Source organism: Cyclobacterium lianum (assembly GCF_900143075.1).
GTDB classification, from domain to species: domain Bacteria; phylum Bacteroidota; class Bacteroidia; order Cytophagales; family Cyclobacteriaceae; genus Cyclobacterium; species Cyclobacterium lianum.
This window is the reverse complement of the sequence record NZ_FRCY01000010.1, coordinates 57,248-172,590: the sequence shown is the minus strand read 5'-3', so window position 1 is coordinate 172,590 and position 115,343 is coordinate 57,248. Positions and strand designations below refer to the sequence as shown.

The following is a 115,343-nucleotide window of genomic DNA, read 5'->3' as shown; positions in this document are numbered from 1 at the left end:
CAAAACAATATCAACGCTGTGCTGGAACAAAGGCGAGCCTCAGGAAAGCCGATGATGGTCCATATCAATCACCCCAACTTCCGGTGGGCCATCACTCTGGAAGATATGGTCAGGTTAAAAGGTGAACGGTTTTTCGAAGTCTACAACGGACATCCCTCGGTCAATAACCTTGGAGACTCCACCCGGTTGGGTTATGAGGAAATGTGGGATTTTATCAACATCGCCTACCTGGAAAAAGACCAACCTTTACTTTTTGGTTTGGCTACTGACGATAGCCACAGCTATCACGAACAATCAAAAAATCTCGCCAATGCCGGCAGGGGCTGGGTCATGGTCCGCGCGGATACCCTTTCCCCTGCTTCGCTGATTGAGGCGATGGAAGCGGGTAATTTCTACGCCTCTACAGGTGTAACCTTGGAAAAACTCAGCTACACGGCCAATACCTTGCAGGTGGTCGCACAAGCCCGGGAAGGGGTAGACTATACCCTTGAATTTATCGGATGTAGGAAGGGAGAAAAGGAAACCAGGGTATTGGAAACGGTTCAGGGCCGTTCGGGAGAGTATGAGGTAGATGATGACATGCTGTTTGTGCGCTGTAAAATCACTTCCTCCGAACCACAACCCAATCCGGTAGAAAATATGACCAATCAACTTGCCTGGACCCAACCCGTACAGCCTGGATAAGTACCTTTAGGATATCCACGCCATCAAATACCCTGTACGCAACTTTTGCGATTGGTCTAGGCACAGGCTGGCAGGAACTACCTATTCTCCATGATGCACACCATGTGATTATACCGTTGGCTTTTATTCAAAAAGAAAATAATAATGCAAGCATTGTTGAAAGTATTCTTTTTTTTCATATTCCTATCCGCCTCTCAGGTTTCGCTTTTCGCACAAGAAAAGCAAAAAATAGGACTGGATGATGTGATCCGGAAACAAACCTTTGTTCCCCAATTGGTTCGGGGAATCAATTGGATGCGTGACGGTCAATTTTACAGCTCTCTGAGGAAGACCGAAGGCTACGCACAGGTGGTAAAAATCAACCTGACAACCGGAGAGCAGACTGATGTATTGATCGATGGCAGGGAAATAGGCCTTGACTTTTCCGACTATGCCTTTAACCCGGAGGAAAGCATGGCCCTGCTGGCATCTGAGGTGACTCCAATTTACCGCAGGTCCAGCAAGGCCAGCTACCACCTGCTGGATCTGAACACCGGAGAGATGCGGGAGCTCGAAAACGGTGAACAAATCTCCTATGCCAGTCTTTCGCCGGACAATCGCAGGGTGGCCTTCGTCAAAGACAACAATTTGTTTTTTGAGAACCTGCGATCCGGAGAAAAAATACAGGTCACTACAGACGGTCAAAAAAATGCCATCATCAATGGATCCGCCGACTGGGTATATGAGGAAGAGTTTTCCATGTCCAAAGCATTTGAATGGTCGCCTGATGGTAAAAAACTGGCTTTTATCCGTTTTGATGAACGAGAGGTGCCCGAATTTAACATGCAGAAATGGGGCAAATTATATCCCGAAGATTACCATTTCAAATACCCCAAAGCAGGAGAGCAAAATGCCCGGGTGAGCATTTGGGTATATGATATTGAAAGCAGCCAAACTCAGGTTATGGATACCGGCAGTGAAACTGACGTGTACCTCCCCAGAATCTACTGGGCAAATGACAGTCAAACCCTGGCGATTGTGCGGCTAAACCGACTTCAGAATCAGAAAGATATTATTTTTTCCGATGTAAATAGTGGAGAGTCAAAGGTGATCTTATCAGAAAAAGCGGCCACTTATGTCGATCTCAACTTTAACGATAACTTTATTTTTTTACCGGATGAGAGCGGCTTTATTACTACCTCCGAAAAAGATGGATTCAAACACATTTACCATCACAATATGGCGGGCGAGCAGCTGAGTCAGATTACTGAAGGGGAATGGGAGGTGACCGCTCTCGTAGGTGTGGATGCTGAGAAAGCCAGGGTGTATTACATTTCTACCGAACAGTCCCCGATGGAACGCCATTTTTATTCAATTGCGCTCAACGGTAAAAGAAAAATGTTGCTCAGTCCCGAAAGTGGTACGCACAACATCAACATGAGCCCGGACCACCGTTTCTTTATTGATACACATAGTAGCGTGGACCTGCCCCCGCAAACTGCGCTTTATAATGAGTCCGGAGAATTAATTAAACTACTGGAGGGCAATCAGCAACTGCAGGAAAAAATCCTCTCCTACGACTTCAATGAAAAATCCTTCTTTACATTTGAAACTTTGGACGGCACATCCCTTAACGGCTATTTGATCAAACCCCCTGGCTTTGATCCCGGCAAAACTTACCCCCTGTTATTATATGTATACGGAGGACCGGGGTCGCAACAGGTCATGAATACCTGGGGAGGCACCCGGGATTGGTGGCATCAACACCTGGCTTCAGCCGGGTACCTGGTGGCTTGTGTGGATAACAGAGGCACAGGAGGCAGAGGCAGGGCTTTCAAACACAGTACCTATGGGCAGTTGGGTAAACTGGAAACCCAGGACCAAATCGCTGCAGCCCAATACCTCGCTGCTGAGCCCTTCGTAGATAGCGACAGAATTGGCATCTGGGGTTGGTCTTATGGTGGATACATGTCTTCTCTGGCACTTATGTTGGGTAACGAGACCTTTAAAATGGCCATATCCGTAGCACCAGTTACCAGTTGGCGCTATTATGATACGATCTATACCGAGAGATACCTTAAAACCCCACAATTAAACCCTGAGGGCTACGACGATTACAGTCCGCTCTCTCATGTCAGCAAATTGACAGGAAAGCTTTTACTCATTCATGGCACCGGAGACGACAACGTGCACTTTCAGAATTCGGTCGAGCTGGTAGATGCCTTGATCGCTGCGGACAAGCAATTTGACACCTTCTACTACCCAAATCGCAGCCATGGCATCAGCGGAGGAAACACAACCTGGCACCTGTACCGAATGATGACCGATTACATAAAAGAAAACCTGTGATGTAATATCGAACATGCCGATCAGGGTAGGGGTATTTTGCCTGGATATATTGGCTTTTCATGAAATTATTATATATTCAAAACAGCAATAAACCCCTGAATCATGAAAGAGAATATCAACACCACCCTACATAGCCTGAGTCTGGCATCAGTATTAGCCCTACTCGCCTGGTACTATATCGGTTCAGGCAATACTGCTGCGACAGTATTTACCTGGATGATTATTGTGCTAATCGCTGTAGAGATCATTAGCCTCATACTGGTCAGTGGCATTTATCCAGAAAGCCATACTTCTTTCAAGATTGGTATTATCGCTATGCTCTTTATTCTTTTGGGCATCAAGGCCATGCTACCTTCCTTTTTTGTTCCGCTTACCGTTACCCTTATCGCAGTAAACTTCCTGTATAACTTTTATACCAATAACAAACGCAAAAAGGGGGCTTTTAAACGGAAAAAGAAAGGGCTAAAATATTGATTTTGAACCGGAAAACTGCAGAGACTCGTATTCGAGTGATCAGCCAAGCCTCCATCGTCATCGAAAATTTGTACGGATAATGACAATATTCCGTACGAAAGCGTACACAAATATCTTTTTTGATTCCAGGGAAAACCGCCAGGAAATATTTTTTTAAGTGATTATCGATGGGACGATTTTAGACCGGCCTGGCATTTTGGGCAAAAGTAAGGCAAAAAAGTGTATTGAATCCATACATTTTTGCTAGAAAGTGTCCGCTGGTCGTACACATTACTTCCTGGCAATCGGTATAGGCAGGGTTTTACTTTACATTAATTTTTTTCATAAAATTTTTTTTGGCAAAAAGGCCATTTTCATGGTACAGGTTTGGTATGGTATCCTGTAAACGCAAACAAACAAAACACAAACATACCATGAAAATCCTTGCAACACTATTGATGACAATGAGCCTGGCATTTGGAAGCCTGGCAGCAGAAAAAAGCCTTATGGAAATTACCTCAATTCAGGTAGGCGAGCAAAAATTTACGATTCATCTCGCTGAAGCGGTAGGTCGGGTACATGTCTCCATTATTAATGCCGCCGGAAAAGTGATTGAAAGAAACCTCTTTATTGTCAAAGAACCACTCAACATCCCCTTCAATATCAGTAAGCTTCCGGAGGGGGCGTATAAGGTAAAACTGAAAACGAAAGAAGAAACCGTAAATTTCGAGCTTGAAAATAAAAAGAAGGTAGAAAAAAAGCTTATGGCCTATGCGAAGCCCCTTGATGAAAGGACATTTTCGCTAACGGTCCTCGGAGTAGAAAAACCCGGTACAGAAATCACCATTTTCGATGAAAGTGGTAAAAGAATAGCTACTGATGAAGTCCGGAATACGGGAGGGTTTTCCAAAAACTATCACCTGAAATTCATGAAGCTGGATGAGGTCTATGTAAGGGTAAGGAATGCCGACGGAAAAATCAAATACCTGTACTTTGATTAATCAGATCCGAAAAAGCCCTGATCGAACTCAGGGCTTTTTTTATACCTGGTCCCTCTCTAATGGGGGTAATTACCGGTTCAATTCATTTTGTATAAAGTAAACCGACTGAGGGATTTGGGCTACTGACCTGGACGACTCGTCTTCAATGATCAGAAACTCGGTACCGGCGTCCCTGGCTTCCCGGATGATCCCCGCCACATTGATGTCGCCGTTTCCCAGAACCACATTGCTCTCTACATCTCCGGTGCCGTCATCGCTGCCAGGAGTTCCTCTTTTCCGGTCTTTCAGATGGAGCAAAGGAAATTTCTCCGGGTGGGCTTTAAGAATGGCTAGCGGATCAGCCCCTCCCATTTTAACCCAGAAGACATCCATTTCAAAATCAAAATGCTCCGCACTCTCCATTATCAGGTCGAATAATGTGCCCTGGCCATAGCGCTGGAACTCATATCCGTGTGGATGGTAGCAGAAAGTCAAACCGGCATCTTTAACCAATTTGCCGGCACGATTAAATACCTCCACTGCAGCCCTTGCATTCTCTTCACCAAAATTGCCGGAAGTATGAGGTATCCAGAATGTCACAATATACTTTGCACCAAAAAATTTCGCTTTTTCTATTACAGCTTGTGGATTGTCGCGCATCTCTTCAAATGACCCCCCCACACTAATGAGTTGCAAATCATATTTATCAAGCAGCTGCTTGTATTTCCGATCGCTCATTCCATAGGTATTCCCCCCTTCGATGTACTTGATACCCCATTGGTTGATTATTTTGTGGTATTGATCTACGTCTACTTTCATCTGTTCCCGTAGACTGTAGAGCTGAAGGCCAATTTCCTGAGCCTGTACCGTTGTGAGCAGCATTAAAAAAAATACCGGGAATACGAATATTTTGATGGCGCTGAAATTCATTTTTTTTTACGGATTATCTGAAACTTATTGCAGTCTTAAGATAATAAAAAATTCCGACAAGTAGCCCCTTATTACAGATCAGTCTTCCTTGAACCGATCCAGAACATATAAAAAAATATTGAACGATAGGGTAGACACTTCTTCAGCTGTTTCTTCTTCTGACCAATCGGATTTCTCTGAATGATCGGTGTATTTCTTTTTGTCGCCCCGCGAGTCTCCGGCTCTCTTCAGCGCGTATCCGGAAAGTGAGCCTGATTCAACTTTTTCGAATTCTTTTTCTGTATGGGAGGGATGGTATGGCTTCTCGGTTTTCTCAGGTACTTTAAATTCTACATCCTGTTCGGTTTGCCCATAAAGATCGCCCATCAGTAAAAAACAAAATAATAGCCCCGCAAAAGCGCATTTTAAACAAGTCTTCAATATAATATTTTGCGAATTCATTTTGTCTTTCCGATATTGGATTTTAGTAACCTGGTTTTTTGTAATAATGTTATAAAAATACAAATTTTTTTGCCCTGAAACAAACGTTGTAAAATGTTGCGGGATTATTGCGACATCTCTTTCTGCTAGGGTCTGGTGCGGATATTGTATCAGGCAATGCTAATTTCAGGTACAATAGTGATACATTTACCTGGGGAAACAACAAAACAGGGACAGGATGATTCAACCAATCGATTTCAGCGCTTTTTCTTCCAATTATTCGGGTGGAAACCAGGAATTCTCAGAAAAAGGATTAATCGACAAGATAGAAATTGATACCAGAAAGATTCAAAGTGGAGCTACGGCCCTGTTTGTTGCATTGGATGGTTCCCGGCAAAATGGTGCTGATTTTGCGAAAATAGCGCACAGCCTAAAGGTCAGGAATTTTATCCTTCCACTCAAAGCCAAATCAAACGTGCCACACTTGGATGATTCCAACATCCTATGGACAGAAAATCCGCTGGATGCACTGCAGGAGCTGGCAAAGGCAAATCGGTTCCAGTTTGATGGACCGGTGATAGGCATTACCGGGAGCAATGGCAAAACGATCGTAAAAGAATGGCTGGCACAGGTTTTAGGGCAGGATGTAAAAGTCTATAAAAGTCCGAAAAGTTATAACAGTCAGATTGGGGTGGCCCTGTCTGCCTTAGGGATCCAGTCAGTACACCAGGTGGCTTTGCTCGAGGCGGGCATTTCCAAACCGGGAGAAATGGATCGATTGAAAAAGATCATTGAGCCGGAAATAGGAATATTTACCAATATCGGCAGTGCTCACGATGAAAATTTTGAAAACCTGGAAACAAAAATCAGGGAAAAATGCAGGCTATTTGCCAACGTGAGATTCCTGATTTACCGGAAAGACCATGCGCTTGTACAGCACTTTCTTGAAAAAACCTTTGACAGTGATAGATTGGTCAGTTGGTCCGATGTACCCGGAGCGGATTATACCCTTTCTGTTAAGAAGGAAAAAAAGGGTGCCAGGATATTAATGATCGCGCCTGACCTCCGGACCTATACCTTTGCTACGGCATTCGATGATCCTGCCTCGCTTGAAAACATTCGTCATGTAATCGTTTGCAGCATGGTGCTGGGCCTAAAACCCGAAAAAATACAGGCTGGGGTAAAACTGCTTCACGCAGTTGATATGAGATTGACCTTAAAATCCGGTATCAGGCAATGCCTGCTGATTGATGACAGCTACAACAATGATTTGGCCGGATTGGAAATTGCTCTGGAGTTTATGAGCCAGCAAAGAACACCCTCCGGTCGAAAAATATTGATACTCTCCGAGATGGTGCAGGAGGGTAATGAGGAACTTATGGCTCAAAAAATTTCAGGCCTGGTGTCACACTACCAAATCGACTTATTGGTGGGGGTAGGCCAGCTCTTTCTGCGTTACAAAAATTTTTTTTCCCCACAATGCCTCTTTTTTTCTGGTAACTCCGAAGTGCTTGCAGGAATTGAGAAGCTTAACCTGGATAGGGATCTTATTTTGGTAAAGGGCGCCAGAAAATTCCAATTTGAGGACATCATCCGCCTGCTTGAAGCGGAGGTGCATGAGACCGTTCTGGAAATCAACCTGAACGCCCTTCGCCACAATTTTAACTTTTACAAAACCCTGCTCTCCCCTGACATCAAAATCATGGTCATGGTAAAAGCATTTGCATATGGCGGCGGCGCTGCAGAGATAGCAAATCACCTGCAACAGATCGGTGCTGACTACCTCGCGGTGGCATATATTGATGAGGGTGTATACCTCAGGCAAAAGGGGGTAACCTTACCGGTGATGGTCATGAATCCTGATACCCGTTATCTTGATTTGATTCAGGAATACAAGCTTGAGCCAGTCATTTACAGCCTCCGTAGTTTAGAGGGTCTGTCCTCACTCGCCCTAAATCAGTCTGAGGAACTGCCTATTCATTTGGAACTGGATACAGGAATGAGGAGATTGGGTATGGCGGAAGAAGATCTGAAAGATCTGCTGACCCATTTAGAGCAGCATCCGCAGATCAAAATAAAGGGAATTTTTACCCATTTGGCAGGCGCTGATGAAGCCATTCACGAGGAATTTACGCTGACCCAGCTTACCCGTTTCAGGGAGCTCAGCGATAGCATCATGAACAGGCTGCCTGCCCGCCCGATAAGGCATGCGCTGAATTCGGCCGGAATCGTGCGTTTCCCTGATCAGGCATTTGATATGGTCCGGCTGGGTATCGGCCTGCACGGAGTAGAAGTCAATCAACTGGAGCAGAACAAACTCGAAGCAGTGGCAACTTTAAAAACGGTTGTTTCGCAGGTAAAAAAAGTTCGAAAAGGAGAAAGCATAGGGTACGGACGCCAGGGAAGGATGCAGCAGGACGGAGAAATTGCCATACTGGCCATTGGGTATGCCGATGGCTATGACAGGCGATTCGGAAACGGCAACGCATTCGTAATGGTCCGGGGTAAAAAAGCCTGGACGATCGGAAATATATGTATGGATATGTGCATGGTAGATGTATCCGGGTTGCAGGTAAAAGAAGGCGATGAGGTGATTCTTTTTGGGAAGGGGCCTTCTTTACAATACCTGGCAGCCCAAATAGGTGCCATTCCCTATGAACTGCTAACGGGCATTGGTATGCGTGTGAAGAGAAACTATATTCTGGATTAAATCAGCTCAACCGATGCAGTATTTGGATAAGATTTCGTTAATTTGCAAATCAACACCGATGATGCATCTTATTATGGTATCCGGTCCCACTCTAGCTGTTTTAAATGAAAATATCGATAGAAATATTAATTTCCCTACTTTGTAAATGGCAAACTGATGTGTCTCGGGCTACATCAGGAGGTCAGGAGATTAGCCCCAAAAAAAATCAACTCCCCTCACCAATGCTTTACATCCTATATTTTCCGTAAAAATACCCCTGATGTCATCGTTTTCAACCGCAAAAAAAACGCACCCGATATTTCTCATCATTCTTGCTGTCTGGTGTTTTTCCTGTGAGACCAGTCTGCTGGAGGAGGTAAAAGTGTACGACAATGATTTTTCACAATCTGACCTCCTGTATTTCGAAAAAGGGAGATTATTTGATTTCAACGGGGATACGGTATTGGGATATTTCCACAATGAAGAGATAGCTTTGAATTTGCCGGATCTTCCGGAACACAATACCATAAAAGTCACCATAGACTTATTGCTTCACGATAGCTGGGACGGCAATCCGGACAATGTAGGCGGTCCGGATTTTTGGTACATGAACCTGGATGGACAACAGGTTCTGAGAACAACATTCTCCAATAGCCCCTGTGAATCCACCTATTGCCTTTATCAGTCTTTTCCGAATAATTTTCCGAGATTTTATGAACCCAAGACCGGAGCTGTGCGCAGCGATCTTCCCGGGCGCTGCCAATACCAGAACAGCAATGGGTGGACCAGCCATTACCAAATCACCAGAATCATCAGCCATTCAGCAAACAGCCTGGCAATAGTCTGTGGAGATGAACTTAAGCAGGAGAATGCGGCTGATCCCGTATGCGATGAAAGCTGGTCTATTGCAAGAATTCGGGTAAGCACCATGACGCTAAATTGAGAAATTATGAGCAAAAGATACCTTTCACCCTATTTCCTGATCTGCTTCCTCGGTTTGGCCTGTTGTGTGGGTTTGGCAACAGACGCATCGGGCCAAAGTGTTAGCCTCAATTTACCGGTATATGGAGATTACATGCGCAGGCAACAACTTCTGGGAAATCTTTCCCCGGAAAGCAGCTTTATGATCAGGCCCCTGTATCCTTCAGAGGTATTTGGCACCTCCAATGGACTGGATCTGGATGAATCATTTACCGATGAAGACCTGTCAGATTTCAATTTTAGCACCGCGGACAATAAAGGCAGATTTCAGATACTTCCACTGATGTTTAGGGGACAATACAATGGAGAGTACGCTTTTGGAATCAATGATGGCCCCATGATTCCCAACAGGGGCATGCAATACCTTTTCAATGCCGGAGTTTTTTTTGAATATGGCCCGCTGAGCATTCAGTTTCAACCCGAAGTACTTCATGCCAGGAATCGCGATTTTCAGGGCTTTCCATTAGACCACTGGGGCAGTACCTGGCTGCAATATTACGAATGGCTCAATACGGCAGATATCCCTGAGCGGTTTGGCGGCTCTCCCTACACCAGACTGAGCCTGGGGCAGTCCAGCGTCCGGCTGAACATACGCGAGTTTTCTCTGGGCATATCTAACGAAAATCTGTGGTGGGGACCAGGCAGAAGAGCATCTCTTTTAATGAGCAATAATGCTCCCGGCTTCCTCCATCTCACACTGAATACCAGGAGGCCTCTACAAACGGTTATCGGTGGGTTTGAGGGCCAATTGATCGCAGGAAAATTGCAATCCTCCGGTTTTGAACCTCCCCATCACAATTACGTCTACGCGAGTACCCCCTTATATGTACCCAAAAGAGACGATGAAGATTGGCGGTATCTATCAGGATTGGTATTGACTTACCAACCCAAGTGGTTGCCTGGACTCTTTCTTGGGTTCAGTTCAGTATCTCAAATGTACCATTCAGACATGGATGGGCTGTCAGATTATTTGCCCGTATTCAATGGAGAGAAGGGTCCGGAAAGCCTCTCCAGGCCCTCAGTTGACAAGAGAAACCAATTGAGTAGTGGTTTTTTCAGATGGATGGATGCGACCGGGCATTTTGAATTTTATGGGGAATATGGCTCCAACGGCAACAGCAGAAGTCTGGCAGACTTTCTTATCGATCCAGATAAAAACCGCGCATTCACCTTTGGATTTACCAATTTGATTCCCTTAAAAAAGGAAAATGAGTTTTTCCAGCTTGGAATGGAAATGACCCAGACAGGTCAAACGGTAAGAGAGGTAATCCTGTCAAGAAATAGCTGGTACACCCACCCTCATGTCCGGCACGGTTATACGCACAAAGGGCAGGTGCTGGGATTTGGATATGGGCCCGGCAGCAATGTAATTTCCCTGGATGCCTCCTGGGTCAAAAATTTTAATCGCCTGGGCTTCCAATTGGAATACATCAACCATAACAATGATTTCTATTACAAGCGTTTTGAAGAAATCAAAGATTGGCGAAGAAAATACGTAGACATAGTACCCTCATTGATAGCTGAATGGCGGATCAATAATCTACTGGTGTCCGGACATTTTCAATATGTAAATACACTGAATTACAAGTGGTATCTGGAAAACCATCCGGATATTTATTTCGTGCCCGGGCTGGATCAGAATACCTTTGTGGCAAACTTTGGCATTTCTTACCTGATTCGATAGGGTCAGGGAATGCTTTGGTCAATACCGACAATAGTCTCCAATACCAGTTCAGCCGCCTGCAGGTAGAATTCCTGCTGAATATTTTCAAACGTATCGGTAGGCTGGTGGTAATCCCTGTGATCATCTACCCCGAAATAAATGAATGGTACCTGTCTTTCGTGAAAGGGGCCGTGGTCTGAAGCTCTGCTCCAATCCTTTTCCCCAGGGCCACCGTCATTTCCGAGCACCAAACGGATTGGGGATTTTGCAGCGGCCTGCAAAAGATAATCCCTGAATTGGGGATAAAACCTCGTCCCTACTGCATAGAGTGTATTGTCATCGCTGCGGCTGATCATGTCCATATTGATGACAACTTTAATCTGCTCAAGTGGAAAAGGGAAATCATTGACAAGTGCCCTGGCCCCAAGAAGGCCCAATTCCTCCGCATCTGTGGCGACAAGCATTACAGAATGTCGGGGTGGATTTTCTGTTAAGTACGCCGCCATACCCAATAAAGCGGCCGTCCCGGATGCATTGTCATCGGCGCCATTGTAGATCACGTCACCTTTCATTCCCAAATGGTCATAGTGGGCCATGATGAGTAGGATCTGATCAGATGATGATCCGGGGATAAACCCGATGATATTCGTGCCTTTTCCCTTTGTCCCGTTGCCCCTTTCCAGGTTAAATTTTTCTGTATATCCGGGAAATTGACTTCTTAAACCCAATGAATCAAACCTTGAGGCAAGAAAATCACCCGCTTTTATATTTCCTTCACTCATTGCGGCCCTTCCCTGAAGCTCATCGGAAGCCAAATAGCGAATGTCTTCGATGAGTGTCTGCTTGTCAATTCTTTGACTCCATACTTCCTGGGCTTCAAAGCAAAAAAATAATAAAATGAAAGCTACTATCGTTTTCATACCAAAAGATTTTACTGGGTCTTGCGTATATTCGTGAAAATACTAAACTTTAACGTGTGGATGCGGTTTTGCCTATGAAATATCTTTGCCTGTCAGGTTTGATCATGCTTTTCTCCCTGCAAAGTTTTGGCCAATCAACCACTGTAGATTTCTTTTTAAACGGAAAATCGGTTGTCCTGATTTCCGCCTCTGGTATGGCAGCGCCTGCAATGGACTGGAAAGTGCTGGCGGAAGAGATTCATCCCGCCCTTACAGCGGGGGGAGGAGATCCCATAGCATATTATGAGCTGGAGGAGGTCATTTTATCAGGTGCCATCAAACGTGCATATGCTGCCTACTTTAGTCAGCGCCTGGTGAAAAATATAGTACTGCTGATCCGGAAAAATGACGGCAGCTTTTACAGCCATATTTACCCCTTTTCAGGAAATGCAAATATCATTGCTCCGGGAGCCAACTGGACGGCTACTTCATCGGATCTGGACGCACTGAAGACTGAATTGGCCTCCATAGGCAGTGGGAAGAGGAGTGAAAATTTACTGGTGCTGGAAGTACCCGAATACCCACCCGTCCCCGGTTTGGAATCTGGTACCGCATCAACTGCCTATATTCCCAGGGCACCGTTAAACCTCGACGCGTTTAAATTGGGGATTTTATTGACCGGAGCTTCCGGAAATGAAGACTTTCTGACCACATTCAGGCATGATATATATGGCAAACCTGAAGCCCAGGTAGCCGCAGAACAAAGTGCGGAAAGAACAGGGCTGGAAACTATATTTTCAGAAATTTATCCCTATGAAGTCGTCTTCCTGACCGAGGCAAAAAGCAACCAGGAATTGATTGGAGAAGGAATTCAGTTTATCCTGATGAAGCAGGAAGGCAGAGAGGCCGATTTAATGGAAAGTATGGGGGTTCCGCTTCAGGGCCTCGAAAACCCGGATCGGATAGTGGTAAAATACTATATTCGATTTTTGGTAAGAAACGAACTCTACATAGGAGAATCCTGGGATGCAGACCCGGACTGGAAAACTGCTCTGAGAGACTTTTTGAAGCAGGTAGTACCATAAAAAAAAAGGTATGCCACAATGGACATACCCCACACTTCGCGTCAGTAGATTCATTTTTGGGTGATAAACAACTTTTCTACTTTTTCAAAGTGCATTCAATTATCAATAGAACCTACCACCCTTTTCATAAAGGTATTCATGGCCTCTTTTTTATCAGTTCCTTCTTTAATCATTTGATTTACCTCAAGCGTACCGTATAGATTGGACAACAACTCCCCCATTACATCCAGCTCTTCATCCTTGAGTGTGCTTATTTCCGTCATGGATTCCAGCAATTCAATGGTTTCCACCACCCAATCTTCATCATTTTCCTCAATGAATTGCAAGACGTGCTTAATTATCGGTAATCTCATCGATCAATGTTTTTAGTACTTCTTCTTTGTTTGTTTGCACCTGATTTACAACCGAACCATTTCTGAAAACCGCAAAAGTCGGCAAATTGTTTACCTGAGCGAGTTTTCTGGATTCAGGCAGTTTTTCGGCATCCACGTACAAAAAGGTAATGTCCTCAAAACTTTTGCTCAGACGCTTCATCTTTGGCTTCATTATTCTGCAGTTGCCGCACCAGGTAGCTCCATATTGAACCACCACTTTTTCATTTTCCTGAATGATGTGAGCTAAATTATCTGATTCTAATTCCTGTAGCATATACTGTTTGGTTTAAAATAAGCTGCAAAGGTACTAACTATTATTTCCAAATTCCAATAGATTCCATCTATCAGTCATAGAGATATCAATAGATGTGGGCGTTGGCAAAAGGAATAAGGGCAAGGGTTACCCCTTGCTGGTAATATTCCATCCGGTTCACGATACCATTGGTCAATATTCCAACTGCACCACTGTTTTGTTTTGAATTGGTCCTGTTGAAGACCTGATCATCTGCCTCCCCCAGTTCCATGCCTTCGCGTATCAATTTCGATAATGCTTCCGGCAAAAAGAAGGTGGCTGTTTTTGCCTTTCCTATTTTACTGCTGGCGTCCATCACTACCATCCAGGCAAAGGCTACCATCTGTTCTCCTACTTCATCTACTCCTCCTTCTATTCCCACCCAGTAATCAGCTTCAGGAAAAGCTTTTTTGGATTCATTGGCACGATTGTATGCTCCGGTATAGGTTTCTACATCTCCTACCGGCTGGGAACTCACATTTGGGTCAGCATCGAGTCCCTGTACGATAAAATAATCCTCAAAGATGGATTGAAATGCGTTTTCCGTACTTTTGATTTTTACGGGATTTTTACTTCCTACGATAACCAATTTTTGCCTTTTCTGGTCCTGAAGGTTTTTTCTTTTGGGAAATGCCATTTGATGAATTAAAGTTGAAAATATTTGGTATCAGGCCATGTTGTGGTACACCTGGTTCACGTCGTCATCTTCCTCCATCCGCTCAATCATTTTATTGATATCCTCTTCCTGTTCTGGTGTCACTTCTGTAGTGGACATGGGAAACCGCTGCATGTCAGCACTGATGATTTCAATGCCCTTATCCTCCAGAGCTTTTTGCATATTGCCGAAATCTTCGAAAGCTGTGTATACAAATATCTCTCCTTCATTCTCATCAATGTCATCCAGCCCAAAATCAATCAGGTCGAGCTCCAGCTCTTCCAAATCCCAATCACCCTTCGTGAAACGAAAGACAGCTTTTCTCTCAAACATAAAACTTACAGAACCCGTAGTGCCAAGTGATCCGCCGGCTTTCGTAAAATAATGCCGGATGTTGGCCACTGTCCTGTTGATATTATCTGTCGAGGTCTCCGCGATCACCGCGATACCATGCGGCCCATATCCTTCATATACGACTTCTTCGTAGTCCTTTTCATCCTTGTTGCTTGCTCTTGCAATGGCTGCCTCTATACGATCTTTCGGCATGGATGCGCCCTTGGCATTTTGAATCACAGTCCGAAGTTTGGCATTGTTGCCAGGATCAGGGCCACCTGCTTTTACTGCCATTACAATTTCTTTACCCAGGCGGGTAAAGACCTTGGACATCTTGCTCCATCTTTTGAATTTTCTTTCTTTCCTAAATTCAAATGCTCTTCCCATATATTTTTTTATTTCAGGTTTGTAAAAATAATTAAAAATTTGAATACCGACTACCAATCCTGCAAACAAAGCATCATTCCCGGAAAACCAATATTTTTCACCGATTACTAAAACCTTAAACCAATTGTTTCGTTAAAGAAAAGTGTTTGATGTAATGCGCAGACCCATGCACGATCCCATACCGAATCTCCCGGATTTACCTTTTCCAAGAATAGTTGTTATTGGTGCAGGATTTGCCGGACTGAAGCTGGCCAGGATTCTGAAAAACAAGCCTTTTCAGGTAATTCTGCTGGATAAAAACAACTACCATCAGTTTCAGCCCCTATTCTACCAGGTAGCAACGGCCGGACTGGAACCCAGTGCCATTTCTTTTCCGCTAAGAAAAATTTTTCACAACACGCCAAACGTGACCTTCAGACTGGCCGAGGCAAAGAAAATCGACCAGAATCAAAACCGGGTTTACACAAATATCGGTTTTCTGAACTATGATTATTTGGTACTGGCCATGGGCGCAGACACCAATTACTTTGGTCAATTGAACATAATGGAAAACAGCATTCCCATGAAATCTGTTTCTGAGGCGCTGTTTATCCGAAATAAAATTATTTCCAATTACGAGCGTGCCATCAATATACCAGATCTGGAAGAAAGAAAAGCCCTGATGAACGTGGTAATCGTCGGCGGGGGCCCTACGGGGGTGGAGCTGGCCGGGGCGATGGCTGAATTGCGCAATAAGGTTTTTCCTAAGGATTATCCTCAGCTCAATTTTAACAACATGAAGGTAGTCCTGATGGAAGCTGGCGGCCGCCTCTTGCCTGGAATGTCTGCTACCTCGGGAGAAAGGGCCAAAGACTACCTGACAAAACTCAGGGTTGAGGTCATGTTGGACACTGCTGTAGAAGACTACGATGGCTTACATGTGACGGTCAATGGTAATACCGTGGTAAAAACGCAAACACTGCTATGGGCTGCCGGAATCAAGCCCAATGGCATTGAGGGCTTGCTGGAAAACCAAATCTTCAAAAACGGCCGTCTACTGGTAGACCGGCAAAACAAACTGGTGGGAAGTGACAATATATATGCTTTGGGAGATCTGTGCCTTCAACAAACCGACTCCTTCCCGAAGGGACATCCGCAAGTAGCTCAGGTAGCCATACAGCAGGCCACCAATCTTGCCAAAAACTTTATCCTGAAATCTAAAGGCAGAAGTCCAAATCCCTTTGCCTACAGAGATCTGGGCAGCATGGCAACTGTGGGTCGCCGCCTGGCTGTAGTAGAATTGCCTTTTCTGAAGTTTCAGGGGATCATGGCATGGTTGACCTGGCTCTTTGTCCACCTAATGGCTATCGTAGGGGTGAAAAACAGGATTTTTATCTTTTTGGATTGGGCCTGGAATTACCTGTCCTTTGACCCTTCCCTTCGCTTACTGATACGCCCGACCTATGTGAAACCTAAAGACCGGGAAAAATTGGTGGAGACCAGCAAAAAATAAACGGCTTTTAACAAATGTTAACATTGCTGCCATTAAACCCTGAACCGCTGCGCCGGTCTAAGCCATATAAACCAATTGTTATACAGCAAATGAAAAAGCTACTAATGATTACCGCGCTGATGCTGATTACGCTCGTTCAGGTAAATGCGCAGCGGGAGCCTGACAGGGATTGGTCCCCGGAAGCCATGGCCGAAAAGATGACTGAAAGAATGGCCGAAAAACTCGAGCTCGATGAGGAGCAAAAGAAGGCCATATATGCCGCTCACCTGGAACAGGCCCTGAAAAGGAAAAATGAAATGGAGGAAAGGAAAGCCGCTATGGCTAGCAGAAGGGAGGAAATGAAAGCCGAACGAGAAGCCCATGCGACAAAAATTAACGAAATCCTTACTCCGGAACAGCAGGAAAAATGGGAAGCAATGCGGCAGGAAGGCCGCCAAAGGATAAAGCAAGGTCACAGACAACCGGGCAAACGAATGATGAACCGGGGTACTCGGGGAGCCAACCATGCCGGTTAAAGAGTATAGATTGACTGCAATCTATTTTTGGGTTTAATTAATGGATAAAATGCCGGTGGTCAATGACCCCGGTTTTTTATTGCCTAAATTTTTTGGTTAATTTAATACCTTTATGAAATCGAAACGATCGTTATCATTTTCACATAAAGGGCAATGATTATTCTGATGGTCAAAGATTACTGTCCGACCGGCCTCATCAGGATGCCTATCTCGCATGTATAAATCAAATTATCATTAGTTGAAAAAAGCCATTATTGTATTTCAAAAATATCCTGAACCCGGAAAGGTTAAAACAAGATTAGCGGCAACAATCGGAGCATCAAAAGCGGCCAATATCTACGCTTGTCTGGTCAGGCACACCCACCGGCAGGTCCAGGCCTTAAATGCGGTTATTTTTGTCTATTATCAGGGGCCCATTACCACAGAGGAGTATCCAAAACTTGGGTATTGGTTCCAAAAACAGCAGGGAATTGATCTGGGTGAGAGGATGTCCAGAGCGTTTCAGGAGGTTTTTAAAAAAGGCTTTGAACAGGTTCTGGTGATCGGCACGGATTGCCTGGAGCTGGAGAGCAAGCACTTATACCAGGCTTATAGTTCACTTGACAAAAAGGATATCGTCATCGGTCCGGCCAGGGACGGTGGCTACTATCTGCTTGGAATGAGGAAGTATTTCCCCGGTCTGTTTCAGGGGATTGCATGGAGCACGTCGTCAGTATTTGAGGCAACCCTTAAAAATGCCCAGAGTGATGGCTTGTCCTGCGGGCTGCTGGAAACCCTGAACGATGTGGACCGGTATGAGGATTTGGGAAAATTAAAGGAGATTCTGGAGCAGTTTTAAAACTTCTCCAGAAGGAAACCGAAAGATTCGGCAGACTCGAATGCATATTTCCCTGATTTTTGTGGTACATCATCCAGGTCATTATAGCTTATTGACTAATTGATCCATTTCCTGTGAATTGCTGATGGCTTTCGTATCGATTTTATATGTTTGGTAGTAGATTAAAACCGTTGCCGAAACTCAGATCGCGACAACGGTTTTTTGAAGCCAACACAGCGCTCAGCAGAAAGTAGAATCAATTCCCGGAAATTGCATTTATCTCCCCTTTTCGATTAAGTTCACCTCTAAGTAAAAAAACCGTCAGGAATGCGTGAAGCCGATTCCATGCGCCTATCACCGATTTCTTCTATCGACAATCTCTGACAATTTTTGGGAATGTTCTCTAGAGACTAAAAAACGCCGATAAAATGGCTGCCTTCCGTGTTTATCAGCTCAGCTCCCTTGGTAACATCACCCGTTTCAGTATCTACAATATAGATGTTTCCGTTTTTCCCGACAGGAGCTTGTGTAAGATAAATATCCGTTCCATCCACCACAAACCCTTGGTACTGAAAAAGGTAAAAATCTGCTTCGTAAGGAATATTATCAATCTTAATAGCGGTCCGTTCGTTTAGATCTACCAAAGCAAAATAACCCTGAGCTCCCGCCACTCCTTCTTCAGAACCAGCATCTCTGTAGGCAACCACGGCTTTTCCATTTTCAGCAGGCCTCCAGGCTAAAATGTAAGCATCCTCTATCCCCAGGGCATCGTCCAAATTAAACACATAAGAATCATCATATTGGTTGTTCGCATCAATTTTCAAGATGTGGGAACCCTGCGGGTCTCCCTGGTTTGCCTGATAAACACTTCCGTCATATTCAAAAGCATTGATACTCCGATAACCATTAGTATTGCCCCGTCCTACGGAAGACGTGATTACTGTCGGATTTAATAATGAGGGGTAGTCTAATACAATGGTCTTAGCGCCCAAAACTTCCCCATCATTATCAGATTCGCCTGTAGCTGGGTCAATCTTACTCAAACGTGCTCCGATGTATAATTTATCTCCAGCCGAATTTAACGTCGGCATATCAATTCTTGAAATATAGTATCCGTTCGCTTCCTCCTCCTCACTAAGGGCCAGCGAACTTTCCTGAAATTCTTTTATCAGGGAATTCTCCAAATCCAATGTCACTACCCCCATGGTTGCCTCAGTTCGGATATAGGTATCGTCTGATGCATCTTCGGGAGTGCTGTTGTCATCAAATTGGTGTTCGGTGTCTACATATACAGCTGATCCGGTTTGGTCTCCGTCAAACAGTTTTATCCATCTGGGAGCAGAACCTACGTATGGCGCAATGCTAACCTCCGTACCTATTGGTGTGAAATTTTGTCCTCCTTCCACTGAATACTTCGTATAGTTCCCGCCAGTATCTCCTGCATAGCTAATATTGAATATGGTATTCCCGTCCTCTGAAGATTGCAATCTGGCAGTACGGTTTGAGGGCACGATAAAACCATTATCAAAAGGTGCTATGGACACCATCGGATTTTTTGCTTCTTCGCTGCTAATCGAATAAATCAAAGTACCACCATTTCCATCACCAGGGTTGCTTCCCATTCTGGCTGCAGCTACCGTGATCCATCTGTTTTCTGCGTCAGGATCTGGATCTGGAACAGGATCTGGAACAGGATCTTCGGTACAGGCAAGCAATAGCCCGCCGGTCAATAATATAGTCGTGAATGATTTAAAATTAATAATGCTTCGTTTCATTGAAAATTTATTTAATAGTTTAGTAGTCATTGATACTATAGTTTAATTTCAGGTAAAAGGCCCTTCCTGGTTTCTGTACAGACATGTTGTCAAATAAGCGTTCATCAAATAGATTTTTGATGTCAAAACTCAATACCAATTTATTAGCGGGGAAGACGTAACTAAGCCCTAAATCCTGAGCGACTTGTTGGGGAACGGAAAAAAACTCATCGCCCACCGTATTTGATCCTTGAGGCACCAGATATGAAAACTCGTCCGTAAAGTACATGCTATAAAAAAGGTTTAATTGCGAATTTTTTTGAATTAACCCTTTAAAGGAATAGCGTAGGCCACCATTCATTGTGAAGAAAGGAGTATTCGGCACGTCTATTTCGACACCCCGGTTTACAACTTTCAAATCAAAACGCGAGATATTAAAATTGAGTCCAAAATTGTTGTTGTTGATGTAGTCCAATTGGGCATCAAATCCTTGGGATGTGCCATTCCCCTGGTTCTCATACAGGATGGTTTCATCGTTAATATTCAATGAAGTTTCAATAGGTAATCCAATTCTGTCCCTGATATTTCGCGTGAAAAGATTGGTAGAAATTGTAAAATCATGCTGGTGCAGGCTGATTGTTCCCAAACGAAACCCCAGGTTGTAGTTGTTGCTAAGTTCTGGCCTGATGCCTGGATTTGCTACCACATTATCCCCATCGTTACCGAAGACTTCACTCTCATTGGGCAATCTGATAGCCTTTTCCGCAGAAGCTAAAACTGTCAGCGTAGGGAATACTGCATAGGAAACAGTAGCTCCATAGCCTTCATTTTTAATATTTGCGCTGGTAATATCATCTTCGATTTCATTGCTTGCTTCATTGATTTCAGGATCTGTATTTACCGTCAGCTGTTGGTAGTATTTTCCAAAGACATTGGCCCTGAGTTTATCATCCAGACCGGTTAGTTCATAGGTTGCAGAAACAATGTTTTTTTGTAAATCCCTCGTCCCTCGAAATGAATTCTCCAGTAAGGACCTGAGCTCGTCTGTATCAACTCTATCTATTCCGCTATAAACGTGATTGAGCAATACTTTGTGATGATTGTTGATGGAATAAGATAATCCTGTCCTGATGGAGGCTACGTTTCTGTTGATTTTAGCCAAAGTTGGGCCGCCTTCCTGTTGGGACTTCCATGAATACATGTATTCATTGCCCCTAAAGTCAATCGCTCTTTCCCCATTCCAGTTATAGGCCCAGGGCTGGGTATCGCTTACGATTCGGTTTCTTTTGCCGGCGAGGCCAGTTACATTTAAATCCAGCCCTTTGGTTAAAAGCCCTTTCTTTTGAAAAGCCAGATTCGCCAGCATCGCATCCGATTCGAGAAACCTGCCTTTATAGGGCATAATGGTCATAAAAGCCCCGTGCTGAACTTCTTTATAATCATTGGAACCTGTAAAACCAACTAAAAACCGGTCTGCCCATTTCACATCGGTATATCCAATCTGGACCATACCCCCGGTAGATCTATAGGCATCGTTAAACCTTCTGGCTGTAACAGGCGTTTGTACGCCTCCTATGCCCGTGACCACTATACTTCTACCGGAAACTTTATAATCATTGTCAGAGTAATTGTGAAAAAGGGAGCCCTTAACTGTAAGTCCGGACTTTTTAAAGCGGTACATGCCATTGACACTGGATTGCATCGTATTAAACGACCCGTAGGAAACTGAAGCATTAACATTTGATTGGGTAGCATTTTGAAGCACAATATTAATGGCCCCTCCCAGGGCATCATCTGCCAAATGACCAGGTACTACCCCTTTGTACACCTCAATTTGCTTGATCATAGCGGGAGGAATACTGTTCAAGTTAAATGAGTTGCCATAGGCTGATATGGGGATTCCGTCAATAAAAATTCGTACAGCACTTCCCGACAATCCATTTAGCATGTAATTTACATCAGCACCTAAACCACCATTCTGGCGAATTTTAACTCCTACCGTCGTATTTAATAATTCATTCGTTTGAATGTTTCGCAGACTTGCTTGCTTCGTATCTATAACATTTACGGCAAAGCCCTCTGTCTCCAGTTCAGTCGCACTTGTCTTGCCTCTGACAATTACTTCATTGAGGGTATCTTCGGATTCCTCCAGGGTAAAGCCGATCTCGGCCTTTATGGAGCCACTATGGATTTCAATGGATTTAAAATCAGGCTCAAAACCTATATGTGAAACGACAAGGCGATGCTTTCCTAAGGGCACATTACTGAAGGAAAAGGATCCGAGTTCATCTGTCAGTACACCACGGTCTATGTCTTCAATGAAAACCGTGGCATAGGGCAAAGCCTCTCCTGAAGCAATTTTTACTGTACCAGATAGGGTGCCGAATGCTTCCTGAGCATTGGCGGGCAATAAAACCAGCAGTAATAAGGCGGTAAAAATCGCTTTCATTTTTATTAAAATTGCCTCTCGATTATTAAGATTAAGTCTAAATAAATATATTTGCAAAGGTAGTTGAAGAATTTGTTCAGCGAAGACGCAAAAAGAACTTTTATATACGCAAAAGGAAGCAATGGATTGGAGACTTGAAAATCAGGATAACATTTCCTACCTAAGCAGGAACATCAGCATTGACACGTTTTTCCGGGATTCATTTATTGAAAATTCCGTTCAATTTGGTATTGTCGAAATACAACAGAAGGAAGGCAAAGTGCTGGTATCAGGTTCCACATTTTCCAATGAAGTCTCCGCTGCCTCAGAAAGGTTCGAAATGGGAGTATCAGGTGATTGTCCCCTTTTAAAATTTCACTTTTCACTGGAAGGGACATATACTTATGAATCGCAACAAGCGAATGAAGCTTCAATTTATATTCCTGATGGGCATTGCAACATGTATTATCTACCCAAACCTGCGGGAACGGAGGTGTTTACTGATAAGAAAACTAAATTTCTTGAGATATATGTTGCTCCTGATTATGAACGGCACACGTTGTACCCTGAATTCAAAGAGGCGTTTGTTAAATTGTATGGCTCGATCTCTTTATCAAAACCATTTGTTCTCTGGGAGAAAAGTAGACCTATACCTCCGCCTTTGATCAATAAAATCAATGAAATCATATCCTGCCCTTACACAGGCGAAGTGCGGAAAAGGTACCTGGAAAGTAAACTAACGGCATTGCTGATTGATTTCCTATTGGCAAAACAGATCCCTGGTGGTCAAAAATCAGATGTTAGGATTCCGGAGGAAGATTATCTAACCCTAGTGAAGCTAGAGGGATATATCAGAAAAAACCTGAAGCATTCACTTAACATTATAGAATTAGCGGCAATTGCTGGATTCAATGCTACCAAACTTAAACGGGATTTCAAAAAAATTTACGGATCTACCATTTTTAAGTATATTACCGGATTAAGAATGGAGGAAGCTAGAAAAATGATTGTTGAGGATGGAATATCAATAACACAGGCAGCGTATGAAGTTGGTTATTCCAATCCGCAGCACTTTACTGCCGCCTTTAAGAGAACTATGGGTTATTTACCTGGTAAGCTCAGGACCCGTTTTGAAGATAGGTAAGCATTTTTGGGGGTTTTTGCGCTAAAGGACTGGTCAAATCCAAAAACCACCGCACCGCGAATACTCTCGCGCGAACATGCTATTTTCAGGCTATCTGCCAGCGAAAATAAAGCGATAGAATCAGGATATTGAAAATTCCCGCATTGAGAAAGGACAAAATCTCAAAAAAATTTCTGCGCCTCCATCGGGACAGCGGAGAGGTACGCCGGCTTTTTTACACACCGGGACACCGCCCTTGCTGCTATCCGGGAAAAAATAACTACCCTTCTTCCCCAGCTATGGAAGCTTAAATGGCCGCAGCAGCCATCTTTTTTTCCTTCTTCTTTCTTTGTTTTGGTTTTTTCATTTTGTTAATCCAAATAAGAGTACCGGTAATAGGCAGGCTGGTGGCGATAAGACAGGAAATGAAATAAAGTAGCTTGCTAAACGAACCATATACATCACCAATGTGCAGGGCTTTAATGGATCGCGCCACCCGCTGATTGAAAGGCTGATCCCTAAAAATTGCCAGTTCTTTTACCTCGCCGGTGACTGCATCGAGTACTATCCGGTCAGAAGCCGCTGGTGCAAAGAAGCCGGCCTTCTTTTTTGAAACCGAGATTTCGCGGCCACCGTTCTGAGGTAAATTTATCGAATACTCACCATCGTAGGCCAACTCACGGTCGACTATTTTCAAATATTGAGCAATGGGAAACAGCTCCACTTCTCCTGAGGCTTCCTGGATTTCACTTTTTGCCCCGCCTCTTCCGGGACCGCCTTCCGATCGCTCCTGATAGGTTCCCAGGCTTCTCTGCAAACCCTCGCGGTACCATGGAAAGGACCAGAAAGGACCGGTAACTCCCATAATAAAAAGGACAATGGCGGAATAGAATGCCAGCGTATTGTGCAGGTCATGGTTGATCCGTTTCCAATTGCTGGTGAATTTTATCTTCAGGCCCTGCCGCCAGTAACGGGCTTTTTTCGGTATCCAAATGACCAGCCCTGTCAACACTCCAATGGTAAACAATATCGTCGCCGTCCCCGTAATATAGCTTCCCAGCGTCCGATTCTCAAGGTTACCAATCAATGGCTCCTCAATTTTATCGAGTAGCAGCCAGCGATGCAGACTAAAGAGGTAGCCCATAAATTCCGCGGCCGAATTGGGCTCCTTGCTGTTGCCTAAATAGGCTCCTGTGTAGGGATTAAAAAAATAGGTCGTCCCAAACCGGCTTCGGTCACCTTCTTTTCGGGCGTTTACCTGAAAACTGCGGTCTGCTTCAAAAGGTATTTTCACACCGGTTATTTTCCCCTCAACAAATTCCGCTCCCTCTTTAAAAAGTGTTTCCACAGTCAACCGGCTCTTTCCATCAGGCACTTCTACACGATACAAATGAGAGGCAGCTAACTCCCTTATTTCGGTGTTATATACGTAAATAGTTCCGGTCAGGCATACGACAAGTAGTACCAGTCCGCTGATCAGACCAGCCCAAAGGTGGATATCGTTAAGAAATTTTCTGGTTTTTGCCCAGGTTCCCCTATTCTTAGCTTTTCTCATGGTTAAAGTATTAAATATTGAATTCAATGGCACATAGCGGACCTACAAGCTCCGAATATCAGTTGCCAGGACGCAATCGATGAGTTGGTGACCGGGAAATTCTTCAATTTATCTCTTCCCCGGAATAGACAAGTCACCCGCATTTCAATTGATATCCGTCTGTATATTATTTAGATTAAATCTAATGAAACTTAATTTTACGGGAGCAAAACTAATGAAATTCAGCAAAAAACAGTGACGCATGAGGAAGTATTAATGACGAATAAGGAAATATCTGAAAAAATTGTTTCACCAACCTACTGACCAGGTGCCTCGGACCTGAAAAAAGCTTTTTGCTTATTACCAAATCAGGATGGCCGCTTTTCGGTGAATTGCAGGAGCAGGGGCTAAAGGGGGTATGAGAATCTCTGTCTGAAAGAATATGTTACGCTGTGGAGGAGGCGCTAAATAAAGTGACGCAGCACCTTTACCAAACATGCACCCTGAACCCGTTGGCAGCAGCGGGGGATACCAGTGAATTTCCCTCGAAAACCCCATTTAAAGCTTATTTCGGCAGGCAGGTCATGCGTTTTTTGAGGAAGTACAAATTAGGTCGGGCTTATCGGATTGCTGTGTTATCAATAAAAAAAAAGGTATCTCCAAACAAACAATTTTTGAAGATACCCTGTACTTGTAACTCAATGCTTTGCTGAGTATTGCTTAAATACTAGCTTCACTTTCCTCATAGGAATAGAAAGATTGATCCCTTCTGGCGAGGGAGGATTTACCCCCACTTAGGAATTTATCGACTTCTACAGCACATTCCCTTCCTTCTGCAATGGCCCAAACCACCAAAGATTGGCCCCGGCGCATATCTCCTGCCAGGAAAACCTTGGAAACAGAACTTTGATAATTTTTCGATTTCGGAAGTCCATTTTCCAGCAGGTCTACGTTAAATGCTTCCAACAGGCCTGCCTTTGGCCCCAGGTAGCCTATGGCCAGAAGGGCCAGGTCACAAGGCAGTGTTTTCTCGGTTCCTTCTACTTCGAAGAACTGCATCCTGCCATTTTCTTCCTTCCACTCTATCTCTACTACTGTGAGGCCAGTGACCTTTCCATCTTTATCTTTGGTAAACTCCTTGGTGAGCACCGACCATACCCTATCAGCTCCTTCCTCATGAGAACTGGATGTCCTCAGTGTCATGGGCCATTCCGGCCAGGGATTAAGTGTCGTTCTGGCCTGCGGCGGTTTGGGCAACAGTTCCAGTTGGGTCACAGAAGCAGCTCCATGCCTGTTGGAGGTACCGATACAATCACTTCCCGTATCACCTCCGCCGATCACGATGACATGCTTGCCTTTGGCGCTGATCGGATTTTCCTCCAATTCACCGGCAATTACCTGGTTCTGGCGGCCCAGAAACTCCATGGCAAAGTGTACACCGGTTGCATCCCTATTGTTGATTTTCAGATCTCTGGGGTGCTGGGCTCCTGTAGAAAGCACTACGGCATCGTAATTTTGCAGGATATTCTCGGCCTTGATGTTGAATCCTACTTCAGTGTCCTTGCTGAAGATTACCCCTTCTTCATTCATCACGTCTACCCTACGGTCAATCACCCATTTTTCTAACTTAAAATCAGGAATACCGTACCTCAGCAAACCGCCAACTTCCTTGTCTTTTTCAAAGACAGTCACCTCGTGGCCTGCCTGATTCAACTGATCGGCTGCTGCAAGGCCTGCAGGCCCGGAACCGATCACCGCTACCTTCTTTCCTGTCCTGTGTGCAGGGACCTTTGGTTTAACCAGATCCAGTTCAAAGGCTTTTTCTGCGATGCTCTTTTCGATCAGCTCTATGGCTACAGGGTCTTTGTTGATCCCTAGTACACAGCTGGCCTCGCAGGGAGCGGGACAAATGCGGCCGGTAAACTCCGGGAAATTATTGGTTCCCCTCAGGATCTGATAGGCCAGTTCCCATTCTTTGTGGTAAACTGCATCGTTAAAATCCGGTATCACATTGCCCAGGGGACATCCATTGTGGCAAAAAGGGATACCGCAATCCATACAACGTGCCGCCTGTTGATTTAACACCTTAGGATCTAGTGGTTTGTATATCTCCTTGTAATCCTTCTTCCTCTCTTTCGGGGATCGTGAGCTTTCCAGCTGTCTTTTATATTTTAAGAAACCTTCCTTATCCGCCATATTATACTAATGTTTTTGAATTTTCCAATGCTCTCTTTCTCAATACCTCTTTGTAATCTCTTGGAATGACCTTCACAAATCTTTCCTTGCTGTCTTCCCAATCTTCCAAAATTCTGTTTCCAATATTACTAGAAGTAAAGTTTACGTGGTCTTGCAGCGAGCCTTTAATGGTAGCGAAATCATCCTCGTTCAGTGGATCAATATCTACCATTTCTTTGTTGATATTTCCCAGATTTTCCTTGAAAATATAGGCTATTCCACCACTCATACCTGCTGCGAAGTTTCTGCCGATCTCGCCGAGGATGACCGCCAGACCACCCGTCATGTATTCACATCCATGATCTCCTATACCCTCAACTACCGCCTCAACGCCTGAGTTCCGTACGCAAAAGCGCTCACCGGCTTTCCCTTTAATAAAGGCCTTCCCGGAAGTAGCACCATAAAAAGCCACATTTCCTATGATAATATTGTCCTCTGCTACGAAATTGGCGTTCCTGTTCGGGAAAATAACAAGCCTTCCTCCCGACAATCCTTTACCAAAGTAATCGTTTGCCTCGCCTTCCAATTCAAATGTGATCCCTTTGGCTAGAAAACCGCCGAAGGTCTGCCCGGCAGATCCTTTAAATTTGAAGTGGATGGTATTGTCCGGCAGTCCCGGGCTTCCAAAGAATTTCGAAACTTCATTGGAGAGCATGGCACCCACAGTTCTGTCTACATTTTTGATTTCAAAACTTCCCCTCACAGGATTGGCCTGCTCCAGTGCGGGAGTAGCAGCCTGTATCAGCTTTCTGTCCAACACTTTCTTCAACCTGAAGTCCTGATCGATTTGTTTGTAGATACCTACATGGTCGGGGACTTCCACTTTATGGAAAATAGGACTCAGATCAAGCTTGTCCCATTTCCAATGGTTCATCTGGCCATTTGCAGCTTTAAGTACATCGCTCTGTCCTACCATTTCATTCACGGTACGGAAACCAAGAGAAGCCATGATTTCCCTCAGGTCTTCTGCCAAAAACCGGAAATAGTTGACTACATGGTCCGGATCTCCCGTAAATAATTTGCGGAGTTCAGGGTTCTGCGTAGCAATCCCAACCGGACAGGTATTGAGGTGACACTTTCTCATCATGATGCAGCCCTCTACTACCAGGGCTCCTGTGGAGATGCCCCATTCTTCTGCACCCAATAGTGCAGCGATAGCCAGGTCTCTTCCGGTTCTCAATTGTCCGTCAGTTTGCAAGGTCACCCTGCTTCTCAGGTTATTCTTCACCAGGGTTTGATGGGCTTCAGAAAGGCCCAGCTCCCATGGAAGGCCTGCATGCCGGATAGAACTCAGGGGTGATGCTCCGGTACCGCCATCTGCACCAGAAATAAGGATCACGTCTGATTGGGCTTTTGCAACACCTGCGGCTACTGTACCAACTCCTGCCTGGGAAACCAGCTTTACATTGATTCTTGCTTTTCTATTCGCATTTTTAAGATCGTAAATAAGTTGTGCGAGATCTTCTATGGAATAGATATCGTGATGAGGAGGAGGAGATATCAAACCCACTCCGGGGGTGGAGTGCCTTACTCTTCCGATCCATTCATCTACTTTATGGCCTGGTAGCTGCCCTCCTTCACCGGGCTTGGCACCCTGAGCCATTTTGATCTGCAATTCGGCAGCATTGGTGAGGTAGTTACTTGTCACGCCAAATCTGCCCGAAGCTACCTGTTTGATAGCCGATCTCTCCCAGTCTCCATTGGGTTTCTTTTCAAACCTGATTTCATCTTCTCCGCCTTCCCCACTGTTGCTCTTGGCGCCTATGCGGTTCATGGCAATGGCCAGAGTGGAATGGGCTTCGTGAGAAATGGAGCCAAAGGACATGGCACCAGTGGCAAATCGCTTCATGATCTCTTCCGCTGGCTCTACCTCTTCCAGTGGGATAGAAATCCTTTTCTTAAATTCCAGCAGACCTCTCAGGGTCAAGGCATCCTTGGTCTGATCGTTGATCTTTTGGGCAAACTTCTTGTACAGCTCAAAATCTCCCAAACGGGTAGATTTCTGCAGCAGGTGTATGGTTTCCGGATTAAACAGGTGTTTTTCACCTCTTCTTTTCCACTGATAGATACCGCCTGCTTCCAAGAGGGGACTCTCTGTCTCATAGGCAGCATGATGCCTGACCAATACCTCATCGGCCAACTCATCAAAGGATACCCCACTGATGCGGCTTACTGTGCCCTTAAAGCACCTTTCTATAACTTCGGGACCAAGACCAATGGCCTCAAATATCTGTGCGCTTTGATAGGATTGCAGGGTGCTGATACCCATTTTGGAAAGCACTTTCAGCAGTCCTTTTCCTATCGCCTCCTTATAATTTTCAAATAATTTTTTCTGCGGGATCTTTTTGGTCAGCATCTCATTTTCATTGAGATAGAGCAGTGACTCCAGCGCCAGGTAGGGGTTAATGGCACTGGCACCATAGCCGATCACGGTGGCAAAATGATGGGTTTCACGAATGTCACCCGCTTCAACCACTATACCTGCTTTGGTACGAATTTTTTGATTGACCAGATGGTGATGCACTGCTCCTACTGCCAGCAGTGATGGAATCGGAGCAGTCGTGGACTGGCAATTTCGATCCGAGATGATGAGGATATTTTTACCCTCCTTGATGGCATTTTCAGCTTCCTGGCACAATTGGTTGAGCGCTTCCAGCAGCCTGCCAGGCTGGTGGTCGGCCACAAAATGCGCATGCAGCGTCTTCGACCGATATCCCTTATTCTCCAGATTCCGTAATTTTTCCAAATCCTCATTGAGGAGCACCGGTTGGGATATGTGGATCTGCCGGGTATGGGTCGGGGTTTCATCCAGAATGTTGTAGCTTTCGCCAATCCTGGTAAACAGGGACATCACCAGTCTCTCACGGATGGGGTCGATGGGCGGATTACTTACCTGAGCAAAAAGCTGTTTGAAATAGTTGGATATGTGCTGGCTCTGTTTGGACAAAACGGCCAGCGGCGTATCCGCACCCATAGAGCCTATGGGCTCATAGGCAGTGTCGGCCATTGGTGCCAGCAATACCTTGAGATCTTCCTGGCTGTACCCGAATATGGTTTGCCTTTTGCGGATCTCAGCAGTGGTATAAGGCATGGACAACTTCTCCGGTGCCGGTATGAGCCTCAGTTTTAACCTTTCTTTTCGGATCCAGGAGTCATAGGGCTTGCGGTTGCATACCTCCTCTTTTACCTCCTCATCAAAGGCAACTTTTCCTTTTGCCAAATCGGCAAGCAACATTCTGCCCGGGCTGATACGACCTTTCTCTACAATGGTAGCATCCCGAATAGGTAAGGCTCCCGCCTCAGAGGAGAGAATCAACCGATCGTCTGAAGTCACAAAATACCTCAACGGTCGAAGCCCGTTCCGATCCAGAGTGGCTCCCAGAGACTTGCCATCGGTAAAAAGCAATGCCGCAGGCCCGTCCCATGGCTCTACCAGAGAGGCGTGAAATTTGTAGAAAGCTTTTTTCTTTTTCCCCATGGTTTTGTTGTCCTGCCAAGCTTCCGGAACCAACATCATCATCACATGCGGGAGGCTTCTGCCACTCAAAGTCAGCAGCTCTACCATGGCATCCAGGTTAGCAGAATCCGAATGCTTTGCATTGGTGATCGGCATCAGCATCTGCAGTTCTTCATCGGTAAAGAGATCACTTTTCATCAGTGTCTCTTTTGACCTCATTTTATTCAGGTTGCCCCTGATGGTATTGATTTCACCATTGTGTGACAGAAACCTGAAAGGCTGGGCAAGGCGCCAGTTGGGGAAAGTATTGGTTGAAAACCGCGAATGGACCAATGCAATGGCAGAGGTCAGTTTGTTGTTTTGCAGGTCCTTGTAAAATGTCAGCACCTGATCGGTTCGCAACTGGCCTTTGTAGATGACCGTCTGGCTGCTGAAACTGGCAAAGTAAAAAGCATCGTTTACACCGGGTATGGTGGAATTGATGATCCTGGTGGCGTAGTTTCGCAACACATACAGCTTTCGCTCCAGGTCAAGGCCCGAGAGCTTATCGTTGTGACGCACAAACACCTGCTCGATATTGGGCATCACTTCCAGTGCTCCTGATCCCGGAATGGTCTCATCTGTCGGCACTGCCCGGTATCCGAGGAGTTCGAATCCCAGCTCCTTGATAATTGTATTTAAACTCGCTTTACTTTTTTTATATAGTTGTTTGTTTCTGGGGAAAAATACCATGCCTACCCCATAACTTCCTTCCTCAGGCAATTCAAAACCCAGCCTTAACGTGACTTCTTTCAAAAAGCTATGCGGAAGCTGGATCAATACGCCCGCTCCATCACCGGTCTTGGGATCACTTCCTCTTCCTCCCCTGTGCTCCATATTGCTCAGCATCAGCAGGGCATCGCTTATCGTCTCATGACTTTTCTGGCCTTTCACATTTACCACAGCGCCAATTCCGCAGGCATCATGTTCAAATTGTGAACGATATAATCCTTGATTCATTCTGTTTTATTTATTTGTAATTGGTACTGAATTCTGTTTGAAAAATTCATAATAAATTTTTCATTTTTTAAATTCAAGACAATAAAGGTAATACAAAAATGAAATAATAGTTGATAACTAAATAAAAAATTATGATTACGGGAATAAGAGTTTATCTTTAGATTTTAAGCTGTGTAAGCTTTTTCTGTGTAATTATTGAATTTTTTGGTTTAAATTTGAACCACTTTTAAGGAAGACATCCCTCTACTTTGTCCCTTCACGTTGAATTTACGTAATTTTAAATCTACAAAAAAAAATTCAGAAAAATAAACCTCTCCGACAAAAATTAAATTCTATCTTACAATAGTACGATTACCAGTGCGGTATCAGTCTGCCTGATCTGGAATGTTCTTGTCTAAAGGCTGGTCGATCACCACTTTAACCTTTTTGATTTTTCTGGTATCCACCGCCATTATGGTAAATTCGAAGTTTTCAAACCTGATCTTTGTCCCGTTCTTGGGCAAATTGGAATTCAATTCCAGCAATAACCCTCCCAGGGATTCGCTTTCGCCCTTTACCTCGTCAAACAGTTGTATGTCCAAATCAAGTTTCTTACAGAAATCGTTCAGAGAAATTTTGCCCTCAAACAAATACGTCCTCTCATCCAGTCTTTTAAAGAGGTATTCTTCCACCTCATCAAACTCATCGTTGATATCTCCGATGATTTCCTCAATAAGATCTTCAAGTGTCACCAGTCCTGAAGTACCTCCGTATTCATCTACTACAATAGCCATATGCACCCGCTTGTTTTTAAAATTCTTCAACAGGTCTGCCAACTTTTTGTTTTCGGGGACAAAATATCCCTTTCGGATCAGGCTTTGCCAACGGAAATGCTCGTCCTTTTCGATATGCTCCAAAAGGTCCTTGATATACAGTATTCCCTTGATATGGTCTATGGTGTCCTCGTATACCGGAATTCTTGAATATCCGCTTTTATTGATTTTGTCCATCAACTCATGAAAATCCATTTCCAGGTCCACAGCCGTCAGATCCATGCGGGATTTCATTACCTGCTTGACAGACAAAGTCCCGAAGTTAACTATCCCCTTAAGGATATCTCTTTCCTTATTGCTGGTATCCACCGAGGTGATCTCCAGGGCCTGGTGCAATTCGTCCACAGAAAGCGAGTAACCTTTCCTTTCTATTCGTTTTTCGATCACATTGCTCATCGCCATCAGCAAATAGGAAAGTGGGCTCAGTAGTATGGAAAAAAAATGAATGAAACTTCCGGTAAGCCTGGAAAATGCAACCCTGGCAGAATTGGCATACACCTTTGGGATGATCTCGCCAATAAAAACTATTGCAAAGGTCACGCCTATGGTTTGAAAGAGGATGATGACAATACCTGAGGTATCTGTGCCAAATACGGACCAGGTAAAAAATGTAGTCAGGGTCACGATACTGATATTGATCAGGTTGTTGAGGATTAATATGGTACTCAACAGCTTTTGTGGGTTTTCAATCAGCGCAATCACTTTTCTGGATCGTTCGTCTGAAACTTCCTGAATGGCAGCTACATCTTCGTGATCCAGAGAAAAAAATGCCACTTCAGATCCGGAAACCAAGGCTGATAAAACCAACAATACGAAAAACAAAATCGTATTGGATATCAGGTAAACTGGTGACACAGCCAGTAAGTCGGCCAACAACAGCAAACTCGGGTAGGGGTCGTCCATTAATTACTTGTCTTATTTTTTACAAAGCTAAGCATTTTAGCCGAAACCCTGCTTTTTCAAAATGGTAAATCGTCCGATGCATCCTCCTCATTATCAACACCTGGACCTGAGGTGACCGGGTTATTGCTGCTGCGGCCCATACTGTTCTGCGAATTGCCCATACCGGACATTCCCTCGTCCTGACCGCTATTTCGGGATCCCAGCATGGTAAAACTTAAGACCCTGATCCTGATTTTTTTCCTGTTATTTCCCTGATCATCCTGCCAGGAGTCAGACTTAATTTTTCCTTCCACATAGATCTGACTTCCCTTTCTCAGGTATTGCTCAGCAACTTTTGCCTGCCCGTCCCATAGTTCAAGATCATGCCATTCGGTATTTTCTACCCGGTTACCGTTCCGGTCTTTATACGCTTCTGTAGTGGCCAATCTAAGATTAGCTACTACCTTATCTCCTTCCAGGTGTTTGACCTCCGGGTCTGCGCCCAAATTGCCAATTAATATTACTTTATTTACTCCTGCCATAGTTTTCGGTTATTTTCAATACAAAATCAAGCTAAAAATCAATGAAATATAATCAATTATTCATTTGATTCAAATACCTCAGAATCAATTTTGGTTTGCCCATCTCCTCCATTTCTTCTTCATCTGCAAGAACATAATTTTTACTCTTCGCCCAAAGCTCCAAAGCATCTTTGTGATGATGCGCGATGGAAATTTTCACAAAGGAAGCAAAAATTTTCTGATGGGTGAGCAGATGCTTTAGGGGTTTTCCGCCAGTACCCCCAAAAACTGGTCCAAGAGGTGCAAGCTCCTGCATCATCGTCAGGCTTTCGGGCTGGAGTGACAGTATATCGTCCATCGTATGGCATTCTTCCAGCGGGAAATCCGTCAGGCCCTGCCAGATGTCATTCGCTCCTCTTCGATGAACTACGGTAAACCCGCCTACGCGAATGTGGTAATAAATAAAATACCTCGTCCTGGTTTTAACCTTCTTCTCCTTAACAGGCAGATCGGAAACCATACCATTGTTCCAAGCAAAGCAATTTATTTTCAGCGGACAACTGTCACAATCAGGGCTTTTTGGGCGGCATTGTAAGGCCCCAAACTCCATAATGGCCTGATTGTACAGGTCGGGTTTATCTGATGGAATTATCCGGTTGGCCAGCCTTTCAAATTCCTTTTTTCCTGGCGTCGAGCCGATATCAGTTCCTATGCCAAAATACCTTGAAAGCAACCTGTAGACATTGCCGTCGACGACGGCCACCGGTTCGCGAAAAGAAAACGAAGCGATAGCAGCGGCAGTGTAAGGTCCGACTCCCCTGAGCTGTAAAAGTCTCCGGTAACTGTCCGGAAAATTCCCTCCACAGTGGTCTACGATCTCCCTGGCACATGCATGCAGGTTTCGTGCCCGGCTATAATAGCCCAGGCCCTGCCAGGTCCTTAATATTTCCTGTTCAGGCGCTGCTGCCAAATCCGACACGGTGGGGAATTTTTCCACGAAAGTGCGAAAATATGGCAAACCCTGAGCCACCCGTGTCTGCTGCAAAATGATTTCAGATAACCAAATGATATATGGGTCTCTTGTAGCTCTCCAAGGTAAATCCCGACGGTGAACGGCATACCAACGAAGAAGTTTTTCAGTGAAATCCGTATAATTCAAAATAATAAAATAGCTGTCTATTAGATTTAATTTGACAAAAGAAGCTAATTTTATTGATTTTATTTTTTAATTGGAATGGTTATTGTAAATTTGCACTCCCAAAATTACTTGGTTAATAGGCGGTTAAGCCACAATTGAATTACACAATAAAATTTAAAGACAGTGACTAAAGCAGAGGTAATCACAAAGATTTCAGAGAAGACAGGAATTCAAAAGGACGATGTTACACAAACCGTTGAAGCGTTCTTTAAAGTTGTAAAGGATTCAATGGCGGAAGGGGATAACATTTATGTCAGAGGTTTTGGCAGTTTTATCAACAAAAAAAGAGCTAAGAAAATCGCCAGGAACATCTCCAAAAACACCGCCATCGTCATTGATGAGCACTACGTTCCAGCCTTCAAGCCGTCAAAATCATTTGTGGAAAAAATCAAAAACAGTCAAAACGTTAAAGAATTGGCTCCCCAGGAATAATCGCCTGGAATTTTAATCCTATGAAAAGATCCCAAATCCTATTCGTTCTGGTCGGCATACTGCTTACTTTTCTGCTTTACAGATTACCAATGGTGGTCGTAGACAACGAAGAGCAGCCACTCGCCCAGGATGGAAATGATTTGGGATCTGATTTTAGTGCGGAAGGAGATTCCCACAACAGTTCCCTGGGCGAAGAAGACCTGAAGGTAATAGAAAACCTGATGGCAGAAATGGAAGGGGAACCTGATAATGAAAATTTTGTTATCTTTGCAGATTCCATTGCCAAAGTGTATGAAGCCGGTGGCAAAATAGACAGTGCAGCCTACTTTTACAGCCTGATCGCTGAAAAGGTACCTGAACTGGCCAACTGGGAAAAAGCCGGAAATGCATACTATGAGGCTTTCAGCTTTTCGATGGATGACAGTAAGACCAGAAGGATGGCGGAGAAGACCCGGCAGTATCTGGGCAGGGTGTTGGATACCCAGCCTGATAGGCTTGATCTGAAAACCAAGGTTGCCATGACCTATGTGTCTTCCCAGAACCCCATGCAGGGCATCACCATGCTAAGGGAAATACTGGAGGAAGATCCGGTAAACGAGGAAGCGTTGTTCAATATGGGCATACTTTCCATGCAAAGCGGACAATACAAACGCGCAGTGGAAAGGTTTGAGCAGTTGGTTGCCAATCACCCTGACAATATTCAGGGCCAGTTTTATTTGGGAGTAAGTCTGTTTGAATCCAACCAGAAAAAAAGGGCACGGGAACAGCTCCTGTCATTGAAGGAGAAAACAGATGACCCGCAGATCCTTTCTGGAATTGACAATTATCTGGATAGATTATAATTTAAAATATTGTTAAACTTTAAACCAAAAAATTATGCCTTGCGGTAAAAAAAGGAAGCGACATAAGATTGCTACGCACAAGCGTAAGAAAAGATTGAGAAAAAACAGACACAAGAAGAAGTAATAGTGCTTCTTTTACACATTTAAAACGTTCTTTTATTTTATTAACAGAGACACAATTTGAGTTCGGAATTATTAATTGATTCATCTCAAAATGGTAGTCGGATCGCCTTGTTGAAAAACAAGAGCTTGATTGAACTTCACACAGAAGAAGAAGACAACAAGTTCAAAGTTGGTGATATTTATCTGGGATCTGTAAAAAAAATCGTCAATGGCCTGAATGCCGCTTTTATTGACGTTGGTTTTGAAAAAGACGCCTTTTTACACTATCAGGACCTGGGCCCAAGGGTAAACAGCCTTAATAAGCTGGTAAAGTTAATCCGGAACAAAAACCGGAAAGAACTGAACCTGAAGGGTTTCCAAACCGAGCCTGAAATCGACAAGCTGGGAAAGATATCGCAGGTATTGTCGAAAAACAATCAGGTCCTCGTCCAGGTCGTTAAAGAACCTATTTCAACCAAAGGCCCGCGACTATCCTGTGAGCTCTCCCTTGCTGGTCGATACCTGGTTTTGGTACCCTTCTCTGACACGGTCAATGTATCTAAAAAGATACGAAGCGCCGAAGAGCGGAGACGGTTATCCAGGCTGATCACATCCATCAAACCCGTAAATTTTGGGGTCATCATCCGTACCGTGGCCGAAGGACAGTCGGTTACAGAGTTGGACAAAGATCTCAGAAACCTCCTGGAGGCATGGGAAGAAGGGATGCAAAAGCTCCAAAAAGCCAAGGTAAAAGACAAAATCATTGGAGAAATGAGCCTGGCCTCTTCGATTATCAGAGACCTGCTCAACGAATCTTTCGACGCAATCACAGTAGAAGACGAAGTAATCTACGATCAGATGCGATCTTACATAAGATCCATTGCTCCGGAAAAAGAAAAAATTGTTAGGCTTTACAACGGAAAAGCCAAGCTCTTTGAAAGTTTTGGTATTGAAAAGCAGATCAAGAGTCTATTTGGATCTGCCGTCAGCTTGCCACAGGGTGGCTATCTCATCATTGAACATACAGAGGCATTGCATGTGATAGACGTCAATAGTGGCAATAAATCCAATCAGGAAAGTGATCAGGAAAACACAGGCCTGAAAACAAATTTGGTGGCTGTAAAAGAAATTGCCCGACAACTGAGGCTCCGCGATATGGGAGGTATCATTGTCATTGACTTTATCGACATGAAAAAGGCCGAAAACAAACGGGCTGTATTTGAAGCGATGAAGGATGCCATGAGGGATGACCGGTCCAAAAATACTGTTCTCCCACTTACCAAATTTGGCTTGATGCAAATTACCCGACAACGGGTAAGACCCGAAATGAATATCGTTACCAAAGAAACCTGCCCTTCCTGCAATGGAACCGGAAAAATTCAGGCCTCCATATTGGTAGCAGACAAATTGGAAAAAGATCTGGAGCATCTTGCCACACACCAAAACGAATCGAAGATTAAAATAGCCTTGCACCCATACCTTTATGCCTACTTTACACACGGCATCATTTCCAGAAGGGTACATTGGTTTTTTAAATACTATAAATGGATCAGTCTGATTAAAGATTCTTCACTACCGGTGACGGAGTACAAATTCCTGGATCATTCAGGAGAACCTATAGAAGTAATTATTAAAAGCGAGTCTGAATAAGACCCGCTTTTTTTTATATCTGTGAAATCGCCGTTTTGGGGTTGGGGCCATACTGGTTATCCGGCTGGCTGTCCTGCACCATGAATACGATAAGTACGATTACTCCCAATACAGGGATCAAGCCGATCAGGATCCACCAGCCGGACCTACCCGTATCATGCAGCCGTCGCACCGCCACCGCGATGCCTGGAACAAACACGGCCAGACTGTAGATCATGCTGAGGAAATTGGTGCCCAGAAAGGCACCGACTATGCCTAGACCTATACTTACCAGAATATTAAATAGCACAAAATACCAGTATTCACTTCTTCTTGCCCGGCCCTGAAATTGAGCATACTTGTTTTTCAATACATCCAGATAATAATCAAACGGTTGCGGTTGGGGGTTCATGGTAAATGGTTTTTTAGATGAAACATGAAAATATTGAACCTAAACTTTTCTAATCAAATTTCCAAATCCAGACCCTGTGAATGTCTTATAAATCAGCCCTTTTTTCGGTTTATCAGGGTGATTTGTTGGATGCCTTTTAAAGTCAGGTTTACATCTACCATCGCAAATTCACCGGTCAGGTGTTGCATGACCGCGGATAAACCCCCGGTCGCTATGACCTTAAATTTGGTTTGGGTCTCCGCTTCTATGGCATGTAGCATACCTCTCACCAGACCGGTATACCCATAAAAAATTCCTGCCTGTATGGCATGCACTGTATCCTTACCCAATACCGATGGAGGCATCTCCAGGCTAACTTTGGGCAACCTCGCGGTATCGGTAAACAATGAATTGATGGCAGTTTTTATTCCGGGAACGATGTTGATCCCTATCACTTTACCGGTTTTATCTACGATGCTGAAGGTAAGCGCTGTGCCAAAATCCACCACAATACAGGCGTCTCCGAAACAATCATAGGCAGCGGTGATATTGGCCATCAGGTCTGTTCCGATCTCGTCGGGATTGGAAGTTTTTACCCGCAATTTTTCATAGCTGCTCCCATTGATAAAATAAGGCTCAACACCAAAGAAATTGATACAGCACTGCATCAGGATAGGTTTCAAGTCCGGAACTACTGTACTCAGACCAATGTGCTTCACGTTTTCAGGTTCCATCCTATTCTCCAGAAAAAAGATCCCCAATGCCCTTTCCAGTTGAAAGACGGAAAGCTTTTTAGTCGTCTCAATTCGAAGCACCTTATCCCAGGAATCACTCTGGTCCTGGTTGAAGCCGAATACGATATTTGAATTTCCTGCGTCTACAGATAAAAACATGGGTATCAAACGTTCGATTTCAAATATACTCATGCCGGCAAGAATCCTTTCACACCATTCCGCTTTTATTTTCTTCACACAGACCGGCTGTATTGCTTTTAAAGTGCTTCAATTTTAGTAATTTCAAATCATGTACACAGTAAGAGAAGGAAAAAAAGCAGACTTGCCAGCCGTATTTAACCTGATCAGGGAGCTGGCCCTGTATGAAAAAGCGCCCCAAGAAGTAACCAATAGCGTAGAATTGATGGAAACCGACGGTTTTGGTCCGCAGCCGGTCTTCGGATTTTTTGTGGTTCTCCGGGACAGTGATCAGGAGATCATCGGAACGGCCATTTACTATTACAGGTACAGCACCTGGAAAGGAAAGCGGCTTTACCTGGAGGATTATATCATCACCGAACAGGAGCGAGGCAAAGGAGCCGGTAAACTGCTTTTTGAGCGTGTCCTTGCCAAATCCCTGGAAGATAACTGTACCGGTATGATGTGGCAGGTGCTGGATTGGAATGAACCGGCAATTAAATTTTACGAAAAATACGGAGCTAGTTTTGAGAACGAATGGCTCAATTGCCATTTACAGGCGGAGGAAATAGCGCGTCTCATAGCATCCTGAAAAGGTATTTGCAAAACTGAAAACCCAAGTAGCTTATTTCTTGTTAAGGACATATGAAAGGATTTAGATTCACCAAATTCGTTCCCCGGAAAGATCCGGATAAGGACAACTTCGAACAGCTCCTGGATATATTTTTACAGTTGATCACCATGACCGGAGGAGACGTAGCCGAGGCATTAAGCTGGCTTTCCAATCTGGACAAACGGTATAACATGACCAAACCAGGTTACGGAATTGGTGATTTTATCGAAGATTTGAAAAGCAAGGGCTACCTGGATGAGAAACAGGGGAAGGGAGAACTCAAGATAACCGGTAAATCTGAACAGACCATTCGGAAAAGTGCCCTGGAGGAAATATTTGGAAAGTTAAAAAAAGGAAAAGGCGGACAGCACAAAACCACCCATACCGGACCTGGTGAGGAAAAAGGATCAGACCGGCGGCCTTTTCAGTTTGGCGATAACCTGGACCAGATAGCACTGACGGATTCCCTCCGCAATGCCCAGGCAAATCACGGCCTTTCCGGTGATTATTTACTCACTGAAGATGATCTGGAGGTGGTGGAGAGAGAAATGCGCACGCAAACCTCCACCGTGCTGATGATCGATATCTCCCATTCCATGATATTATACGGCGAGGATCGGATTACACCAGCAAAGAAAGTAGCGATGGCGCTTGCCGAATTGATCAAGACGAGGTATCCCAAAGATACCCTGGACATTATTGTATTTGGAAATGATGCCTGGCAAATCGAAATCAAAGACCTCCCCTACCTTCAGGTAGGCCCCTATCACACCAACACTGTGGCGGGGCTTGAACTCGCCATGGATCTGCTGCGCAGACGAAAAAATCCGAATAAGCAGATTTTCATGATCACGGACGGAAAGCCTACCTGCATGAAAGTAGGTATCAAATACTATAAAAACAGCTTTGGAATAGACAGTAAAATCCTCAAAGAAACCCTGAAACTGGCGGCCCAATGCAGAAAATTAAAAATTCCCGTAACTACTTTTATGATCGCCTCAGACCCCTACCTCAAAGAATTTGTCAGGGAATTTACGACGGTAAACAATGGAAACGCCTATTACAGCAACCTCAAAGGCCTGGGTCATTTGATTTTCGAAGATTACAGGAGAAACCGAACCAAACGTTTTTAAAATATGGAATACACAAAGATGACTACCAGGGATATACTGAAAATAAAAACTCTTGGTCAGCTAAAAGCCACCGGCTATATCCCAAAAACCATCAAAGAAGAACTCAGACACAATCTTATCGACAAAATAAAAAACAAGGAAAATGTTTTTGAAGGAATATGGGGATACGAAGACACCGTAATCCCGGATATTGAACGTGCTATCCTGTCCAGGCACAACATTAACCTGCTGGGATTGAGGGGGCAGGCCAAGACAAGGATTGCCAGAATGATGACCCTGCTCCTGGACGATTATGTACCTACTGTGAAGGGGGCAGAGCTGAATGACGATCCCATGGCACCGATTTCCACTTTCTCCAGAGAATTGATCGCTGAGAAGGGTGACGACACGCCAATTCATTGGTGGGCCAGGGAAGACCGGTATACGGAAAAATTAGCCACACCCGACGTTTCGGTAGCGGACCTGATAGGAGATGTAGACCCCATCAAAGCCGCTACAATGAAGCTTTCCTACAATGATGAAAGGGTCATTCATTTTGGCCTGGTACCGCGCTCCCACCGATCTATTTTTGTGATCAACGAGTTGCCCGATCTACAGGCCAGAATTCAGGTCGCTCTGTTTAATATACTACAGGAGGGGGACATCCAAATCCGGGGTTTTAAGCTCAGGCTGCCTCTGGATATACAGTTTGTCTTTACAGCAAACCCTGAGGATTATACCAATAGGGGAAGTATCGTCACACCCCTTAAAGACAGGATAGAAAGCCAGATCATCACACACTATCCAAAAAACATCGAAATCGGTAGAAAAATCACAGCCCAGGAAGCCCGTCTTGAAGGCAAGCCGCTGGAAAAAATCCACGTACCTGAGCTGATGAAGGACCTGATCGAGCAAATAGCCATTGAAGCCCGGGATAGCGAATATGTGGATGAGAAAAGTGGTGTTTCTGCCAGATTGACTATATCGGCATACGAAAACCTGATTTCGGCTGCAGAAAGGCGACTGTATCTCAATGGAGAAACCAACACCATCGTCCGGATAGTGGACCTGATTGGCGTGATTCCTGCGATCACGGGAAAGGTGGAGCTGGTATATGAAGGAGAGCAGGAAGGAGCCGGCCTGGTGGCCTACAATCTGATAGGCAAAGCGATCAGAAACCTATTCGTACAATATTTCCCATCACCCGAACAAAAAAAGAAAGAAAAAGAAGGCAATCCTTATGTACTGCCCCTTTCCTGGTTTGGGGAAGGCAACAGCCTGGATGTTTTGGCCAGCCAGACGGACAAAGAATACAAAAAAGCACTTCATGATGTCCCTGGACTTGAAAAAATTACGACCCAGTTTGTAGAAACCCTGCCTGAAAAAGAAAAGGAATTTTACATGGAGTTTGCACTGCATGGGCTTGCAGAATACAGTCAGCTCAGTAAAAAACTGTTGGATACCGGCATGCAATTTAAAGACCTCTTCAGTAGTATGTTTGACCTGGGGGCTCCGGGTCTGGATGAAGATGAAGATGAAGACTTCAGTTGATCTCTGAAGGTTGTACCAAAAAAAGAAGGCTATTTCTTGCTTCCTTTTTTATGACGGGAAATTTCAGTATGAATCAGCAGCTTCAGCCTGCATATTGAATATGTGGACTACTGTGCTGATCCAGGTCTGCATTCTGCTCAGGTCAGTTACTATCGGGATACACCAGCGTACAGGTCAGCTTATCGTCTAATAATACCTGCCAATCAGGGGATGGTCGACAATCTTTCTCTTCAATGCCAGCGGGTCTATGGTTCCCGGCACCTTATAGTATACCTTCCCACCCGGTTCTATCAATAATGTCAGGGGCAGGCTCCCGTCCCATTCGTTTTGGACCACATCAATGATGGCATACTTGTCGTCGGTATCTACCAGGTAATTGGTAGTGGCAGAATATTTCTTCCGTAGAAATTTTAAGGCCTTGTCTTCAGCTTCAGGATTATCGAGACTTACCGATACAAATTCAAAGTCCCGGTCTCCATACATGCGCTGGATCTCGATGAACTCGGGATACTCTACGATACAGGGTCCGCACCAGGTCGCCCAGAAATTGACCAGCCTCAACTGATCGGTATCGTTCTTCAGCACCTTATCGAGATCCTCAAGACTTATTTTATTCAGGTCTACCGGCTTCTTTTTCCAGTCTTCATTGACCTTTAAAGTATATTCGTTTTTCCAGGCCCACTTGATAGAGCAGCCAAAAGCGGGAGTGCTGGCCCTGTCGGAAGGTAGCGGTTCTCCATTCAGCGTTCTTTCTATCGCATATCTGGCATCTTCCGCCTGCCCTGTACCCGGTTTTTCGGAAGCATCGATCCTGCCCTGGTAGCTTAGCTTTCTATCTTTATCAAACACAAAAATATGGGGGGTGGCAGTAGGACCATAGGCGGTAGAAAAATGGTGTTCGTCACCATCATACAAGTAGGGGAAGTTATAATTCATCTCCTCCGCCCTGATTTTCATGCTCTCAAAATCGTCGTTTAAATCGGTATAGCCCAATTCTTCGGGCAACACTGCTATAGGGGAATTGGGAGAGATCGCAATAAACTGTACTCCCTTATCGCTGTATTCGCTTACAAGGTCTTTGTATCGTTCTTCATAGGCCTGTGCTGTAGGACAATGGTTACAGGTAAAATTGATGACCAAAACCTCCTTATCGGCGTAGTCGGAAAGTTCGTGGTATTTCCCATCCACTCCCGGCAATCTGAAATCCGGGGCCTGTTCCCCTATGGCCAGGGTCGTCACCGGTTTTTCTTCCACCACTTTTGGATCAGGACTGAAAAATGCGGCTTCGGCAGACTGAATGTCTTCTTTATTTACGGAGCTGTCATTGCTCCCACCACATCCGAGAAGCAGAAGGAAGATAAATGCCGGGATGAAAGATTTCACCGAATTTGTATACGATTTAACAGGGATCATATTGATATAGGTTTGGGTACATGTAGTTTTGGTTAAAATAAATTTAATCAATAATACCTTCATATTAAAACGCAGGACCTTTAGGTGCTAGAACAATTCGCATGAAAAATGCGGGAAGTGCAGAATTTTCACTTTAAAACGGTATAATAGCTTAGTCTGGCAAACCGTTAATAAGCATCTTCGGCTTTAAAAGACCTGATCGTAAAAAAAACACTGCTTCCGATCACAAAATGGCGGGACGGGCTGGCCCTTACATATATAAATTTTCCGGATTCGTCGCTCAACTTCACCATTTGATGGTCCCCGAAATAAGCACTGTGGAGTACGGTACCAATTAATGCCTGCTTAAGGCTTTTTTTAAACCTTATTTCCTCAGGTCGGAAAAGTATCCTTACCTTGTTCTGAAAGGACCTGGATCTCTCGTCAGCGATAAAGCCGAAGGACGAGTAAAAACCATCTTCCGTAGCAGTGGCCAGGATTTGATTTCTGCGGCCAAAAAAATTGGCCACATAGGAATTGACCGGTCTTTCGTACAGGTTTCGGGGAGTATCTACCTGTTGCAGCTGACCTTTGTGGAGTATCGCCACCCGATCTGCTGTAGAAAGTGCGTCTCTGGTATCGTGGGTAACAAAAATGGCTGTGATGCCGGTGCGTTTGATGATCTGTCTCATTTCCTCCCGAACCTGGTCTTTCAACATGGCATCGAGATTGCTAAAGGGCTCATCTAAAAGTAATATTGCCGGATTTGGTGCAATTGCTCTGGCAAAAGCGACTCGCTGCTGCTGTCCACCCGAAAGTTGATGGGGATATTTTCTGAGGTTGTCGGTGATCCCCACCAAATCCAATGATTCCCGGGCCAGTTTTTCCGCCTCCCTGCCGGATTCCCGGATGCCGAAGCAGACATTTTCAAGTATATTCAGGTGCGGAAAAAGTGCATAATCCTGAAACACCATGCCTACCTTCCGTTTGTTTGCCGGTACCGAGCGGTTTTTCGCCACCAATTCCTTCCCAGCCAAAACGATGGCCCCGCTGTCGGGATGTTCCAGACCAGAAATCAATCTCAGCAGGGTGGTTTTGCCAGAGCCGCTTGCGCCTACCAACGCAAGAATTTCCCCTTCATTTACAGCCAATGAAATGTTTTTTACCGCATACTCCTCAGATTTGGAATATTGTTTTGCTATGCCCTGCAGCCTGAGTATACCCATTCAAAAGTATATGATTTCGTTTACATGTTCGCTTTCCGTATCACCCTGTTGAGAAATATTATGGGAAATATCCCGGTGAGGATAATGATCAGCGCTGAATTGGCCGATTCGGCTATCATTTCGTTAGTGGCCATATCAAAAGCTTTGGTCGCCAGGGTATGATAGTTAAACGGTCTTAAAATCAAAGTTAAGGGTAATTCTTTTAAAACATCTACGAAAACCAACAAGATGGCACTAAAAAAACTCGCCCTGACCAGGGGCAATTCAATTTTCAGCAATGTCTTCCAGCTATTGTGTCCCAATAGCCTGCTGGCCTCGTTGACCTGAATGCCGGATTTCTGAAAGCCAGCGTCCAGGGGATGATAACCGACCGCCATGAACCGCACCACATAGGCGAACAGGAGTACAGACACCGAGCCGGAAAGCATCAATTGCCCCGTGTCAGCAAAGACCCAACGATCAAGGCTCAGCACCGGGATCATAATCCCTATGGCGATCACTGCTCCGGGAATAGCGTAGCCTATCGTACCTATTTTGGTCAGACTCCTGAACCAGCTAAACGAGCTGAGGCGTAAGCTATACAGCAAAACCACTGCAATTAGGGCAACAGCTAAACCAGAGCCTGCCGCCAGACCGAAACTTCTCAGAACCAGCAAATAAAAGCCGGAATTCAATGAGCTTTCATAGCTGATCCAAACCCAGTGCAAAATCTGTAAAAACGGAATAAAAAAACTGCCCAGAAATACCAAAAAACACGTCGCTGTCAGCAGCCAGGTTTTTGACTTCGAAAGCTGCTGCCTGGTCGTAGGCTTATTGATAAAATTGACAGGCGAAAAACGCCTTTTTCCTCTTTGCAGCACTTCCAGGTATAAAATGGAAAACACCAATAACATGAGAATCGCTGCCAGGTAGATGGCTGTAGTGACATCTCCCATAGAAAACCAGGACCTGAAAATCCCGGTAGTGAACGTGCCTACCCCAAAATACTTGACCGTGCCGTAGTCATTCAATACTTCCATTGCTGCGAGTGCAATCCCTCCGACGATTGCGGGCCGCGCCATCGGCAAGGCCACTTTTGTGAAACTATACCAATTGCTACTCCCAAGCAACGCGGCGGCATCCTGGAATGTGCGGGATTGCTGCAAAAAAGAGGCACGAGACAGAAGGTATACGTAGGGAAAAAGGGTGATCGAAAGTATAAAGACAGCCCCGGGGAGATTCATGATATCCACTATACTTCCGACTACCTGTATGTCGAACTGGTTTCGTAGGAAAGTCTGCAGTGGGCCGGTATAGTCCAGCAGGCCGGTATAGGTATAGGCCATGATGTATCCGGGAAAACCCAGGGGCAGAATCAAAAGCCACTCAAAATGCTTTCTGAAGGGAAACTCATAATTGGTAACAATCCAGGCCAGCGACACACCCAGAATAAACGTGGAAAGGGCTACACCCGCCAGCAACAGTAGCGTGTTCTGAAGATACCCTACCAATAAATTTTCTGTCAGGTGGCTCCAACTGCTTCCCGGTGCGCTAAACAGGTTTACAAAAATACTTAGCAAGGGTGCAGCAATGAAAAACAGCAGCAGCAAGCTGGCGGCCATCCAGTTGTTCCACCAATAAATCCTTTTTCCGGCTATTTCCACAAATTCAGTACCTGCCCTTTATTCAATTGCCCTGATCAATTCCAACCTACCTTGTCAAAAATCATGACCGCCTCACTGTTGTTTTCTCCCAAAAGCGAAAGATTGATGTCATCCGCCTTGAATTCTCCCCAACTTTGTAGCAGTTCGGATGGCGCTACACGGGGATTCACAGGATACTCGTAGTTTACATTGGCCAGTACTTCCTGAGACTTTTCCTCCGATAAAAATTCAATCAGCCTGATCGCATTGTCCCTGTTCGGAGCATGCCGGGTGACCCCGATTCCGGAAACATTGATGTGCGTACCCCTGTCATTTTGGTTTGGGAAGAAAACCTCAACCTGCCGGGCTGCCTTTACCGTTTCCTCGTTGGGGTCGTTCAGCATGATGCCTATATAATAGCTATTCACTATGGCCACATCTCCCTCTCCGGAGGCTACAGCTTTTACCTGATCCCTGTCGCTACCTTTTGGATCTCTCGCCATATTTTCCAGCAGACCAGCTGCCCATTCCTCTGCAGCCTCCTCGCCATGCGCGACGATCAGAGAAGCCAGCAGGGATTGGTTGTAAATGTTTTCGGATGATCTGGTGAGCACTCTCCCTTTCCACATTTCATTCGTGAGGCTTTCGTAGCTGTCCAACTCATCCCTATTGACACGCTCCTTGTGATAGGCAAGGATTCTGGCCCTATAAGTAAGTCCAAACCACAAGCCCTCCGGACTACGAAATTTAGAAGGAATATTCGTTTCCAGTATTTCAGATGTTACAGGTTGCAACAGGTTTTTTTCCTTCGCCCTGTGAAGCCTGCCTGCGTCGACCGTGAACAGTACGTCAGCCGGGGAGCCTGCTCCCTCCAATTCCAGCTTCTGGATCAGCTCATCAGCACTTGCACTGACTACATTGACTTTGATCCCCGTCTCCTCAGTAAAAGCATCAAACAATTGCTGATCGGCATCGTAATGCCTGTGCGTATAAACATTCACTTCCTCGCCTTCGTTTCTTGTACAGGAGAAGCTTACGATGGATAAAAGTGACACCAAAGCAAATATGTTTCTATAGTTCTTCATGATCTTCCTTGATTTTGAAACAAAATTAGGCATTATTTAAAACAAATCTAAATAAAAGAAAAAAGGTTTTTATATTTATGCCGGAAAAAAGGAGCACATCCCATCCGTAGGAAAATGACCATTCAACAACTCGAGTACATCTTGGCCGTAGAAAAATTCCGCCATTTTGGCCAGGCGGCAGAAGCATGCTTTGTCACCCAACCTACCCTCAGTGCCCAGGTCAGCAAACTGGAAAAAGAGCTGGACATCATTATCTTCGACCGGTCAAAAATGCCTGTAATCCCCACAGAGATCGGTGAAATAATCATAGGGCAGGCCAAGAAAGTGGTTTCGGAAAGTAAAGGTATATTTGAACTGGTTTACCAATTAAAAGGCGATGTCAGCGGACTGATTAAGATGGGTGTGATCCCTACCTTAGCGCCCTATCTCCTACCGCTATTTATACAGAATTTTCTGCAAAAATATCCCAAGGTACAGCTACAGGTACAGGAAATGGTGACCGAGGATATCCTTAAAAAACTTAAGAATGACGAATTGGACATTGGCCTGGTCGTCACGCCACTACAGGAGCCTGGAATAGTAGAAAAGCCGATTTTTTACGAGAAATTTTTTGCCTACCTGTCAAAAAACCACCCGCTGCTTACCCGGAAGGAAATTGCCGTTTCCGATATCATGGCCGGGGACCTGTGGGTATTGCAGCAGGGCCATTGCTTTCGGGACCAGGTACTCAATCTCTGCGATCAGGATAAATTCAAGCGGATGAATTTTCATTATGAAAGTGGCTCCCTGGAAGGCCTGAAAAATATGGTAAACCGATATAAGGGCATTACCCTCCTGCCTGAACTGGCCACCGATGGGCTGAGAGAAGAGGAATCAGGCCGGTTGCGCCCTTTTGCAGGAGATGCGCCTACACGGGAAGTGAGTCTTATTCTGACCCGGAGCTTTTTGAAGCAAAAATTGGTGAACCTGCTGTTTGAAGAAATCCAGCACGTGGTCCCCAAACACATGCTGTCCAACAATAATGGCAAGCTTGTAAATTTCAAACTTTAAGGGGCGAAAATCCTTTAAAATGTTTTAATTTCGGTTTTCACATCAAGCAAGGAAAGGGCATGCCATTAAAACAATACATAGAAGCAAATTCGGAGAGATTTCTGGGAGAACTGTTGGAACTGTTGAAGATACCCTCGGTCAGTGCAGACCCTGCCTACAGGAAGGAGGTATTCAATGCAGCGGAATATGTTAAAAAGAGTCTGGAAGAGGCGGGTGTAGACAAAGCTGAAATTTGCCAGACTGCAGGGTACCCGATCGTCTATGGCGAAAAAATCGTAGATGTCAGAGCACCCACTGTATTGGTCTATGGACACTACGACGTGCAACCAGCAGATCCATTGGAATTGTGGGATTCACCTCCTTTCGAGCCAGTCATCAAAAAAACTGGTCTGCACCCCAATGGAGCCATTTTTGCCAGAGGCGCTGCCGATGATAAAGGGCAGTTTTTCATGCATGTCAAAGCTTTTGAGGCCATGCTGGCCGGTGGTGAGCTTTCCTGTAATGTAAAATTCATGATTGAAGGAGAGGAAGAAGTAGGCTCCGAAAACCTGGACATCTTTGTCCGGGCAAACAAGGAAAAACTTGCCGCGGATGTGGTCCTGATATCCGATACCTCCATGATCTCCTTGGAGCATCCCTCTGTGACGGTAGGTTTAAGGGGACTCGCCTACATGCAGGTGGAAGTTACCGGGCCCGATAAGGACCTGCATAGCGGCACCTTTGGCGGGTCAGTTGCCAATCCCATTAATGTGCTTTGTAAAATGATCGCCTCGCTGCACGATGAAAACAACCATATCACCATTCCCGGCTTTTATGATCAGGTCCGGGAATATGGAAAGGAGTATAGGGACAAATTGAATCAGGCTCCTTTTGATGAAGGTGAGTTTAAAAGAAAGCTGGATATCAAAGAAACCTACGGAGAAAAAGGATATACCACCATTGAGCGGGTGGGCATAAGACCCACATTGGATGTAAATGGCATTTGGGGTGGCTACATAGGGGAAGGGGCCAAAACGGTACTTCCCTCCAAGGCTTCAGCCAAAATCTCCATGCGCCTGGTACCTGATCAGGACCACAGAAGCATTGCCAGGCTTTTTGAAAACCACTTCAAAAGCATTGCCCCCCCCGCAGTAAAGGTAAAGGTAGTGCCTCATCACGGCGGACAGGCGGCCGTCGTACCCACAGATTCTCACGGCTACAGGGCAGCAGAGGCGGCCATCATGGATGCTTTTGGCAAAAAAGCGATTCCTACCCGGGAAGGAGGCTCCATTCCTATTACTGCATTGTTTCAAAAAGTGCTTGGCCTGGACCCCATTTTGCTGGGTTTTGGGCTGGATACAGATGCCATTCATTCTCCCAATGAGCATTATGGGCTGGATAATTATTTTAAAGGCATCGAGACGATCGCTTTGTTCTTCAAACATTTTCAGCTACAGCACAAGAAATAATAAGGATTAGTGCTTATTGAAGCCAATCAGGAACTTATCAGCAGGTTTTTTTATTAGCAAATGGTATTGGTTCATTGAGGAAACAAAATTTCAATAATGCATTTGAACAAAATCGTCCTGTTATTTCTCCTGTTGTTCACCCATGGTCTTCAGGCCCAGGTCATCTCTCCCCCGCAATGGGATATTGCCCTGGATACTCCTGAGCCAAAACCCGGTGAGGAGGTTAGCCTGGTATTCAAAGCTAAAATTCCCGTCAATTGGTACATCTATTCCAATGACTTTGATCCGGACCTGGGCCCCCTGCTCACAGAAATCGTGTGGGAAGACACCACTGGTCTGAATACTGTGGGTGGCTTGAAAGCCATTGATCCGAAAACAAAATATGAGGAAATCTGGGAAGGGGAGGTGACCTATTTCGAGAAAGAAGGAGAATTCAGGCAGCAACTGCTGATTGAATCCCCCGATGCATTGATCAAGGGCACTCTGGAATATCAGATGTGTTCGGACATTACCAATCAGTGTATCAATTATCAGGAAGAATTCAGCATTGCCCTGGGCGCAGCTGCGGCGCAGCAGGCCCAGGCGGACAAGACAGATGCCGCCTTATTTGACAGTCCGCAAGACTCGGGAGGATCTGAAGATAAAATTTCATTGGAAAGACCTGAAGAGTCACTGATTGGATTTTTGATAATAGCTTTTCTTGCCGGCCTGGCTGCCTTGCTTACTCCCTGTGTGTTTCCCATGATCCCAATGACGGTCACCTTTTTTACAGGAAGGGCAAATTCCAAAATTCAGGGCTTTAGAAATGCCTTTATTTACGGATTTTCTATCATTGCCATTTACACCATAGCCGGCACCATCGTGGCCGGGGTTCAGGGTCCGGAATTTGCCAACTGGCTATCCACACACTGGATACCCAACGTTTTCTTTTTTGCCATATTCATTTTCTTTGCCCTGGCCTTTCTGGGTTTGTTTGAGATCAATCTGCCCACCGGATTCGTAAATAAGATCGATGCCAGGGCGGACAAGGGCGGCATGATTGGTATTTTTTTCATGGCGTTTACGCTCGTACTGGTATCGTTTTCCTGCACGGGGCCTATTGTGGGTTCCATACTGATCAGTTCTGCGGGCGGAGCATTGTTAAAACCCATTTTAGGCATGTTTGCTTTTTCTCTCGCATTCGCACTTCCATTTACCATGTTTGCTATTTTTCCGGAATGGCTCAATTCCCTGCCAAAATCCGGTGGCTGGCTCAATTCGGTGAAAGTCGTGCTGGGCTTTCTCGAACTGGCCCTGGCCTTCAAGTTCCTGAGCATTGCAGATCAGGTATATCACTGGGGTATCCTTGACAGGGAGATATACCTGGCCATTTGGATTGTCATATTTGCGCTACTGGGTGTGTACCTGCTGGGCAAATTGCGCTTGCCACACGACAGCCCCATGGAATATTTGGCTGTGCCCAGACTGCTCCTGGCCATGGTTACCTTTGTCTTTGTGCTGTACATGGTTCCGGGGATGTGGGGCGCTCCCCTGAAGGCCCTGAGCGGGTACCTTCCACCCTTATCCTCGCATGATTTCGACCTCGTAAAGATCAGCAGAGAAAACTCGCTTTCCTCCGACCAAAGTCTGGACGAGGTACCCAAATATGCAGACTTTCTTCATTTTCCTCATGGAATCCAGGGCTACTTTGACTATGACCAGGCCCTGGCCGCCGCCAGAAGGCAAGGCAAACCCCTCTTTATCGATTTTACGGGACACGGATGCGTCAATTGCAGGGAGATGGAAGCACGGGTCTGGTCGGACCCAAGGGTCTTGAAACGGTTAAAGGAAGATTTTGTGATGGTGGCTTTGTATATCGATGAGCGGTATGAACTTCCCGAATCGGAATGGTACACTTCCAGCTATGATAATAAAGTCAAAAGGACTATAGGCAAACAGAATGCAGACTTTCAGATCACCCGATTCAACAACAATGCCCAACCCTATTATGTGATCCTGGATCATGACGAAGAACTTTTGGTAAGCCCGATTGCCTACGAGACGGATATTCAGAAGTTTATCGATTTTCTGGATGCCGCCAGTAATGAGTTTGCAGGGCGGCAATAGGAAGTGAAAGGTTTCTGCCTAAATTATGATTCCTGTTTTTTAAACCATATAAGGCATAAAAGTGCCTATGAGGTCATTTGGATTTTCTGGCGAGATATTTTTAAAAGGACCTGTTTCGTCCTGCTACGTACACATGACGAGGAAGAAAAGTGTCGTTTAGCTAATGCAAGCCCTCTTCAATGCCTTTAATTCCAGATATCGTTCCTGTTTCTTAACCATAAAAAGGATAGACGTACCAACAAAGATTATGGAATTTGCATTCTTTGACAACAACCTAACCGGGTTTAAAAAAAATCAAATATCTGAACTGTCAGGCAAACAAAAAAGCGGCATCTCAAGATACCGCTTTTTTCAAAACTATCGGGCCATCAAATAAACCTACTCCCGCTCAAAAACCCGTACATAGTCTACGGCCAATTGCTGCGGAAAGCGGGTGCTGGCGTCAGGATTTCCGGGCCAGTTACCTCCCACTGCCATATTGATCAGCAAAAAGAAAGGCTCCCTGAACTCATTCATGGCTGAAGGAGAAATGTCCATGGTATGAAATACCTCATCATCCAGCAACCAGGTGATTTGGTTTTCCTCCCAGATCAGGGAATAAACATGAAAATTATCTTTCAGGATAGCCCCATCGGTAAGGGATCGCTTTCCGCCATCAGAAGCATAGCTGCCGTTATTGTCCCAGTGCAGGGTACCATGGACAGTATTGTCTCTGCCATCGGCGTTACCGCCGATCATTTCCATGATATCGATCTCTCCGCAAGCAGGCCAGGGCACCTCTGTGATATTTTCACCCAACATCCAAAAAGCTGGCCAGATACCCTGTCCCTGAGGCAAGGCAGCCCGAATATCGATACGCCCAAATTGGAAATTCTGCTTCCCCTGGGTTTTGATACGGGAAGAAGTATAGTTTTTTCCTCCCATATTTTCCTCCCGGGCCGTAATTACCAGATAACCGCCTTCCAGCCTCGTATTCTCCCGACGGTAATACTGCAGTTCATTATTGCCCCAACCGCAGAGGTTGGGACAACCGTCTCCCGTCTCAAAAACCCAATCGGCAGACAAGCTCTGGCCCTCAAATTCATCATTCCAAACCATTTCATAGCCCTCATAGGTCATCGGAGAGGTAAATCCGGTTTCCGGAAATCCCAGACCCAACATCTGTTCGCTTATGCTTACACTTACCTCTTCCCGGATAAAATCCGTTTCGGTAGCATGCGCCTGTACGGTTATGGTGTATTCACCCGGATTTGTATAGCGGTTACTGGCAGCATTTCCGTCTACCCGCTCAGCAACATCGTTTTCCCCACCAAAATCAACCCGGAAAAAATTGGTTCTATCGGCAGTAAACATTACCTGAACCTGTCCATTTTCGCCGATTTCCAGACTCACCTCCAGGTTTTGCGGCAGGAGCACTTCCGGCTCCTCCTCCGCCTGGTTACAACTGCTTGCCGAAAATAGGGTAAGCACAAGGGACAATATCTGGATTACTTTTACCAACATAAGCATCATGATTCAGTCTCAGGGATTAGTACGAAGGTCCAGAATACCGAACCGGAATCTGAAATATCGATGGTAATCGTCAGTTCTTCAACACCATCCTCGTTGGTGTAGCCAATCACCTCATAGGTAACCGCCCGGTCTTCAGCGGGTGGACCGGATTGGTATTCACCACCATTAAAGGCCTTGGGCAATGCAATAAACGCTCCGGTTCCGCTTACGGTGATGCTGGCATTTTCGGTATCCGTAGCTTCAGAAAAGCTGAATTGATGGGATCCGGCTCCCCAGAACTCCCCCGGAGTTCCGTCAAGATTAGCTACCGGCTGGCATCCTTCTTCTTCAAGTCCCATATAGCCCTCCCCAAAGATATCATCCTGCGGATCGTAGGTGTAAACACCATCCTCCTGAAAAGTAAACCTATCGTTGAACAAGCAGGCGCGATCTGCCGAAATGTCCTGTCCATTGGGAAAAAATTCATCACTTCCGGGCGCAGGGCCCACTCCGAATGCGCCGACCGCAGGTTTCAGTTTCCAGGTTTTGGTACCATCGCCTACCAGACTTGCCAGGCTGAGTGTACCCGGATCTATTGGTTCAGGCGTGGCCTCTTCCTCCGGTACAAAATCTTCCGGAATCAACCTGATGTACCAGGCCAGATCAGTATTGGCCTGATCCACGAAGCGCAGCAGTATTTCATTTTCTTCGACTACAACCATTTGGTACGTCCTGCCACCCGCAAAATAACCTATAAATCCTCCCTGAGAGATGGTCAATTCCGGATAAGCGCCTTCTGGTTCTGCTATGCTCCACTTGAGGTCCTCCGGCGCCTCATAGGGGGCAGAAAGATCTCCTACACCCGGATCGAAAGCTCCCGGAAATTCAGCTCCCTGCGCCGCATTGAGGTATACGAGTCCATCGGTCTCCATGTCAAAGGCAAAATCAGCCAGATAAAAGGTGTATCGGTCTGTGTACATGCCGGATCCCTCTTTTTCATTGGGCTGGGCCTGATACCATTCAGGAAAATCCCCTGCCTGTGAGGGGTTGGGTCCAACACCAAAATGCCCGGCCCTACCTGCATCAACCCTCCATGTCTTTCCTTCAGCCGCATCGGCACCACCGGTCAGCGTGTTATACAAGGGTTTGTCCAGCAGGAGTGGATCTGTTTCGGCGATTTCTATTTCCTTACTTACCGTAACACTTCCTCCGGCATTGAAAACAGTCAAAGAAACGGTATAGGTACCTGCCGTGGGAAAGGTACCGGTAACTGTCTTTCCCGAGCCCGAACTGCCATTTCCCAAGTCCCAATTCATGATAAAAAAATCATTGGCAGCGGTAAACTGCAGAATATTGTCACTTTCTGCAGTAGGTTCAAAACTAAAATCAGCATCTTCCTGTGTTGGAGGGGCTTCTTCCAGCGTATATTCCTCTATACATGCCGCCATAAATAGTAATGGCAGCATTAACCTGATATAATTGATGTATTTTTTCATGGGATTTACTGTTTAATATCCTGGATTTTGTTGCCAGATACCTCCCGCCAGGTCAATTTCAACCTGGGGTATGGGAAAGATTTCGTGTTGACCTGAGACAAAGCCGCTGATCCTTGATGCAGCCTGTCCCGTTCGGACCAGATCAAAAAATCTGAGCCCTTCGCCGGAGAGTTCAAATCTTCTTTCGTCCAGAATAGCCTGATACAGTGCCTCATCACTACTGTTGATCTCCGGCATATCAACCCGCTCCCGCACTTTGTTGAGCTCTGTCCGTGCCCTCCCGTCATTTCCTGATCTTTGAAAGGCTTCTGCTGCCATTAGCAAAACATCCGCCCAGCGTATCGCTCTGTAATTCAAAGGACTGGTCAAATCATCATCCGGCAGTCCTCGTTCATTGAGCCTTTTGATGTACTTGTTGTTGTAATAGCCGGTATGCCCTCCACCTCCGATGGCGTAGGTGATTTCATCCGGGTTTGGCTGAGCAGCGATAAATGCTTCGATATCCAGAACGGTGGCTTCTCTGCGGATATCTCCTTCCGCAAAAGCCTCATAAAGATCCTGCGTCGGCAGGTTATAACTGTTACCGTCTGCATAAAGCGGACCGTTGTACTGTCGGATACTCTGAAAACCTACCGCCGCATTGCCATTGAGACAGACCAGGCAGCCGTAATCTCCGCCCTGTAATCCGCTAAACTGAATGGTAAAAACGTCCTCTGCCACATTCCTGTTTTCATTGTAAAATAGGGTACTGTAGTCATCAAACAGTGCATACCCCGCCTGGTTATCGTCGATCAGCTCTCCCAAAACGGTAGCCGCCTCTGCGTACTTATCCTGGTATAGCAGCACTTTTCCCAGCAGTGCCATGGCAGCTCCTTTGGTCAGACGGCCAGTCTCACTTACTGTCCAGGGCAGCACTTCAATTGCCTCCTCCAGGTCTGTTTCGATCTGTGCATAAATCGTAGCCATGGGCGTACGTTCGGCGCTGGTGATTTCATTGATGGAAATCCTTCTGTCTACAATCAGAGGCATATCACCAAAATAGTTGACCAGGTTGAAATAAAAGTAGGCCCGCATAAATTTTGCTTCAGAGAGAATAAGCGCTTTGCCGTCAAAATCAATATTGTCCTGATTTTCAAAAATATAATTTGCCCGGGCAATACCGGTATAATTCACACGCATGACAGCCCTGAGTTCTTCATTTACCCCACCATGGCTCATGTTTTCTATTTCGTGTAATCCTCTGGAATCATTGACGCTTTCTCCTCCCGCAATAGCATTGTCAGAGGCGATCTCTCCGATCCACATGTTGAGGTAGGCAGGCTGCATCATGTCATACACACCGATGATGGCCCTGTCGAAATCCTCCTGCGTATTGAAGAAGTTTTCTGCATCCTGGGTAAATTCAGGGTCTATATCCAACAAACTATCGCATGCGGAGACCATCCCCAAAGTAAGGATAAGTATTCCTTTATATATTTTTTTCATTGTATTTAGAATTTAATATTTAAACCAGCCATAAAGGTTCTTGCCTGAGGATAAATACCGTTGTCTACACCAGCAAACAATGGATTTCCCGAGCCCACATCAGGGTCAAAGCCCTGGTACCTGGACAGCGTAATCAGGTTATTGGCTGCCAGGTAAAAACGGAAATACCGCATTCCGAGCTTCCCGGCTATCTCCTGCGGAAGGGTATAGCCAAACTGCACATTTCGAAGGCGCATAAAGGAACCATCCTCCACGAAGTAATCTGAAAAGACGTTATTCCGGGTAGCTCCCGTAGTCAGTCTTGGATGCGTGTCGGTTGTTCCCGGTCCGGTCCATCTGTTGATCGTGTAGGAAAGTTGATTGGCAAATGGCTGCTGTCTTTCGTAGTTTCGGATGATCTCCTGACCCAACGCGGCATAAACATTGGCGCCAATATCAAAACCCTTGAAATCCGCCGTAAAGTTGAATCCCATAATCAGGTCTGGAATAGGAGAGCCTATCTGGGTGCGGTCAGCATCGTCGCCAAAGCTGATCGTACCGTCCCCGTCCTGATCTACAAACCGCAAATCCCCGGGTTGAGCTCCTGGCTGTGCTACCTGGCTTGAGGCTATCTCTTCCTGCGTTTGGAAAATACCGTCGGTCTGGTAGCCGATAAAGTAGCCTATGGGAAATCCTTCCTGAAACCTACTGGCCACGTTACCACCTACACTGAAACCAGCACCTGGAATAAATTCAAATCCTTGCGGCACTGCAGTAACCTCATTTTTTAAGAAGGTGACATTATAGTCGGCACTGAAATTCACACCGGTTTCCCTGTTGCTGGCATAGCCCAGCTCGAGCTCCACCCCCCGGTTCAATACATCCCCGGCATTGATCACCGGAGGGGCACCTCCGGGTCCGTAGGCTCCTAAAAGAGCGGACACATCAGGCTGGAAGAGCAGGTCTTTGGTATTCTTGATAAAATAATTAGCGGTAAAGTCCAGGTTGTTAAACAATGAAAAGTCTAACCCTATGTTGGTTTGATAGGTAGTTTCCCATTTCAGCTCGGGATTGCTGGTGTTTCCTATCGCTGCACCATTGACAATCAGGTCATTAAACACGTAGGAAGCCGATCCATTGAGTAATCCCCGGTAGCGGAAAAGGCCAATCTGATCGTTTCCTGACACGCCAAAGCTCGTCCTTAGTTTCATGAAGTCAATGGCACCGGCGTTGAAAAACGGTTCATCAGAGATGACCCAGGCTCCCGAAATGGCAGGGAAATACCCTATTCTGTTGTTGGGGCCGAAATTGGTAGAACCATCCCTCCTCAGGATAGCAGAAAAAAGGTAGCGTTGCTTGTAATCATATTCTCCCCTCACAAATGCTGAGGTAAGCCTTTGGCGACTTTGAAAAGATCCTACCCCATTTAAGAATCCGCCGGGAGCCTGATTGGCCGAAATATCTGCAAAATCCAGGTTGTTGTTTGGAATGTTAAAACCGGTGCCATTTAGCCCCTCACTTCTATTGCCCACCAGAGAGAGTCCAAACATCCCTTTTACCCTGTGCAGCTCGGCAAAGGTCCTGTTGTAGTTTAGAAAGGTTTCCAGGTTGTAATCCAGGAAGGTATTTCTGGATTCGAATACACTGGCTCCCCGCTCAATCTCAAGCCCTCCGACGTCTACCAACACAGGATCCAGATTTTCATTCCTTGCCGAATTGGCAAATTTTCCCGGTCCATACCATACCAGAGGGTTAAAGGTTTTGGCATCTACCATGGCGTAGTTATATCCGACCCTACCAGTCCAGGTAAAATGCTCACTGATGGCATATTCCAACTCTTCCTTACCTACCAACTTGTTGACATAGGTATTGTTGTAGGCATTTTCCATTTGGGCCAGGGGGTTGATGATGTCATTGACATTTTCCAGATAGGAATACCTGTCACCCACGCGAATAGGTTCTGTTGGATAGGCATTGATGGTATTGTACAACACAGAGCCGATACCTCCTTGTGGCAAACTGCTACTTTGCTCTCTGGTAAACAGGAGCACGTTGGTAAATTTTAACTTTGGGGCAATTTCCGTCGTGAAATTTATCCGGGCGTTGTATCTTTCAAAATTAGCTTTCGGACCGCCGACGATACCCTCCTGAGCAAAATAACTGCCGCCGATAGAATAAGAAGTCTTTTCCGATCCTCCGGTGACAGTGAGGTTGTACTCCTGAATGGGCGACTCCTGAAATACGGCGTCCTGCCAGTTTGTGCCCTCTCCCAGCTCCACATTGTTGAATGGCGGGACCTGTCCACCGGCGGCAAAGGCCTCATTCTTCAGTATCGCAAACTCTCTGGCATTTAACAGGTCCAGCTTTCGGGCAGTTTCCTGCACACCATAATAGGCATTAAAATCAAGCCTTGGCCGGCTGCCCAGGTTTCCCTTTTTGGTCTCGATCAATATCACCCCATTGGCAGCTCTGACACCGTAAATGCCTGCGGTACCATCTTTGAGCACATTCACCGACTCGATATCGTTGGGATTTAACGCATTAAGACCTGCAGCATCATAAATGACCCCGTCTACCAAAATCAGTGGATCATTGTCTCCAAATGTGCCGATTCCCCTGATCCGGATATTCGATGTACCCCCGGGTGCCCCGGAATTGGTACTGATATTCACACCAGCCATCTTGCCTTGAAGCGCCTGATCAACGCGGGGCATGTTCATTTTCTCAATCGCCTCACCTTTTACTTGTGCGGTAGCTCCCGTCAATTCCCTTTTTGTAGCAGAGCCATAACCTATTACGACTACCTCATCCAGGTTGGAGACGTCTTCCTCCAACACCACGTTGATTTCGCGCGCCGTTCCGACAGTTACCTGCTGTGCCTTAAAACCCAGAAAGGAAAACTGAAGCTGTTCACCGGTTGCAGCGTTAATGGAAAAATTCCCATCAATGTCTGTAACTGTCCCTACACTGGTTCCCACTTTGAGAATACTTACTCCGGGAAGCGGAAACCCCGTTTCGTCCGTTACCGTACCAATAATCTCATTGGATTGCGCCGCCGCAAGCATGGACAAACACACGGTAAAATACAGTAATAATACTTTTTTCATTTGAATTAATTTGGATTTACATCTCGCCAAATTTGATAAACAGCAGCCTGATCCGGAAAAATAACCCTACAACAATACTACATCAACCCATAGTTACCCTTTTCACAAAAACCCTACAGACATGGTATAAAAATGCTCTCTATCGTTCCTAAAGGCATTTTGACAATGCTACGCCAATGCATGCTGGTGAGGCTTGTTATTACATCATACCTAATTTGACTATATTGCCATCTCCATGTTATCATTGAGCCCATGAGAACCGTTTACCTGCTGTCGTTTCTACTTCTCCTGACCAGTGCTGCGCAGCCGCAATCCCTGGATTTACCGTTTTCCAGGTATTATTCCAGTCAGGAATACCAGGGAGGTATCCAAAATTATGCAATCACGCAGCATGCGAGCGGCTTGCTGTATATCGCAAACAATTACGGATTGCTGGTACACGATGGGACTACCTGGCGCAGATATTCACTTCCCAATAGTTCCAAAGTGAGGCATGTACAGGTGAGTGAAAACGGAACCATATATGTATCCGGACAGGGAGAATTCGGTACCTTCACTGCAGCTGATAATGGTGAATTGCGCTACCAGTCATTAAAGGATTCTTTGCCTGAAAATTTCCAAAATCTGGAGGAGGTTTGGAAGGTTTTTCTGGGAAACGAAAATATCTACTTCTGTACCTCTGATCGGGTTTTCGCTTTCGATCAATCGCTCCGATTGTCATCTGCCCACGAAAGCCAATCCGGATTTGAAAGCTTTCATTTTGTCAATAAGACCCTGTTTGTAAATGAGCGGGGAACAGGTCTGAAAAAGCTCGATAACGGGTCGTTTTCGCTTGTCAGCCCCGAATTTTCAGACAGGCTGGTTACCGGCCTGCTGCCGACAGGTGCCAATAAATACCTGATCTTTACCCGAGACGATGGCATATACGAACTGACAGGAGGTAGCCTTAAACCCTGGATGGAAATGCCGGAGCTGAGTATCAATGCGGTATTGCGACTCAGCAATGGCCAAATCGCCATTGCCACACAGCTTTCCGGCCTGGTACTGACAGACATGGAGGGCAGGCAACTGATGCACATGGACAAAGACAATGGATTAAATAACAATTCAATCGTTTCACTTTTTGAGGACCTGTCAGGTAATCTATGGCTAGGGCACAACAATGGCCTGTCTATGCTCCAACTGAGCTATCCCTTTGGCAAGATCAATCAATATTCAGGGCTCACGGGAACAGGCTACCATGCTATTGTCGAGCAGGAAAGCATGTACCTGGCCACCAATAACGGTGTCTTTGCCCAACAACGCCGGGCGGACGGCAGCAGCCACATGGAACTGATCCCGAATACCAACGGCCAGGTATATCAAATCAAATCCATAATGGGAAGACTGATGGTGGCCCACAATGACGGCGCTTTTGTCATCAAGTCCAACCGGGCCGAAAAAATTTCTGGTCCTGAAGGCATCTGGAATTTCCAGAGGCTGAAAAACCATCCCGAAATAGTTCTGGCAGGAAGTTACGAAGGCTTGCACCTGTATAAGCTTACAGAGGAAGGTGTCAGCTATATCAGCAAATTAGCTGGATTTGAAGAGTCCGGAAGAATCATCGAGCAGGACGACAAAGGCAATATTTGGGTGGCGCATGGCTACAAGGGCTTGTACAAACTGCGTCCGGATTCCACCCTGACGGCTGTATCTGTACGGTACTACGGCATTCAAGAGGGACTACCCTCCAATATCTTTAACAATGTCTGGAAAGTGAACAATCGCCTGATATTTACCACGCAGGCTGGTGCATTTCGCTACAACGAATTGCAGGATCGTTTTGAAAGGGATTCATTTTTTGACCTTTATTTTGCCACAGATTTCCTGATCCACTATTTGTTAGAGGATCAAATGGGCAATATTTTTTTTATCGGAGAAACCGAAATGGGAGTTCTGGAAAAAAAAGTGGACGGAAGCTATCAGAAACACTACCAGATATTTAACCCCTTAATGCCCCTGTTGAATGATGATCTCCCGAATATAGCCTCTCTCAGAGGTAACGAGGTGGTTTTTGCCGCCAATGAAGGGTTTATCCGTTTTAATCTGAATGAAAATACTTTCCAGCCACCGGTATTTCCGACCCTGATCCGGGCGGCATACCTTACTGGTACTGCTGACTCGCTGATTTTCGGTGGAAACCGGCATCACTCCTCCTCTGATCCCCCAGAAATCCCTTACAAGCGTGCCAATATCCGCTTTGAGAGCAGTAATGCCAGCCCAAACAATGAAAATGAGCTGAGCTACCAATACTGGCTTGAGGGCTTTGAGGAAGATTATGGAGAATGGACAGATAAGCCGGAAAAGGCCTATACCAATCTGCGCGAAGGCAGTTATGTTTTTCATTCCAAAAGCAGGAATATCTATGGAGCTATCAGCCCCGAGGCCAGCTTTGCCTTCAAGGTCCTGCCTCCCTGGTATCGAAATAAACTGGCCTATCTGACCTACGCTATGCTGCTGCTCTCAGGCCTGCTGCTGGCATACCGAATCGTTGAAAAAAGGTACCAGAAGAAAACGCTACAAATAAGAACCGCTTCAAGAGTGGCCATTGAGGCCAAGGAATCTGAATTGAAAACCAGCCAAAGGGAGATTGAAAAGCTACGAATGGAAAAACTAAAGCAAGCCATTCAGCTCAAAAACAAAGAGCTGGCATCTGCCACCATGCACCTGATCACCAAAAACGGTTTTATCGATCATGTACGCAATAACCTGAACGCTATCACAAAGAAAAGCAGAAACCAGGAGGTAAAGCAGGAAATCCAAAAAGTGATCAAAACAATAGAAAAAAACATGGCGGGTGACAAGGACTGGGAGCAGTTCGAGATCCATTTCGATCAGGTTCACGGAGATTTTATGGGCCGGTTCAAAAAGGAATTTGGCAATTTGAGTCCTCAGGAAATCAAACTGAGTGCTTATCTGCGAATGAACCTTTCGACCAAGGAAATCGCATACCTGATGAACATCTCTGTACGGGGGGTAGAAATCGCCCGCTACCGCCTCCGCAAAAAGCTAGATCTGGAGCGCAGCGATAATCTGCAGGAGTTTATCTTGAAGTATTAGTTTTTACTGTAACGAGCATTTCGATGATTGACTCATACACAATGAAATCCGGATGTGAGCCAAGCAAATGGTGCGCTGCAAACCATTTTTGACTACAGCTATACCATGAGGCAATGGAAAAAACTTCAATTTCCCGGATGCTGATTTTGATCCGAAAAAGAATCAGGATAGACCGGGCAAGGTGCTGTTCAATTCAAAACAGCCAGTTTTTCCAGCTTTCGGTCTGGCTTCCTCTCCGCTCTTTGACCTTTTCTGGCTTTCACCTTTTTGCCGTACCACAATAAAAAACCTGTAATTGGCAGGGATGCAATGCTCAGGCTGAGCAAAAAAGCCAACACTTTGCCGGGAAAACCCAATATGGCCCCCACATGTACATCGTAATTGATCCGCATGATTTTTTGGGCTGCCGTAGCTTCGTGAAAGCGGTTCCAGATATGGTCGACAGGTAATTCCTCCAAAGTATTCGGATCAAAATACCGGTAGTCCATTTTCCAATAGGTATCTGCGTCCGGGTTGGCATTGGCGGCAATGGCGCCATTTTCCGTTTCCGGTGGATGTACTTCGATCCAGTCGGCATTGGGATATTCGGCTCTCATGTTGAGCCAAACCTGGTCCAGCGCCGGTACTTCTCCCTGATAGGATTGTGTAGCGGTAGATTCGGGCGTATAATATTCCAGATATTCCTCACCGCCTGAGGCCAGCGAGTATACCCCATCCCTAAACCAGGTAAAGCCCCAAACCAGGCCGGTAATGGCGAATACCAACCCAAAAACCATCACGTAAAAGCCGACGACGCTGTGCAGGTCGTAATTTTTTCTTTTCCAACTGCCATTTAGCTTTAATGAAAAGCGTTGGGCCCTGGCCTTTTTGTTTTTGGGCCACCAGAGTATCAGGCCGGATACCATCATGACCAGGAAAATCAGCGTAAAAGAAGCCACTACTGGCTGCCCGATTTCCGGTGGGAGCCAGAGATAAAAATGACCGTCCAGTACCAACCGAAAAAAATCGGCAAACTCATCCTTGACTTTCAATACCTCTCCGGTATAGGGATTGACGTATACAAAATAGTAGTAGTGCTCCTCAAAACTATAGTAGATCGCCTGTGCTGCCCGATCGGGCGTAGGATAAAGAATAGCGTGGAGGTGTTTGTCGGGCAGGGCCTGGTCTGCTATCTCCCAGATCCTGGTGGGCGGCAAGACGGGACTATCCACAGGTCTTACAAATCTGTAATCCTGCGTCAGGTCCTGAATTTCTGATTGAAATGCATAAATACAACCCGTAATCGCTACTATAAACACCACAAGCCCGGACGCAAGGCCGAGCCAGAGGTGAATTTTGCCAATTGCTTTCTTTACTTTCATTAAAATCTGTAATTGAGGCTAAAAGCTATATTCCTTAATTGCTGCGGTGTGACCGTAGACCAACCCGAATAGTATCGTTCATTGGTCAGGTTATTGACCTTCAGAGACAAAAGATATTGGTTTCCAATACCGGCATAAGACACCACCGCATTGAAAACCTGATAAGCGGGCAGGGCAAAAGTACCGATATTCGCCCTGTTCAGGGTAAGGTGTTCACTGGCTGCATTTCCACCAAAGCCCAGGCCCAATCCTGCCAAAGGCCCGGTGGGAAGGGTATAACTGGCCCAAAAGTTGACCAGTCTTGCCGGTCCGGATTCTTCGGGCCGGAGTCCAAGATAGCCGCTTTCCATATTGTCCTCGGTAACTTCGGTATGGTTTTTACTGTAGCCGGCTACAAGGTTCATCCCCTCTATGGGATTGGCTATCAAGCTGATTTCTACACCTTTGCTTAGCACTTCTCCCCCCTGAATGGAATTATTGATATTGTCGGGGTCCGTCATCAGCCTGTTCTTTACTCCGATATTGTAGTAGCTCGCAGTAGCTGAAATCTTATCCCCGTATATATTGGTCTTTACACCAAATTCGTACTGGTTGGCCTGCTCGGGATCCAAAAGCTTCAACCTTGGATTGGAGCCATCAACATTGCTCACATTAACCGGCGCCAGGTTGACAAATCCGTTCATGTAATTGCCAAAAACAGAAACCTTATCGGGCATGAGCTGATAGACCACACCCAGCTTGGGAGATAGGGAGGTCTGGCTCTTTATTTCCTCTTCGACCCAATAGTCGGTCCGGCCATTAAAATTGTCCACACGCAAACTGGCCATCAGGGAGAGCGCATCGGTAAACTGAATGACATTGGAAACATAGGCACTGAGTACCTCATTGGTCCCTGTTGAATTGCCTTCGAAGGAATCTTTCACCAGGTCATCTACCCCGGCCCTGGTCAAAATACCTGTATCATTACCATCTGAGAGGGTGACCACACCATTGCCTACCCAACCAGTACTTCCGTTAAAGATCGATGATTTGAAATAATCTACTCCGATTACCATTTTGTTTCTGAACGCTCCCAATCGGAAATCCCCTATAAAGTTTTGCTGAAAGTCGGTAGTAATGGTTTGTCCATTCCGATCGGAAATGTATCGGGTAAAGGAGTCTCCGTCGCTGTTGTCAAAAAGATAATGGTAGTAACCGTCTGTTTTGGTGGAGCTTCTTGACAACACCGTCTGGGAAGTCCAGGATGAATTGATTTCGTAAAAAGCCTGTGCCTGTATACCATAGGAGGCATTATTGATATCCAGTCCGTTGCCGGTGAAGGATTTCTCGTAGTTTCTCTCAAAAAGCTCCATGCTGGAAAAGGTAAGCGGATTGGAACGATTGAGAAAGATCATGGGGGCATTTACGGAAACGGCATCCAGAAATTCGGTATTGATTAAAAAACTGAGTTTTTCACTGGCTTTAAACCTGAAAGATGGGGCTATAAATATCGATCTGCTGCTCCCCGCATCCTGAAACGTATTTTGGGATTGGTAGGCCGCATTCAGACGAATAGCCGAAGATCCGGATACCGGCTCGTTGATATCCGCAGTCAGCCGGTTCAGTCCGAAACTTCCGGTGACAAACCCAAATTCCCTTCGTTCCTGTACCAGTGGCTTCTTGGTGGTGATGTTGATCAGGCCACCATAAGAGATCATGGGACTTCCGAAAAGAGTACCCGAGGGACCTTTGATGACGTCTACACTTTCCACATTGGCAGGATCAAGGCCTCCGTTATTTACACTGGGCATACCGTTTACCATGGTAGGCTGCACCGAAAAGCCCCGCATCGAATAGTATTCCGCACCATCACCTCCCCTGCCTGTGGACTCCCAGAGGCGGGTTACGCCGGTGGCATTTTTGAGGGCGTCATTCATGTTGGTCACTACCTGTTCTTTCAATAGTTTGCCACTGATTGAATTGTACACCTGTGGATTTTCCAGGTCCTTTAAAGGTAATTTGGAGACGGTAAAATTGCTATCTGAATAGAATCTGTTGGCATTCATATCAGTAACCAGCACCTCTGAAAGTGAAGTGGCACTTTCCTTTAGTCTGAAATCTACTGTCAATCGCTGGCCCGGTCGTAGTTCAATATTTTTTTCCTGTGCCTCAATCCCTACAAAGGATGCTTTCAGGGTATAGATCCCGGCTTCCAGGTCTTTGATCAGAAAACGCCCCTGCCGGTCCGTGGTGGCTCCTTTGGTTTGACCTGCGACCGCCACATTGACAAATTCCAGCGGTTTATTGTCAGCCGTTGCTACCCTGCCGGTGATAGTCCCGGTTTGAGCGTAGGCTGCTGAGAAAGCAAAAAGTGCAATAACTGCTATCAAAAAGGAGTACTTGTTTTTCATTGTGTTTATAAATTTTGACAGGGCAAAAGTATTAATAAGATTAATTCTAAACAATGCTATTTGGAAATAATCTTAATTAATTAAAACAATAGAAATTTTCTATTCAAGCGGGTTTTTTGAAGAGTTGGAATTTTCTGGTTTTGATAGCAGGAATAATGGGGTAACGCCAAAACCAATTGATTGAAAATGGGATGTTTCAGTCCTGATTTGAAATCCCCGCCACCGTGCTTCAACGGCCTGATGCTTTAGCAGTAAGTAATAAAAATCTTATCGTATCAATCGCCTATAGCTCACAAAAAGACTTGTTGGGTGGCGATCAAGGCAGTGCGACTACTTGCTTTCAGTATTCCACGCATCAGAGAAATAAACAACAGTTAGGAGTTGCCCTCCATCACCTATTTCAATCCCGGTTCTCTTCCCGGCACCATTGTAAAGTTTAACCAAATGGGCATAAAAAAACCCACCTCGAAAAGGCAGGTTTTTTTTGTATTGGTCGGGGTGGCAGGATTCGAACCTGCGACCTCCTCGTCCCAAACGAGGCGCGATGACCGGGCTACGCTACACCCCGAACTACTTTCGGATTTTATTCCCAAAGCGATTGCAAAAGTAATTCTTTTTTCTTCAAATCAAAACCCTAAATACGAAAATATAATGTAAAAAACCCTGGGATATCCGGACAACCGCAAGCTCCTCCTCAACTGCCAGGAAACACATTGCTTTTAAAGATCTTGATGGCTATCGACAACAGAATAATACCGAATATCCTGCGCAATACATCCAGGCCCGTCTGCCCCAACTTTCGCTCCAGCCAGTTGGTGCTTTTGAGGACCACAAATATGATGATCAGGTTCAGGATGATCCCTACAGCAATGTTGGCCTGAGAAAATTCTGCCTTTAAGGTTAGGATGGTCGTCAGTGTACCTGCTCCTGCGATCAACGGAAAGGCAATCGGAACAATGGAGGTACTTGTGGCCCCTGCTGCTGGATCGGGTTTGAAAATTTCAATTCCCAGGATCATCTCCGCTCCAAGTGCAAAAATGATCAGCGCTCCGGCTATGGCAAAGTCCTCCACTCCGATACCGAAGAGTTGAAGAATGGACTTCCCTAGAATCAGAAACAGTACCATCAATACCCCGGCCACGATAGTGGCTTTTCCGCTTTGGATATGGCCAACCTTCTTGCGGAGATTGATGACTATGGGTATAGATCCCAAAATATCAATGACCGAAAAAAGGATCAGGGTTACCGATACAATTTCTCTGAAATCAAACATGCATTACGTTTTCAAAAGCCTTGTAAAAACCGGGTCAATTTTTCAAATTCCTCATCTGTGATGGCCGGAAAATTGGCTATCCTGAAACTGGTCGGTTTAAGTGGACCGTAGCCACTGCCCATTTGCATGCCCTGAGCTTCAGCAGCCGCTTTGATGCTTTTGATAAAAGCCTCTTCACCTCCTACGCCCAAAACCGTTCGGCTTCTTGCTGCGGGATTGGTTACCAAAAAAGCCAGTTTGGCCGATTGATCCACCAGTTTTTCCAGGGCCTGCATCCTTTTTTCAGTCTTTTCCTGCACCTCCTGGATAGGCGGCATATCCTGCAGAACCCGATACAGCAAATAAATGCCAAGCACATTGGGCGTATAGTGGGTTTGGTAATTAGCGGCATTTTCCAGCATGAAGTTCAGGCTATTGTAGCGGCCATATTCTCCTTTGCTTTTTGCTTTGGCAATAGCTCTCGGCGAAAGCACCAATAAACCCAGGCCTGCAGGCAGGCCGAAGCACTTTTGTACAGAGGCGTACCAGACATCTGCCAGCCTGAAGTCCAGATAAATCCCTCCCATAGAGGAGGTGGTATCCACCGCCAGCATCTTGCCGGGATATTTTTCTGCCAGATCCGCAATAATTTGATTGCTTACCTGCGTGGCATTGGAGGTTTCATTTTGGGTAACGGCAATGAAATCAAAAGCATCGGAAACTGCCAGGTCAGCTACTTCCAATACCGTGTTTTTATCCAACTTCAAGGAGGCGGTTTCGGGAATGATATTTTGGGCGAAATCAAACCATTTTTTGCCAAAAGATCCTGAAAAAATATGGAATGAAGCCTGCTCTACCAGGGACTGGGAAATGATTTCCCAGTTTTCGGTGGCACTCGAGGTGAACAGTAACTTGTAATCGGAAGGGACATCCAACTTTTCCTTAAACAAGCTTTCCGTTTCCCTGTACAAATCCATAAAAACCGCACTGCGGTGATTGGCACTGAGGATACCCTGACGATAAGCATCCTGAAAATATTCGGGCAATCGGTCAAAGACTTTTGACGGGCCCGGGGCAAATGTGAGCATAGACATTAGCGATTTTCTATCTGTATAAAATATTGTAATCCGAGTTCATAACCCAGCAAGCCCAATCCCGCAATCATCCCCACGCATTCTTTGGAAATGATGCTCTTGTGCCGGAATTCCTCTCTTTTGTAAATATTGGAAATGTGTATTTCAAGCACGGGCGTTTTGATGCCGGCAATGGCATCTGATAAAGCCACCGAAGTATGGGTATATGCGCCGGCATTCATCAATATACCATCATGATCAAAGCCGACCTCATGCAGCCGGTTAACAAGCTCGCCCTCCACATTGCTTTGGTAATAGGAAAGTGTCAGATCGGGATATCTGGTTTTCAGTTTTTCGAAAAAATCTTCAAAAGTACTGCTTCCGTAAATTTCCGGCTCACGCTTACCTAAAAGGTTGAGGTTGGGCCCGTTGATAATGGCGATTTTCAATTTTCTGTCGGGTTTTTGATGTCTGAATGGAAAGGCAAAGTTAAGCATTCGGGCAATATGTACGGGAGATAATGCATTGTTTTTGGGAAAATGATTCCAAAGTGTCAGGGAAGCATTAATTTTACTGTATGGAATGGGAAAAGGAGATCAGGGCTTTTGGCTATTACCTGAAAATTGAGCGGTCGCTACAGGAAAATTCGATCCTGGCGTACCGTCAGGATGTGGAAAAAGTCGCTGACTTTATGGAAAAAAATTTTCCCGGCCTGGGTCCCGATAAGGTCCAACTCTATCATCTCCGACAGTTTGTAAATGCCCTGTCTGGCCTGAATATTTCTGAATTTTCCCAGGCGAGGATCCTTTCCGGTATCAAGGCCTTTTTTAAATTCCTTATGTATGAGGACAAAATCCGGGACAACCCTTCCCTGCTTTTGGAGGCACCAAAGCTCAGCCGAACCCTGCCGGATACCCTGAGCTATCCTGAAATCGAAAAATTGCTCGAGGCCATCCCCATGGGAGCGCCTGAAGGGCACCGCAACCGGGCCATGCTGGAATTGTTGTATAGCAGCGGGCTGCGGGTATCCGAACTGGTCAATTTGAAAACCGGCCACTATTTTAAAGACATCGGCTTTCTTCGCGTAACAGGCAAGGGCAATAAGGAACGCCTCGTCCCGGTCGGAAGGTCTGCCGCCAAATACCTGAAGCTCTACCTGGAAGAAGTCCGTGTACACCAAAACGTTGCCAGGGGACACGAAGACTACATATTTCTAAACCGGCGCGGAAAAAAGCTGACGAGGGTGATGATTTTCCTTATCATCAAAAAACTCGTCAAAGAAACAGGGATGCAAAAAAAGGTCAGCCCACATACTTTCAGGCATAGTTTTGCAACCCACCTGGTGGAAGGAGGAGCTGACCTCAGGGCCGTACAGGAGATGTTGGGGCATGAAAGCATCACCACGACAGAGATCTATACCCATCTGGACAGGGATTATCTCCGTCAGGTATTGAACGAATTTCTCCCGGCCAGCAAAAAGTAACTTTTGACACCGCCAAACCCGGGCGACCATCCGATCTTCTGGTGGCCAGTAAGCGATAAAGGTCAATCTGATTCTTACGAAAAAAGATTTGTAGCAGGTTGTTTTTCAGAAAATAGTGGCTCTTCCTGCCTATTTACCAGGCCTGAGATATCCCGGTAAATCATTTCAGGCATGCTTTTTGAAATCGCTAAAATTGACCATGAAGGAGTTTATTCATAAAGGCAGTTACAACATGAACAACAAATTATTATTTTTCCTGGGATTGGTAATCTGGTTATTGACCCTACCGTTTTCGGCAGATGCTCAGGAAAAACTTAACAAACTGGTACAGGAAAGAAAAATCCTGCATCAGGAGTGGCAGGAATCGGAAAAGCAGAAATCAGGTATTTTTGGAAACCGGACAAAAAAAGACATGACGGCCACCAATGAATGGATGGATCGGATCATACAGAAAGACAACCAGATCATGCAGGAACTGGAAATGCTGAAGGATATTCAAACCACTACAATCGGAAACGAAAAGGAAGATTACAAATTTATCGCCCATAAGGCTGAGGCCGATATCGTCAAGCTAAAGCGAGCGCTTCAAAGTAAGGATTCGGATATCCGGGAAGAGCAGGAAAAAACAAGAACTTACGAATGGACAACCTTGATTTTTTTCATAAGTAGCCTGGTTCTTGGATTTTTATATTATCGCCGCAAAAGGTAAACCATTGCTTTGCCTTTGCCTGATAAAGGGTAGTTTATTGATTTTTTGTTTTAAAATCCGGAGGGTTTTGATAATTTCATTTTTTTAAAAGCCAACAGAACATGAACAAACTTATCATCAATAGTTTTGAAGATTTTCAGCAATATATCGGCAAGGAACTGGGTGTCTCGGATTACCACCGGATAAATCAGGAACAGATCAACCTCTTTGCGGACGCGACATTGGACCACCAGTGGATCCACACAGACCCTGATAAAGCAAAATCAGAGGGGGCATTTGGAGGCACTATCGCGCATGGTTACCTCACCCTCTCCCTGGTTCCTTATCTGTGGAACCAGATCGTGCAGGTCAACAACCTCAGAATGATGGTCAACTACGGTATCGAAAACCTGCGTTTTGCCAATCCGGTAAAAGTAAATGACGAGATCAGAATGAAGGCGAGCCTGGCCAATATTAGTGACCTCAGAGGCACCATCAAGACAGAGATGAAAGTAAAAATCGAAATCAGAGGAGAAAAGAAACCTGCCCTTTCTGCCCATTTGATCTTCCTGTATCATTTCATGTAAGCTCAATCGGTGCCACCCGATCAAATAAAAACAGCACCCAGGAGGTGCTGTCTTTATTATTGTTAAAAACCTAATCTAAACTTATTCTCGTCTGAAACTTAGTCCAATCTGTTTCTTTCTTCGGTGCTTCCACTTCTCTGAGAAACCTTAAACTGCTCTCCCCGGGCAAATTTCCAACGCAGCGTAAATCTCACGCTCTGCATGCTGTTGTACTGCCGCACATCAGTATTGATGCTGTGAAAATCAATATTTCCCCTGAATTTCATGGTTCTGAATATATCTGCTCCATTCACCGTTAAGCTCAGCTTGTCGTTGTAAAATGTTTTGGTCAGGCCGGCGTCCATCCAGCTCATCGCATCTATCTTCAACTGCCCATCCCGAAAGGGGCTTCTGTAAATCCCGACCAATTCCAGTCTGAACCCCTTTGGCAGGGTAATGTTGTGCTGACTTCGGGCCATAAAGGAAAACTGTTTTTCGTCCAGCAATTCGGCTCCCAACTGAGACTGAAAGGTGTTGCCATCAAACTGGAGCATGTTGCTGGTGCTGTACCAGGACGCAAACTCAAACGGAATTGTCGCACGCACACTCAAATTTTGTGTGCGATCTAAGTTTTGCATTTGAATACGGGTTTTCCTGGTTTCCTCATCCTGCACCATGATCTGTCCAAATGCGTTCTCGGTCTGAGAAAAAGATACCGCCAATTGATATGCATTCTTGATGATATGGTTCATTTCAAAATTATTGGCATATTGTGGCCTCAACTGAGGATTTCCCTCCTCAGTAGTCAACGGATCGATATAAAACACATAGGGGTTCAACTGCCGGTAATGGGGTCTGGTGATCCTGCGATTCAGGTTATAGACGATTTGGTAGTTATCGTTTACCTGGTGCTGCAGGTACAGGCTGGGAAATAAGTTGAGGTACTCCTGGGTGTTGATTTGGGAGGAACTCACCGAATTTCCTTCAATATCTGCATATTCTGCCCTGAGACCCGCCTGAAAGTTCAACTGCTCGCTGATGGGGCCTTTGTAGGAAGTATAGGCTGCCAGTACCTGCTCTTTGTAAATGAAATGATTGCTATTTGGATCCGGGTTAAACACCCCCTCTTCCACACTTTTTGAAATGTCCAACTTATTGTCTGAATTGACCCAGCTTCCTTTCAGTCCTGCCTCCAGCTCCCTGTCCTTTCCGAGCGGTCTGGTGAAATCAGCTTTAGCTGTGTAAATGGTATACAACATTTCGTTGCCGGTACGGATCCTGTCCGAAGTTCCCTCTCCGGTGAGTTCATTCGTCCAATAGCTGTTGCTGAGCATGCTCAGGCTACCGGCGTCCATTTGGGTAAAATCGAGGTCTGCGCTAAGCTTTGTTCCCTGGGTGTCCAGTCTGGCAATGTAATGTAGATTTCCAAAGACCCTGTAATTATCGGAGTATGAATCATTGAGCGCATTCAGGTAGTTCGTGTCACTGTTCTTCGGGTTGGAGATATTGGTAAGGGAGTTACCATCCTCAGTGCCTTTTTGCCCGGATGCCTGAAGGTTAATCCCGATACTGTGTTTTTCATTGATCTGGTAATCGGTACCCCCGGAAAAAAACAGGTTGCTCCTCAACAACTTTAATCGCGCTTCCTGATCAAATACCGAAAGACCACCGTCCACCTGAAACCTTCTGATGATATCCAGGTCTATAAATCGTCCCCATTCGCTGTAATTCAGACTGGCATTTGAGGTCCATTTATTTTTCTTAACATTTAAAGTCGCTCCCGCTGATGGTGTATGCAATCCATTATACTGGCTGCCCAAATGTACATTGCCATTGGTGCCATTGATGTTATTTTTCTTTAGCACCAGATTAATCACACCAGCAGCTCCTTCAGCATCATACTTTGCCGGAGGATTGTTGATCACTTCAATACTCAGGATATTGTCCGCTGGCATGGCCCTCAGAAAGTTGGCCAGGTCTGCGGCATTCATATAGGTTTGTCGCTCATCTATCAAAACCACCACGCCTGATCTGCCATTCAGACTGATATTGCCATCCGCATCTACAAACACTCCTGGAGAACGACCCACCACGTCCAGGACTGTGTTGCCCTCCGCCATGACCGTTCCCGCCACATTGACAATTGTTTTATCTGCCTGAATCAGCACATTGGGCCTTGCAGCATTCACCGTCACCTCGTCCAATCCTGTGGTTTCTGCCTGCACCTGAATGGTTCCGAAATTTTTTTCTGCTCCTCCCCGCAATACGAATGGGTTAGTTTGGTAGCTGGTGTAACCCAGGGTAGTAATACGCAGAAATACTTCTTTTTCGGAAATCGTCTGCAGGGTGAAGTATCCGGCGTCATCGGAAATGACAGCAGTAACCAATTCCTCAGAATTCACTTCAAGCAAAACTACATTAGCGAACGGCAGGGGTTCACGATTTTCATCCAGGATAGTCCCGGATACTGTCCCGGATATCTCCTGAGCTGCCAGGTGGCTCCATCCGATCAGGTAGAAAAATGAAGTGGCAAAAACAAGCGTTCTTAAGTTCATGGTCATATTTGATTATTCGTTCTATGCCATGACATGGGAAAAAGGTGCCAAATACAAAAAAAATACCTATAGGACTGTTTATCAATTATTTATAATATTTTCGAAAAATATAGCTGTCCCACAACCGTACACTTTTGCTGTTCGCAAACCGCACAAAAAAACCCCCCGGAAATCACCGGAGGGTAGTATGATCGCATTTGGAAAGCGCATGTATTATTTGGCCGCAGCATATTTTTTCGCTACTTCCTCCCAGTTCACTACGTTCCAAAAGGCATCGATGTAATCTGGCCTACGATTTTGGTAATTCAGGTAGTAAGCATGTTCCCAAACGTCCAATCCCAGAATAGGCGTACCTTTCACCTCGGCAATGTCCATTAGGGGATTGTCCTGATTGGGAGTAGAACTCACCTGCAACTCACCGTTACTGACACTCAACCAGGCCCAGCCTGAGCCAAATCGGGTAGCGGCCGCATTGGAAAATTCCTCCTTAAACTTATCGAATGAACCAAATTTCTTATCTATGGCAGTTGCAAGCTCGCCGGAGGGGGCCCCGCCGCCTTTCGGAGACAAGATAGTCCAGAAAAGTGAATGGTTGTAATGTCCGCCACCGTTGTTTCTGACGGCCGTAGAAGCAGAGGAGATCCCTTTCATGATATCTTCTATACTTTTTGAAGCCAGATCCGAGCCTTTTATGGCGTCATTCAATTTGGTCACATAGGCATTGTGGTGTTTGCCATGATGTATTTCCATTGTCTTGGCATCGATATGTGGCTCCAATGCATTTTTTTCATAAGGTAAACTAGGAAGTTCAAAAGCCATTATTTTAATCTTTTAGGTTAAACATTAATTTAGTTGATGGTATTGGGTTCGAATTAAAAACCTATCCATACAAACCAAGGAACTTCAAAAATGGTTCTTTTATTCCGTTGAATCTCTAATTCCTGAGATTATTAAAAAATGCCTGCAACAATTTCCTGGAATTATCCTGCAGCAGCCCGTTGGAGACTTTCGTTTTAGGATGAAGCAGATCAGGACCATTGCGCGAAAATCCACGTTTCGGATCGGCTGCTCCGTAGTGCAGCTCCCCCAGTTGCGCCCAGTAGATGGCGCCCGCACACATGACACAAGGCTCCAGGGTAACGTACAGCCTGCATTCCGGAAGGTACTTGGAACCCAGCGCATTTGATGCTGCGGTAATGGCCAGTATCTCAGCATGGGCCGTCACATCTGTAAGCTTTTCGGTTTGGTTGTAGGCTTTGGCGATGATCCGGTTTTTCACGACCACCACAGCACCCACCGGGATCTCTCCCTCTTCAAAAGCTATCCGGGCCTGCTTCAGGGCCTCTTGCATCCAATATTCATCGGAATACAGTTGCAGTTCATCCATTAAAAAATCATTTCAAAGATTTCCTGGCGTACCCCTTCATTGATAATCAGTGCTAAAATAAGCGACACGATGAGTCCGATCCCAGCCTTGACCAGATCGTTTTTTGCCAGCCGGTACGCCCTGACCAATCGGGCCTTCCTCTTTTTTAATTTTTTCGATTTCGCAAGGGCAATAGAAAGCTCCCTGCCACCCAACAGGCCGATAAACACCCATGTAGTACTCATGGGCATGTTTGAGTAGGCTTTAAAGTAAAACAAGATTACCGCATAAACCAGGTCTACTATCGTAGCTGCCCGGACATCGGTGACGCGGGTCTTTTCATTAACAATACCCTGTATTTTATCCCCTTTCACATAAAACAAGACACCCAGGCCCAGGAAAACAAATCCGGTATAGGCTGAAAATTCCCATACGTCAAGTTGCCTTGGGAGAAATACTGCAATATTGGCGGCATCCTGCATGATCCACACGGCCCAGAGGCAGCCTGAAGTGATCCATTGTAAAAAGTACCAATAATTCCGAGGCTTCCCTTTCAGATAATTGGTAACGAACTTTTCAAGCACATACCAGACGATGATCGCCATGATAAATGCAAGAAGATAACCGATAAAACTTTTCTGCATGACTCCCATGATCGTGCCCGCCTTGTAAGTAAACACATTAAGCAGTAAAAATGTGGTGGACACCGGCATCCTTAACCTGGTCATCACCAACAATACAATAGGGGCAGCGATCTGCAAAAAAACAAAACTCTGGGGGGCCTGATCAAGGCCGTCAACCTGAAGACGCTGATAACTCACGTCTCCATCGTACCTGAACCAGCTATAGGTAACGGTACCGACAAAAATCAAGCCCATAAACAACCAGAGAAAATACCACTTCCGGTTCTGGTTAGAAGCAATAAAAGTACCTATGGTCTGTATGCTGTCGTTGGCTATGGCAGAATAGGCAGCAAGCATAAAGCCAAACCACATGGCTGCATAGGTATAGGGAGTGATGATACCTGCAACAGAAACTAAAATGCAAACGATTAATAAAAATGACTTTTCTTTTTTCGTGAAATCAAAAAGTGAATAAGCTGCTTTTGATAAAGCATCCTGGTTAATATTTTGATCTTTTAGTTTGGCCATGCGTTGGTCTTTGGCGTGAAATAAGGCTGCAAATTAAACAAGATTTTCTAAGGATCGTGTTAACAAATTGTTAAGTCCTTTTCGACGGGTTCTGAAATTGCATTTTCCGAAAACTTTAAGAATGATATCAGCCCATGTCAAAAATATAAATATTTTATTTCTTACCCATTTATATGGCCCTTTTTTAATCGATTCTACCTGAGCCGGTTCTGTGATTCGAATTTTAACATAAGTTTTACCTGAAAAGCGTGTAATTCTCTTCCCGCTATACGTATTTTGCATCTTCAATCAGCCGCTGTAGCTTCCATTTTTCAATGAACACAACTCCTTACAACAATTCCCTTAAGAAAAATGTCCTCACGATATCGACTGTGGTCCTGGGATTGCTGTTTTTTATGTTCTCCATAGACTTTCTTACCTATGCCCTCGCGAAGCTGAACAACGAGATGGCCAATACCCTTTTTATGGCCACAATTAACCCATTTGTCGGCTTGTTTATTGGATTGCTCACCACCGCTTTGATCCAATCAAGTTCTACTGTCTCTGCCATGGTGGTAGTCCTGGTGGCTTCAGGCAATCTGAGTCTTGCGCAGGCGGTTCCCCTGATCATGGGTGCCAATATCGGAACTACCCTTACCAGCACCCTGGTGGCATTCGGGTACATCATGAAAAAAAAATCCTTCCGCAAAGCACTCTCCGCTGGTGTACTCCACGATATCTTCAACATCATCTCCGTTATCATCCTGCTGCCGCTTGAAATTTACTTCGGCATGTTGAGTAAAACGGCAGCCTGGATCACCCAGGCTTTTGTTAGCGACAGCAGGCTATTGCCCGGAGAGGCTGCCTACCAGGGCTTTTTTCTCCGCCCTGTAAGTATCTACCTTGCCGAATTATTGCACTGGCCATTGCTATCCCTGCTGACCGGGATCCTCATCCTGATCGGCTCCATCAAATTGTTATCTTCGCTGGCTTACAAATCACTGATTACCCCCAATTTTAAAAAAATCAAAAAGCATATCTTCAATATACCGACCCGTTCTTTCCTATACGGAATGTTTTTCACGGCAGCCGTCCAATCCAGCACCATCACTACCTCGCTGATGGTAACTGCTGTAGCCACAGGCAAGGTAGCCCTGCGCAAAGTCTTTCCCTTCATCATGGGCGCCAATGTGGGGACTACCATCACCGCTGTGATAGCAGCCTTTTACAAAACCGAAGCGGCGATAAGTATTGCCATTGTACATGTGTTGTTTAACCTGATCGGCACGCTCATATTTCTACCGCACCCCGGGCTCAGAGGCATACCCGTGCGGCTGGCAAAGCATTTTGGCAGAACTACCGCCAACACCCGGCTGGTGGGGTTTGCCTACATTTTGCTCACCTTTTTTATAATCCCCTTTTTTCTGATTTACTTTAACCAGTCCGAATCACCGGCAAGACCAATCGAACCTCCTAAAAACCCCGTAGTGGGAGAAATCAGTCAGACGGAAGTTGATCCTCCAGATAGGCTTCCATGATTGCCGGACCACTGCTCGTGCCAATACGATCGGCTCCGCTGCTGATCATTGTGAGTGCCTGGTCCAGGGTCCTGATACCTCCGCTCGCCTTGATGCCTACCTGACTGGGGAGATACTCCCGCATTTGCCGGACGATTTCCGGCTTCGCCCCCTCAGGAGCAAAACCGGTAGAGGTTTTGACAAAATCCACTCCAGCATCCCTGCAAATGTTACAGGCACTACGCAGTTCGGACTCATCCAGATAGGCTGTTTCGAGGATTACCTTCAGAAACCTCTCCTCCTCATGACAGCATTCCGCCAACTGGGCCAGCTCAATTTTTGGCCAGTTCATGCCGGATTTGAACGCAGTGAGAGACCATACCACATCCAATTCATCCGCGCCATCCCGGATGGCCTGCCGGGCTTCAAATACCTTGGTCTGCGACATGCCATATCCAAACGGAAAACCAATAACTGTCACAACCTGAATGTCTTCCGCTGCCAACTCCCGTTTTACTTTCTTCACCCAGAAGGGCGGTACAACTACTCCCCTGAAGCGGAAGTTTATGGCTTCAGCGATCAGTTTTCCGATGACCTTTTCATCTGTGGTGGGATGCAGGACGGTGTGTTCAATATATCTGTGCAAATTTTTCATTAATCGGCCAAATTGTAGATATTCGTGTGTTTATGCAATATTTAATCCTCTGCCTGGGCTGGTTGTTTTTTTATGCCAGCCATACATTCCTGGCAAGCCTCAATATAAAAAGAAAAGTCAAAGCCTGGATGGGAAATTCCTATAAATGGTACCGCCTCAGCTATAGTCTTGTTGCCAGCTTTATTTTTTTAGCGATTTTCCTGTTTGCAGGCAGTATTGATCCCATCTGGCTTTTTGAGCGCTCAAACGGCACCACATATCTGGGCTTTATGCTCGCTACCTTCGGAACCATTATTGCCGCCAAAAGCATGAAACAGGTGGAGCTAAGCAGGTTTCTGGGATTAAAGCCGCACGATGACCTGAGAGAAACAGAACCCCTCATTAAAACTGGCTGGTATCAATACATGAGACATCCGCTGTATGCCGGACTGATATTAATCTTCGCCGGGTATTTATTTTATGTACCGAATATGGCTTCCCTCATTCACCTGCTGGCCCTGCTATCGTACCTGCCATTCGGTATATACTACGAAGAAAAAAAACTGCGGGAGCAGTACGGTGAAAAATATGTCCGGTATCAAAACAAGGTTCCGCCGCTTATCCCCAGATTAAAAAAATGAACGAACTCATAATCTATTCTATCCTCCTGCTAATGGTGTTGACACACCTGATTCTGGCCAGTCTGCTTTACCGAAAAATCAACAGGGACAAGCAACTCAGCTTTCATGAGAAAAATGACTGGCGGCTCAGGGCACTGGTCTTCCCTGCCTATTACTGGTTTGCCTATAAAAAACATAAAGCCCGCCAAAAATAGCGGGCTTCATTTTTACAGTAAGGACCAGCACCGGTTTATATCGCCCAGGCCTTGTCTCCTTTTTTGTATTCCATACAGGGATCATATCTACCGGGGGTTTCCACAAAGCGCAAAGCCTGTGTCGCACCTATTTCTGAGGTAAAGTAGCCCAGAAGCGTCAGGTCTTTGATCATCAGAATGTATTTCGCCTCATCCTCGTCGGCAGAATTCTGATTCATTGCAGCTTTGTTGAGCTGATTCAGGAAAGCGGTCCGCTCCTCTACGGAAGCATCCATAAATTCTTTGCCGGTTTCAGATTTAAAGCTGCTTTTCAAACTGTTCAGGCCATTGATAAAGCTCTTTTGCTGCTCTTCGGTATAGGTATCTTTGACCATCATGGCCATAAATGACCCGATTCCAGCTGCTTTGGCACCAGGGGTATCAGTTGTAGGAATGATGGCTTCTCCGATCTCGTCCATATAAGCCAGTTCTTCTTCGGAAAAGTCCAGCCCTTCTATTTGCTTATCGGGAGCACAACCGGTGAGGATCACATTGGCACCGACCATGGTTCCGCCCATCATGAGCACCACACTTTTCAGGGCCTCTCTTCTATTCATTACAGTCATCTTGTTTCTTTTTTGGGTGTTACAAATTGCCTTTCTTGAGTTCTTCCACGGCGAAATTCGCCGCTCTGGCAGTCATGGCCATGTAAGTCAGGGAGGGGTTTTGCGCTGCAGCTGATGCCATGGCGGCACCATCAGTCACAAATACGTTTTTGGCATCCCAGACCTGGTTGTTGCCATTCAAAACAGAAGTTTTGGGATCTCTTCCCATCCTTGCTGTACCCATTTCGTGTATTCCTTGTCCGAAAGTGTATCCCCTGTCATAAGTAGACACATCTTTTACGCCGGCGGCTTCCAGCATTTCTGCGGCATCGTTCATCATGTCTACCCGCATTTTCTTTTCGTTGTCGCGGATTGCTGCGTCCATTTCCAATACATACATGCCCCATTTGTCCTTCTCGGTTTTACTGAGTTTGATGGTGTTGTCATGATAAGGCAGTATTTCCCCAAAGGCAGTCATGCCAATGGTCCAGGCACCGGGTTCGGTAAGCTCAGCCTTTAGCGGGGCACCAAAATCAAGCTCGGCTACCGTACGGCTCCATCCCTGACGGCTTGCGCCGCCCTGATACCCAAATCCGCGAACGTAGTCTCTGCTTTCGTCTCCGACATTTCTGTAGCGGGGCACATAAAATCCTCCGGGCCTCCTGCCAAAATAATATTTGTCTTCATAGCCCTCTATGGTGCCATTGGCGCCAAGGCGGAAATGATGGTCCATCACATTATGGCCCAGTTCACCCGAACTGCTGCCAAGACCCTCCGGCCATATATCAGTAGCAGAACGCATCAGCACTGCTGTTGAGTTGAATGCGGATGCGCACAGAAATACTACTTTGGCGTCAAATTCGTAAGTCTCGTTTGTCTCCCCGTCGAGTACTTCCACTCCGGTAGCCTTTTTGCTGTCTTTGTCATACAGTACCCGGGTAACGATTGACCAGGGCCGAAGTGTGAGATTACCGGTGGCCTCTGCCGCCGGAAGGGTAGAGGACTGGGTGCTGAAGTAGCCCCCAAAGGGGCAACCCAGGGAGCATTTGTTGCGGTATTGGCAGCCCGGTCTTCCCGGAAGAGGCTGTGTGATGTTGGCCACCCGGGCATTGGTCATCACCCTGGATCCGCCAAAGTGGTTCTTCAAGCGGTCAGCGACATCTTTTTCCACGCAGTTCAATGGAATCGCCGGCATAAACTCTCCATCTGGCAGAATATCCAACCCATCCCTGTTGCCGGAAATTCCTGCAAATTTTTCTACGTAACTGTACCAGGGTGCCAGATCCTTGTAGCGAATTGGCCAATCTACTGCAATTCCCTGCTTTGCATTGGCCTCGAAATCTATATCTGCCCAACGGTAACTTTGCCTGCCCCAAAGCAGGGAGCGCCCCCCAACCTGGTAGCCACGGAACCAGGTAAACGGCTTCTTTTCGATATACGGTGAATCATCCTCATGTGCCCACCAGTCCAGATTAAGTTCGTTCAGCACGTAATCTCTCCTCAGGTTGGGATGGTTTTCCAACATTTCGATTGTCCTTCTGCCCCGGTGGGGAATTTCCCAGGGAGCTTTGGTTGCGTTTTTATAATCTTTGACATGCTCTACATTGGGGCCCCTTTCCAGGAGGAGTACCTTCATTCCCTTCTCTGTCAGCTCTTTTGCTGCCCATCCGCCGCTGATTCCGGAACCAACGACAATAGCATCATAACTTTGATTAGCCATATAAATGATTTGTTTATTTTAGGTATTGCAATACTATTGATATTTTTAAAGAATTCGTATGATTTTATCCCTTTACTAGTTTTATTTTTCCTTATTTATAAATGCTCTAAATTAGGATCCCGTTATATGCTACTCCGTTGATAACTCTCTGGATTGCTGAATGTTTTTCACACTTTTCCTCAATGCACTTGCCCTCCGGAAGTCATTGTCTTTGAAAAAAACCACAAACAAAATGGTGACTACGAAGGCTATTCCAGATGGGATCAGCCAGATTTGCTGCCAATCGTGAACGCCATCAGCCAAATACAAATCCGAAACAAATCCGGCGATCCAAAAGCCAATCAACATGCCTATTCCATATGTGGCGAGAGTGATCAGGCCCTGTGCCGCACTCTTGTACCTCGGTCCTGCCTTTGAATCGGTATAAATCTGTCCCGATACAAAGAAGAAATCGTAACATATCCCATGCAGCGCGATTCCGATGAGCAAAAGGTAAGTTCCCTCTCCGGCATCCCCAAAAGCAAAAAACACATACCGTATTACCCAGGCCAGCATGCCTACCACCAGGGTGGTTTTCAGCCCAAACTTCTTAAAGAAGAAAGGCATCAGTAAAAGGAACAATACCTCTGATACTTGCCCGATGGTCATTTTACCGGTGGGATTGGACAGCCCTACTTCCGAAAGAAAGGGATTGGCATTCTGGTAGTAAAATGCCAGTGGAATACATATCAAAACAGATGAGATGAAAAATATGGCAAAATCTTTATCTCTTAACAGCTTTAGCGCATCCAGACCGAGTAGTTCTGAAACAGATTGCTTTTCGTTGTTTTTTGCTGCGGGGGGCGTCTTCGGAAGGGTAAAAGCAAAAAGTCCGAGCACAAGGGAAGATATGGCGGACATCAGAAAAGTGTACCGCAGCATGCCCTGATCAATGGCTTCCGGACTGTCCCAGACAAAGAAAAAACTGATCATCAGACCCGATGCTATCCAGCCTATGGTGCCCCAAACGCGGATACTGCTGAATTCTTTCGAAGGATCTTTCATTTGGCTGAAGGATACAGAATTGGCCAGGGCCAGCGTGGGCATGTATATGAGCATATACAGAAACACATAGGGATAAAATGCGGCGAAACTGTCAGAAACAAACATCAGGTACATCAGCACCGCTCCAAGGAGATGGAGTATTCCCAGGATTTTTTCCGCATTGAAATACCTGTCTGCAATCAGGCCAATGATAAAGGGAGCAATGATGGCTCCAAATGACTGGGTGGAAAATGCTGCAGCCAACTGAGCGCCGTTGGCATCCAGGTTGTTGCCCAAAAATGTACCTAGCGTGACGTACCAGGATCCCCAGACAAAAAATTCCAGAAACATCATCAGAGAAAGCTTTATTCGGTTGTTGGTCTTCATGTTTTTTCAGGATTATAGTTTTTGCCCGGGTAATCAGCCTTCAAACTATTGTGGGATTTATTTAAATTTAAGCCAATTTAATGTAAATTTATCATTTCGGAAAGTGAGAAAGGTATGCCTGGGCCGGTGTTCCGGCGTTTTTGAACATCAGCTCCGGTCATTGTCTTTTTTCAGCGCGAAAATAAAGATAGAAGATTCATTCGAACTAAAAAAAACCAGTAAACCAAAGATCAGAATAATGAGCAAGAGAAAACTAAAAATGGGCATGATCGGTGGCGGGCCCGGATCCTTTATCGGGGCAGTGCACCGGATATCGGCTGCCATGGATGGTATCATAGAATTGGCTGCAGGAGCTTTTAGCAGCAGTCCTGAAAAATCTGCAGAGACCGGTAAAGAACTTTTTTTGCCTGCAGAAAGGGTTTATGGCTCCTATGATGAAATGTTTGCCAAAGAAAAGCAATTGCCGGAAGAAGAGCGGATAGATTTTGTTGCCATCGTTACGCCAAATCATGTACACTTTGACCCCACCAAAAAGGCTCTTGAAAATGGGTTTCACGTAGTGCTGGACAAACCCATGACTTTTAATTATGAAGAGGCAAAAGAACTCGATAAGATCATTCGCGAAACAGGCCTGTTGTTTTGCCTGACCCACACCTATACCGGCTACCCCATGGTAAAGGAGGCAAAGCACCTGATCGCTACAGGAGTATTGGGCAAAATCAGAAAGGTTTATGTGGAATATCCCCAGGGCTGGCTATGGACAACTTTGGAAAAGACCGATTACAAACAAGCCATCTGGAGAACAGATCCGAATAAAAGCGGCATTGCCAATTGCATGGGAGATATCGGGACCCATGCGTTTAATTTGGCAGAATATGTGAGTGGCCTGAAGCTGACAAAGCTTTGCGCTGATTTAAACATAGTGGTGGAAGGGAGAACCCTGGATGATGATGGAGCAGTATTGCTGAAATTTGATAACGGCGCCTCGGGGGTATTGATGGCCACCCAGATCGCTTCAGGTGCGGAAAACAATATTAAAATCAGGGTGTTTGGAGATAAGGCCGGTTTGGAATGGGAACAGGATAATGCCAATTCCCTGATCGTGAGGCATCCGGAAGCCCCGGATCAGATCTATCGTACGGGGGGCAATGTACCCTACCTTTCTTCCTGGGCTATGGAAAATATCCGTACCCCGGGCGGGCATCCGGAAGGATACCTGGAGGCTTTCGCCAACCTGTACCGCAATTTTGCCCGATGCCTGTACGCAAGGAAAAATGGAGAAAAGCCACTGAAAGAATGGGAAGACTTTCCGGGTGCAGAAGACGGACTCCGGGGCATGGCTTTTGTAGAACATGTGGTGAAGAGTGGGAAATCTAACGAAAAATGGACTAAATTTGAACTTTAAAAAACAAAGACCCTTATGAAAACCATTAAAGGACCAGCCTTATTTTTGGCACAGTTTGCAGATGATGTAGCGCCTTTCAATAACCTGAAGGACATCTGTACCTGGGCAGCAAGTATTGGATACAAAGCCGTACAGATCCCGACCTGGGATGCAAGGCTCATCGACCTCCAAAAGGCTGCAGAGGACATGGATTATGTCAAAGAAATCCAGGCTACGGTAAAGGCTGCCGGCGTGGAAATATCTGATTTTTCTACCCACCTCCAGGGGCAGCTTGTGGCTGTCCACCCGGCCTACAATGAATTGTTCGACGCTTTTGCACCGACTGAGCTTGCCGGCGACCTGAAAGGCAAGCAGGAATGGGCCGTCCAGCAATTAATGTGGGCAGCCAAAGCATCCAAAAATTTCGGAATGAACACACATGCCACCTTTAGTGGTGCGCTGATGTGGCACACCGTCTACCCCTGGCCACAACGACCCGCAGGGCTGGTAGATACCGGCTTTGAGGAGTTGGCCAAAAGATGGCTTCCCATTCTGGATGAATTTGACAAATACGGAGTAGACGTCTGTTATGAGTTGCATCCCGGAGAGGACCTGCACGATGGCGTTACCTTTGAGCTGTTTCTCGAAAAAGTGAATCACCACAAAAGGGCCAATATCCTCTACGACCCCAGCCACTTTGTGTTGCAGTGCCTTGATTACGTGGAATTTATTGATATTTACAAAGACCGGATCAGGATGTTTCATGTCAAGGATGCCGAATTCAATCCCACCGGCAGGCAAGGTGTATACGGCGGCTATTCCAGTTGGGTGGAAAGAGCCGGCAGATTCCGTTCCCTGGGAGATGGGCAGGTAGATTTCAATGCCATTTTCAGCAAATTGTCTCAGTATGGCTTTGATGGCTGGGCAGTATTGGAATGGGAATGCGCCTTGAAACACCCTGAAAACGGGGCCATAGAAGGTGCCAAATTTATCAGTGAAAAAATCATCCGCGTGACGGAGAAAACATTTGATGATTTCGCTTCTACCGGTGCTGATGAGGGATTGAATAAAAAAATATTGGGAATCAATTAATCTATCTATAACAAACAATGAAGTTGAATTTTAAATTAAATCTGTCCCTTATTGCTGGTGCAATGTTGGCAGTATCCTGCGGAGGATCCGGCGGTGGTAGTTCTGAATCAGAGACGACTAGCAGTACGCCTGCAGCTACTCCCGAGCCACCGAAAGAGGTAAACCTGGAAGAAAAGTACAAGGATGACCCAGTATTTATCCGGGGAGTGGAGTTAATGAAGCAGAATGACTGCCCCAGTTGCCACATGATCGAAAGAAAAATTGTAGGGCCATCCTATGCTGACGTGGCAGCAAAATATGAGTCTACTGAGGAAAATGTTGAAATGCTCGCCGGCAGGGTCATTGCTGGTAACGTGGGCGAGTGGGGAGAAATCCCTATGCCTGCCCATCCGGCTTTGTCTGAAGACGATGCCAAAGACATGGTCAGGTATGTACTATTGCTAAAAAAGTAACTCATGTTTAGAAATAATCTATCAGTAGCGGTATTGGTGTCGGTGGCGGCTTGGAGTTGCGGTCCGGCAACGCAGGAAAATGGTGCTTCTGAGGAAAATATCGAGGAGATAATTGTGACAGAAGAAGAATGGATCAGTCTTTTTGACGGCAACAGCCTCACCGGCTGGACCGGGTATGGCAAAGACCAACCCGGGGAGGCCTGGGAAGCGGCAGATGGCGTGCTTTATTTTAATTCAGCAAAGAAGGATGAAGGAGCCAGCGCAGGTGATTTGGTTACCAGGGAAAGTTTCGGGGATTTTTACCTGGAGCTGGAATGGAAAATCTCAGAAAACGGAAACAGTGGCATCATGTTTCATGTACAGGATAATGGTGAATATGGAGCGCCCTACTTTACCGGACCGGAATACCAGTTGCTGGACAACGATGGCCACCGGGATGGGCAGATAGTCACCCACCGAACTGGTGATCTGTACGACCTGATCGAGTCCTCTGAAGAGGCTGCCAAACCTGTAGGGGAATGGAACAAGTCAGAAATCAGGGTAGAAGACGGGCAACTGCAGTTTTTCCTGAACGGGGTAAAAACTGTGGAGGCTACGCTTTGGGATGAGCAATGGAAAGCCATGGTAGCGGATAGCAAGTTTGCCCAATGGGAAGATTTTGCTACCTTCAAAGAAGGCAAAATCGCACTGCAGGACCACAATGACGATGTCTGGTTCAGGAATATCCGGATCAAAAGATTGTAGTATTAGTTTTTTATTAAGAATAGAAAAGCCGCTGAAATCAGCGGCTTTTTGTGCGTAATAAAGTAAATGGACTTTATCAATCTAAGCTACAATGGCCTCAAGAATCTTGTTCAAGGTAGCACTGGGCCGCATCAGTTTGGAGGTCTTATCTTCATCGGGACGGTAATAACCGCCGATATCCATGGGCTTGCCCTGCGCCCCGATCAGCTCCTCGTTGATGGCTTTTTCCTTCTCTACCATCTCTTTGGCTACCGGGCCAAATATCTTTTTCAAGGCTTCATCATCTTCCTGATTGGCCAGGGCCTCTGCCCAGTACATGGCCAGGTAAAAATGACTACCCCTGTTGTCTATCTCATTTACTTTTCTGGATGGAGATTTTCCTTTTTCCAGAAATTTAGCGGTAGCCTGATCCAGGGTTTTCCCAAGGACCTTTGCCCGCTTGTTATCAAACGTATCGCCCAGATGGTCCAGAGACACCGCCAATGCCAGAAACTCGCCTAAAGAATCCCACCTGAGGTGGCCCTCTTCTACAAATTGCTGAACGTGCTTGGGCGCAGATCCACCCGCACCTGTTTCAAACAAGCCTCCACCATTCATCAAAGGGACGATGGAAAGCATCTTGGCACTGGTGCCCAACTCCAGGATAGGGAACAAATCGGTAAGGTAATCTCTAAGTACGTTTCCCGTAACGGATATGGTATCCTTTCCGGCTTTGATCCTTTCCAGGGAAAACCTGGTAGCGTCAACCGGAGACATGATTCTAATGTCCAGGCCGCTGGTATCGTGGTCTTTCAGATATTTTTCTACTTTTCGGATCAATTCCGAATCGTGGGCCCTGTTTTTATCCAGCCAAAATACGGCAGGAGAACCGGTGGCCCTGGCCCGGTTCACGGCCAGTTTTACCCAATCCTGAACCGGCGCATCCTTCACCTGACACATCCTCCAGATATCGCCCTTTTCAACAGGATGTTCAAAAATCACTTTTCCACTTGCATCAGTTACCTTCACTGTCCCCTCCGAAGGGATTTCAAAGGTTTTGTCATGAGAACCGTATTCCTCAGCCTTTTGTGCCATGAGTCCTACATTGGGTACAGATCCCATGGTGGTAGGGTCAAAAGCACCATGTTTCTTGCAAAAATCTATGGTTTCCTGGTATACGCCTGCATAAGAACGGTCCGGGATGATGGCTTTGGCATCCTGCAATTGATTGTTTTTGTTCCACATCTGACCGCTGGAGCGGATCATGGCAGGCATGGAAGCATCGATGATCACATCACTGGGCACATGGAGATTGGTAATGCCTTTGTCGGAATTGACCATAGCCAGGTCCGGGCTGTCTGCATAGCAAGCCTCAATATCGGCTTCTATGGCTTTCTTCTTGTCAGCAGGCAATTCGTCCAGAGCGGAGAGTACCGCAGCAAAGCCATTATTGGGATTTACACCAAGTTCTTTTAGTGTCGCTGCATGCTTTTCAAATACAGGGGCGAAAAAGACGGTAACCGCATGCCCGAAAATGATGGGGTCTGAGACCTTCATCATGGTGGCTTTCATGTGCAGGGAAAAAAGTATCCCCTGTTTTTTAGCTTCCTCTTTTTGTTCCTGCAGGAATTTTCTCAATGAGCGGGTGCTCAACACGGCGGCATCGACCACTTCCCCAGCCTGAAGGGCAAGCTTCTCTTTCAATATTTTTTTGCTGCCATCCTTAGCCATCAATTCGATTTTTACCGAAGTGGCTTCCGGAATGGTTACAGACTTCTCACTGCCATAAAAATCTCCTTCTTTCATGCTGGCCACATGGCTTTTTGAACCGGAATCCCATTTGCCCATGCTATGGGGATTATTTCTGGCAAACTGCTTGACCGCTTGTGGTGCCCGGCGGTCTGAGTTCCCTTCACGAAGTACGGGATTTACGGCAGATCCTTTTACCTTGTCGTACTTGGCCTGGATGTTTTTTTCCTGCTCGTTTTTAGGTTCATCAGGATAATCAGGAAGCGGATATCCCTGACCCTGCAGTTCTTTGATTGCCGCCTTCAATTGGGGTAAGGAGGCACTGATATTGGGCAGTTTCACAATATTGGCCTCGGGCGTTTTGGCGATATCTCCCAGTTCGGCCAATGCATCATTGATCCTTTGATCTGCTTTTAAAAATTCCGGAAAAGTAGCGATGATCCTACCGGAAAGGGAGATGTCCCTGGTCTCCACCACCACACCGGCCGAATCGGTAAAAGCTTTGATAATGGGCAATAAAGAATAGGTGGCCAGAGCCGGTGCCTCATCAGTCAATGTATAAAGTATTTTTGGGGTTTTGTCACTCATATGGTTATTTGTTTTCTGATTTTCGTTAAAAATGAATGTCGATTTAAAATCGGTGGCTAAAATACGAAAAAAAAATGTATTGGCAGCCCGGACTTTCAGAATAACCCGAATTCTCCTTTAGCCAACAAAATTGAACCTGCCTCGTTTAGAAATGCTATAAAGACTTGGTCCTATGGCAATGCATCTGATTCTATTTTGGCTGTTCCTGACCGGTGGAGCAGCCGTATCCCCAGACTTTCCTAATGTTTCCCCGAATGAAAAACAACTGTTTGAGCTGATCAATACCTACCGGCTGAGCCGGGGACAGGAAGCAATTCCCCTTTCAACAGCCCTGACAAAAGTAGCACAGATCCACGCCAAAGACCTGATGGAAAACTACAAGCAAAGCAAGCGCTGCAACATGCACTCCTGGTCAAAGGAAGGAGCCTGGACGGACTGCTGCTACAAGGACAACCACAAAGACCCCAACTGCATGTGGGACAAACCCAAGGAAATCGCAGGATATGATAGTCCCGGATACGAAATTGCCTACTGGCACTCTGCCGCCGCCCTGCCGGAAGAGGCCCTGGAAGTATGGAAAAAAAGCCCGGGTCACCATGCTGTCCTGGCCAATTTGCCACCTTTTAACGCTGCCAACTGGAAAGCCATGGGGGTAGGAATCTATAAAGAATATGCGGTGGTCTGGTTTGGGGAGATGGAGGATATTATTTAAAGCCTTATAAAAAGTTGCACCACAGATTACGCAGATAAACACAGGTTAACCGGGTATAAATACATTTGAAAATCCGAAGTGAATCGAATCAATACACAACGAATTACTAGCATAGGCGGAGATAAAAGCAGAAATAATCTGTGAAAATCTGTGCCAATCCGTGGTAAATCAAAAAAGGACACCACAGATAGCTCAGATTAACCCAGATAAAAAACGCCACTGGGTAAAGTCTGCCACTTCACCCTGCTATCTTCGGGGTTACAAACAGATAAGACCCGCCAAAAAGCCATTTGCAATGGCTTAGCCGGGACATTTAATTGAACGAAATTCCTTACTTCTTTTCGATGGGTCCGGCATTACAAATACCTCAGATTTCGTTTGTGAATGGTTTCCAGGTTGATTTTGTGTGCATTCACCATTCCCCGGAATCATTCAGGTTAAGCGAATACTTTGTGCTTCTGCCTCCTCCGGTGGAAAGAAAGACCCGTTTTTCGGCCAAATCCTGTAAATCTCTTGTAGCAGTGGCTTTTGATGTCCTGGAAAGGGCCGTATATTTCCGGGCACTCATGCCTCCTTCAAATCCCTTTGGTCCTTCTTCTAACATCCGACGTACTACTTTTAACTGTCTTTCATTTAGGAGAGGGGTATACCGATCAAAAAACCGGGTTTTCTTTAGGGTGAAATCAATTAACCTTTCCGCCTGCTCCTGCGCTTGCATTGCCATAGACAGGAAGTAGGCAATCCAGGATGTCACTTCATTGGATCGCTGTGCTTTCTGTAATGCGTCGTAATATTCTCTTTTGTTCGCTTCTATCGCCTGCGAAAGACTTAAAAGAACAGGTCGCTTGAGGTACTGAGACAAGGCTTTTTCTGATAAGGCACGGCCAATGCGGCCATTTCCATCCTCAAAAGGATGAATGGTTTCGAAGTATAAATGAGCGACGGCAGCACGCACCACGGGCTTTTTTATTTCTTTTTTGCCCCCTGGTCCTGTTTCATTAAACCAATTGATAAAACCGGCCATTTCCTTGGGTACATTACTGGACGGTGGGGCCTCAAAGTGAATTTTTTCTTTTCCTAAAGCTCCGGATATTACCAGCATTGGCTCTTCATGAGATCTCCAATCACCAACGGTGATACCTTTACTGCCTTTCATAATCATACGATGCCAGGAGAAAAGTTTCTCTTCCGTTAAAGCTTCGTGAAACGTATTGCGCACATCCACCATCAGTGCGGCTGCACCTTGGGCCCGCAAATCATTCACCTGCTGCTGTCCCAAACCCAGCTGATTACGAATAGAGGAAACAATGTCCTGCCGGCTCAAATATTCGCCTTCAATCTCCGATGTTTTAATGGCCTCGGATACCATCAGATCAATAATGGCGTCATTTTGCGTTTCTTTAGGCAAACCCTTCAAAAGGCCACTGACATGACCTGCTTTTTCGGAAAACCTAAAGAGCAGTGGTTCTACTTCGCGTAAACGATAGTGAAAACGGGGCCAGTCGTTTAGTTGCCAATTATACCCCATGAGCCGATTATTTTTGTTATTTGGCTCAAATATAATAAATTTATGAGGTGAATAAAAGCTAATTCGGCTCAAAAATAAAAATAAATCGATGTGCATTGTTGGTGAAAAAAGTTGCATCACAGATAACACAAATTCGCACAGCGTAATTATTAGAGGATAGGACAATTTCGGTGTTAAAAAATCTGTGAAAATCTGTGCGAATCCGTGGTGAAAAAGTGCGCCACCGATACCACAGATTCGCTGCAATAGTAAAACCCCGCCCGAGGAAGCTTTTCACCATCTGAATAGGACAAACGAGGTAGAAACCTTCAAGAGCTTATCCACAGACTTCCCAAAATACTTTTTTCAGGTAGCATTATTTTATATTGCTTTTTATAAAAACTATTTTGTAATTTTACTTTTTGTAAAAATCAATCTATGGAAAGTCTGATTCGAAAATCTGAGCGTAAAGCCAGTTTCGTCAAAGGGAAAAAAAGAAGATACCTCTATGGACAAATTGATTGGGAGCAAAAACTGATCATTGTTCTTGGCTACAGGGGTTCTGGCAAAACAACCCTTCTTTTGCAATACCTTTCCGCTATCCAAGGGAAAGGTATTTATTTAAGTCTCGATGAATTTTTACCAAAGGGGTAAGTTACCTTCAAAAGCCGGAAAAGATCTATTTGCAAAACCCCAACTTTATTTACCTGTTTTCTCCAACGATGGCCAATATAGGTAATGTCCGTGAAACATTTTTCCTCAATCAACTAACAGCTGTTCATTCGGTGACGGCTCCTAGGTATGGCGACTTTATGGTCGATGATACCTATGTATTTGAGGTGGGCGGAGCTTCCAAAACCAGCGAACAGCTTCAGGGAGTCCCCCAGTCTTACCTGGCACTAGATATAGCCGGGGGAAGTAATCGGAGAATCCCCCTTTGGTTATTTGGTATGTTGTACTAGGAGAATCCCTGCCTGCAAATAGGATCGCAGCACAGATTCACATAGAGGAAAGGTCAATTTTGGGAGCTAAAAAATGGGTGAAAATCGGTGTGAATCCGTGGTGAAAAAAAAGGATGCACCTCAGATCAAAACAGGCAAAAAATCAGAGACTGGGTGAAGTATCCCACTTCACCCTAATATCTCCCGGGTCACAAGCAGTTTAGATCCGCCCGAAAGCCATTTGCAATGTGTAAACCCACACTTAAACAGGAATGACTTTCCTAACCTAACGTTCTGTCCATGGAGCCGGCTTTGCAAATGCTTCGGCTCTCATTTGTCAACGGAAATTAGTCATGTAGTTGCTCCCTATATCCTGTCTACCTCGGAAGCTAAAAAATTGCACTTGCTTCCCTTAAACCCAAATTAGTAGCGCAGGAAGGATTAATGCTACCAAATACCCTTACAGATTTTAAATTTTAGTACTTTAGGAAACTAAATAAAAAGCAGCGCATGAAAAACTTAAACCTTCAGGATTCAGCGCATGACCGGCGTAATTTTCTTAAAAAAGCGGGTCTGGGAGTAGCAGGCCTGGCATCTTTTCAGGCAGCATCGTTGGCAAATTCCCGGCATTCAACAAGCCAGGCAAAAAAAGTGGAATTGGCCATTGCCACCATTACCTGTGACGGTTTTGGGGATGAAAATTTTGAAAAAGCATTTCAGGTCATTCCTCAACTTCCCTTTAAAAACGTGGAGTTCAACTGCTGGTATGGCAGAAACCTAACCCCATCAGGTATCCGAAGCATACAGGAACGCTGCGATCAGCATGGCCTGACACCCATCTGCGTACAGGGCAGTTCCTTTGGTGCCGAAGGCAATATCATCAAAGACGTCACCCACAAACTCTGGAACATGCAGGCCGCTAAACAACTGGGATGCCGAAGGGTGAAATTTACGGGATCCGGAAGGGGAAAAGCCGGTGGTCTGGAGGCGGTGATTGAGGTCCTCAAAGAAATTGCCCCCGCTGCCGAGGACATGGATGTATTGGTGTTGGTAGAAAACCACGCCGACAATAACCTGGAATTTATCGAAGATTACGAGAAAATTTTTGATACCGTTAATTCCAGCCATGTAGGCATGTGCATGGACAATGCCCACTTCAACGGATCCAATGTAGACCTGATGGAGGTGGTGGATAGATTTCATGAAAAAATCCTGCACATAGACATCAAGGATACCGAAAAAATGGGTGTCCATAAGGTGGTCAATTTTGGAGAGGGCGTTACGGATAACGACGGCGTGATCCAAAAAATGCTGGAGCATGGCTATGAAGGCTACCTGCTGGTAGAAATGGCACCGCCAATCAATGAGGCTACCCTGGTAAAAGACCTGACCCGTGCTTACCGTTTGTTCGAAAAATATCAATCCTGATATGTGGCACTGTCTTACCCACGTCTGCAGCCTATTCCCTGGCAACAAATGGATCACTCCGATTCCTAAAGGCAATAGCTCTCTGCTCGGGCTGCTGCTTTTGATTGTTGCCTGCGGGAAAGGTAATGATAACGCGGAACCGCTGGTAGTGGACGGAGTCAGGGTTTTGGATGAGCGGCTGGAATTGACCCTGATGAAGCAGGCTCCTGAAATTGTCACGCCTATTGGAATAGCGGTGGATGAAAAAGACAGGGTATATGTCTTGGAATCCCATACTCATTTGCCGCCCAAAGACTATGATGGGCCAGACCATGATATCATAAAAGTATATGAAGACAGCAATGGAGACGGGATCTGGGACAAGGAATCCGTCTTTGCAGAAGGATTGTTTGAGGGTTTGAATATCGCTTTTTCTCCTGAAGGACATTTGTATGCAGTTACCTCTAAAGAGGTCTGGAAATTCTATAATGAGGATGGAGACGGGATCAGCGAAAGACGCGAAAAACTGATGGCATTTACCCAACCCAAACAGGTCTATGCCCATGCAGCCCTCCTGAGCATCACCTTCGACACGGACGGATACATGTACATCGGCCGGGGAAATACTGGTGCAGCACACTGGATTTTACAGGGAAGCGATGGCAAGGAAGTCTCAGGATACGGAGATGGTGGCAATATTATTCGCTCCAAAACGGATGGCTCAGAACCCGAAATCTTTTCTACCGGCTACTGGAATCCCTTTGACCTGAAGTTTGACAATTACGGCCGTTTGCTGGTGGCAGACAACGACCCCGACAGCCGTGGCCCCAACCGGCTGGTACATGCGGTAGAGGGCTCTGATTTTGGCTACCAATCACTGTTTGGAGGCAGCGGGATTCACCCTTACCTGGCCTGGAATGGGGAGTTACCCTCCACCCTGCCTTATGCGGTTCCTTTGGGTGAATCACCTTCTGGACTGCTGAACGCCAACCTGGGCAGACTGCCTCAAGATTACCATGATCAGATGCTCTGTACCATTTGGGAAGAAAGCAATATTGTCCGCATTGCCATGGAAGAAAAGGGCCTGTCCGTTCGCGGATCCACGGAGGTGATAGTGCAGGGGGGTGAGGACTTCAGGCCGGTGGCTTTTGCCGCTGACAGTAAAGGCAATATCTATTTTACCGATTGGGTGGAAAGGGTATACCCCAATCACGGGAAGGGCAAAATATGGAAGCTTTCGGCAAAAAAAAATACAGAACTTTTGGCGCAAAGAAGCTTGTACGATTCCCCAAAAGCCAACGCAAAGGTGAAACGTTTAAACCAATTGCTTTCCGATCCGACTGATTTTGACCAGCATTTCAAAAACCTCCAATCCGATGATCCTTTTTTAAGGCATACTGCGGTGGTGGGTTTAAGCAGGGAGCTGCACAGGGAAAAATTGGCGCAGAACCTGGAAAATGAATCTGCGGAAGTGCGAATGGGCGTAATGCTGGCATTAAGGGATTCGAAACATCCCGATGAGGCAGCGCTTGCCCGGCAGTTTTTGGAAGATCCTGATCCCGAAATCCGGAAAATGGCACTGATATGGCTAGGCAGCCAGGGCTTGGTCTCTCAAAAAGCAAATCTAGAATTGGCCCTCAGCACTGGCGAGTTTACGACAGCATTGTTCGAAACCTATCTGGAAACGGTAAAACTTTTGGAGCCACAATTCCAGCAGGCATACCAGAATAAAGAGGAAGAAATCTCCAAGCGGATCCCTCTAGAATTACCAGATGATTTCATTGCGGGAATAGTCCGTGATCCTAGCCATCCTTCTCAAATGAGAGCCTATGCCCTCCGGTATCTGGAGGATCCGGCGGAGCAGAAAGACCTGCTACTGGATTTTTTATTTCTGGAAGAAGAGGAAGACCTGCTACTGGAAATTATCCAGACCCTGGCCAATGTACCTGATCCACAGGTGGCGGATGCCCTGCTTCAGGTCAGTTTATCAACAAATAAACCCATCAACCTACGGGCAGAATCGCTTTCAGCTCTCTCCCGACAGCCCCTGGAGTCCTGGAGGGAAATTATTCCGCTATTGGAGGTTTCCAGTGAAAACCTGGCCATAGCCACAGCAAGGTACCTGCGGAACAAAAGCGGAGAAGATGAGGTGAAACAAGCCATGGAACGGGTATTGAACGACGGCAGCAGTTGTGACAGCGAAGGCCTGCGGCAGCAGCTAACGCTGGCCTTGTCACAGGATACCGGCAAACGACCAGATACTGAGGATTTAGATGCGTGGAGCTCCCTACTTGAAGGTCCGGCAGACCCGGACCGGGGCAGGAGGGTATTTTATTCCAACAATTCGCTTTGCTCCACCTGTCATGTAGTAGCTGCACGCGGCGGAGACCTTGGACCCGACCTGAACAATGTGGGCAAATCAAAGGACAGAAAGGGACTGATCGGTTCAATACTGTTGCCTTCAGCCGAAATGAGTCCGGAATGGCAAGGCTGGTACATAACGATGAAAGATGGCACCCGGTATGATGGCCGGCAAATAGATGTGGGCTATGACAATATCAAGTTGTATACCCAGGCAGCGGGGTTTATCCAGGTAAAAAAAGCGGATGTTTCGGAATATGGCATGTCAAAAGCATCCCTGATGCCGGCAGGCCTGGAAAAGCGGCTAAGCAATCAGGACCTGAAGGATTTACTGGCCTTTCTGGAAAGTCAATAGCTCTCCTTTTCGTTGGGAAAATCCTTTGCTTTTACATCTTTGATGTAATTGCTGACGGCCTCGTGCATGATGCCCCGAATATCGGCATATTGCCGGAGAAAACGGGGTTGAAACTCCTGGGTGATGCCCAGCATATCGTGCAGGACCAATACCTGCCCGTCCACATCCGGGCCGGCCCCAATTCCGATTACAGGTATGCTGAGCTGGTCGGCAACCTTTTTGGCCAGCCTGGCGGGAATTTTTTCCAGTACGAGGGCAAAACAGCCACATTCTTCCAGGATTTTGGCATCTTCCAGCAATTTATTGGCCTCATCTTTTTCCTTGGCCCTGACAGTGTAGGTGCCAAATTTGTAAATGGACTGGGGGGTAAGGCCCAGATGACCCATGACAGGTACCCCGGCGCTTAAAATCCGGACCACGGATTCTTTAATCTCCGCTCCGCCCTCCACCTTGACGGCATGGGCTCCTGACTCTTTCATGATGCGGATCGCAGAGCGAAGGGCTTCGGAGCTATTGCCCTGATAGGAGCCAAAGGGAATGTCTACCACTACCAATGCCCTTTCCACAGCCCGCACCACTGAGGTGGCATGGTAAATCATCTGATCCAGGGTAATGGGCAAGGTGGTTTCGTGACCGGCCATGACATTGGAGGCTGAATCTCCCACCAAAATCATATCTATACCGGCACCATCTACTATTCCTGCCATGGAAAAATCGTATGCCGTAAGCATGGATATCTTCTCCTTTCGCTTTTTCATCTCCTGCAGGATATGGGTGGTGATCCGCTTCAGATGGGTGGATTGGTGTACAGACATGGCTAATGCAGGTGAACGGTGGAGGCTTCTGGTTTTAAATCTACTACAATGTGTTCGCTTAGCGTAGTCGCCAGTTCGAAACCGGTATAGTCCGGAGAAACCGGAAATAATTTGTGACTTCGGTTTACCAGTACTGCCACTTCTATTTGTTTCACATTTTGCTCCAAAAAGGGCACCATGGCATAAGCGAGGGTTTTACCGGTATTCAGTACATCGTCTACCAGAATGATGCACTTCCGGCCAAAAGGTCCTTTATCCGAAAGGGTCACCTCGCCTATCTTTGGATCGGATTTATCCAGTGTCACAGCGATGAGCTTCACTTCCAGGGGTGATATTTCCCTCAGCTTATCTGCAATCAGTTGGGCAAGTGTCTGTCCCATGCCCGTCAAACCGGCAAAAACCAGCGCTTCTTCTCCCGAATTGCGTTCATAGATTTCATAGGCTATCCGCACGATCTTCTGTTGGATCTGCTTGTGGTTCAACACCAGTGTTTTGGTTTCACTCATGGGCCATTTAGGATTTTACCCGAACACATGTTTGGGTGGAATAAAAAAGGAAATTACTTCAAAAGAAAATGATTTCAAAGTATCGCTGCTGTTTTACCCCTGCAGATAGCCTGCCCGGGTAAGCCACTTCAATGAATTACCGATGATCATCTTCCTCATACAGAATTTTCAGGTAGCTTTCATAGCGATAAGGGTGGATGTATCCCTGTTCCAGCATCTCCAGTACCTTGCAGCCGGGCTCATTGACGTGCTGGCAATTGTTGTACTTGCATTGGCCCAGGTATTTTCTCAAATCAACAAAGTAGTGAGAGAGCTCTTCATCTCCGATATCCAGAATCCCAAATTCCTTGATACCGGGTGTATCGACGATAAAACCATCTTTGCCAAAAGCAAACATCTCTGCGAAAGTGGTGGTATGCGTTCCCTTCGCGGTTGATTTGGATACCGGTCTGGTGCTCTGCATGGCCGAAGGTACCAATCGATTGAGCAGGGTAGACTTGCCCACTCCGGAATGTCCGGTCATTAGTGTGGTTTTTCCTTTCAGGCTTGCACTCAATGCAGCTGCCAGGTCCGCATCCTTCAGAGCCGAAAGAAGGACTACCGGATAGCCGAGCGGCTCATAAATTTCCCGGATCAACGCGGCATACTCCTTGTCTTTCTCTTTAATGATCTCATCCGATTTATTGATGATAATGCTGGCCGGAATCCTGAAACTCTCCGTGCTCACCAAAAAGCGGTCAATAAAACCAAGAGAAGTTCTGGGGTTGCGTACCGTCACCACCAGATAAGCCTGGTCTACGTTGGAAGCCAGGATATGCGAAAAGTGCTGCTTTCGGGTGGATTTTCGGATGATGTAGTTTTCACGTGGAAGGATTTCCTGGATTACTGCGGTATCCTGCTCATTTTCCATCTGCAGGAGCACATAATCCCCCACAGCAATGGGATTGGTGAGTTTGAGCTCATCCTGCTTGAACTTCCCCCTTAGCCGGGCTTTTATCAGGCCCTCCGGGCTTTGCACCTCGTACCAGGATCCCGTCGTTTTGATTACCCTTCCTTCCATGTGGTCTGCTTGATGATATCTATGGTTTTTGCTGCGCTGCCCAAATTAGCATGAAGCAGCTTTCTGGCAGCCTGACCCGCCTTTTGATAGGCCTCTGGCTGCATCAATTGGTTCATGGTTTCTGCCAGCCTGGCCTTATCGCTGACCGGGAAGCCGCAGCCATATTCCTTGCTGATGCCAGCTTCCGGAAACTTTGATACCTGTCTCAGCTCCCCAAACATTACCGGGATGCCAAATGAGAGTGGCTCCAGAATATTGTGCAAGCCTTTACCAAAAGCCCCTCCCACATAGGCCCATCGGCCAAACTGGTAAAGGGAGGAAAGCATGCCGATATTGTCGATGAGCAATACCTGCCAATCACTTTGTTCATGCACATAGGCCGAGTACCTGATACAGCGCTTTTGAATGGCTCGTTCCCAGCGCTGAATCCATGGGCCGTGAATATCGTGGGGTGCAATGATAAATTGCATGTCCGCCGACTCGTTGATCCAGGGTATCAGCAGGTCCATGTCTTCCTGCCACACGCTGCCCAGCACCATTACAGGTGCTGTGATCCTCTGTCTGATCTCCGGAAAAGACTTCGGCTGCGCGCTGATACGGGCCACATTGTCATACCTTGGGTCTCCTGTGATGGCTACCCGGGTCATGCCGATTCCCTCCAAAAGATCTTTTGACCGGCTGTTTTGGGTAAAGATATGGTCAAATTGGAAGAGAAGTCTTCGGAAAAAACTTCCGTACCACTTAAAATAAACCTGTTCCTTTCTAAATGCTGCCGCCACCAGAAAGAGCGGCACACCATTTTTCTTTAATGCTTCGATATGATTGGCCCAAAGATCATATTTGACAAAAATAGCCATATCAGGCGAAAGAATTTGTACAAACCTTCTTGCATGGCTACCGGTGTCGGTGGGAATATAGGTAATGTAATCCACCCAAACCTGTCTTTTTTTAATCGCCTGTTCATAGCCCGAAGGGCTGAAAAAGGAAACGGCGACTGCCCAAAAAGGATATTTCTCCTTGAAGGCAGCAATCACCGGTTTCGCCTGTTCGTATTCCCCCAGCGATGCCACATGAAACCAGACCAGGGGGCTGGGATGCTTTTTTCTGAATGCCTCCAGTTTTTTAAACAAGCCGGCTCTACCCGCTACCCCCTGTTTCAACCTGGGAGACCAATAGCTGCCCAGCTTCATCAGGCTGTCCAGCATTACCATCCCCAGTTGATATAAAATCTTCATGGGGCAAAATTACATCAAAAATATTTCTTTGAGCAATCCGGGATCCAGTTCATGGCCTCCGGGATAAGGTTTGATTTGTAAATGGGTGAGGCCTGCAGCCGTAAATTGATTTATCTGCTCCTTGAAATTTTGACTTTTAAGAAAAGCGTCGTCTTCCCCCATTGCGGCGATTACCCGGCTATTGGCCAACGTATTCCGCAGCAATGCCGGATCCAGGTCATGGGCCGGAGCACCTCCCCAGAAAACGACCTTATCCAAATCCAGTTCAGCCTGACAGATCCACCGGCTCATGGTAGCGGCTCCCTGAGAAAAGCCCAAAACATGTATGGATTGGAGTTGGGGAAGTTGCTGGTGCAGGTTTTTCATCAGGGCATTGAGGTAGCTGTTGGCATTGGCCATATCAACTTCCCGCTCATGTTTGGTCATCCAGTTGGCACCCACCCTTCCGGAAAAACCCTGCAGGTAAAAGCGGTTGAGTCCCTCCGGAGCCACAATCAAGGTATTGGGATCAAAAAGCGGCGAAAATTTTCGGAGAAAAAAATTACCTAACTGCCCGTAACCATGAAAAACCAGCCATAGGCAGCTTTCCTGACCAGATGGTTGATGGCTCAGGTGGTACGAATGCTGTTGTTCGTAATATACAGTACGACGGATCATTACTGATTGAGGTCTTCAAATTTGAAAGGAAGTAAGGCATCAATCCCGTTGGCCTGAAGTACCGTACCATCTGGCCGGTACATCAGTATCTCAATGGGATGTTTGAATTTCATTTCATACTCACTGATGCTCTGCCTGCAGAGGCCGCAGGGGCTGACCGTGGCAAATCCGCTGTTGTCGGACTTTTGGGCCACGATGGCCAGAATCGCCGGTCTCAAATCGGGCTGATTGGCATGGGTGTACCCCAGCAGGATCCGCTCTGCGCATACCCCCACTGGAAAACAGATGTTTTCCTGGTTGTTGGCCGTGAAGATTTGTCCATCCTCCAGTATTACCGCAGCTCCTACGCGGAAATTGGAGTAGGGAGCATAAGCCTTGCCGCTTGCCTTTTTTGCCCCGGCTATCAGCTCGCTGCGGATCGCATCCAGTTCAGTAAGGGGAATAACCGATAAGGTTTGGGTAAAAGTGATCTTTTGATTCTCTTTCATCTGTAGGTAATTGGACTTTTATCGGTCAGATGCTTTTCCCGATCCCACATCGGGAGAATCCCGCATCATCAATCATGCCTTTTAATGTTATTTTTGAATGGTTTACGGAAGACTGCCTCAATGTTATCGCTGATTGGTCCTTTCACGCATCAACATGAATGCAGAATCTACACATAAAATTTGATTTTTTACTTTTTCCTTTGGTGAAAGACCGGAAAAAATTCAAAAATATTTATCCGTTTCTGGATCAATTTGTTTTTTTTATGTTTAACTTAATTTATTAATTCCTGAAAATTTTAAACCAAAAAAAGATACTAAAGTTTAAAAAGGCTGATTAGTCATTAAAAAAGCAGCTTGACTAAGCGTTTTTCTCACAATTTTCATCAAAACTGGCCTAATATTAACGAATCCATAATTAAGTTTGCCCAACTATTAAATCAAATTCACATGAGTAAACATTTTACCTTTTGTTTAGTGCTAATCAGCTTGCTTTTGCTTCAGCTGCCCTTAATGGCCCAGCAAAGGAGCGTTAGTGGAAAAGTGACCTCCACAGAGGATGGAGAAATTCTCCCCGGGGTCAGTATCGTGATTGAGGGAACCAGCACCGGGACAGTGTCGGACATCGACGGAAATTACTCCATCGATGTTCCGGGGCCCGATGCGGTTCTGGTGTATTCCTTCATAGGTTTTGCTTCCCAATCCCGGCAGGTTGGTAACAATCAGACCCTCAATGTAGCCTTAAGTCCGGAAGCCGGGGATCTGGATGAATTTATCGTCACTGCATTCGGCATTTCCCAGGAGAAAAAATCACTGGGATATGCAGCCCAGAGCATAGATTCGGAAGCGATCACCAAAATGAAACAGCCCAACCTGGTCAATGCACTGCAAGGCCAGGTAGCTGGTGTACAGGTCACCAATTCGGGAGGTGCTCCGGGCCAATCTGCCCGCATCATCATCAGAGGCATTAACTCCCTGGATCCTGGTGCGGATAACCAGCCGCTCTTTGTGGTGGATGGTGTCCCTGTGGACAACTCCACCATTGAATCCTCAGGCACTCCCAGGGGCCTATCCAACCGGATGGCTGATGTCAACCCGAATGATATTGAGTCCATGTCGGTACTAAAAGGAGCTGCGGCCACAGCGCTCTACGGTGTACGTGCGGCGAATGGTGCCGTTATCATTACCACCAAAAAGGGGAAAGAAGGACAGATCAGGGTCAATTACAATGGATCCGTGGGCTTTGAAGCGCTCAATCGTCTGCCGAAGTTGCAGGACGAATATGGCCAGGGATTTAGCGGAGAATACGATCCCAGCAGTTTCTGGCCTTCCTGGGGGGCGCCCATTGCTGAAGTACAGCAGACGGTACCGGATCACCGCTATCAGGACAACTGGAACAGGGCGTTTAACACCGGAGTGCAGATTGACAACAGCGTAAGTATCTCCGGAGGAAATGAGAAAGCCACCTTCTATGGCTCTATCGGTAGCCTCACCCAGGAAGGGATTATCCCCTTCTCTACCTGGGACCGAACCACGGCCAAGTTATCGGGTTCTGTAAAGGCCAACGAAAAATTTGACTTCTCCGGCTCCATCAATTTCTCAAATACTGGAGGAAACCGCGTGCCCCATGACCGCTTTATGGAGCGGATGATGTATTGGTCAGAGACTACCGATGTGAGGGATTACATCAACGAGGATGGTACCATGCGTACCTACAGCAATACCAACCCTATCTACGACGCCCGTTTTGCTACCTATGAAGATGATGTTAACCGGATCATCGGTAATATTAACCTGAATTACAACCCTACCGACTGGCTGTCATTCTCCTACCGGCTGGGAAATGATTTCTACAGCGATACCCGTACGGAAATCACCCCGGGACCAAAGGGAATAGACGGAGAAGTGGCTTTGAGCTCTACCGGCCTTTTGGAAGAGACACGGATCAACAGCAGAGACCTTACGTCCAACTTTTTTATTACCCTGAAGAAGCAATTCAATTCCGATTGGAATACCAGCTTGAGGTTGGGAAATGATATTTTTGAAAGGCGATTTGACGAAGTTACTGCCAGAGGAGAAAATTTTGTGATCCCTGAGTTTTATAACCTCAACAATACCACCCAGATTTTTGCCAGTCAACGGAAACGATTAAGAAGGCTGGTAGGCTTTTATGGTGACCTGATGGTGGATTATAAAAATTACCTATTTCTGAATATCACCGGAAGGAATGACATTTCCTCCACCCTACCCAAGGATAACAACTCCTTCTTTTATCCTTCTGTAAACCTGGGCTATGTCTTCAGTGAAAACCTGACCCTTCCATCATGGGTTACATTTGGTAAGTTGAGAGCCTCCTGGGCGCAGGTAGGTAAGGATACCGATCCGCATATACTTGGTGCGACCTATGCCTCCCCTGACATTTTCCCCCTTAACGGCCAGGTAGGCTTTACCAGGAATTCCGTATTTGGAGACCCCAACCTGAGACCGGAACAAACCACCTCTCTGGAATTTGGCCTGCAGACAGCCTTCCTGGACAATAGGGCCAATTTTGATGTCACCTATTACAAATCTAACGCCAGGGACCAGATCATTCCGGTTCCGATTTCCGATGCCACAGGCTACTCCTCCTACATTACCAATGCAGGAGAAATAGAAAACAGTGGATTTGAATTTATACTGGGTGGTACTCCCGTACAAACAGGAGATTTTTCCTGGAACATCAGTGCCAACCTGTCGATCAACAACAACGAAATCAAATCCATCAGAGAGGGAATTGATGAGATTGTGGTCGGCAGTCAGTTTGGCTATGTGGGTTCCACCGTTACCATGAAGCTGATTGAAGGAGAAGCATACGGTAATATTTTCGGTAGTTCTTACCAAAGGTTTGGATCCGATCCGGACAACCTGTTTCTGGACCGAAGTCTGCCGGTTATTATAGGTGCCAATGGTTTCCCTGTGCGAACCGGCACCCAATTGGTGCTGGGAAATGCCGTACCGAAATGGATCGGAGGTATACGAAATGATTTTACCTACAAAGGTTTTGAGCTTTCGTTTTTGGTAGATTTCCGTACAGGAGTGGAGCAATACAACCAGTTTAACAATTTCCTCTCCGCTTTTGGGAAGAATGAATTCACCGAAGCCCGGGAAGATTTCAGGGTATTTGAAGGCGTATTGGCCGACGGCTCGCCCAATACCCAGGAAGTATGGCTCGGGCAGGGCGTTGGACCTGACGGGGTGGATTATGGTGCCGGCTACTGGAGAAACCATTACAGGACCACCAGCGAGAACTTTGTATCAGATGCCAGCTTCATCAAGTTGAGAAACCTGACTTTGGCTTATAATCTAAACCCTGCTATTTTAGGAAGTACGCCATTCCGATCCGCCAGGGTATCTGTAGCCGCCAATAACATCATTCTGTATACTCCCTGGGACGGCTTTGATCCGGAATCTTTTTCTGCCGGAGCCGGAGGCAATGCGATAGGCTTTACCGGCCTTGGCTTTCCAGGAGTACAGAGCGTATTCTTTAATTTGAATCTTGGACTTTAATTTTCAGCCATTATGAAATCGATATATAACCGAATATTTGGTCTTTTACTGCTACTGGGTGCTTCTTCCTGTGAGGATTTCCTCGATGTGAACGAAAATCCCAATAATCCCCAGGATGCGCCAATTACGGGATTAATGACCAATGCCACTTATGAAACGGCATTGAATGTACAACGTATCGGAAGCATCACCTCAAACTATGTACAGTACCTGGCCTCCCCCAATCCTGCCAGTGCCTCAGATGTCATGGAGCCACTTAACTACAGCGGCACCTGGTTTAACCTGTACAATGTCATGACCGATCTGACCGATTTGATCAGTAAAGCAGAGGAATCGGACGCCGGCCATTACCTGGGTGCCGGTCAGATTTTGATGGCCCTGAACCTGGGAATGACGGTGGATATATTTGGGGATGTGCCCTATTCTGAGGGTTTTGACTTCAGTGCCGTTACACCTGCTTATGATGACGACGAACAACTCTATGCGGAAGTTTTAAGCCTGCTCGACCAGGGTATTCAAAACCTGGCCGGAACTACAGCCATTTCCATCGGCGATGATGATTTTATCTTTCAGGGAGATGTAGACAGCTGGATAAAATTCGGTAATATGCTCAAAGCCAGATTCATGTTGCATACGCCAGACGCCAGTGCCAATGAATTGCTTTCTGCCATAGACAACGGTTTTGAAGGTAATGAAGACGATGCCTATGTAGAATTTTTCGAGCAGCGCTTTAATCCCTGGGCACAAGTCGCCATCAACAATGAAAACCTGCTTCTGGGAGGATGGATCTCCACCCAATTTATTGAGGCTTTGGATGGTACTTCCTACCCTGCTGTCGATCCCAGACTGCCACTGATGATTGGAACCACAGATGATGGCGAATTTATCGGTGTGCCCAATGGTGCGGGCCGGGGAAATGCCCCGGAACAAGGAGCCCGTTCTACTTTGATACCCGGTCAGTATTACACCTCAGAGCTTTCCCCTCTTTTGATCGCCACCTTTGCAGAGCAAAAGTTTATTGAGGCGGAAGCGGCGCTGAACAGCGATCCCAACCGGGCCTATGCGGCCTATTTGGCAGGTATTGAAGCCCATATGGACATGCTGGAAGTACCTGAGGGTGAAAAGGAAGCTTATTTATCCGACCCAGGTGTAAGCATGGGAGCAGGCTCCCTGACTCTGGATGATATCATGAAAGAAAAATGGGTGGCCCTATTCCTGCATCCTGAAACCTGGAACGATGCCCGCAGGTTCGATTATGGCTACAAGGACATGACCTTGCCGGCCAACCTCAATACGGACTTAAACAATCAGTTTATTCGCAGATTGCCTTATCCGGACAATGAAGTGAGCAGAAACGGTCAGAATGTGCCAGAGGTAAGCCTGCTGGACAGGATCTGGTGGGATGAGTAAGCCATAAACCTGCTTCTTATATCTTATTCAAGTCTCCTGCAATTTTGGGGGAGACTTTTATGTTTTTTCATCTGTGTACGCCTGGCAAAGGGTTCGCTGACGGAAATGAATGGCCAGTGGACACGTAAGCTGGGAGAAGCATAGGCTAAAAGATGAGTAGGCTGGGCGAAGTTTGTAACTTCTCCCTTGTATTTCCGAGCCTGCAAACAGAAAATGCTTGCCAACGGGCCATTTGTAATGGCCAAACGATTGCCGTAAACAAAGACCATATTATTCTTACTAGTAAGTGTGATTAACCCTACACGCTAAACCGCCTACTCCAAAGCGTATGCCACTACGTAATCGCCCAAACGACTACCAAGCTTGCCATGCCCTCCGGCTGAGATTACCACATATTGTTTTCCAGCCATTTGGTAAGACATGGGCGTGGCTTGGCCACCTGCAGGAAGCTGATGTTGCCAGAGCAGTTCTCCCGTCTCTGTATCAAAGGCCCTGAAAAAACCATCCAGTGAGGCGGCCACAAAGGTAAGCCCGCTAGCCGTGGTCAGGGCCCCTCCAAAATTAATGGAGCCCCAATTGACGGCATCGGGATAGGTTTCGGGGTCGTACATAAAACCCAGCGGCACTTCCCATTTGAGTTTACCCGAATTCATGTCTATCGCCAGCAAGGTTCCCCAGGGCGGCTTTGTCTGCATTTTCAATCCTTGCTCATTTCTTGTAAACAGGTAATCTCGTTTCAGCACATAGGGGGTGCCCTCCTGAAGTCCCGTTTCTGCCCGCAAGAGGGCTTCGTTTTTATTTTCTTCTTCCTTCAGTTTTTCCCGGGGGATCAGCCGGATAACGGCTGCCAGGCGGTTGATGTTGGTGATCAATAGGTGTCGTTGAGGATCGTAGGAAACCCCTCCCCAATGTACACCACCGGCATTGGAAGGGGCCACCATCGTGCCTTGAAGGCTGGGTGGGCTAAACGGACCTTCACTATATAGGGATGCAATTCGCTCTTCCGCACGTTTCCGCTCTGCTTCCGTTACGCCCCATGCATCCGCTATACCAATGCCCTGCGGGCCTACCGGAAGGGGCAGCACCGGAAAGGGCTGGGTAGGATACGCTTGTTCTCCGGGAACCTTGCTTGCGGGAACGGGCCGTTCCTCTACAGGAAACAAGGATTTTCCGGTCTCCCTATGCAAGAGGAAAATATGTCCCATCTTGGTACCGACCGCCACTGCCGGAACCTCAACACCATCCTGCTCCACCGATAGTAAAGCCGGTTGGGCAGCGTTGTCGTAATCCCAGAGATCGTGGTGAACAGTCTGGAAATGCCAAACCAACTCACCGGTACTGGCACGGAGAGCTACGATTGAATTGGCATATTCGTTCTTACCAATGCGTTCTCCCCCGTAATAATCCGGACTGGGACTGGTGGTGGGGATAAACACCAGATCCCTATCAGGATCAACCGAAAGAATGGACCAGGCATTGGCAGCCCCGGTCTGTGCCGCTTTTTTACCTTTCCAGGTAGCCTTTGCCGGATCTCCCGTCTTACGGGGTATAGGGTCCCAGCTCCATTTCAGCTCTCCTGTCAACACATCAAAGGCCCTTACTACTCCCCTTTCATAATCCAATCGCTGGTTATCCCCCATGGAAGATCCGGTGATAAGGGTGTTCCCAATGATTGCCGGAGGTGAGGTGACACTGATAGGGCCAATGCCCTTTCGCAGGTCAACGGTGCCATTTTTGCCGAACTCGGAAATAGGTTTGCCGGTGGCGGCCGATATGGCAATCAACCGGCCATCGATGGTGGCCAGGTAGATTCTCCGTTCCAAATCTTTCCTTGTCACATCTGGTCCCGGCCAGGTGGATACACCCCGGGAAGTGATTTCTGAATAATCGGCTTGCAGGTTCACTCCGGGATCGAAGGTCCACTTTTCGGCACCGGTTGCAGCATCCAGCGCGATGACTCTATTACTGGGGGTACTCAGATACAAAACCCCCTCCACCATTAATGGTGTGGCTTCAAAAGCGGCTTTTTCTGCCGCATCATTGTTCCGGTAATATTCCAATTCCCCGGTACGGTAGGTCCAGGCCACTTTCAGCCGATTGACATTTTCAGGGCTAATCTGGGACAGGGCTGCATGTCGCATGCCACCCGGATCCCCTCCATAGGCTGGCCATTCCCTGTCATTTCCCTGCCCAAATACAGCATCGGGCGCTGTCAGGAAAAGGGAGATAAATAGGCAGACGATTAACTTCATGTAGTCAGGAATTACATTCAACAACTTTTTCGAGGAAAAATAACCATTTTCCACGATTTAAAGCACTGAATTGGAAAGCATTAGCAGAAAATCATGCACCATTTATAAATTTATCATTGCGGAAAATAAAAGCAGGATTAATCCCAATAATGGCATCAAGCTTTTCTCCACCCTTTTCGAATTTTGCAGCTTCGTCTTTATATTTTCGATGTTGAAAACGTGTAAGGCTTAAAAAAAGCCATTAGAAATGACCGTGAAGGACTTTTCATTGGGCCTTAGAAATGCCAAACCCATAAAGATAAAAACATTTCGATTTCAAGCTAGAATTAAAAACAACTACATTTTTTACCCATTCCCTTTTTTATTGCTTAACCAAGGTTAAATTTAAACCATGAAGCAAATCTACTGGCTATTTCTCCTCCTCTTCTGTTCCTGTACCGTCCAGAAAGTAAAAAAATCCGTCTATGACTCCGATGTCTTTGAAAAGGGGCATATGGGCTTTATGCTCTATGACCCGGTAAAGGAAAAAACCCTGGTCAGCCTGAATGAGAAAAAGTATTTCATTCCGGCGTCCAATACCAAGATCTTTACCTTCTATACCAGCTACAAGCTGCTGGGAGATGATCGGGTCAATGGGCTAAACTACATGGAAAAAGGAGACTCCCTGCTATTCTGGGGAACCGGCGACCCTTCCCTGCTGCATCCGGACCTGAAGGACAGCACCGTGATTGACTTTTTACGGAATCGGCCGGAGGATTTGTATATGGTGGATAATTTTGATCAGATTTCCCGGTATGGACGAGGCTGGACCTGGAACTGGTACCCCTACTATTTTGCTGCCGAACGCTCCAGTTTTCCGATCTATGGCAATGTGCTGCGTTATGCCAAGAAAGCGTCGGATCCACTCGCCAAAGCGTATCCCAACACGACCTTTTTGCCCCTTTCCCGGCAAACCGAAAGGGTTCCGGAAAAATATGCCATCCACAGAAATATTGAAAAAAACATTTACTTCTATGCCCTGAATCCTGAGGAACCCGATTTGACCTTTGAAACGGACAAACCTTTTATTACCTCCTCCCATCTGGCCAAAAACCTGCTTCAGGAAGCAGTAGGAAGACAAATTACCCTGATCGAAAAACAGCCCCTCGCCAGCCCCCAAAAACTACCCACGGCAAAAGCGGATTCCATCTATGCCCAGATGATGAAGATCAGCGATAACTTCCTGGCGGAACAGCTGATGGTAATGGTTTCGGATGCCCTTTTTGATTCCATTGACATGGCTGCCGCTATCAATTATGCCAAAGACAGCCTGCTGCAGGACCTTCCCGACGAACCCCAATGGGTAGACGGATCGGGGTTGTCACCGCAAAATATGTTTACTCCCCGGTCCGTGGTAAAACTACTCCAAAAGATAAAGGCTGAAATCCCCATGGAAAAGATTAAAGCTTACTTCCCGGCAGGAGGGGAATCGGGTACCATACGGAACTGGTATCCTGCCGATCCGGGTGAGCCTGCCTATATTTATGCCAAAACCGGTACCTTAAGCATGAGTTCTGCGCTCAGTGGCTACCTGATTACCAAATCAGGCAAAACACTGATCTTCAGTACCTTTTTTAACAATTATACCGGCAGCTCCAATGTGCAAAAAGAAGAGCTGCAAAAGGTACTTTACTTTATCCATCAAAACTATTGAAACACAACCCCACCATGTTGATCCGGAAATTTTCCCCAATATTCGTTCTGCTTATAGCTTTACTGAACCCTATTTCCCCGGGATTTGCCCAGAAATTCAGTACTTTGGAAGTCTCCAAATTCTCTTTTCCCTCCGGCCTCACGGCCAATGCCAGCCGGGAGCGCATCGCCTGGGCCATGAATGAGCAGGGCAGGCGAAATGTATATTTCGCCGAAGCTCCTGATTACCAGGCCGAGCGACTTACTGATTTTATGGAAGATGACGGTCAGGAAATCAGCAGTTTGCAATTCAGTGAAGACGGGGAATACCTGGTTTTCGTTAGGGGAGGTGACCATGGAGGCGGCAATGCGTCCAGTCCGGTAAATGCGAATAATATGCCCCTCATGACCCATGTAGCCATATGGACCATAGACCTGGCTACCCGAAAGACAGCATCACTTACTGAAGGGGATGATCCGGTTTGGGGAGCCGGACATCAACTGGCCTTTATAAAAAATGGTGCCGTCTGGTTTAAAGACCTGGATGCAAAAAAAGCACCGCATGCCATCATTCAGAACAGGGGCAGGCTAGGAGACTTGCGTTATTCTCCCGATGGCAGGCAACTGGCCTTTGTGGCCAATAGAGGAACCCACTCCCTGATTGGCGTTTATCATGATGCCCAAACACCGGTGAAATGGCTTGCTCCCTCCTTTCAACAGGATCAGTCTCCACGCTGGTCGCCAGACGGCAAATCCATTGCTTTTGTACGTACCCTGGGTGGATCAGGGGCAGCCTTGCCCTTGCTGGAAAAGCGCCATGCACCCTGGGAAATTTGGATAGCGGATGTTGCCTCCGGAGAAGCGACCATGGAGTGGAAAGCGCCTGAAACCCTCCGGGGATCCATACCTTCAACCCAGGGAGGGTTTAACCTACACTGGCCACTCCCGGAACAATTGATCTACCTTTCTTATGAAGACGGCTGGCCCCACCTGTACTCCCGGAATCTTCAAACCAATACCTCCACATTGCTTACTCCCGGGGAATTTATGGTGGAGCAGCTCAGTGTGCACCCTGATGGGCAAAGCCTTGTTTTTGCCGCCAATGGGGGAGAGCTGCCGGATGATCTGGACAGAAGGCATTTGGCAACGGTTGATTTGACTACGGGAGAATTTGCCTGGAAAACATCCGGAGAGGGGATTGAAGCCTATCCGGTCTTTACTGGAAGAGAAGATGATATTGCCTTCTTTTCGGCCACGCCCACACGACCGCTTCTTCCAGCCATTTTAAGGGAAGAGACGGTGAAGTTGTTGGGAGAGGAATTGATTCCCGAGGACTTTCCGGCAGCAGATCTGGTCATACCAAAGCATGTGCAATTCATGGCTGCGGACGGCACCACCGTCTATGGGCAACTGTTCGAACCGGCAGCAAACGGATCCTCCAAACCCGCAGTGGTTTTCGTGCACGGAGGACCACAGCGGCAGATGCTGCTGGGCTGGAGTTATATGGATTACTATTCCAATACCTATGCCATCAACCAAAAACTGGCCGAAATGGGTTTTGTGGTATTGTCGGTTAACTACCGCCTGGGCATTGGCTATGGTTATGAGTTTCACCGCCCATCCGGCACCTATTACCAGGGTGCTGCCGAGTACCTGGACATCAAGGCGGCCGGGGAGTACCTGGCGGGCCTGGAACAGGTAGATCCTGAGCGAATTGGTATCTATGGGGGGTCCTACGGGGGCTATCTCACCGCCATGGCATTGGCCAGGGATTCAGATTTATTCAAAGTAGGGGTAGATATCAGCGGCGTGCACGATATGGACCACCGGTATGACCTGCCAGAGGGTGTTGAAGTGGCACCGGATTATGAAGAAGCGAAGCAGATCGCCTGGGAATCATCCCCTATGCCGGACCTGGAGCAGTGGACTTCACCGGTTTTGTTTATTCATTCGGATGATGACCGTAATGTGGGGTTCTACCATAGTGCTGATTTGGCCCGGCGGTTTGATGAGTTGGGAAAACCCTACGAATATCTGGTCATACCCGGCGACACGCACCATTGGATGAAATTTTCCAATATGGTGAAGGTGAATGAGGCGACAGTTAACTTTCTCCACAAACACCTGCAACCCTAATCATCAGGACAGCTGCGGTTCATTTATGGGATGGTACCGGGTATCGGCAGCATTCAATATGGCTTCCAGCATCTGGGTATAATCCATCCCGCCAATGCTACTCATTTTGGCAAGGTGCCCATCCCAACACCAACCGGGATTGGGGTTCACTTCCAGCATTTTGGGTTCATCCTGGCTGTTGAGCCGCCAGTCAAAACGGCAGTAATCCTTGCAATCCAGGCGCTGGAACAATTTCAGGCTGTGGTTGATCAATTCCTGCTCCAGGGCCACCGGTAAGCTTGCACGTATGGATCGCAAGGTCTGCATGTAAGGAGAATCTGTGAGCCATTTGGCTTCGTAGCCGCAAATTTTCGGTAAGCCCTCGGGTAATTCGGAATAATCTTCTTCAATGATGGGAAGCACTGTGTAGTTATCCGGATTACCAATAATGCCAACGGACACTTCAGCTCCCGTCAAAAATTCTTCCACCAGGATGGGCTTGTCATAGCCGAATTGCTCCCTGATCCGCAGAATGGCATCTGCCAGCTCCTCTATGGTATTGGCGACGTTCTTTTGGGTAATCCCAAAGCTGGAATCTCCGAAATTGGGCTTGGCGATTACGGGAAAAGGGATATTCAGCTCAAAAAGGTTGTCCTCTGCTGTAATGACAAAGGCATTGGCCACCGGCACGCCGATTTCTGTAGCAATTCCCCGTATCAGTGACTTGTCATAGCAGTAGGCCAGGGTTTGTGGATTGGACCCGGTGTAAGGCAAATGCATCATTTCCAGAAGCGCAGGGATATGAAGTTCCTTTTTGGCATCATTGCCAAAGCCTTCATCGCACAGGTTAAAGACCAGGTCCGTCTTGTCCCTTATCTTTTGCAAATCGGCTATAAGGCTGCTGTGGTTGTTCAGGTAGCTAAACTTATAATTGCCCAACTTACTCAGGCCTACCTTCAGCTTCTCTATGGTTTCGAAATCGTCCGTGTCGAACACCGCATACGGCTTGATGACATCTTTTAATCCAGGATCACCCATGAGCACCACCACGTTTTTAATGTCTTTTTTCTTGCGTTTGGGCGACCATTCTTTTTTGGCTGTGGCAGTAAGAATAAAACGATTGGCCATCATGCCCAGGTCCTGGTTGCGCAGAGACGCTACCTCCAGGTTTCCGTGGAACGCAAGATCTTTAAACCCAACTTTGCCGGTCAGGTCGGCCAGTATCTCCCTGGTGTAAAGCCTTTCAGCATAAAATTGATCAACGATCACTCCTTTTTCTGTATTGGTGACCACTTCTCTCGAAATCAGCCTTTCATTGTCTGTGGCCAGAGAGCGCTCCCGGCAGACAAAATGCTTTTTATCGATCCACTCCCAACTTCTGGGCGTATAGTTTTCTCTGAGAAAAGACCCGTCTGCCACATCCATCAACAGGCGTCCGCCGGGTTTCAGTACCCTGAATACTTCCCTGAGGATTTTAACATCATCTTCAGCCGTCTCAAAATAGCCAAAACTATTGCCCAATATGGTAACAAAATCAAAGGAATCGTTGGCATAGGGCAGCTTGCGGGCGTCTCCTTCTTTGAAATTAATAGCAACCCCCTTTTTTCGGGCGATGGATTTGGCCCTTTGTGTCAGGTAGCGGGATCGATCCAGACCAAACAGCTGGTAATTACCCCTTTGACTTAGCTCCAGCAGATGTCTGCCCTGCCCGCAGGCCAGATCCAGAAGACTGTTGCCCTCTCTGATGTCCAGCAGTTCATGGAAAAGATTGATCTCCGATCTGGTAATGTTTTCGTCCTCCACCACATCTGCATCTGTTTTCAGGTAGGTGGCATTAAAAATCCGTTTCCACCATTCGGGGTGCAGGTGGTATTCCAGATTTTTTACAGGGCCCATTGTTTTTCCGGCCCTTTCTGTTGTGCCCTTTTTCAAAGGGACTTTTGTTTTCATATTTGTTTTATGGCTGTTTAAAAGTTTCTCTGACAACTTAAAGTTAAATCGATTGTCAAATTGTAGCAATATACGTTTAGTATAAAGAAACGGCTGAAAAAAATAGACCTATTTTTTCCAAATAAATTGCTCTCCAATTTGTGCTAATTTGGTAACATGAACTATAGGAGTAGGTTAACAAATAAACGATTTAAAGCCGTTAATCTTTTTTGATCACAGCCCTGGCAATTTTAACGGAAAGGGCTCTGGGTGCAAATCTCACCGCATTTGCTTGAATGTAATTCTTTATGCCGTGGATGGCCACTGCTTTTCCCTGCATCATTTTAAGGTACCCAAATTCAGCCACTTCTTTGGAAGAGGGAAGTTTTTTGCCTTTCATCAAATTGCTCTCCTCCATTTGGGCACCGGCTTTAAAGCCGCTCTCCGTGGGTCCGGGACAAAGGGCCGTCACCGTTATCCCTTTTTCTTTTACTTCATTATTTATGGCTTCAGAAAAATGGAGCACATAGGCCTTGGTGGCAAAATAGACAGCCATTAGCGGACCCGGCTGAAATGCAGCAGTGGAAGCTACGTTCATGATCTTTCCGGCACCCTGCCGGATCATATCCTCAAGGTACAATTTTGTCAGGTGGGTCAGGGACAAAATGTTCAGGTTGATCATCTGAGCTTGTTTGTCCCAGTCAGATTCATGGAAGGACCCAAAATCTCCAAAACCGG

General features: G+C 46.2%; 90 protein-coding genes and 1 tRNA gene (2 of these 91 running past the window's edge). 41 read left to right on the top strand and 50 right to left on the bottom strand.

Annotated elements, in window-relative coordinates; all coding sequences use genetic code 11:
* The 4 genes from BUB19_RS16350 to BUB19_RS16335 all read left to right on the top strand — a co-directional run.
* Positions 1-684: the 3' portion of a CehA/McbA family metallohydrolase domain-containing protein gene (locus tag BUB19_RS16350; RefSeq protein WP_073095704.1), read on the top strand. The gene continues 546 nt to the left of window position 1, outside the view; the window shows 684 of its 1,230 coding nt (coding positions 547-1,230); its start codon lies off the left edge, out of view; the stop codon is at positions 682-684.
* A 144-nt stretch (positions 685-828) separates the two neighbouring features.
* Positions 829-3,012: a S9 family peptidase gene (locus BUB19_RS16345; protein WP_073095702.1), complete on the top strand. Its 2,184-nt coding sequence runs from the start codon at positions 829-831 to the stop codon at positions 3,010-3,012.
* A gap of 102 nt (positions 3,013-3,114) precedes the next feature.
* On the top strand, positions 3,115-3,486 hold the full coding sequence (locus BUB19_RS16340; RefSeq protein WP_073095699.1) for a hypothetical protein: 372 nt from the start codon (positions 3,115-3,117) through the stop codon (positions 3,484-3,486).
* A 413-nt stretch (positions 3,487-3,899) separates the two neighbouring features.
* Complete coding sequence (locus tag BUB19_RS16335) at positions 3,900-4,466, top strand: DUF3244 domain-containing protein (RefSeq protein ID WP_178371514.1); 567 nt, start codon at positions 3,900-3,902, stop codon at positions 4,464-4,466.
* Between the two features lie 69 nt (positions 4,467-4,535).
* On the opposite strand, the gene BUB19_RS16330 is transcribed toward BUB19_RS16335, so the two are convergent.
* Together BUB19_RS16330 and BUB19_RS16325 are read right to left on the bottom strand one after the other, a co-directional pair.
* Complete coding sequence (locus BUB19_RS16330; protein WP_073095695.1) at positions 4,536-5,375, bottom strand: sugar phosphate isomerase/epimerase family protein; 840 nt, start codon at positions 5,373-5,375, stop codon at positions 4,536-4,538.
* Positions 5,376-5,453: 78 nt separating this feature from the next.
* Entirely contained in the window at positions 5,454-5,741 is a 288-nt protein-coding gene (locus BUB19_RS16325) for a hypothetical protein (protein ID WP_073095693.1), read from the bottom strand.
* A 292-nt stretch (positions 5,742-6,033) separates the two neighbouring features.
* On the opposite strand from BUB19_RS16325, the gene BUB19_RS16320 reads away from it, so the two are divergent.
* From BUB19_RS16320 to BUB19_RS16310, 3 genes are all read left to right on the top strand, one after another.
* Positions 6,034-8,505 carry a bifunctional UDP-N-acetylmuramoyl-tripeptide:D-alanyl-D-alanine ligase/alanine racemase gene (locus BUB19_RS16320; protein WP_245802877.1) on the top strand — a complete coding sequence of 824 codons (2,472 nt, stop codon included), beginning with the start codon at positions 6,034-6,036 and terminating at the stop codon, positions 8,503-8,505.
* Between the two features lie 259 nt (positions 8,506-8,764).
* Complete coding sequence (locus BUB19_RS16315; RefSeq protein ID WP_073095691.1) at positions 8,765-9,427, top strand: hypothetical protein; 663 nt, start codon at positions 8,765-8,767, stop codon at positions 9,425-9,427.
* Positions 9,428-9,433: 6 nt separating this feature from the next.
* Positions 9,434-11,149 (top strand): capsule assembly Wzi family protein, encoded by a 1,716-nt coding sequence (locus BUB19_RS16310; protein ID WP_073095689.1) that lies wholly within the window; start codon positions 9,434-9,436, stop codon positions 11,147-11,149.
* A 2-nt stretch (positions 11,150-11,151) separates the two neighbouring features.
* Here BUB19_RS16310 and BUB19_RS16305 read toward each other — a convergent pair whose 3' ends face one another.
* The gene (locus BUB19_RS16305) at positions 11,152-12,048 is read right to left on the bottom strand and encodes a M28 family peptidase (RefSeq protein WP_073095687.1); all 897 of its coding nucleotides are present in this window, start codon (positions 12,046-12,048) and stop codon (positions 11,152-11,154) included.
* Between the two features lie 74 nt (positions 12,049-12,122).
* Between BUB19_RS16305 and BUB19_RS16300 the strand changes: the two genes are divergently transcribed.
* Positions 12,123-13,112: an NTPase gene (locus tag BUB19_RS16300; RefSeq protein WP_073095685.1), complete on the top strand. Its 990-nt coding sequence runs from the start codon at positions 12,123-12,125 to the stop codon at positions 13,110-13,112.
* A 95-nt stretch (positions 13,113-13,207) separates the two neighbouring features.
* Here BUB19_RS16300 and BUB19_RS16295 read toward each other — a convergent pair whose 3' ends face one another.
* The 4 genes from BUB19_RS16295 to BUB19_RS16280 form a co-directional block, all read right to left on the bottom strand.
* Complete coding sequence (locus BUB19_RS16295; RefSeq protein ID WP_073095683.1) at positions 13,208-13,465, bottom strand: DUF6952 family protein; 258 nt, start codon at positions 13,463-13,465, stop codon at positions 13,208-13,210.
* Positions 13,446-13,760, bottom strand: a complete 315-nt coding sequence (locus BUB19_RS16290; protein WP_073095681.1) for a thioredoxin family protein — start codon at positions 13,758-13,760, stop codon at positions 13,446-13,448. The genes BUB19_RS16295 and BUB19_RS16290 overlap by 20 nt, the downstream gene beginning before the upstream one ends.
* An 85-nt stretch (positions 13,761-13,845) precedes the next feature.
* Positions 13,846-14,415: an inosine/xanthosine triphosphatase gene (gene yjjX, locus BUB19_RS16285; protein WP_073095679.1), complete on the bottom strand. Its 570-nt coding sequence runs from the start codon at positions 14,413-14,415 to the stop codon at positions 13,846-13,848.
* A 30-nt stretch (positions 14,416-14,445) separates the two neighbouring features.
* Positions 14,446-15,153 (bottom strand): YebC/PmpR family DNA-binding transcriptional regulator, encoded by a 708-nt coding sequence (locus tag BUB19_RS16280; RefSeq protein WP_073095771.1) that lies wholly within the window; start codon positions 15,151-15,153, stop codon positions 14,446-14,448.
* Positions 15,154-15,307: 154 nt separating this feature from the next.
* On the opposite strand from BUB19_RS16280, the gene BUB19_RS16275 reads away from it, so the two are divergent.
* From BUB19_RS16275 to BUB19_RS16265, 3 genes are all read left to right on the top strand, one after another.
* The gene (locus BUB19_RS16275; protein ID WP_073095677.1) at positions 15,308-16,645 is read left to right on the top strand and encodes an NAD(P)/FAD-dependent oxidoreductase; all 1,338 of its coding nucleotides are present in this window, start codon (positions 15,308-15,310) and stop codon (positions 16,643-16,645) included.
* Between the two features lie 89 nt (positions 16,646-16,734).
* The gene (locus BUB19_RS16270) at positions 16,735-17,160 is read left to right on the top strand and encodes a DUF4890 domain-containing protein (RefSeq protein ID WP_073095675.1); all 426 of its coding nucleotides are present in this window, start codon (positions 16,735-16,737) and stop codon (positions 17,158-17,160) included.
* 238 nt (positions 17,161-17,398) lie between these two features.
* Positions 17,399-17,998 carry a TIGR04282 family arsenosugar biosynthesis glycosyltransferase gene (locus tag BUB19_RS16265; RefSeq protein ID WP_073095673.1) on the top strand — a complete coding sequence of 200 codons (600 nt, stop codon included), beginning with the start codon at positions 17,399-17,401 and terminating at the stop codon, positions 17,996-17,998.
* Between the two features lie 389 nt (positions 17,999-18,387).
* Here BUB19_RS16265 and BUB19_RS16260 read toward each other — a convergent pair whose 3' ends face one another.
* Together BUB19_RS16260 and BUB19_RS16255 are read right to left on the bottom strand one after the other, a co-directional pair.
* Positions 18,388-19,752 carry a hypothetical protein gene (locus BUB19_RS16260; protein ID WP_073095671.1) on the bottom strand — a complete coding sequence of 455 codons (1,365 nt, stop codon included), beginning with the start codon at positions 19,750-19,752 and terminating at the stop codon, positions 18,388-18,390.
* 19 nt (positions 19,753-19,771) lie between these two features.
* Positions 19,772-22,180, bottom strand: coding sequence for a TonB-dependent receptor (locus tag BUB19_RS16255; RefSeq protein WP_073095669.1), 2,409 nt, complete (start codon positions 22,178-22,180; stop codon positions 19,772-19,774).
* A gap of 121 nt (positions 22,181-22,301) precedes the next feature.
* On the opposite strand from BUB19_RS16255, the gene BUB19_RS16250 reads away from it, so the two are divergent.
* Positions 22,302-23,303, top strand: a complete 1,002-nt coding sequence (locus BUB19_RS16250; RefSeq protein ID WP_073095667.1) for a helix-turn-helix domain-containing protein — start codon at positions 22,302-22,304, stop codon at positions 23,301-23,303.
* 286 nt (positions 23,304-23,589) lie between these two features.
* Here BUB19_RS16250 and BUB19_RS16245 read toward each other — a convergent pair whose 3' ends face one another.
* The 6 genes from BUB19_RS16245 to mutY form a co-directional block, all read right to left on the bottom strand.
* The gene (locus BUB19_RS16245; RefSeq protein ID WP_073095666.1) at positions 23,590-24,837 is read right to left on the bottom strand and encodes a PepSY-associated TM helix domain-containing protein; all 1,248 of its coding nucleotides are present in this window, start codon (positions 24,835-24,837) and stop codon (positions 23,590-23,592) included.
* A gap of 699 nt (positions 24,838-25,536) precedes the next feature.
* A complete protein-coding gene (locus tag BUB19_RS16240; protein WP_073095664.1) occupies positions 25,537-27,012 on the bottom strand; it encodes a glutamate synthase subunit beta in 1,476 nt (491 codons plus the stop codon).
* Between the two features lies 1 nt (position 27,013).
* Positions 27,014-31,507: a glutamate synthase large subunit gene (gltB, locus tag BUB19_RS16235; RefSeq protein ID WP_073095661.1), complete on the bottom strand. Its 4,494-nt coding sequence runs from the start codon at positions 31,505-31,507 to the stop codon at positions 27,014-27,016.
* A 365-nt stretch (positions 31,508-31,872) separates the two neighbouring features.
* Entirely contained in the window at positions 31,873-33,222 is a 1,350-nt protein-coding gene (gene gldE / locus BUB19_RS16230) for a gliding motility-associated protein GldE (protein ID WP_073095659.1), read from the bottom strand.
* Between the two features lie 56 nt (positions 33,223-33,278).
* Positions 33,279-33,743 (bottom strand): single-stranded DNA-binding protein, encoded by a 465-nt coding sequence (locus BUB19_RS16225; RefSeq protein WP_073095657.1) that lies wholly within the window; start codon positions 33,741-33,743, stop codon positions 33,279-33,281.
* Positions 33,744-33,795: 52 nt separating this feature from the next.
* A complete protein-coding gene (gene mutY, locus BUB19_RS16220) occupies positions 33,796-34,881 on the bottom strand; it encodes an A/G-specific adenine glycosylase (protein WP_073095655.1) in 1,086 nt (361 codons plus the stop codon).
* 162 nt (positions 34,882-35,043) lie between these two features.
* On the opposite strand from mutY, the gene BUB19_RS16215 reads away from it, so the two are divergent.
* From BUB19_RS16215 to BUB19_RS16205, 3 genes are all read left to right on the top strand, one after another.
* Positions 35,044-35,352 (top strand): HU family DNA-binding protein, encoded by a 309-nt coding sequence (locus BUB19_RS16215; protein ID WP_073095653.1) that lies wholly within the window; start codon positions 35,044-35,046, stop codon positions 35,350-35,352.
* Positions 35,353-35,372: 20 nt separating this feature from the next.
* On the top strand, positions 35,373-36,194 hold the full coding sequence (locus BUB19_RS16210) for a tetratricopeptide repeat protein (protein WP_073095651.1): 822 nt from the start codon (positions 35,373-35,375) through the stop codon (positions 36,192-36,194).
* A gap of 180 nt (positions 36,195-36,374) precedes the next feature.
* A complete protein-coding gene (locus BUB19_RS16205) occupies positions 36,375-37,946 on the top strand; it encodes an Rne/Rng family ribonuclease (protein ID WP_073095649.1) in 1,572 nt (523 codons plus the stop codon).
* 13 nt (positions 37,947-37,959) lie between these two features.
* Here BUB19_RS16205 and BUB19_RS16200 read toward each other — a convergent pair whose 3' ends face one another.
* Together BUB19_RS16200 and BUB19_RS16195 are read right to left on the bottom strand one after the other, a co-directional pair.
* The gene (locus BUB19_RS16200; protein WP_073095647.1) at positions 37,960-38,337 is read right to left on the bottom strand and encodes a DUF805 domain-containing protein; all 378 of its coding nucleotides are present in this window, start codon (positions 38,335-38,337) and stop codon (positions 37,960-37,962) included.
* Between the two features lie 92 nt (positions 38,338-38,429).
* Entirely contained in the window at positions 38,430-39,287 is an 858-nt protein-coding gene (locus BUB19_RS16195) for a type III pantothenate kinase (protein WP_317041595.1), read from the bottom strand.
* 52 nt (positions 39,288-39,339) lie between these two features.
* Between BUB19_RS16195 and BUB19_RS16190 the strand changes: the two genes are divergently transcribed.
* From BUB19_RS16190 to BUB19_RS16180, 3 genes are read left to right on the top strand one after another with little or no spacing between them, the layout of a single operon-like run.
* Positions 39,340-39,819: a GNAT family N-acetyltransferase gene (locus BUB19_RS16190; protein ID WP_073095645.1), complete on the top strand. Its 480-nt coding sequence runs from the start codon at positions 39,340-39,342 to the stop codon at positions 39,817-39,819.
* 53 nt (positions 39,820-39,872) lie between these two features.
* Positions 39,873-40,973 (top strand): vWA domain-containing protein, encoded by a 1,101-nt coding sequence (locus BUB19_RS16185; RefSeq protein WP_073095643.1) that lies wholly within the window; start codon positions 39,873-39,875, stop codon positions 40,971-40,973.
* Between the two features lie 3 nt (positions 40,974-40,976).
* Complete coding sequence (locus BUB19_RS16180) at positions 40,977-42,503, top strand: P-loop NTPase family protein (protein ID WP_073095641.1); 1,527 nt, start codon at positions 40,977-40,979, stop codon at positions 42,501-42,503.
* 186 nt (positions 42,504-42,689) lie between these two features.
* Here the strand turns inward: BUB19_RS16180 and BUB19_RS16175 are convergent, their stop codons facing one another.
* From BUB19_RS16175 to BUB19_RS16160, 4 genes are all read right to left on the bottom strand, one after another.
* Positions 42,690-43,886: a redoxin domain-containing protein gene (locus BUB19_RS16175; protein WP_245802876.1), complete on the bottom strand. Its 1,197-nt coding sequence runs from the start codon at positions 43,884-43,886 to the stop codon at positions 42,690-42,692.
* Between the two features lie 197 nt (positions 43,887-44,083).
* Positions 44,084-45,121 (bottom strand): ABC transporter ATP-binding protein, encoded by a 1,038-nt coding sequence (locus tag BUB19_RS16170; protein ID WP_073095639.1) that lies wholly within the window; start codon positions 45,119-45,121, stop codon positions 44,084-44,086.
* A gap of 20 nt (positions 45,122-45,141) precedes the next feature.
* Entirely contained in the window at positions 45,142-46,764 is a 1,623-nt protein-coding gene (locus BUB19_RS16165) for an ABC transporter permease (protein WP_245802875.1), read from the bottom strand.
* A gap of 35 nt (positions 46,765-46,799) precedes the next feature.
* Positions 46,800-47,828, bottom strand: coding sequence for a Fe(3+) ABC transporter substrate-binding protein (locus BUB19_RS16160; protein WP_084097375.1), 1,029 nt, complete (start codon positions 47,826-47,828; stop codon positions 46,800-46,802).
* A 114-nt stretch (positions 47,829-47,942) separates the two neighbouring features.
* Between BUB19_RS16160 and BUB19_RS16155 the strand changes: the two genes are divergently transcribed.
* The 3 genes from BUB19_RS16155 (at position 47,943) to BUB19_RS16145 (ending at position 52,432) form a co-directional block, all read left to right on the top strand.
* The gene (locus BUB19_RS16155; protein WP_073095635.1) at positions 47,943-48,878 is read left to right on the top strand and encodes a hydrogen peroxide-inducible genes activator; all 936 of its coding nucleotides are present in this window, start codon (positions 47,943-47,945) and stop codon (positions 48,876-48,878) included.
* A gap of 59 nt (positions 48,879-48,937) precedes the next feature.
* Positions 48,938-50,326, top strand: a complete 1,389-nt coding sequence (locus tag BUB19_RS16150; RefSeq protein ID WP_073095633.1) for a dipeptidase — start codon at positions 48,938-48,940, stop codon at positions 50,324-50,326.
* A 96-nt stretch (positions 50,327-50,422) separates the two neighbouring features.
* Entirely contained in the window at positions 50,423-52,432 is a 2,010-nt protein-coding gene (locus BUB19_RS16145; RefSeq protein WP_073095631.1) for a protein-disulfide reductase DsbD family protein, read from the top strand.
* 378 nt (positions 52,433-52,810) lie between these two features.
* On the opposite strand, the gene BUB19_RS16135 is transcribed toward BUB19_RS16145, so the two are convergent.
* Genes BUB19_RS16135 through BUB19_RS16120 form a run of 4 tightly spaced genes read right to left on the bottom strand, consistent with a single transcriptional unit; the run spans position 52,811 to position 59,990 of the window.
* Complete coding sequence (locus BUB19_RS16135) at positions 52,811-53,935, bottom strand: glycoside hydrolase family 16 protein (protein ID WP_317041594.1); 1,125 nt, start codon at positions 53,933-53,935, stop codon at positions 52,811-52,813.
* 5 nt (positions 53,936-53,940) lie between these two features.
* Entirely contained in the window at positions 53,941-55,419 is a 1,479-nt protein-coding gene (locus BUB19_RS16130; RefSeq protein ID WP_073095627.1) for a PKD domain-containing protein, read from the bottom strand.
* Positions 55,420-55,431: 12 nt separating this feature from the next.
* Positions 55,432-56,904 carry a RagB/SusD family nutrient uptake outer membrane protein gene (locus BUB19_RS16125; RefSeq protein ID WP_073095625.1) on the bottom strand — a complete coding sequence of 491 codons (1,473 nt, stop codon included), beginning with the start codon at positions 56,902-56,904 and terminating at the stop codon, positions 55,432-55,434.
* Positions 56,905-56,909: 5 nt separating this feature from the next.
* Positions 56,910-59,990, bottom strand: a complete 3,081-nt coding sequence (locus BUB19_RS16120) for a SusC/RagA family TonB-linked outer membrane protein (RefSeq protein WP_073095623.1) — start codon at positions 59,988-59,990, stop codon at positions 56,910-56,912.
* Positions 59,991-60,242: 252 nt separating this feature from the next.
* On the opposite strand from BUB19_RS16120, the gene BUB19_RS16115 reads away from it, so the two are divergent.
* The gene (locus BUB19_RS16115; protein WP_073095621.1) at positions 60,243-63,089 is read left to right on the top strand and encodes a ligand-binding sensor domain-containing protein; all 2,847 of its coding nucleotides are present in this window, start codon (positions 60,243-60,245) and stop codon (positions 63,087-63,089) included.
* 188 nt (positions 63,090-63,277) lie between these two features.
* On the opposite strand, the gene BUB19_RS16110 is transcribed toward BUB19_RS16115, so the two are convergent.
* The 6 genes from BUB19_RS16110 to aroQ form a co-directional block, all read right to left on the bottom strand.
* Positions 63,278-64,450, bottom strand: a complete 1,173-nt coding sequence (locus BUB19_RS16110) for a PepSY-associated TM helix domain-containing protein (RefSeq protein WP_073095619.1) — start codon at positions 64,448-64,450, stop codon at positions 63,278-63,280.
* On the bottom strand, positions 64,450-66,840 hold the full coding sequence (locus tag BUB19_RS16105) for a TonB-dependent receptor (RefSeq protein WP_073095618.1): 2,391 nt from the start codon (positions 66,838-66,840) through the stop codon (positions 64,450-64,452). Before BUB19_RS16105 ends, BUB19_RS16110 begins: the two co-directional genes overlap by 1 nt.
* Positions 66,841-67,330: 490 nt before the next feature.
* Positions 67,331-67,408: transfer RNA gene (locus tag BUB19_RS16100), tRNA-Pro, on the bottom strand.
* Positions 67,409-67,534: 126 nt separating this feature from the next.
* On the bottom strand, positions 67,535-68,113 hold the full coding sequence (locus BUB19_RS16095) for a MarC family protein (protein ID WP_073095616.1): 579 nt from the start codon (positions 68,111-68,113) through the stop codon (positions 67,535-67,537).
* A gap of 11 nt (positions 68,114-68,124) precedes the next feature.
* On the bottom strand, positions 68,125-69,180 hold the full coding sequence (locus BUB19_RS16090) for an aminotransferase class V-fold PLP-dependent enzyme (protein ID WP_073095760.1): 1,056 nt from the start codon (positions 69,178-69,180) through the stop codon (positions 68,125-68,127).
* A 5-nt stretch (positions 69,181-69,185) separates the two neighbouring features.
* Entirely contained in the window at positions 69,186-69,614 is a 429-nt protein-coding gene (gene aroQ / locus BUB19_RS16085) for a type II 3-dehydroquinate dehydratase (RefSeq protein ID WP_073095758.1), read from the bottom strand.
* Between the two features lie 128 nt (positions 69,615-69,742).
* Between aroQ and xerD the strand changes: the two genes are divergently transcribed.
* From xerD to BUB19_RS16070, 3 genes are all read left to right on the top strand, one after another.
* Positions 69,743-70,648, top strand: coding sequence for a site-specific tyrosine recombinase XerD (gene xerD, locus BUB19_RS16080; RefSeq protein ID WP_073095614.1), 906 nt, complete (start codon positions 69,743-69,745; stop codon positions 70,646-70,648).
* 199 nt (positions 70,649-70,847) lie between these two features.
* Positions 70,848-71,357, top strand: coding sequence for a Clp protease ClpB (locus BUB19_RS16075; protein ID WP_245802874.1), 510 nt, complete (start codon positions 70,848-70,850; stop codon positions 71,355-71,357).
* Positions 71,358-71,458: 101 nt separating this feature from the next.
* Positions 71,459-71,923 carry a MaoC family dehydratase gene (locus BUB19_RS16070; protein ID WP_073095612.1) on the top strand — a complete coding sequence of 155 codons (465 nt, stop codon included), beginning with the start codon at positions 71,459-71,461 and terminating at the stop codon, positions 71,921-71,923.
* Positions 71,924-72,021: 98 nt separating this feature from the next.
* Here BUB19_RS16070 and BUB19_RS16065 read toward each other — a convergent pair whose 3' ends face one another.
* The 4 genes from BUB19_RS16065 to BUB19_RS16050 all read right to left on the bottom strand — a co-directional run bounded on the left by BUB19_RS16065 (position 72,022) and on the right by BUB19_RS16050 (position 76,974).
* Positions 72,022-74,457: a TonB-dependent receptor gene (locus tag BUB19_RS16065; protein WP_073095754.1), complete on the bottom strand. Its 2,436-nt coding sequence runs from the start codon at positions 74,455-74,457 to the stop codon at positions 72,022-72,024.
* A 213-nt stretch (positions 74,458-74,670) separates the two neighbouring features.
* Positions 74,671-75,276, bottom strand: a complete 606-nt coding sequence (locus BUB19_RS16060) for a superoxide dismutase (RefSeq protein WP_073095610.1) — start codon at positions 75,274-75,276, stop codon at positions 74,671-74,673.
* A gap of 115 nt (positions 75,277-75,391) precedes the next feature.
* Complete coding sequence (locus tag BUB19_RS16055) at positions 75,392-75,835, bottom strand: nucleoside deaminase (protein ID WP_073095752.1); 444 nt, start codon at positions 75,833-75,835, stop codon at positions 75,392-75,394.
* Between the two features lie 8 nt (positions 75,836-75,843).
* Positions 75,844-76,974, bottom strand: a complete 1,131-nt coding sequence (locus BUB19_RS16050; RefSeq protein ID WP_073095608.1) for a hypothetical protein — start codon at positions 76,972-76,974, stop codon at positions 75,844-75,846.
* 314 nt (positions 76,975-77,288) lie between these two features.
* Here BUB19_RS16050 and BUB19_RS16040 point away from each other — a divergent pair, with 314 nt between their 5' ends.
* On the top strand, positions 77,289-78,491 hold the full coding sequence (locus tag BUB19_RS16040; protein WP_073095604.1) for a Na/Pi symporter: 1,203 nt from the start codon (positions 77,289-77,291) through the stop codon (positions 78,489-78,491).
* Here BUB19_RS16040 and deoC read toward each other — a convergent pair.
* Positions 78,451-79,125, bottom strand: a complete 675-nt coding sequence (deoC, locus tag BUB19_RS16035; protein ID WP_073095602.1) for a deoxyribose-phosphate aldolase — start codon at positions 79,123-79,125, stop codon at positions 78,451-78,453. The genes BUB19_RS16040 and deoC overlap by 41 nt on opposite strands.
* A gap of 32 nt (positions 79,126-79,157) precedes the next feature.
* On the opposite strand from deoC, the gene BUB19_RS16030 reads away from it, so the two are divergent.
* Positions 79,158-79,745: a methyltransferase family protein gene (locus BUB19_RS16030; protein ID WP_073095600.1), complete on the top strand. Its 588-nt coding sequence runs from the start codon at positions 79,158-79,160 to the stop codon at positions 79,743-79,745.
* Complete coding sequence (locus BUB19_RS16025; protein ID WP_073095598.1) at positions 79,742-79,939, top strand: hypothetical protein; 198 nt, start codon at positions 79,742-79,744, stop codon at positions 79,937-79,939. The genes BUB19_RS16030 and BUB19_RS16025 overlap by 4 nt, the downstream gene beginning before the upstream one ends.
* Before the next feature lie 35 nt (positions 79,940-79,974).
* Here the strand turns inward: BUB19_RS16025 and BUB19_RS16020 are convergent, their stop codons facing one another.
* The 3 genes from BUB19_RS16020 to BUB19_RS16010 all read right to left on the bottom strand — a co-directional run bounded on the left by BUB19_RS16020 (position 79,975) and on the right by BUB19_RS16010 (position 83,653).
* A complete protein-coding gene (locus BUB19_RS16020; protein ID WP_073095596.1) occupies positions 79,975-80,535 on the bottom strand; it encodes a gluconate 2-dehydrogenase subunit 3 family protein in 561 nt (186 codons plus the stop codon).
* 28 nt (positions 80,536-80,563) lie between these two features.
* Positions 80,564-82,243: a GMC oxidoreductase gene (locus BUB19_RS16015; protein ID WP_073095595.1), complete on the bottom strand. Its 1,680-nt coding sequence runs from the start codon at positions 82,241-82,243 to the stop codon at positions 80,564-80,566.
* Positions 82,244-82,372: 129 nt separating this feature from the next.
* Complete coding sequence (locus BUB19_RS16010) at positions 82,373-83,653, bottom strand: nucleoside permease (protein ID WP_073095593.1); 1,281 nt, start codon at positions 83,651-83,653, stop codon at positions 82,373-82,375.
* Between the two features lie 238 nt (positions 83,654-83,891).
* Between BUB19_RS16010 and BUB19_RS16005 the strand changes: the two genes are divergently transcribed.
* From BUB19_RS16005 to BUB19_RS15990, 4 genes are read left to right on the top strand one after another with little or no spacing between them, the layout of a single operon-like run.
* Positions 83,892-85,058: a Gfo/Idh/MocA family protein gene (locus tag BUB19_RS16005; RefSeq protein ID WP_178371513.1), complete on the top strand. Its 1,167-nt coding sequence runs from the start codon at positions 83,892-83,894 to the stop codon at positions 85,056-85,058.
* A gap of 15 nt (positions 85,059-85,073) precedes the next feature.
* Entirely contained in the window at positions 85,074-86,129 is a 1,056-nt protein-coding gene (locus tag BUB19_RS16000) for a sugar phosphate isomerase/epimerase family protein (protein ID WP_073095591.1), read from the top strand.
* A gap of 17 nt (positions 86,130-86,146) precedes the next feature.
* Complete coding sequence (locus tag BUB19_RS15995) at positions 86,147-86,581, top strand: c-type cytochrome (RefSeq protein ID WP_073095589.1); 435 nt, start codon at positions 86,147-86,149, stop codon at positions 86,579-86,581.
* A 3-nt stretch (positions 86,582-86,584) separates the two neighbouring features.
* Positions 86,585-87,325, top strand: a complete 741-nt coding sequence (locus tag BUB19_RS15990) for a 3-keto-disaccharide hydrolase (RefSeq protein WP_073095587.1) — start codon at positions 86,585-86,587, stop codon at positions 87,323-87,325.
* A gap of 81 nt (positions 87,326-87,406) precedes the next feature.
* Here BUB19_RS15990 and BUB19_RS15985 read toward each other — a convergent pair whose 3' ends face one another.
* A complete protein-coding gene (locus BUB19_RS15985; RefSeq protein WP_073095585.1) occupies positions 87,407-89,641 on the bottom strand; it encodes an NADP-dependent isocitrate dehydrogenase in 2,235 nt (744 codons plus the stop codon).
* 172 nt (positions 89,642-89,813) lie between these two features.
* On the opposite strand from BUB19_RS15985, the gene BUB19_RS15980 reads away from it, so the two are divergent.
* Positions 89,814-90,353 carry a CAP domain-containing protein gene (locus BUB19_RS15980; protein ID WP_084097371.1) on the top strand — a complete coding sequence of 180 codons (540 nt, stop codon included), beginning with the start codon at positions 89,814-89,816 and terminating at the stop codon, positions 90,351-90,353.
* Positions 90,354-90,765: 412 nt separating this feature from the next.
* Here BUB19_RS15980 and BUB19_RS15975 read toward each other — a convergent pair whose 3' ends face one another.
* Positions 90,766-91,998 carry a Fic family protein gene (locus BUB19_RS15975; RefSeq protein ID WP_245802878.1) on the bottom strand — a complete coding sequence of 411 codons (1,233 nt, stop codon included), beginning with the start codon at positions 91,996-91,998 and terminating at the stop codon, positions 90,766-90,768.
* A gap of 300 nt (positions 91,999-92,298) precedes the next feature.
* On the opposite strand from BUB19_RS15975, the gene BUB19_RS24385 reads away from it, so the two are divergent.
* The 4 genes from BUB19_RS24385 (at position 92,299) to BUB19_RS15955 (ending at position 96,924) form a co-directional block, all read left to right on the top strand.
* Entirely contained in the window at positions 92,299-92,514 is a 216-nt protein-coding gene (locus BUB19_RS24385) for a hypothetical protein (protein WP_073095583.1), read from the top strand.
* Between the two features lie 29 nt (positions 92,515-92,543).
* Positions 92,544-92,822 (top strand): hypothetical protein, encoded by a 279-nt coding sequence (locus BUB19_RS24545; protein WP_245802873.1) that lies wholly within the window; start codon positions 92,544-92,546, stop codon positions 92,820-92,822.
* A 489-nt stretch (positions 92,823-93,311) separates the two neighbouring features.
* The gene (locus tag BUB19_RS15960; protein WP_084097369.1) at positions 93,312-94,229 is read left to right on the top strand and encodes a sugar phosphate isomerase/epimerase family protein; all 918 of its coding nucleotides are present in this window, start codon (positions 93,312-93,314) and stop codon (positions 94,227-94,229) included.
* Position 94,230: 1 nt separating this feature from the next.
* A complete protein-coding gene (locus BUB19_RS15955; protein WP_245802872.1) occupies positions 94,231-96,924 on the top strand; it encodes a PVC-type heme-binding CxxCH protein in 2,694 nt (897 codons plus the stop codon).
* Here BUB19_RS15955 and panB read toward each other — a convergent pair.
* From panB to BUB19_RS15925, 6 genes are all read right to left on the bottom strand, one after another.
* Positions 96,918-97,739: a 3-methyl-2-oxobutanoate hydroxymethyltransferase gene (gene panB / locus BUB19_RS15950; protein ID WP_073095579.1), complete on the bottom strand. Its 822-nt coding sequence runs from the start codon at positions 97,737-97,739 to the stop codon at positions 96,918-96,920. The genes BUB19_RS15955 and panB overlap by 7 nt on opposite strands.
* A 2-nt stretch (positions 97,740-97,741) precedes the next feature.
* On the bottom strand, positions 97,742-98,245 hold the full coding sequence (locus BUB19_RS15945; protein WP_073095578.1) for a phosphoribosyltransferase family protein: 504 nt from the start codon (positions 98,243-98,245) through the stop codon (positions 97,742-97,744).
* Between the two features lie 136 nt (positions 98,246-98,381).
* Positions 98,382-99,305: a ribosome small subunit-dependent GTPase A gene (rsgA, locus tag BUB19_RS15940; RefSeq protein ID WP_073095576.1), complete on the bottom strand. Its 924-nt coding sequence runs from the start codon at positions 99,303-99,305 to the stop codon at positions 98,382-98,384.
* Positions 99,290-100,540: a 3-deoxy-D-manno-octulosonic acid transferase gene (locus tag BUB19_RS15935; RefSeq protein WP_073095574.1), complete on the bottom strand. Its 1,251-nt coding sequence runs from the start codon at positions 100,538-100,540 to the stop codon at positions 99,290-99,292. The genes rsgA and BUB19_RS15935 overlap by 16 nt, the downstream gene beginning before the upstream one ends.
* A 9-nt stretch (positions 100,541-100,549) precedes the next feature.
* Entirely contained in the window at positions 100,550-101,197 is a 648-nt protein-coding gene (locus BUB19_RS15930) for an alpha/beta hydrolase (protein ID WP_084097368.1), read from the bottom strand.
* Complete coding sequence (locus tag BUB19_RS15925) at positions 101,197-101,685, bottom strand: cytidine deaminase (RefSeq protein ID WP_073095572.1); 489 nt, start codon at positions 101,683-101,685, stop codon at positions 101,197-101,199. Before BUB19_RS15925 ends, BUB19_RS15930 begins: the two co-directional genes overlap by 1 nt.
* A 447-nt stretch (positions 101,686-102,132) precedes the next feature.
* Here BUB19_RS15925 and BUB19_RS15920 point away from each other — a divergent pair, with 447 nt between their 5' ends.
* Positions 102,133-105,228, top strand: a complete 3,096-nt coding sequence (locus BUB19_RS15920; protein ID WP_073095570.1) for a SusC/RagA family TonB-linked outer membrane protein — start codon at positions 102,133-102,135, stop codon at positions 105,226-105,228.
* Between the two features lie 12 nt (positions 105,229-105,240).
* The gene (locus BUB19_RS15915; RefSeq protein ID WP_073095568.1) at positions 105,241-106,638 is read left to right on the top strand and encodes a SusD/RagB family nutrient-binding outer membrane lipoprotein; all 1,398 of its coding nucleotides are present in this window, start codon (positions 105,241-105,243) and stop codon (positions 106,636-106,638) included.
* Positions 106,639-106,952: 314 nt separating this feature from the next.
* Here the strand turns inward: BUB19_RS15915 and BUB19_RS15910 are convergent, their stop codons facing one another.
* The gene (locus tag BUB19_RS15910; RefSeq protein ID WP_073095738.1) at positions 106,953-108,890 is read right to left on the bottom strand and encodes a pyrroloquinoline quinone-dependent dehydrogenase; all 1,938 of its coding nucleotides are present in this window, start codon (positions 108,888-108,890) and stop codon (positions 106,953-106,955) included.
* Positions 108,891-109,281: 391 nt separating this feature from the next.
* Here BUB19_RS15910 and BUB19_RS15905 point away from each other — a divergent pair, with 391 nt between their 5' ends.
* The gene (locus BUB19_RS15905; protein ID WP_073095566.1) at positions 109,282-110,583 is read left to right on the top strand and encodes a D-alanyl-D-alanine carboxypeptidase; all 1,302 of its coding nucleotides are present in this window, start codon (positions 109,282-109,284) and stop codon (positions 110,581-110,583) included.
* A gap of 14 nt (positions 110,584-110,597) precedes the next feature.
* Positions 110,598-112,697: a S9 family peptidase gene (locus BUB19_RS15900; protein WP_073095563.1), complete on the top strand. Its 2,100-nt coding sequence runs from the start codon at positions 110,598-110,600 to the stop codon at positions 112,695-112,697.
* A gap of 3 nt (positions 112,698-112,700) precedes the next feature.
* Here the strand turns inward: BUB19_RS15900 and BUB19_RS15895 are convergent, their stop codons facing one another.
* On the bottom strand, positions 112,701-114,626 hold the full coding sequence (locus BUB19_RS15895) for a methyltransferase domain-containing protein (RefSeq protein ID WP_073095561.1): 1,926 nt from the start codon (positions 114,624-114,626) through the stop codon (positions 112,701-112,703).
* 199 nt (positions 114,627-114,825) lie between these two features.
* A protein-coding gene (locus BUB19_RS15890) for an SDR family NAD(P)-dependent oxidoreductase (RefSeq protein ID WP_073095560.1) crosses the window boundary here: on the bottom strand, positions 114,826-115,343 show its 3' portion. Its footprint extends 262 nt past the window's final position; only the last 518 of its 780 coding nucleotides appear in the window; its start codon lies beyond the right edge, outside the window — the gene reads right to left on this strand; it ends in the stop codon at positions 114,826-114,828.

Bases quoted from the DNA above. Each gene is read 5' to 3' on its own strand.
- BUB19_RS16345 (WP_073095702.1), top strand. From the start codon at position 829: ATGCAAGCATTGTTGAAAGTATTCTTTTTTTTCATATTCCTATCCGCC.
- BUB19_RS16340 (WP_073095699.1), top strand. From the start codon at position 3,115: ATGAAAGAGAATATCAACACCACCCTACATAGCCTGAGTCTGGCATCA.
- BUB19_RS16335 (WP_178371514.1), top strand. From the start codon at position 3,900: ATGAAAATCCTTGCAACACTATTGATGACAATGAGCCTGGCATTTGGA.
- BUB19_RS16330 (WP_073095695.1), bottom strand. From the start codon at position 5,375: ATGAATTTCAGCGCCATCAAAATATTCGTATTCCCGGTATTTTTTTTA.
- BUB19_RS16325 (WP_073095693.1), bottom strand. From the start codon at position 5,741: ATGGGCGATCTTTATGGGCAAACCGAACAGGATGTAGAATTTAAAGTA.
- BUB19_RS16320 (WP_245802877.1), top strand. From the start codon at position 6,034: ATGATTCAACCAATCGATTTCAGCGCTTTTTCTTCCAATTATTCGGGT.
- BUB19_RS16315 (WP_073095691.1), top strand. From the start codon at position 8,765: ATGTCATCGTTTTCAACCGCAAAAAAAACGCACCCGATATTTCTCATC.
- BUB19_RS16310 (WP_073095689.1), top strand. From the start codon at position 9,434: ATGAGCAAAAGATACCTTTCACCCTATTTCCTGATCTGCTTCCTCGGT.
- BUB19_RS16305 (WP_073095687.1), bottom strand. From the start codon at position 12,048: ATGAAAACGATAGTAGCTTTCATTTTATTATTTTTTTGCTTTGAAGCC.
- BUB19_RS16300 (WP_073095685.1), top strand. From the start codon at position 12,123: ATGAAATATCTTTGCCTGTCAGGTTTGATCATGCTTTTCTCCCTGCAA.
- BUB19_RS16295 (WP_073095683.1), bottom strand. From the start codon at position 13,465: ATGAGATTACCGATAATTAAGCACGTCTTGCAATTCATTGAGGAAAAT.
- BUB19_RS16290 (WP_073095681.1), bottom strand. From the start codon at position 13,760: ATGCTACAGGAATTAGAATCAGATAATTTAGCTCACATCATTCAGGAA.
- yjjX (WP_073095679.1), bottom strand. From the start codon at position 14,415: ATGGCATTTCCCAAAAGAAAAAACCTTCAGGACCAGAAAAGGCAAAAA.
- BUB19_RS16280 (WP_073095771.1), bottom strand. From the start codon at position 15,153: ATGGGAAGAGCATTTGAATTTAGGAAAGAAAGAAAATTCAAAAGATGG.
- BUB19_RS16275 (WP_073095677.1), top strand. From the start codon at position 15,308: ATGCGCAGACCCATGCACGATCCCATACCGAATCTCCCGGATTTACCT.
- BUB19_RS16270 (WP_073095675.1), top strand. From the start codon at position 16,735: ATGAAAAAGCTACTAATGATTACCGCGCTGATGCTGATTACGCTCGTT.
- BUB19_RS16260 (WP_073095671.1), bottom strand. From the start codon at position 19,752: ATGAAACGAAGCATTATTAATTTTAAATCATTCACGACTATATTATTG.
- BUB19_RS16255 (WP_073095669.1), bottom strand. From the start codon at position 22,180: ATGAAAGCGATTTTTACCGCCTTATTACTGCTGGTTTTATTGCCCGCC.
- BUB19_RS16250 (WP_073095667.1), top strand. From the start codon at position 22,302: ATGGATTGGAGACTTGAAAATCAGGATAACATTTCCTACCTAAGCAGG.
- BUB19_RS16245 (WP_073095666.1), bottom strand. From the start codon at position 24,837: ATGAGAAAAGCTAAGAATAGGGGAACCTGGGCAAAAACCAGAAAATTT.
- BUB19_RS16240 (WP_073095664.1), bottom strand. From the start codon at position 27,012: ATGGCGGATAAGGAAGGTTTCTTAAAATATAAAAGACAGCTGGAAAGC.
- gltB (WP_073095661.1), bottom strand. From the start codon at position 31,507: ATGAATCAAGGATTATATCGTTCACAATTTGAACATGATGCCTGCGGA.
- gldE (WP_073095659.1), bottom strand. From the start codon at position 33,222: ATGGACGACCCCTACCCGAGTTTGCTGTTGTTGGCCGACTTACTGGCT.
- BUB19_RS16225 (WP_073095657.1), bottom strand. From the start codon at position 33,743: ATGGCAGGAGTAAATAAAGTAATATTAATTGGCAATTTGGGCGCAGAC.
- BUB19_RS16210 (WP_073095651.1), top strand. From the start codon at position 35,373: ATGAAAAGATCCCAAATCCTATTCGTTCTGGTCGGCATACTGCTTACT.
- BUB19_RS16200 (WP_073095647.1), bottom strand. From the start codon at position 38,337: ATGAACCCCCAACCGCAACCGTTTGATTATTATCTGGATGTATTGAAA.
- BUB19_RS16190 (WP_073095645.1), top strand. From the start codon at position 39,340: ATGTACACAGTAAGAGAAGGAAAAAAAGCAGACTTGCCAGCCGTATTT.
- BUB19_RS16185 (WP_073095643.1), top strand. From the start codon at position 39,873: ATGAAAGGATTTAGATTCACCAAATTCGTTCCCCGGAAAGATCCGGAT.
- BUB19_RS16180 (WP_073095641.1), top strand. From the start codon at position 40,977: ATGGAATACACAAAGATGACTACCAGGGATATACTGAAAATAAAAACT.
- BUB19_RS16170 (WP_073095639.1), bottom strand. From the start codon at position 45,121: ATGGGTATACTCAGGCTGCAGGGCATAGCAAAACAATATTCCAAATCT.
- BUB19_RS16160 (WP_084097375.1), bottom strand. From the start codon at position 47,828: ATGAAGAACTATAGAAACATATTTGCTTTGGTGTCACTTTTATCCATC.
- BUB19_RS16155 (WP_073095635.1), top strand. From the start codon at position 47,943: ATGACCATTCAACAACTCGAGTACATCTTGGCCGTAGAAAAATTCCGC.
- BUB19_RS16150 (WP_073095633.1), top strand. From the start codon at position 48,938: ATGCCATTAAAACAATACATAGAAGCAAATTCGGAGAGATTTCTGGGA.
- BUB19_RS16145 (WP_073095631.1), top strand. From the start codon at position 50,423: ATGCATTTGAACAAAATCGTCCTGTTATTTCTCCTGTTGTTCACCCAT.
- BUB19_RS16135 (WP_317041594.1), bottom strand. From the start codon at position 53,935: ATGTTGGTAAAAGTAATCCAGATATTGTCCCTTGTGCTTACCCTATTT.
- BUB19_RS16130 (WP_073095627.1), bottom strand. From the start codon at position 55,419: ATGAAAAAATACATCAATTATATCAGGTTAATGCTGCCATTACTATTT.
- BUB19_RS16125 (WP_073095625.1), bottom strand. From the start codon at position 56,904: ATGAAAAAAATATATAAAGGAATACTTATCCTTACTTTGGGGATGGTC.
- BUB19_RS16120 (WP_073095623.1), bottom strand. From the start codon at position 59,990: ATGAAAAAAGTATTATTACTGTATTTTACCGTGTGTTTGTCCATGCTT.
- BUB19_RS16115 (WP_073095621.1), top strand. From the start codon at position 60,243: ATGAGAACCGTTTACCTGCTGTCGTTTCTACTTCTCCTGACCAGTGCT.
- BUB19_RS16110 (WP_073095619.1), bottom strand. From the start codon at position 64,450: ATGAAAGTAAAGAAAGCAATTGGCAAAATTCACCTCTGGCTCGGCCTT.
- BUB19_RS16105 (WP_073095618.1), bottom strand. From the start codon at position 66,840: ATGAAAAACAAGTACTCCTTTTTGATAGCAGTTATTGCACTTTTTGCT.
- BUB19_RS16095 (WP_073095616.1), bottom strand. From the start codon at position 68,113: ATGTTTGATTTCAGAGAAATTGTATCGGTAACCCTGATCCTTTTTTCG.
- BUB19_RS16090 (WP_073095760.1), bottom strand. From the start codon at position 69,180: ATGCTCACATTTGCCCCGGGCCCGTCAAAAGTCTTTGACCGATTGCCC.
- xerD (WP_073095614.1), top strand. From the start codon at position 69,743: ATGGAATGGGAAAAGGAGATCAGGGCTTTTGGCTATTACCTGAAAATT.
- BUB19_RS16075 (WP_245802874.1), top strand. From the start codon at position 70,848: ATGAAGGAGTTTATTCATAAAGGCAGTTACAACATGAACAACAAATTA.
- BUB19_RS16070 (WP_073095612.1), top strand. From the start codon at position 71,459: ATGAACAAACTTATCATCAATAGTTTTGAAGATTTTCAGCAATATATC.
- BUB19_RS16065 (WP_073095754.1), bottom strand. From the start codon at position 74,457: ATGAACTTAAGAACGCTTGTTTTTGCCACTTCATTTTTCTACCTGATC.
- BUB19_RS16060 (WP_073095610.1), bottom strand. From the start codon at position 75,276: ATGGCTTTTGAACTTCCTAGTTTACCTTATGAAAAAAATGCATTGGAG.
- BUB19_RS16050 (WP_073095608.1), bottom strand. From the start codon at position 76,974: ATGGCCAAACTAAAAGATCAAAATATTAACCAGGATGCTTTATCAAAA.
- BUB19_RS16040 (WP_073095604.1), top strand. From the start codon at position 77,289: ATGAACACAACTCCTTACAACAATTCCCTTAAGAAAAATGTCCTCACG.
- deoC (WP_073095602.1), bottom strand. From the start codon at position 79,125: ATGAAAAATTTGCACAGATATATTGAACACACCGTCCTGCATCCCACC.
- BUB19_RS16030 (WP_073095600.1), top strand. From the start codon at position 79,158: ATGCAATATTTAATCCTCTGCCTGGGCTGGTTGTTTTTTTATGCCAGC.
- BUB19_RS16025 (WP_073095598.1), top strand. From the start codon at position 79,742: ATGAACGAACTCATAATCTATTCTATCCTCCTGCTAATGGTGTTGACA.
- BUB19_RS16020 (WP_073095596.1), bottom strand. From the start codon at position 80,535: ATGAATAGAAGAGAGGCCCTGAAAAGTGTGGTGCTCATGATGGGCGGA.
- BUB19_RS16015 (WP_073095595.1), bottom strand. From the start codon at position 82,243: ATGGCTAATCAAAGTTATGATGCTATTGTCGTTGGTTCCGGAATCAGC.
- BUB19_RS16010 (WP_073095593.1), bottom strand. From the start codon at position 83,653: ATGAAGACCAACAACCGAATAAAGCTTTCTCTGATGATGTTTCTGGAA.
- BUB19_RS16005 (WP_178371513.1), top strand. From the start codon at position 83,892: ATGAGCAAGAGAAAACTAAAAATGGGCATGATCGGTGGCGGGCCCGGA.
- BUB19_RS16000 (WP_073095591.1), top strand. From the start codon at position 85,074: ATGAAAACCATTAAAGGACCAGCCTTATTTTTGGCACAGTTTGCAGAT.
- BUB19_RS15995 (WP_073095589.1), top strand. From the start codon at position 86,147: ATGAAGTTGAATTTTAAATTAAATCTGTCCCTTATTGCTGGTGCAATG.
- BUB19_RS15990 (WP_073095587.1), top strand. From the start codon at position 86,585: ATGTTTAGAAATAATCTATCAGTAGCGGTATTGGTGTCGGTGGCGGCT.
- BUB19_RS15985 (WP_073095585.1), bottom strand. From the start codon at position 89,641: ATGAGTGACAAAACCCCAAAAATACTTTATACATTGACTGATGAGGCA.
- BUB19_RS15980 (WP_084097371.1), top strand. From the start codon at position 89,814: ATGGCAATGCATCTGATTCTATTTTGGCTGTTCCTGACCGGTGGAGCA.
- BUB19_RS15975 (WP_245802878.1), bottom strand. From the start codon at position 91,998: ATGCAACTTTTTTCACCAACAATGCACATCGATTTATTTTTATTTTTG.
- BUB19_RS24385 (WP_073095583.1), top strand. From the start codon at position 92,299: ATGGAAAGTCTGATTCGAAAATCTGAGCGTAAAGCCAGTTTCGTCAAA.
- BUB19_RS15960 (WP_084097369.1), top strand. From the start codon at position 93,312: ATGAAAAACTTAAACCTTCAGGATTCAGCGCATGACCGGCGTAATTTT.
- BUB19_RS15955 (WP_245802872.1), top strand. From the start codon at position 94,231: ATGTGGCACTGTCTTACCCACGTCTGCAGCCTATTCCCTGGCAACAAA.
- panB (WP_073095579.1), bottom strand. From the start codon at position 97,739: ATGTCTGTACACCAATCCACCCATCTGAAGCGGATCACCACCCATATC.
- BUB19_RS15945 (WP_073095578.1), bottom strand. From the start codon at position 98,245: ATGAGTGAAACCAAAACACTGGTGTTGAACCACAAGCAGATCCAACAG.
- rsgA (WP_073095576.1), bottom strand. From the start codon at position 99,305: ATGGAAGGAAGGGTAATCAAAACGACGGGATCCTGGTACGAGGTGCAA.
- BUB19_RS15935 (WP_073095574.1), bottom strand. From the start codon at position 100,540: ATGAAGATTTTATATCAACTGGGGATGGTAATGCTGGACAGCCTGATG.
- BUB19_RS15930 (WP_084097368.1), bottom strand. From the start codon at position 101,197: ATGATCCGTCGTACTGTATATTACGAACAACAGCATTCGTACCACCTG.
- BUB19_RS15925 (WP_073095572.1), bottom strand. From the start codon at position 101,685: ATGAAAGAGAATCAAAAGATCACTTTTACCCAAACCTTATCGGTTATT.
- BUB19_RS15920 (WP_073095570.1), top strand. From the start codon at position 102,133: ATGAGTAAACATTTTACCTTTTGTTTAGTGCTAATCAGCTTGCTTTTG.
- BUB19_RS15915 (WP_073095568.1), top strand. From the start codon at position 105,241: ATGAAATCGATATATAACCGAATATTTGGTCTTTTACTGCTACTGGGT.
- BUB19_RS15910 (WP_073095738.1), bottom strand. From the start codon at position 108,890: ATGAAGTTAATCGTCTGCCTATTTATCTCCCTTTTCCTGACAGCGCCC.
- BUB19_RS15905 (WP_073095566.1), top strand. From the start codon at position 109,282: ATGAAGCAAATCTACTGGCTATTTCTCCTCCTCTTCTGTTCCTGTACC.
- BUB19_RS15900 (WP_073095563.1), top strand. From the start codon at position 110,598: ATGTTGATCCGGAAATTTTCCCCAATATTCGTTCTGCTTATAGCTTTA.
- BUB19_RS15895 (WP_073095561.1), bottom strand. From the start codon at position 114,626: ATGAAAACAAAAGTCCCTTTGAAAAAGGGCACAACAGAAAGGGCCGGA.